The sequence below is a fragment of the Halorubrum salsamenti genome, assembly GCF_007671685.1.
GTDB lineage: Archaea > Halobacteriota > Halobacteria > Halobacteriales > Haloferacaceae > Halorubrum > Halorubrum salsamenti.
Map to the genome: position 1 here is coordinate 834,062 of NZ_VCNL01000001.1, position 115,199 is coordinate 949,260.

Consider the following 115,199-nt stretch of genomic DNA (forward strand, 5'->3'; position numbering starts at 1 on the left):
CTTTCGCTCCCCGTCGCCTTCGTTCCGCCTTCCCCATCGTCGTCTCCCGGCCGCTCTCCGGCCATCAGCAGGCCGAGTTCCTCCTCGGTCGTCTCGTCCGGGTCGACCACGTCGATGAATTCGCCCTCGTAGACGACGGCCAAGCGGTCCGAGAGCCCCTGTACCTCCTCCAGCTTCGAGGAGACGAGGAGGATCGCCACGCCCTGCTGGCGGAGCTCGAGGAGTCGCTCGTGGATGAACTCGATCGATCCGACGTCGACGCCCCGCGTCGGGTGCGAGGCGACGACCAGTTCGGGGTCGCGCTCGAACTCTCGGCCGACGATGAACTTCTGTTGGTTGCCGCCGGAGAGCGACTCCGCGTCGGAGTCGGCGTCCGGCGGTCGGACGTCGTACTCGTCGATGATCGCCTCGGCGTGCCCTCGCGTTTTCGACCAGTCTATCCGGCCGTTAGAGACGAGTTCGTCGCCGTGTTGGCTGCCGAGCAGTCCGTTTTCGACTAAGTCGAACTCCATCACCAGTCCGCGCTCCTGGCGGTCCTCGGGGACGTACGCCATCCCGGCGTCGATCCGCTGCCGCCGCGACGCGGTCGTGACGTCCTCGCCGCCGAAACGGATCTCGCCCGCGTCGGGATTCCGGAGGCCGGTCACCGCCTCGACGAGTTCGGACTGGCCGTTGCCGTCCACGCCGGCGATCCCGAACACCTCGCCGCCTCGGACCTCGAAGGAAACGTCGTTGACCGCCCGAACCCCGCGGTCGTTCTCGACGACAACGTCCGAGACTGCGGCGACGACCGCGCCCGTTTCCGCGGTCCCGTGGTCGACGTCCAAGAGGACCTCGCGGCCGACCATCAGCTCCGCGAGCTCTTCTTGAGTGGTCGCGTCCGCGTCGACGGTCCCGACCTTCTTTCCGTCTCGGAGGACGGAGATCTCGTCGGCCGCACGCATCGCCTCGCCGAGCTTGTGGGTGATGAAGATGATCGTCTTCCCTTGGTCGGTGAGCTCGTCGAGCACGTCGAACAGCTCGTCGACCTCTTGGGGAGTCAGCACGGCGGTCGGTTCGTCGAGGATCAGCGTGTCGGCGCCGCGGTACAGCGCCTTCAGGATCTCGACGCGCTGTTGCTCGCCGACGGAGACGTCCTCGATCCGCGCGTCCGGGTCGATATCAAACCCGTAGCGGTCGGCGAGTTCGACGACGGCCTCGCGCGCTTCCGTCCGGTCGATAGCGATCCCGCCCCACTTCCGCGGCTCGTTGCCGAGCGTGATGTTCTCGGTGACGGTCATCGGGTCCACGAGCATGAAGTGCTGGTGGATCATCCCGATTCCGGCGTCGATCGCGTCTCGCGGCGAGCCGAACACGTGCGGTTCCCCGCCGAGCCGAACCTCTCCCGACGTCGGTTCGTAAAGGCCGTAGAGAACGTTCATCAACGTCGTCTTGCCCGCCCCGTTCTCACCGAGGAGGGCGTGGACGGTGCCACGTTCGACTTCGAGGTCGACGTCATCGTTCGCCACGACCCCGGGAAATCGCTTCGTGATCCCGTCGAGGTGGACGGCTGTGGCCATTGGTCTAGTACCCTCTGGTTCAAGGGTGACTGAATATGTTTGGATATGGTCCGGTCCGAGCGGAACGGTGAACGGCCGATACCCCGATCGGAGCGCGGAGCGGTCGGCGCGCGAAGCGACCGTCGGTGGCGTCGGTCCGTGGGACCGCTACACTTCGGAGGGGACGGAGATGTCCCCGGCGATGATCTCCTCGCGTGCGGTCGAGACCTCGTCTTTGACGTCTTCGGGGATCTCGGAGCCGATCTGGTCGCCGTAGACGAGCGCGACGCCCTCGTTGTCGAGGCCGAGCGCGACGTTCGATCCGCCGGGCAGTTCGTCGTCGATGGTCGCCTCGATCGCGTTGTAGACGGCCGTGTCGACCCGCTTGACCATGCTCCCGAGGATGACGTCGGCGTAGTCGGGCCGGGTGATCGACTGGTCGCGGTCGACGCCGATCGCGAACTTCTCCTGTTCCTGCGCGGCCTGGAAGACGCCGGTACCGGTGTTGCCCGACGCGTGGAAGACGATGTCGGCGCCGCTGTTGTACATCGCGGTCGCCGCCTCGCGACCCGCCGCGGGGTCGTTGAAGCTGCCGGTGTAGTTGACGCTGACGTCGACGTCGTCGCTCCCGGCGGAGACGCCCTCCTCGAAGCCGGCCTGGAACTTCTGGATCAGGTCGGACTCGACGCCGCCGACGAACCCGACGTTGGTGGAGTCGCCCGCAGTCGAACCCGCGCCCGCCGAGAAGTCTTGGGTGGTGAGCAGGCTCGCCATCAGGCCCGCGAGGTACGACCCCTCGTGTTCTTTGAACGTGTAGCTCGCGACGTTGTCTCCCTCGACGACCGAGTCGACGATCATGAAGTCCTGGTCCGGGTACGACTCGGCCGTGTCCGCCAGCGAGTCCGCCTGGAGGAACCCGATACAGCTTACCAGATCGTAGTTCGGGTCGGTCGACTCCGCGAACTGCTGCTGGAACGTGCTGAACTGCGCCACTTCGTCGGGCTGTGCCTCCTGGAACATGATGTCCAGTTCCTCTTCCGCCTGTAACGCTCCCTCTTGGGCCTGATCGTTGAACGACCCGTCACCGAGGCCACCGGTCGCGTAGACCATCCCGATGTTCGCCGCCGGACCGCTCTCGCCGTCCGAGCCGTCGGATCCGTCTTCGCCGTCCGTCCCGTCGGCGCCGTCGGAACCGTCGGACCCGTCGTCCGAGTCGTTACCGTCGGAGCCGTCGGACCCGTCGCCGCTGGGCCCGCCGCTACAACCCGCGAGGCCGACGAGGCCCGCCGCGCTCGCCGCCTTGAGGAACCGCCGCCGTTCGAAGTCGGATGCCATGTCACCTACAACGGGAACGGAACACGGCATAAATTCGTCGCTCTTTCCGCCCCGAGATTGCATATTCGCGCTATCTCGCGGACCCATCGCCGCCTATTCGCTACGATCGGCCGGGTGTCGTACGCACGTTCGCGGTGTATCAGGAACGGTCAGGTGATTTCCGGAGGAAGCAAGCGCTACCGCCCTCACCGGTACGGACGGCTACTCGCCGCCGACCGCGGCCACCGCGTCCTCGACGACGGCCTCGACGCTCGGGATCAGCTCGTCGACCTCGTCGCTCTCGGCGTACACCCGAACGTACGGCTCCGTGCCGGAGGGACGTACCAGCGTCCACGACGCGTCCGGGAACTCCAGCCGGACCCCGTGGTCGGTGTCGACCGTCGCGTCCGGGAACGCGTCGGGCAGGGTCGTCTCCAGCCGGTCCATCACGTCGGGCTTGGCCTCGTCCGGGCAGCCGACGCTGACCTTTCGGTACGGGCGCTCCGCGATCGGCTCGCGGAGCGCGTCGAGCCCCGACTCGGCGACGAGGCGGGCGATCACGGCCGCCGAGGCGACCCCGTCGATCCACTCGCCGAAGCCGACGTGAATGTGCTTCCACGGCTCTGCGGCGAAGACGACGCGGGTGTCGTCGCCGGGGGAGCTCGCCGCGCGCACCGCCGCGATTCCCTCGTGGAGCGCGCCGAGCCGGACGCGGTCGACCCGGCCGCCGGCCTCGCGGACGCGCTCGTCGATCCGGCCCGAGGCGTTCGGCGTCGTCACGACCACCGGGTCGGCGGCGTCGCTCTCGCGGGCGTACCGCTCCGCGAGCAGCGCGAGGACGGTGTCCTCGTGGACCACGTCGCCGTCGGCGTCGACGATCACGATGCGGTCGGAGTCGCCGTCGTGGCCGATCCCGAAGGCGAACCCCTCGGTGTCGTCACCGTCGTTTCTGTCGGCTCCATCGTCGCCCGCGCTCGGGCGACCGGGAGCGGTCACGCCGTCGTTGGCGTCGGCGACGAACGCCCGGAGGTCCCGCAGGGTCTCGGGGGTCGGCTTGCTCCCGCGGCCGGGGAAGTGGCCGTCGACGTTCCCGTTGAGCGTGACGACCTCGGCGCCCAGCTCCCGCAGGACCGTCGGCGTCGCGGGCGCGGACATCCCGTTCCCGCAGTCGACCGCGACCCGGAGGCCGTCGAGGTCGCCCCCGAACCCCTCCGCGTACGCGCGGACCGCGTCGAGGTAGCCGCCGAGGGTGTCGACGCGCTCCGTCTCGGTCCACTCGTCCCACGCCGCGGGCGGCTCATCGCCCGCGACGCGCTCCTCGACGGCGCGCTCGGCCTCGCGGTCGAACTCGCTGCCGTCACGGAACAGCTTGATCCCGTTGTCGGCCGGCGGGTTGTGCGAGGCCGTGAGCATCACGCCGTACCGGCCCTGTGAAGCGTGCGCGAGCGCCGGCGTCGGCAGCCGCCCGGCGCGGAGCACCCGGACGCCGCCCGAGGCGAGCCCCGACTCCATCGCGGCCGCGATCGCCGGGCCGGTCACGCGCCCGTCGCGAGCGAGCACGACCTCGGCGGTCTTTTCGCCCTCTCCGGCCTCCCGTACCTCCGCCGCGACCGCGCGGCCGACGGCCAGCGCGAGCTCGGGCGTGACGCGGGTCTCGGCGCTGCCGCGGATCCCCGCGGTTCCGAACAAGTCCATACCACCGATATCGGCCGGAAGGAGTTAGAAGTCGTCGGTTGCGGGTCGCGGTCGGCGCCGCTCTCCCGCGACGGCCCCGCGGTTTTTAAATCGGCGGCGGACGCAGCCTCCACCGATGACCGACCGAACGCGAGCACACGTGTACGTCTCGGGGCGCGTACAGGGCGTCTACTACCGTGCGACGACTCGCGACACCGCCCGGGAGAAGGGCGTCGACGGCTGGGTTCGCAACCTCGACGACGGGCGCGTCGAGGCCGTCTTCGAGGGGCCCGAGGCGGCCGTCGAGGAGATGGTCGCGTGGTGCGAGACGGGGAGCAAGGCGGCCGACGTCGACGGCGTGGACGCGACGTACGAGGAGCCGGAGGGGCTCGACGGGTTCGAGGTCCGGTGGTAGACGGGTGCAGTTAGGGGATCAGAGCGCCACCGTGTCGCCCGGGGAGTCCCGCACGCCGAGTTCCTCCAGCGCGCGCAACACCACGATCGCCTCGACCACGTCGCGCTCCTCGGTGTAGGGGTCGTCGACGGCGTCGAGCGTCGCCTCGGCCTCCGATCCGAGCCGCGCCTCCAGTTCCGTCTGGTCCGTCTCGTCCTTCGTCGCGGACAGCAGCGCCTCGTGGTCCTCGCGGAGGTCGAGCGAGACGTGCGCCGCGTTACACCGCGAGAGCGGGTGCGCGTCCATCTCGATCGCGAGGTCGCTCACGAGCGCCCAGTCGTCGGCGCAGAACCGGAGCGTCACCGCGCCGACCACGTCGCGCCACGCGATCGGTCCGCCGTTCGCCATCAGCCGGAGCGCCCGCGGCGGCACCGCGATCCGGGTGTGGGTCTCGTCGCGGCCGCAGAGGCAACACGGGGTGTTCTTCAGACCGGCGTACACGCCGATCCCTACGGGTCGGAGGGTGGTGTGCGTTTCGCCGTTGAGGCCCCACGAGCGGGCCGCCGATGGCGACACAGTATATAAACGATCGACTACCCCGTCAACGAGTCCCTACCCGCTGCACTCGGCGAGCCACTCGTGGGCCCACTCGTCGATCTCCTCGAAGACGGGCGCGAGCGACTCGCCCTTCGGCGTGAGGCTGTAGTAGGTCGCCACCGGCGACTCCTCCTCCAGCCGGCGGTCGACGAAGCCGGTTTCCTGTAGATCGTCGAGCACGCGCGAGAGCGTTCGCGCGTTCGCGTCGGTCTCGCGCTTCAGCTCGTTGAACCGCGACTCGCCGTTCAACAGCTCGTGGAGGACGACGAGCCGCCAGCGCGAGCCGATCTGTTCGAGCGAGTCGACGACTGGACACGGCGTGTCCGGGGCGGAAGACGTGTCCGCGTCGGGCTCTGCGTCGGTCGTTTCCGCCGGTTCGGAGCCGGCGAGTTCCTGCGATGACATCGGGGTTACCTGCTTACCCTTTTGTCCGGGAAGCGATAAATAGGTTACGTCCGTATACGTAGTTACACGATGTTAGCTGAGATCGCGACGATACCGCTTCAATTCGACTCCCCCTTCGCGGGTGAACTGTTCCTGCTCGGTCGTCTGCTGTTCGGCGTCACGCTCGCGTTCATGGGTCTCAACCACTTCATGGACGTCGACACCATGGCCGGCTACGCCGAGTTCAAGGGCCTCCCGGCGCCGCGTTTCTCCGTGATCGCCTCCGGACTCGTCTTGGTCCTCGGCGGGCTCGGGGTCGCGGCCGGCGCGTTTCCCGTCCTCGCGGCCGGCGGGCTCGCCGTCTTCCTGCTCGCCTCCGCCGTGACGATGCACGACTTCTGGTCCATCGAGGATCCGGAGGAGAAGCAGAGCGAGATGACGAGCTTCCTCAAGAACGTCTACGGCGCCGGCGCCGCGCTCGCGCTGCTGGCCGTCGGCGGCACCGCGTGGCCGTACGCGGTGGGTCTCGGGCTGTTCTAAGCGAATCGTCCTTTTCCGAACCACACAGAGGCCGTTCCGTCCGTTTTCGAGCCGCCAGTACGACTAACTGCCCTCCCGACAACCGATCGGACAGACATGACCGACGCCCCGCCCACCACCGGACTGCACCACGTGACGAACATCTGCACCGACATGGACGAGACCGTCGCGTTCTACGAGGACGTGCTCGGCTGGTACACCGTCAAGCGGACGCAGAACTACGACGACCCGGGGACGCCCCACTACTACTTCTCGTCCACGCCGACGGGCGAGCCGGGGACCAACGTCACCTACTTCGAGTACCCGAACTCGCAGGGCGCGCCCGGGCCGGGCGCGAGCCACCACTTCGCGTTCGGCGTCGAAGACGAGGAGACGCTCCGCGAGTGGCAGGAGCACCTCCGCGAGCGGGACGTGCGCGTCTCGGAGGTGAAAGACCGGACCTACTTCAAGAGCATCTACTTCAGCGACCCCGACGGGCTCGTCTTCGAGCTGGCGACGGCGGGGCCGGGGTTTTCCCGCGACGAGGAGGAGCCGGGTAGCGAGGAGATCGACCCGTTCGAGGAAGGGTACGAGAACTAGCCGGTCCTTCGGCCGTCGGATCCGATCCTCCGGCCGACAGACGTGAGCTCGCGGCCGACAGGCGTGGGATCCCGACCAGCGTCAGTCACCCGTGCTGTGCGGCTCGGATCCGTTACTGTGACATGATAACTGACAAAAAATTTATTTGGAGTTGGTGACGATACCGGTGTGTATGACATTAATATCGATGAAGGATTCGGACGGGCGGGAGGAGGCGCTCCGTCGGATGTTGCTGATCCGCGAGTTCGACAGCACGGCGGGCGACCTGTTCGCCGACGGCGACATCCCGGGGTTCGTACACCTCTACATCGGTGAGGAGGCCGTCGCCGTCGGGGCGTGTGCCGCCCTCGACGAGGAGGACTTCATCACGAGCACGCACCGCGGTCACGGGCACTGTATCGCCAAGGGGCTCGACCCGCGGCGGATGATGGCCGAACTGCTCGGGAAGCGCGATGGGTACTGCAACGGGAAGGGCGGGTCGATGCACATCGCCGACGTCGACGCCAACATGCTCGGCGCGAACGGGATCGTCGGGGCGGGCCCGCCGCTGGCGGCGGGCGCCGCGCTGACCTGCCAGTACCACGACGAGGACCGCGTCGCGCTCGCGTTCCTCGGGGACGGCGCCGTCGCGCAGGGGCAGATCCACGAGGCGATCAACCTCGCCGCGACGTGGGACCTCCCGGCGGTGTTCCTCGTCGAGAACAACCACTTCGGCGAGGGGACGCCGGTCGAGGAACAGCACAACGTCGAGAACCTCAGCGAGACGGCCGAGTCGTACAACATTCCCGGCTTCACCGTCGACGGGATGGACGTCACCGCCGTCAACGAGGCCGTCGAGGAGGCCCGCAAGCGCGCCATCGCCGGCGACGGCCCGACGTTCATCGAGGCGGAGACGTACCGCTATCGCGGCCACTTCGAAGGCGATCCCCAGCCGTACCGCACCGAGGAAGACGTCGAACGGTGGCAGCAGCGCGATCCCATCGACGCGTTCACCGAGCAACTGATCGACCGAGGCGAACTCGCCGAGTCGGAACTCGACGACCTCCGCGCGGAGGTCGAAGCCGAGATCGAGGAGGCGGTCGAGTTCGCTCGGGAGGCCGACGAGCCGACCCCGGAGGAGGCGTACGACGACATGTTCGGCGAGCCAGTCCCGGAGATCGAACGGTTCGCGAACGCGCTCCGCACCGACGGTCGCGGAGGTGACCCCCAATGAGCACGCAACCCGACACCCCGTCCGCCGACAGCACAGAATCGATGACCGTTCGCGAGGCGATCCGCGCCGCGCTCCGCGAGGAGATGGACCGCGACGAGGACGTCTTCGTGATGGGCGAAGACGTCGGCAACTACGGCGGCGTCTTCGAGGTCACCGACGGGCTCTACGAGGAGTACGGCGACGAGCGCGTCCGCGACACCCCGATCAGCGAAGCCGGGTTCGTCGGGGCGGGCGTCGGGGCCGCCGCCAGCGGCACCCGCCCCGTCGTCGAGGTGATGTTCTCGGACTTCCTCGGCGTGGCGGGCGAACAGATCATGAACCAGATGGCGAAGATGCGGTACATGTTCGGCGGGAAAGCCGAGATGCCGATCACCGTCCGGACGACGGAAGGCGGCGGCATGGGCGCGGCCAGCCAGCACTCCGGCACGCCGCACACGTGGTTCGCCCACTTCCCGGGCCTGAAGGCGGTCACGCCCGGGACGCCGAAAGCGGCCAAGGGGCTGTTGAAGTCCGCCATCCGCTCGAACGACCCGGTGTTCTTCTTCGAGAACAAGCTGATGTACGAGCAGGACGGCGAGGTCCCGACCGATCCGAGCTACACGGCCCCGATCGGCGAGGCGGCGGTCGAGCGCGAGGGGAGCGACGTCACGGTCGTGGCGACGCAGCGGCTCGTCGGCGAGTCGCTCTCCGTCGCCGACGACCTCGCGGGCGAGGTCGACGTCGAGGTCGTCGACCTGCGGTCGCTGTATCCGCTGGACACGGAGACGCTCGCGGACAGTATCCGGAAAACGGGGCGGATGGTGATCGCCGACGAGAGCCCGGTCTCGTACGGCGTCCACGCCGAGGTCGTCTCGCGGATGGTCGAAGACGAGTTCTTCAGCCTCGACGCCCCGCTCCAGCGGGTCGGCGTGCCCGACACCCACGTCCCGTTCAGCACGCCGCTCGAGGACGAGGTCGTCCCCGACGGTGACGACGTCAGGAGCGCCATCCATCAGGTGGTCTGAGCGGTGCCGACGCCTACCGTCGGCGTCGTCGTGAACCCGGCGGCCGGCAGGGACGTCCGCCGGCTGACCGGGAGCGCGAGCGTCAGCGACACCTACGGGAAGCGGCGCGCGGCCGAGTGCGTGCTCGCCGGGCTCGACGCCGTCGACGAGCCCGTGGACGCGGTCTTCGCCCCCGATTCGAGCCGCATCGGCCAACGCGCCGTCGAGGAGGCCGACCGGTCAGGCGTCGACGTGCTCGACGTCGAGGTCGAGGGGACCGGCGCCGACACCCGTCGCGCCGCGGCCGCGTTCCGCGAGACGGCCGACGCAGTGGTGACGTTCGGCGGTGACGGCACCACTCGCGATCTCGCCGTCGAGATCGGCGACGTCCCCGTGATCGCCGTTTCGACGGGGACGAACAACGTCGTGCCGACGATGGCCGACGGGACGGTCGCGGGCGCCGCGGCGGCGTTCGTCGCCACCGGAGCGGCCCCTGCCGACGCGGTCGCGACGCGCCACACGACCGTAACGGCCGAGGCCGCCGACGGACGCTCCGTGCGCGGACTGGCGACCGTCGGGCTCGTCGACCGCTCGTTCGTGGGAACCCGCGCGATTTTGGACCCGGACGACTTCCTCGGCGGGATGGTCTCCCGAGCGAGCCGCGGCGACATCGGTCTCTCGGGGATCGCCGGCGCGTGCACGCACCTCGCGCCCGGTACGCCCCGGGGGATCGCGCTCGATCTGGACCCGGACGCCGATCTGACGGTGTCGGCGATCACGACGCCGGGCGTCGTGGAGGACGTCGGCGTCGCCGACTGGGGGCGACTCGACCCCGACGCGGAGCGGACCTTCGCGGTCGACGAGGCGGTCGTCAGCGCGGACGGCGAGCGCGAGCTCGCGGTCCAAGACACTACGATCGCGGTCCGACCGGTCGCGGACGGCCCGCGGATCGTGGACCTCGACGCGGTCTTCGAGCGCGCGCCGACGATCGGCGAGTAGTCACGGAGGCTCGCTCGCCGCCGTCAGGCGCGCTCCCACGACAGCTCCATCGGGAGGTCCTCGCGGAGTAGCTCCGCCACGTGACAGGACCGCTCGCCGAGTTCGACGACGCGGTCGAGCGTCTCGTCCGCCGCCTCCGGCGCGTCGATCGCGACGGTCACGTCGATGCGCTCCACCGACCCCGTGGCCGGTTCCCCGTCCGCGGTCACCTCGATCGACCCGACATCGATGTCTCGGAGGTCGGCCTGATAACGGACGGACAGCGACAGGCACGCGGACAGCGACGAGAGGAACAGATCCACCGGCGACGGGGCGCCGTCGTCCGCGCCGTATCCGTGATCGAGGCCGGGGGCACGCGCCGTCCCCGCCATCCCCTCGTCGGTGGTGGCCGTCGCGAGACGCGGCGGGCGGTCGGTCCCGGCGTCCGCCGGGGTCACCCCCTCGGGGAGCAGCGGCCACGGGTCCTCGATGTGGCCGACGAGCGACTGAAGGAACCGCGCGGCGTCCGCCCCGTCGACCACGCGGTGGTCGAAGGATAGGTCCAACGGGAGCACACGGCGCGACTCGGGCGCGCCGTCCGCCATGGTGACGCGTTCGCTGACCGCGTTCACGCCGAGGATGGCGATCTGCGGCGGATTGATGATGGGGTCGAACGACTCGACGCCGAGCACGCCCAGGTTCGTGACCGTGAACGTCCCGCCGCGGAGGTCGTCCATCGTGTAGTCGCCGTCGAGGGTCCGCCCCGTGACCTCGCGGCGCGTCTCGGCGATCTCCGACAGCGACTTCGCCCCGACGTCCGGGACCACCGGCGTGACGAGTCCCTCGTCGATGTCGACGGCCACGCAGACGTTGTGCTCCTCGTAGAGGCGGTGCGTCTCCTCCTCGAACGTCGCGTTGAACGCGGGGTGGTCGTCGAGCGCCGCCGACAGCGCGACGAGCAGCACGTCCGGCATGGAGACGTCCGTTTCGAGCGCCTCGTCGGCGGCGTCGGCCGCCGCGAGGAGGGCGGCGGCGTCGGGCTCGCGGTGTTCCGTGACGTGGACGGCGTTGCGATAGCTCTCGCCGAGCCGGTCGGCGATGGACCGCCGCATCCCGCCGAACGTGCGCTCCTCGGCGAGGGTTCTCGTGGCCCCGCCGGCGTCGTCGCCGGCCGATCCGCCCGCCGATTCGGCCGCCGCCTCGACGTCATCCGCCGTGACGGCGCCACCGGGACCGCTCCCCGAGACGCCGGCGAGGTCGACGCCGAGGTCCTCCGCCCGCCGTTTCGCTCTCGGGCTCGCTTTCACCTCCTCGGTACCGCTCTCTGCGGCCTCGACGTCGTCGGCCGTGATCGCTCCCTCCGGCCCGCTCCCGGAGACGGCGCCGAGGTCGACGCCGAGTTCCTCGGCGCGCTTTCGCGCTCGTGGAGTCGCTTTGCCGCTCGCGGAGCCGCCGGTCGAGGCCCCCGTGGATCGGCTCTCAGTCGCTGACTCCGCGGACTCCTCAGCCGCGGCGGCGCTCTCGTCGGGCGTCGGTGCCGCGTCGTCGAGTTCGGATTCGGCCTCGGCGACGAGGTCGGAGACGTCCGCGTCGGGGGCGGCGATGATTCCGATCGGCGTTCCCGGGGGCACCGCGTCCCCCTCGTCGAGGAACGTATGCCGGAGGACGCCCTCCTCGCGGGACTCCACCTCCGCGCTCGTCTTCTCGGATTCGATCTCCGCGACGACGTCGTCGGCGTCGACGGAGTCGCCCTCGTCGACCGCCCAGTCGAGCAGTACCCCCTCCTTCATCTCTAAGCCGAGTTTTGGCATTCGAACGACGTATCCCATATCGAGAACGCCGGCTCCATCCTACATAATTATTTCTAGAGATTGACGAAATTGGGAACCGCGCCACACAGCGAGGACGACGAATATAGAACGGTGGGATATTAATACCTTATATGGTATCAAGACTCATTATCTCTTTCCACGAAGGGTTAATACGGGGATCCTCGCTATCCTGCTCCAAGATGGCAAACGATCGCGACACCATGAAAGACGTCTCGCACACGGCACCGAACGACACATCGGCGAAGGGCGTCTGGGAACGAGGACGAGTTCCCGTCGAGGAAGAGGAAGAAGAGGAGTAACGCCCGTCGAATCCGGCGCGGTTTTCTCTCGGCTTTCGCGGCCCGCGTACCGACCGGTCCCGATATCGCTCCCGGCCTGTCGCTCCCGGCCTATCGCTCCGGCTCCTCGGCGTCGGGACTCGCTGCCTCCCCGACCTCGGTGTCGATCGCCCCGATACCGCGCTCTTCCTCCTCGGTGGGCGCGCGCCCGAGCATGGCCCGCAGCGACGACCACGCCTGCCGCCTGTCTCCGCCCTTCGAGAGCGGGATCCCCGCGAACGAGGCCGAGGGGTGCGTGGTCTCGGGTCCGAGGTGGTCCATGTGCGCGGAGACCCACGTGAACGCGCCCGACAAGACCGTGAGAACGGCGAACGAGGTCCACGACTCGACCGCAGAGAGGCCCGCCGCTCCCACGACGACGCCGGCGATCACGTAGACGAAGGCGACGAAGATCAGCAGCACCGTCACCGTCGCCAGCAGGTCGTTGACCGCGGTGACGCGCGCGTTGTAGTCGATCCACTCGGCGTAGCTCCGGAGGAGCCGCTCGTCGAACTCGGCGTCGCCGTCGGCCGCGCTCCGCGTTTCCTCCCCCTCCCCGCGCTCGCCGGCGATCACGGCGTCGACGGCCTTGATGTCCAGCCCGCCGCGGAGGTCGGAGGCGGTGTAGGTGACCGCGGCCAGTCCGGTCGACGCGAGCAGAAGGAGGCCGCCGACCACGGTGAAGGGGTTCAGGAAGACCGCGAGGTCCACCGTCGTCTGGACCACGATCGAACCGCCGGTGACGACGATCCCGATGAGCAACAGGTTCGCCTTCAGGATCTCGATCGCCTTGTTGTCGATCTCGCGGAGCCGCTCGACCTGGTAGTCGAACGTGGTGTGAAGCTCCTCGCGGGTCGTCGCCGCGACCGCGGGGTCGAGCGCGGCGCCCCCGCCGTTCCCGGCGGCTCCGTCCGGATCTGCAGACACGGCGTCCTCCGCCGTCTCCCCCGGGTGATCGGGCGCGGCGGCGCCGCCTGCCCCGTCCGGCGCGTCGTCGCGCCCCGCCGTGGCCCCCCGTCGATCGCTCATACGGAGGGTGTTCTCGAAGGGACGCCGTAAGGGTACCGGCAAGGGTGGCCGCCGCTCCGCCGCCGCCGGCGACGCCTGGGACGACGACTGACGGGTCGGTACTCCTCGTCCCGCCCGCCGCGTTCTCGCGGGTGATAGCCGCGGGCGTGGCTTTAACCCGCCCGACGGCGGACCCGAGCGCATGATCGAAGTGGAGGGGCTGCGGAAGACGTACGGGGAGTTCGCCGCCGTCGTCGACAGCACCTTCTCCGTCGAAGCGGGCGAGGTGTTCGGGATCGTCGGCCCGAACGGCGCCGGGAAGACGACGACGCTGAAGGTGCTCGCCGGACTCGTCGACCCCACCGACGGCGAGGTCGAGGTCGCCGGCTTCGCCTCCGACGACCCGGAGATGCGCCGGCAGTTGGGGTTTCTCCCCGAGGAGTCGCCCTTATACGAGGAGATGACGCCGCTGTCCTACCTGCGGTTCTTCGCCGACCTGTACGACGTGCCGCGCGAGGCCGCGAACGAGCGGATCGAGACCGCGCTCGACCGGCTGGAGCTCGACCACCGCGAGCGCCGGCTCGGTGACATGTCGAAGGGGATGAAACGGAAAGTCGCCATCGCCCGGTCGCTCGTCAACGACCCCGACGTGCTTGTGTACGACGAGCCGGCCTCGGGGCTCGACCCGGTGACGACGAACTCCGTGCTGGAGTTCACTCGCGAGCTGCGCGAGACCGGAAAGACCGTCGTCTTCTCGGCGCACAACCTCTATCACGTCGAGTCCGTCTGCGACCGCGTCGCGGTGATGAACGAGGGCCGGATCGTCGCCCGCGGCAGCGTCGACGGGATCCGCGAGCGACACGGCGAGACGACCTACCGCGTGTTCACCGACGTCGCGCCCGACACCGACCGACTGGCCGAGGTCGTCGAAGGCCTCGACGCCGCGACCGAGGAGGTCGGCGACCGCTTCCGCACCACCGTGCCGACGATGGACGCGGTCGAGGCGGTCCGCGAGGCCGCCGCCGCGGCTGGCGGCGAGGTCGTCGACATCCGCACCCGCGAGCCGAGCCTGGAGGACGTGTTCCTCGACATCGTCGGGCGACAGATGCCGGGGCGGTACACCGGGGGCGGAGCCGCCGTCGACGGCTCCGACGACGGGGACGCAGAGCCGTCAGGGGACGCGACCCGAGCGACGGAGCCGCCGGAGGGGGCCGAGTGATCGACCGACTCCGGCGGATCCTCCGGGTCGCTCGCTGGGAGACGGTTCGGGCGGGCGGCGGCGTCGACCGCCGGACCCTCCTCGCAGCGCTGGCGCTCCTGCTCGTCGCCGGCGGCGTCCTCGGCGGGGGGCTCGCGGCCGGCGTGGTCGGGCTCGACGTCGACCGCGACGTGTACCGCGTCGCCGTCGACGGCGACTCCCCGTACGCGGACGCCGTCGAGGAGGCGCCGGCGCTGACGCCCGTCCCCGTCGACGGCGCGGTCCTCGGCGAGACGGCCGACCTCGTCGTGTTCGACGGGGGGCAGAGCGGAACGGTCGAGACCGTCGCCGTCCGCGCCAGCGACACGCGAAAAGGAGAGGCCGCGGCCGCCGAGTTCCGGGAGGCCGTCGAGGCGCACAACGAGCGGCTGATGGCCGCCGAGGAGAACCGGACCGCCGCGTTCCCGGTCACCGTCACGCTTCAGTACGTCGGTCGGACGAGCGGACTCGACGACGGCTCGACGCTCGGCGGGTCCGACGGGGGCGACGGCTCCGAGAGCGACGGATCCGGGAGCGACGACGGTTCCGGAAACAACGGCTCCGAGAGCGACGGCTCCGGGAGCGGTGGCGGTTCCGACGGCGGAAGTACCGAGGGCGACGGCGGAAGTACCGAGGGCGACGGCGGAAGTACCGAGGGCGACGGCGGAAGTACCGAGGGCGACAGCGGCGGACCCTCCGGGGACGACGCCGCGAGCGAGGACGAGGACGACGGCGGATTCGCGGTCCCCTCGGTCGGCGGCGGGACGTTCGGCGCCGACACGGTCGGGTCGCCGGGGTCGATCTCGCCGCCCTTCCCGTTCGTCTCGCTGCTCTTAGCGTTCGTCTTCCTCGTCCCGATGAACTTCCTCATTCAGGCGTACGGCTCGTCGGTCCTCGACGAGCGGACGAACCGGCGCGGCGAGCCCCTGCTCGTCACCCCGCTCTCGCCGGTCGACATCGTCGCGGGGAAGACGCTCCCGTACGTCGCTGTCGCGGCGCTCGTCACGACGCTCATCGCGGTCGCCGTCGGCGGCGGGGCGCTCTCCGTGATCGCCGTGCTTCCGGTGGCGTTGACCTTCCTCGCGGCGACGTTCGTCGGCGCGATGTTCGCGCGGTCGTTCAAGGAGCTCACCTTCGTGACGGTGGGCGTGAGCGTCCTCCTCACGACGTACGCGTTCGTGCCGGCGATCTTCACGAACGTCACGCCCGTGGCGCTCGTCTCGCCGCTGACGCTGGTCGTCTTCGACCTGCAGGGCGAGGCGGTCGGAGTCGGCGAGGTCCTCTTCTCGACCGGGCCGATGACGATCGGGGCGGCGCTCCTGTTCGGGCTCGGACTCGGGGTGTACCGCGAGGAGGACATGTTCGCCCAGAAGCCGGTCGGGCGGAAGTTCCTCGACGCGCTGGCGGTGCGGCTCCGGTCGGTCGGGAACGCGGGCTCGGACTCGGGCAGATCGCGACGAGAACGACTCCGCGCGCTCGCGTCGGTCGCGGTCCTCACGGCCTGTACGATCCCCTTCGTGTTCGTCGCGGAGCTGCTTGCCGTCGCGTTGCTGTTCGCGCTCCCGGTGACGGTGTCGATCCCCGTGCTTCTCGTGACGATCGCGTTCATCGAGGAGCTCGCGAAGAGCGTCCATCTCTACGCCGGGTTCGAGCGCGGCGCCTTCGCCCGGACCGATCGGGTCGCCGTCGCGGTCGGGAGCGCCTCCGCGGTCGGCTTCTTCCTCGCGGAGAAGGCCACCGCGGTCGTGCAGGCGGTCGGGCTCACGGAGCTGTACGTGGGCCGCGCCGCCTTCGGGAGCGTGGCGGGACTGGAGGGGCTCCCGCCGCTCGCGATCGCGGGGCTGTTCTTCGCGCCCCTCCTGCTCCACGGGTTCGCGACGACCGTCGCCGCGGTGGGCGCGAGCCGGAGCCGGACGTACTACGTCCTGACGCTGGCGCTGGCGACGCTGATCCACGCGGCCTACAACTTCGGGGTGGTGCGCCTCTATGCGTAACCGCGACAGCCGACTGACGATCGCCGGCCGAGAGCTGTCGGGGCTGCGCGCGGAGAAGACGATCCTGCTCGCGATCGCGATCCAGCTGTTCATCGCCGCGTTCTCGTCGTTCCTCGTGGTCGGGCTCGTCTCGATGTACGACCCCGGCTCGCTCGGCGGCGCGGAGGTCGAGGTGGCGGGCGCCGGCGACGCCGTGAGCGACCTCGAACGCGCCGCGAGCGAGGTCGACGGGGCCTCGGTCACGCGCTACGAGGACGCCGGCGCGGCGCGGCTCGCCTTCGACCGCAACGCCGCCGACGCGGTGGCGGTCGCGAACCGGAACGACGACGGCGGGATCTCGGCCACCGTGACCGCTCCGGACGCGACGGTCGAGACCACCGTGATCGTCGTCCAGCTCCGCGATCTCCTCCGGACCTACGAGCGACAGGAGCGCGCGGACCGAGCCGGCTATCTGAGCGAGTCACCGCTTCCTCTCCCGGAGCGCACCGGCACCAGCCCGTACTTCACGTTCACGTACACCGTGTTGATACCGGTGCTCGTCTTCCTCCCCGTCTTCATCTCGGGGTCGCTCGTGGTCGACTCGATCACCGAGGAGATCGACGAGGGGACCTTCGAGCTGCTGCGCGTCGCGCCCGTCACCCTCGGGGAGATCGTCGACGGGAAGGCGCTGGCGGCGATCGCGATCGCCCCCGGACAGGCGCTCCTGTGGCTGCTCCTCCTCCGCGCGAACGGGACGCCGGTCGCCAACGTCCCCTCGATCCTCGTCCTCATGACCGCGCTCACCGCCCTCGTCGTCGCGCTCGCGCTCGCCATCTCCGCGCTGGCGCCCGACCGGCGCGCCGCCCAGTTCCTCTACTCGATCGGCGTGCTGGCCCTCTTCGGCGGCGCCACGGCGATGGCCGGCGGCCCCGCGAACGCGGTCGCGCGGCTCGCGATCGACAGCGCCGACGCGACGACGACCGCGCTGGTGGTCGCGTACGTCGGTATCGCCGCGGTGGCGTACGTCGGCGTCCGAACGCTCGTCGCTGAGAACGGGTTCGAGAAGTGAACGACGAGCATTTATAAGTAAACGAGGTGGTCGGCGCGTGCCTGCGAGTGGCCGCCGAAGGCGGCCGCGAGTCAGCACGCGCGAGGGAGTCAGTCGCCCGAAGCAACGCGGAGGGCGACTGACGAGGCTGGGGAGGCGTGAGGCTGTGCGGTGCAGTGCGGGGTGGGACTCAAAGGGGCAGTCGTTGAGGGCTGCGCAGGCGACGTAAGCACTGGAAGGAGCGAACGAAGTGAGCGACTGAAGCGCGCAACGAGCGTGCGCAGCCCTCAACGACTGGGGCTTTGGAGGTCTTCACCGCCGACTTGCGAACAGCAGTTTATAAATGATCGACTAATCCGGGACAGATCGCGTTTCGGTTAAAAAGAACGCCGCGCCCGCAAAGTACGTCTCAGTCGTCGTCGGCCGCTGCACCGTCTTCGCCACCCACGTCCGTCGCCGCGTCGTCCTCGATGCTCGGCGGGTACTTCCCGCGGTCGAGCTTCAGGTCGGACTGCGGGCGCGCCATGCAGGTGAGCGCGTACTCCTCGGACTCGTCGTCGGTGAGCCCGCGCGCCGCCGGCTGGGTCACCTCGCCCTCGACGATCTCCGCGGAGCACGCGAGACACATCCCGACGCGGCAGGAGTACTCCTGAGCGATCCCCTCGTCGATACAGCAGCTGAGGATCGTCTCCGTGTCGGCCACCTCGATCGTCTCGTCGGTGCCGACGAACTCGACGGTGTACTCGGTCATAGCGCGGTGTACCCGCCGACCCGTCAAAAAGGGTTCCCCTCGATCGCGTCGCCGTCGCGGGGACGGAAGGCGGCTGAGGCGAGGTGAAACCGTCGCTGACATTTATAAATATACACACGCAACTGTGTACTGTGATGGCGACGAAAACGATCTCGCTCGACGAGGAGGCCTACGAGCGGCTCAAGGCACACAAGCGGGAGGGCGAGTCGTTTTCAGACGTGGTCAAGCGGATCGCCGGCGAGCGATCGTGGACGGAAGTCGCGGGAATTCTCAGCGAGGACGAAGCCGACGAACTCGAATCCCTTGTCGAAGAGGGGCGATCCCGTTCCCGCGATCGGCGCGAACGCCTGGATTCGGACGTACGAAGCGACGAATGATCGAGGACACGACGTTTATCATTGATGTTTTACACGACGACAAGGGCGCGATCCAATACCTCGATCTCATCGAACGAGAGAACCGCCCGGAAAAGCTCTCCTCGATAACGGTACTCGAACTGTACGAAGCAGTCCCACAGTTGAACGCTCCGGAGGAGCGTCGACAGGCGATCCTCGACGTACTCGACACGCGCCACGCGGTCGTCGCCGACGAGACCGTGATGCGAAAGGCCGGAAAGATTTCCGGCTCGCTTCGCGCTCGGGGCGATGAGATCGACAGAGAGGACTGCATCATCGGAGCGACCGCGTTGTTGAACGACGAGCCTGTCGTGACTCGAAATCGCGATCACTTCGAGCGCATCGACGGGCTCGACGTCGAGACGTACTGAGCCCTCCCCGACGGGCGTCGCTTTCCTCCCGCTCATCGCAACGACTAATCCCCCGCCGGACGCTTCCCGAGGTATGACCGAGAAGGCCACCGCGCGAGCCCACCCGATTCAGGGGCTCGTCAAGTACCACGGGATGCGCGACGAGGAACTGCGACTCCCGTACCACGACAGCATCAGCCTCTGTACCGCCCCGACCGCGACGACGACCACCGTCGAGTGGCAGCCCGACGCGAGCGAGGACACCTACGTCATCGGCGACGAGGAGGTCGACGGGCGCGCCGCCGAGCGCATCGACATGGTCGTCGAGCACGTCCGCGAACTGGCCGGCGTCGACGCCGCCGTCCGGCTGGAGAGCGAGAACTCCTTCCCGTCGAACATCGGCTTCGGCTCCTCCTCGTCGGGCTTCGCGGCCGCCGCGCTCGCGCTCACCGAGGCCGCCGGCCTCGATCTGACCCTTCCCGAGGTCTCCACGGTCGCCCGCCGCGGCTCCTCCTCCGCGGCCCGCGCGGTCACGGGCGCGTACTCTCGGCTCGACGCCGGGCTCAACGACGAGGACTGTCGCTCCTACCGACTCGACGTGGGCGTGAGCGACGACGGCTTCGACCCCGAGGAGGACCTCAAGATCGTCGCCGCGCACGTTCCCGCGTATAAGGAGACGGAGGAGGCCCACCGCGAGGCCGCCGCGAGCCACATGATGCAGGCGCGGACCGCCCACGTGCAGGACCAGCTCGTCGAGATGACCGACGCGCTCCGCGCGGGCGACTTCGACCGGATCTTCGAGACCGCCGAGCACGACTCGCTCTCCTTAACCGCCACCACCATGACCGGCCCCGCGGGGTGGGTGTACTGGCAGCCCGAGACGATCGCCGTGTTCAACGCGGTCCGCGACCTCCGCGAGGAGGGCGTCCCCGTCTACTTCTCGACGGACACCGGCGCCTCGGTGTACGTCAACACGCTCGCCGACCACGTCGACGAAGTCGAGAGCAGAATCAGCGAGATCGGGATCGACACCGACGTCTGGGAGGTCGGCGGCCCGGCGCGCGTCCTCGACGAGAGCGAGGCGCTATTTTAAACCGGGTCGGCGTCGACGCCCGCAGCGAGGCGCGAATCGCCTCTGAAAGCCGTCGGCTCCGGTGCCGGCGCCTGAGTGCGGATCGCCGCCTCAGTCGCGAGCGTTTCGACGAGTTGCTGGAGCGGCCGAGTGGTGAGGCGGTCGGCTCTGAGTTGTGCATTGGATCGAGGTGAGAAACATCGGGTTTCACCGCGACTGTTGATCCGCCAGATCGACGGATGAACGAGGCGAGCGCCTCGGGGCTCGATCCCGAGGCGGTTCACTCCGCGAGAGGTCGACTCCGCCAGCTCTGACCGTCCTATCCTACACAGCGACGGTCGGGCGACGAGACGTCGGACGTGCGCGACACGCTATACACTTAGCGCGAGGATACGTGTCGGTCGGGCCTGTATATCCTGATTACGGGAACGACCATGACTGGGCCACAATTCCCCGCAAATTACGTATCGACCGTCGGGATCCTCTCTCAGGAATCCCCGATCGAAACCGTTGATAACACGTCTCTCAGTCGTATCACCGAAATTCGGTCCACGCTTGAAGACGCCCGTGACGCGTACGCACGGGCCGAGTACCGAAAGGCGATCGAAAAATATGAGCAGGTCCGATCGCTCGTGTTCGAACTCGTCGACCCCCGCGACTCTGCCCCCTGGCACGCGGGATACGACGATACAACGCTTCCGATGGGGGAGGAGGTCTACCGCGCGATTGCTGAAACGGGGCTCCAGCTCGCCGAGGACATCCGGCGGATTGACTTCAAGCTCGAGTCGCCGGTCGTCTCGCCCGAGACCGAGATCCCATCATCAGAACTCAATCTCGAAGACGTCGGGTACACCAAAGACGACCCCCCGCTCGCGGACCTCGATTCGGACATCCGCTCGGGGATCGAGAAGCTCAACAGCGGAGCAACCGCGAGCGCCATCGAGCTCTTTCGAGGGGTCCTTGACGAGCTTGACGACCCGGCTACGACTGCAGAAAAGGAGACCGCTGGAACCGCTGCGCTCAACTTGAGTACCGCGTTGACGATAGCGAACGACGAACAGAGAGCAGACGAGGCCGCCGCACGGGCCGAATCGCTCTTCGCGGATGTCGGCGACGAAGTCGCCCTCTCACAGGCACGGCACAACCGGGGCGCAACCCTCTCGCATCTCGGTGAGCACGGACAGGCGTCGGAACACTTCGAGGAGGCGAGGAGCGCCTACGAAAACACGGTCGAGAACGGGGGCGGAACAGAAGGCGGCGGGAGATTGCCGCTCACGGAATCCTCGATAGAGCCCATCATCGGCGAACTGCCGTCATCATCGGAGATACTCCCGGGAGAGAGGACCGGCCCCCAAGAACGCGGGCCGTCGTCGTCCGCCGTCGTGGATCCCGGGTCGATTCAGCCGACGATGGATCTGACGTCACTCTCGTTTCTCGAGGAGCAGGATCCCGAGCGGCTGAACATCCGCTGGTCGGACGGGAGCATGGCAGGGATTCCGGCCCCGGCTGACACCGGGTCGGACACCTGGGAATTGGGGGTCAAGGTCGGGAGTGAGGTCCGAGCGCTGGTCTGGGAGCACGGAAGCCGCCCGGATCCCGAACAGGCGATGGAAACGATCCTCCGCCCCCGGGTCGACGCGACAGGTCTCGAAGACCTCCTCGTGTGGCCGGAGCATCCTGCCGGCCAATCCGTGTACCTCACACACGTCTACGCGTTCGCCGTCCCGGTTGGGCTGGGTGACTGTCACCGACAGCTCGGCGAGTACGAACGGGCCGAGGAGTACTACCTGAAAGCGGCGGACTACGAGTACCTGAACCGCGAACTGGAGGCAACGAATCTCTGGGGAAAGCTCGCGAAGAACGTCCGGCAATGGGGCGACTCCGTGTACCGCGAGAACGACCTCGAGAAGGCGATGCAGATCTATCGCAAGCTCCTCACGAATCAGGGTTCAGTGCCCCAGTCGCCGTTGTACCAGAAGGACGCGTTCCAGAAGCCGAGCCGGGAGGCGACTACTGTCATCGAGAACTTAGCGGACCCGAGCTCGGTCGAGGCCAACCCCTCGATCATGTACCCGATACTCATCACGTGGGCACGCTGGCAGAACCTCAACGCCGGCCTGGATTTCTGGGGGTCGACCTTCATCCCGACGCACACGTTCGAGTACCTGCGGCAGGTCGCGCGGACGCTGGCGAAGCAAGGCATCCAGGCCGAGCGGTCGTATATCGACTTCAAGTCCCGCGCCGAACGGGAGGAGGCGCGGCGGCGTGAACTCGAACAGACCGCCGAGATGGCCGAGAAGAAGGTCGAAGTCTCCCGCGAACGCTACGAGGCGAGCAAGGACGAAACGGAGGTGTACGAAGAGTCACGCGACCTCGCCGAGACACGGCGGCAGAACGCCCAGGACGAGAAGAACAAGTACCAGACTGCGGGCTGGTACCAGTATCGGGCGGAGTCCGCGGCGGCAGCAGGACGGTCCGGGTGGGACGAAAACGAGATCCGGAAGATGGCGGAGAAGTTCGAGAGCGGTGAGTCGATCTCCGGCTCCGCGGGGAAACGGGCGGCCGCAGAAACGTATCTCAGTGGTCAGAAGTCCTACGAGTACCAGTTGGAGCGGCTCGAGAACGACGCGGAGGAACTCCGGGAATCGAAACAGGTGGCCGAGGAACGCCTCGACGTCGCGAAGCACCGCCAGGAGGCGGCGCGGTTGGAGAAGGAAGCGGCGAAGAAACGCGCGGAACTCGCGCGGGACTCGCTGCGCGCGTTCGAGAACGAGACGTTCACGCCGGAGCTGTGGACGCAGATGGCAGAGTTCATGCGCGACATCGCGCAGACGTACCACGACCGTGCGGTCGAGGTCGCGAAGCTGATGGAGCGAGCGTACAACTTCGAGAACGACACCGACCACTCGATCATCGGGTCCGATTACGGGATCGGTGAGGAAGGCGGGCTGTTGGGGTCGGACGCGCTGTTGACGGACATCGACGGATTCACGCATCGACTCGTCACCGAGACCGGCGGAAAGACGTCGCGATTGAAGGACGTCATCTCGGTCGCGAACGACTACCCCTTCCAGTTCCACCAGTTCCAGCAGACCGGCGAGCTGTCGTTCGAGACCTTGCTCTACGACTTCGACCGACGGCACCCAGGGTTCCACGCCCAGCGTGTTCAGGCGGTCGAACTCGAGATCGCGGGCATCATCCCCTCGACGGGCGTGCGAGGGACGCTCCGAGCGGGCGGGTTCTCGCGGTACCGTCAGGAGAACGGCGAGGCGGACGTCCGCATCCACGCGGTGGACACGCTCGCGCTTTCGGGGTACGAGGAGCGACAGGACCACATTCTGTTCCGCGTTGACCCGGAGGAGTACGGCCTATTTGAGGGCCACGGCGTCGCGACGACCTGGCACGTCGACCTCCCGCAACGCGCGAACAACTTCGACTTCGACCGCATTCGCGATATCCGGCTCGTGGTGTACTACGAGGCACAGTACGACCCGGGACTGGCGAAGGAGGTGGAATCCCGACAGCCGCTCCCCGGCGAACTCACGGGGGCGAAAGACTTCCAGTTGCGATACGACTTCCCGGAGTCGTGGTACGCGATGCTCGACGACGCCACGATGACGTTCGAAGTCACCGATGACCACATGCCACAGACCCAAGAGTCGTTCAAACTGGACACACTCTCGCTCGTCCTCGAGACGGCCGAGGGCGTCGACGCCTCGAACGTCGACCTGTCGGTGTCATTGCCAGGGAGCGAGTCGGTATCGGTGACCACGGACGCCGACGGACAAGTCACGGACAGCGGGACACGTCTCGGAAGCGTTCTCCCCTCCGCCGTCCTCGGTGAGTGGGAGGTATCGATCACACCGCCGGACGGGAGCGCCCTCGCGGACAGCGACGGCGGCCTAGAGGCGGACGCGATTGAGCAGCTCCTCGTCTTGACCGAGTACGACTTCCAGTATTCGAGGTAATCATGGAAGCAACGTCAGGCGTTCTTGACGAGATCGTGTCGCTGCCCGAAGGCGGTGGCGAGGTGAACGGCCTCGGAGAGCGGTTCCAGCCCGACCTGCTGAAGGGGACGGGAAACTACTCGGTTCCGATCGAGGTCCCGGACGTGCCGGACGGCCCGAAGCCGGACCTCTCGCTGGACTACTCGACCGGCGCGGGCAACGACGTGTTCGGGATGGGCTGGTCGGTCGCGGGATCGATGGCGATCACGCGACGGACGGACGACGGCGTCCCTGCGTACGACGGTACCGACGAGTTCGCGCTGGGAACCGCGGTTCTTGTGCCGGTCGGCGACGGCCGGTATCGTCCGCGGAGCGACGAGGACGGACGACACATCAGTCGCGGCGACGGCGGTGGATGGATCATCCGAACGCCGACCGGTGAGCAGTACGAACTCGGAACGACGGCCACGAGTCGGGTCACAGACGACGAGGGCGATCGCGTGCTGTCGTGGTTGTTGGCCGAGCGCGAGGACACGGCCGGGAACGTCGTCTCGTACGAGTACGACCACCACCGCAACGCCGCATATCTGTCGCGCATCACGTGGGGGATCTACGCGGTCGAGTTCGAGTACGAGTCCCGCCCGGACGTCCTCCGGGACGGTCGTGGCGGTTTTGAGGTGACGACGGCGCGGCGTTGTTCCGCGATCGAACTGCGGAGTGACAGCCTCGATAGCCCGCGGATCGCCCGGTGGACCTTCACGTACGAACAGGCGGACGGCTCCGGGGTCTCGCTCCTGACGGAGATCGAAAAGACCGGGTACGGCCCGGACGGCGAAACGGAGACGATCCCGCCGGTCCAACTGTCGTACACCGGGCACGACGCGGACGATGCGAGCTTCGACCGCGTGGGCTCACCGGACGGGCTCCCGTCACTGGACGATCCGTCGACGACGCTCGTCGATATGACCGGCGACGGGCTCCCGGATGTCCTCGAGACCGGCAGGGACGGCCATCACTTCTGGCCGAATCAGGGGGACGGCACGTTCGGCACGCGCCGGTCTGTCCCGATCTCACCGTTCGGGATGGAGCTCGGACGCGCTGGCGTCTCGCTCGGCGACCTCAACGGCGACGGGGCGGTCGATCTCTTCCGGATGGAGCGGGGGATCGGAACCACCGTCCGAAACGCCGGTGACGGTTCGTGGGTCGACCGGCCGACGATGTACCACCAGACGATGGCACTCGACCTGTCCGCGACGGACTCGCGCGTCGTGGACCTCGATGGAGACGGGACCGTCGATCTTCTCCAGTCCGGGCCGGGCGGCTACTTGCTCGCATACAACCGGGCCGGTGAGGGGTGGTCACCAGCCCACGCCGTGTCGAAGTACGACGAGGTCGGGCCACTGCCCGAGGTCGACCTCGGGTCGGACCGCATACACGTCGCGGACTTCACGGGCGACGGCCTGTCGGATATCGCGATCGTTGAATCCGGCCACATCGCGTACTGGCCTCACTACGGGCGCGGTGTCTGGGGCGACCGGGTCGAGATGGAAACTCCGCCATCGATTCCGGGAGGGTTCGATTACGACCGCCTGTACCTCGCGGACCTCGACCGGGATGGGACGACTGACCTGCTGTACGTCGACGACGACACGATCTACTACTGGCTGAACCGGACGGGAACGGGGTGGAGTAGACGCTTCGAGGTCCCGTTCGTCCCGCCGCCGAACGAGGACGCACTCCACCTGACGGACCTCAACGGGAATGGGATGCAGGGACTCGTCTGGAGCGACCCGGATCGAGACACCGCGGGCGGCGGCTCGTACCGTCACCTCGACCTCGGTGGAGCGACGAAACCGTACCTGCTGGCGGGGATCGACGACGGAACCGGCCTCCGGACGCGAATCGAGTACACAACCACAACCGCGGAACGACGCCGCGATCGCGAGGCCGGCGAGGACTGGGAATCGTATCTACCGTTCCCGGTGCAAGTTGTGGACGCCTACGTGGAAACGGACACGGTGACGGACGGTACCCGACGGTCGGAGCTCCGATACCACGATGGGACGTTCGACGCCGAGTCGGGCGAGTTTCGCGGGTTTGAGCGGGTTGAACTCGAGGTCGAGGGTGACGATCACGTGCCGACGGTGCTCCAAGAGACGACGTTCCATCAGGGTGGGACGGCCGCCCCCGGCGGATCGTCGGGCTTCTCTCCGCAAGAGCGTGCCGCGGCCGGGGCCCTTCACGGGCGTCCTCAAGAGACGGTCACGTACGAGATCGCTGACGACGGGACGCGAACGCGGACGAAGAGCGCGACGATGACGTACGAGGCACGGCTCGCGTACGCCGACGGGGATGACCTCGTCCACGTACCGGAGTTGCGACGGACGGAGACACGGCTGCACGACCCGGACGCTCCGGATCGGGTCGACGCTGCAGACTACGAGTACGATGCGTACGGGAACGTGACGAGACGGGTGCGCCGGAGTCGGTTCGCCGACGAGGACCCTTCGGAGGCGATCGTGCTCGACCGCACGATGACGTACGTCACCAACGAGTCCGAGTGGCTCGTGGGGCTTCGCGCGAGCGAGGAGGTCAGGGACCGAGACGGCCGTCTCCGGTCGCACACCCTCCGATTCTATGACGGCGACCCGTTCGTCGGACTCCCGAAGGGCGAGGCGACGACCGGCCTCCTCACGCGCGAACGCGAACTCGTCCTCGCCGACTGGGCACTCCCAGCGGGATATGCCGATGAGATCGAGTCCGACTGGGGTCTCACCCACGACGGCGAGGGATACTATCGGGATTCGAACGCCGTTGAGTTCGACCACGCAGGCCGGACGGTCGGCCTCCGCACGTCACTCGGGGCTGAGCACCGTATCGAGTACGACGACGACGGATACCCCCAGCGGCTGCGGCAGGCGGTCGGGACGGACGACGAGGCATCGGTGTCCGCGTCGTACGACCGTCGGACCGGCCAGCCGGCGTCGATCGAGTACGCCCACGGCGCGGAGGCGACGTTCGAATACTCGCCGATCGGACGTTTGCGTGCCAAACACGAGACGGCGAGCGATGGGACGCTCGAACTGACTGGGGCCTTTCGCGTCGACTGGGGCGACCCGACTTCCGACCCACCGACCCCGCCGAGTGCGACGAGTTACGAACCGCGGACCGGAGGGACAACGGTCGAGGACCTCTCGGACACAGCCCCGGAGACACTCACGGACGTGGACGTGGCCCGGGAGTACTATGACGGCCGCGGGAACCGCCTCCAGCAGGTCCGGCGTGGCGACGATGCCGCCGACGGGTCAAAGCGGTGGATCGTCGGCCACCGGTCGGCGTACAACGTCCGCGGGGAGACGGCGTGTGAATACCCGAACGTCCTCGTCGACTCGCTGGCGTACCACCCGAACCTGTCGACGGACGGCGAGGTTGCGTACCAGTATAACGGCTCGGACTCGGTGACGCGCGTTGAGCGACCCGACGGGACCACGGTCCGAATCGACCACTATCCGGATCGGACGGAGCGCTGGGAGCCCGGTGTCTCGGCCGACGACTCGCCGATCGTTGAGCGGTTGAACGCACATGGCGAACTCGTCGGAGTCGAACGACCGACCGGAGACGGCGACGTGAACGGTACTCGGTACGATCGCGACCTCAGGGGACGGATCGTCGCGATTACCGACGCGACGGGCCGTACGTCAACGACGTATACCTACGCCGGCCCGGGCCATCCGATCCGCATCGAGCACGCCGACGCGGGGCAGCGGACGTTCTGGTACGATGCCGATGACAATCGCCGGCTCCGGACGGACGCCCTCGGGCAACGCCTAGCGATGGAGTACGACGCGCAGGGTCGGCTCGTTGAGGCGACCGATGAGACCGATCCGAGCGATCCCACGACGATGCGCACGAAGACGTACGACCGGACCCAACTCGTCGAGTCGACCGACGGGGATGTCACCGTCTCCTTCGGATACGATGCGGCCGGCCGGCAGACGATGCGGACGGTCGACCTGGACGGCGGCGACACGTACACGCTGGAACACGAGTACGGCATTCAGGGCGACCAGAACGCGATCACGTATCCCGACGGCACGCGAGTGAGCTACGCGTACGGCGACCACGGCTCGCCGGTCTCGGCGTCCGGTTTCGTCGACGACGTCACCTACGACGCACACGAACGGCCGACGACCATCGCATTCAGCGGGGCCGCTTCGTGCTCGTATTCGTACGACGGGACCGACCAAGACATGACCGCTGCGACGCTCCGGGACGGAGCCGGGGGCGTCCTCCGGTCGCTCGAGTTCGAGTACGATGACGGAGGGAACGTTACCGATATCACGGACGAGTTCCCATCGGAGACGCTCCATCGGCACTTCGAGTACGACCGGCTGTTCAGACTCACCGCCGCGGAACGACGCGTCGGTGGTCCGGGAGGCTCGCCGGATGCCCGGGACGAGTACGCGTATACCCCCACGGGCGATCTCACGCGGAATGACGAGTCGATGGCTGGGCCGATGGAGTACAGCGACCCCGCACACGCGGGGCGACTCACGGACGTCACGTTCGCCGGTGACGACGATCCGACGTCGATTTCCTACGACGCCGCGGGACGTGTGACGACGTGCGACGACTTGGAGACCCTCGAATACGACATCTTCGATCGGCTCGTCAAGGCCGAGACAGCGGACGGACGGGTCGTCACGTTTGAGTACGACGCCGAGGGTACCCGGGTGGAGAAGACCGTCGATACCGGCGAGGAGACGAGGACGACGACGTACGTCGGCGATCGCTACGAGGACAGGCCGGACGGCGAGAGACTCACCGTCAAGCTCGGGGATCTCACAGTCGGCGTGAAGACGATCCCGGAGGAGGACAGTGACGCGCAGGCCGTCCACGTCCTCACCGATCACCTCGGGTCGATCGTCGCCGCCTGCGACGACACCGGCTCGGTCGTTCACCAGCAGGTGTACTCGCCGTTCGGTCGAACGATGCGATCGGGGAGTAGCCATAACCGCTACCTCGGGCTAGACACCGACACGGACCTCGGGATCGCGCAGTTCGGCGACCGATACTACGCGCCCGAACTCGGACGGTTCCTCACGCCAGACTGGTTCGTCATCGAGAACCCGCAGCCGGCACTCCGACATCCGCAAGGCCTGAACGCCTATAGTTACGCCGTGAACAATCCCGTGCGGTTCAAGGATCCGACCGGAAAGTTCGCCTTCCTCGCCGCGGTTGCAATTGGTGCCGCGGCCGGGTTCGCGGTCGGATTCGTCGGCGGGACGGTGTACGGTTTGACGCAGGGTGAGAGCCTCGGGCAGAGCATGCTCCGCGGGCTTGAAGCCGGCCTGCTGGGTGTCGCTGGGGGCACGCTCGGAGCGCTGACGGGTGGTGCCGCCTTCGGCATTCTCGGGTTCTCCGCGGTCACCGGCGCCGTGATCGGCGGCGTCGTCGGGGCTTTGAACGGGTACATTAGTGGTGCCACGCAGACGTACCGATGGAGCGATGGCTCCGGATTCGCCGCGTTCCTCGCCGATTCGACGTGGGGGCTCCCCGGGACGTCACTCGGCCTGCTAGTACACTTCGTCAACTGGACCTTCCACGGCGGAGGAGGATACGCCGAAGCGGACAGTCGCCGGTCGAATCATCACATCTACGACGGGGGGTTCGCCGTGAAAAGCGACTACGCGCTCACGCAAGGAAACGTCATCAGCAACCTCCAAGGGAACCGGGGCGCGCTGTATCGACACGAGCAACTCCACGTCACACAGAGCCGCGTCTTCGGTCCGATCTATCAGGGCCTGTACGCCGGCTGGCTCCTCGTCGGCGGCGTCGCGGGGTTCTTCATCGGCCTGGGAACCGATCAGGATCTCGGTCAGGACATCGAGGACGTCGCGTACTTCGACAACCCATGGGAAACGTGGGCGTACCAACAAGAGGGGCCGTCAGACAACGTAGGCGGGACGCTCAGCTGGAACAACGGGTGAACGGGGACCCGCCTACGTCGGCGGTCCGGAAGCCGCTTGACCGGTATCGGGGCTGATGACAGCCACTCATGTCGCTCCGTCGCGACGTCGAGCCTACCGGTCAAAAGCGGTATCGTGCGGCGCCGGAGTCATCCGCGTCCAGCGAGGATTCCGGACGGCAGCGACCGAGATGCGGGTGTTGTCAGTCAAGCATTATTTCAAACCGATTTCGTTAGGCCAGTCGTTTAATTATCCGGATACGGCGGCTTCGGGGAAATCAACTCGAATATCCTTGTGATACGTTATCAAACATACAGGTACAGAGACGTTACTATGCTAATATATTTATACCAATCTTTTCAAAAAGTAAATGGATCCCCATGAAAATTCCTCTAGCTCAACCCACGTATTCCGAGCCAAAGACGGTGTGTGGCCGCAGGGGAATTCCGGTCGATGATCGGTGTTCGGATCCGACGGACCGTGACCGTCCCACCGCGAAAATTGAACACCCCGTCCGCCGGCTCCGAGCCAGTACGCACTGGAAAGAGGCCTTCCCCACGGGACTATCTCCGGCTTCTCGTAGGCGGTCCGTTCAGTGCGAAGGCGCCCACTCGCTCGCTTTACGAGCCGCAACCGACGGTGGAGACCCGCGTCACTTATGTTAAACCAAACGCGACAGGCACAAGTTTGGGGTCCGGAACCGTCTTTCGAGGGCGTGGGAATCCTCAAGGGGACCGACTACGTGTACGCCAGCGAGTCGCTCGCTACCATCCATGGGTACGAGACGGCGGCATCCCTCGTCGGGCGGGCATGGCCCAGCCTCTACGCGATCGAGAACCCGTCTATGCCCGCCGCGGAAGTCCTCGAGCAGGTGCAAGAACAGGGTGTATGGCGGAGCGATGCGGTCGCGCACAGACCGGGAAACAGTGCAGAGCCCGTCGAAGTATCGATGCGGACGACCGGTGACGAGATCATCTGTGCCGTTCGTCGGAGTGCCGCGGGCCACCCCAGTGAGAGCGACGAGACCGTTCGTGTTCACGGGGGGATTCGAGATCGGCAATCGATCGACACCGCATCAGCCCCCATCGCCGTGGTTGCGCAGAACAGAGAGTTCCTCCATTGTAACGCGGCTGCCGTCGAGTTCGTGGGCGCGGAAAATCGACAAGCGGTTCTCGGTCGGCCGCTCGGGGACTTCGTCCACGACCGGGACTGTGAGCAGATCCGGCGCCGGATCGATCAGGTACTTAAGACGGGGAATGCCGTCGAGGTAACCGAGTTCCGGCTCAGCGGACCTGACACTCGCGAACGGATCGTCACCTTCGTCGCCACGCCGATCAGGTATCGGCAAGCCTCGGCCGCTCTGGTGATCCTGAACGAACCGACGGGAGGAGAGGAGCATGAAATGGCTCCTCCCTCGAACCGGGATACGGACACCACCTTAACCGCGATCGCCGAACTCCTATTCGGACTCACGCAGGAGGTCGTCGAGTGCCCGTCACGAGAGACGGTCGAAGAGACCGTCTGTGACCGACTGACATCCTCGGACCTGTACGAGAGCGCCGGGATATACGCCCCAGACGTCGACGGGGAGTCGCTCCAACGTCGGTTCTCTGTCGGAGGTGGAGATCTAACGCCCGAATTGGAATCTTCCACCGCAAGTGAACACCGACGGCCATCGAGCGTGGCTCAAGCTGCGTTCGAGACGAATATCGTCCGAGCCACGGTGGGTGGCGGCGGCACCGTCGGCTCCGCTCTTGCAATCCCGTTGAGCCACGAAACGGCCGCAAGCGGAGTACTAGTAGTTCGATCCGACCGGCGGGATGCGTATGGCAAGCAGGAGCGGGCGGGTCTGGCGGCGTTGGGCGGGGTGATCGGATTTCTCATCACCGCACTCAGGCGTCGGGCGCTCATGGTTGCCGATACCGTCGTCGAGCTCGCGTTTCAGATCGAGGACCCTCGATCGGTTCTCCTGCGGATATCTGAAGAGCTCGACTGCGCGCTCAGGATGGTGAGCCACATCCGGCTCGAGGAAAACTGGCTTTTGTACCTCGATGTCGAGGGTGCGCCAGCATCGGAAGTCTTCGCCGCTCTCGAAACGACGGTCGAGGAGGCCCGCATCGTGAGCGACAAAGGTCAGTGGAACCGCGTGGAGTGTGTGATCGCCGACACATCGCTCGTGGACGCGATCGTCGCGACGGGTGCCTTGATCCGTTCGGCCCGGGCCGATCAGGGTACGGGTCGGGTCGTCGTTGAGGCGCCACCGGACGCCGATCTTCACGAGGTCGTCGCACAACTTCGCGGAGCCGTCTGGAGACTGAAAATCGAGTCGGTTACAGAACACGAACGGACCCTGCAACCGGCCGAGGACCCAAACGAACTGTTCAGATCCCTCACCGACCGGCAGCGGGAAGCGATCACGGCGGCGTATCAGGCGGGGTACTTTGACTGGCCACGTCAGAGTACGGCCGAGGAGGTCGCCGAAACACTGGATATCGCGGCCCCGACCTTTCACGCCCACCTTCGGAAGGCGGAACTACAACTGTTCGCCGGGGTGTTCGGATCCGAATAGGTCGGCCCCCGGTTCGGTGAGCTTCCCTTCGCGATCCTCGCACGGTTGTGCCTGTACAGATGTTCCTCACACCAAGCCTCCGGACTCCGCTGCTCCGTTGAGCCCGAAGGCGAGCCCTCGGCCGACGACGGCTGATCGGCAACCGCGTCAACACCGCCGACCGCGGTGACCCGCTACTCTTCCGGATCCTCGCCGCGCGCTCGCTTGTACATCGCCAACGCCTCCTCGCGGCGGTCGGAGTGATCGACGATCGGCGCGGGGTAGTCGGGCGCCGCGTTCGCGCGCTGGGTGGGCGATAGCTCGTGCCACTCGTGGATCAGGTCGGCGTCGAGCCCACGCAGTTCGGGGACGTACTCCGTAATATACTTCGCGTCGGGATCGTAGCGCTCCCCCTGCGTCATCGGATTGAAAATTCGGAAGTAGGGCTGGGCGTCGGTTCCGGTGGAGGCCGCCCACTGCCAGCCGCCGTTGTCGTTGGCGGTGTCGTGGTCGACCAGTTTCTCTCGGAAGTGGCCGTAGCCGTGCCGCCAGTCCGCGAGCAGGTCCTTCGTGAGGAAGGAGGCGACGATCATCCGCACGCGGTTGTGCACGAACGCCTCCTCGCGGAGCTGTCGCATCCCGGCGTCGACGATTGGGTACCCCGTCTCGCCGCGCTTCCACGCCGCGATCTCCTCGGGGTCGTCGCGCCACGCGATCCCCTCCTCGTACGTCTTGTAGTTCTCGGTGACCACCTCGGGGTTGTGGTACAACACCTGCGCGTAGAACTCCCGCCACGCGAGCTGTTGCTGGAACTCCGCGACGCTCTCGACGCGCTCCTCGGGGCGGTCTCCGGACTCGGCCGCCGCCAGCGCGCGCTCGGTCGCCTCGTACGCCTCCCGGATCCCGATTTCGCCGTACTTCAGGAAGGCCGAGAGCCGGGAGGTCGCCTCGCGGGCGGGGTAGTCGCGCTCCGCCTCGTAGGCGAACACCGCCTCGTCGAGGAACGCGTCGAGCCGGTCGCGGGCCGCCGCGGTGCCGGCGGGGCCCACCTCGGCGTCCGGCTCCGCGAACCCCAGATCGGCGGGCGCGGGCAGGTCGCCGACGGCGACGCGGTCGGTTTCGGTGCCGTCGTCGGTCCCCACTGCTGCCGTCAGGTCGCCCGCATCGACGAGGTCGCTCGCCTCCGGCGTCGGCGCCGGATCGTCCGTCTCGCGGTCGGTCCACTTCTTCCAGTAGTAGGAGTACACCGAGTAGGGATCGCCGGCGTTGGTCCGGATCGAGTCCGGGTCATGAAGGACCGCGTCGTGGTGCGCCTCGCGCCCGATTTCGGCGTCGTTGAGGGCCGTGCGGACGCCGGCGTCGCGCTCGCGAGCGAGCCCCGAGTAGTCCCGGTTCCAGACGACGCGGTCGGCGTCGAGCGCGTCGGCCAGCTCGGGGAGGACGGTCTCGGGGTCGCCGCGGGCGACGAGCAGGTCGCTGCCGCGCTCGCGGTAGTCGCCCCGCAGCGCCGCGAGCCCGTCGAGCAGGCGGCGGACCCGCACGTCGCTCGCGTGGTCGAGCACGTCCGGGTCGAAGACGAAGACGGGTGCGGCCGGTCCCCGATCGCCCTCGCGCGTCCCCGTCGCGGCCGCGAGCCCGACGTTGTCGGCGACTCTGAGGTCCCGGCGGTGCCAGAACAGCTCCATGGGATCCACAGGGGTGCGAGGACCGTGAAACCACCGACGGCGGTCGGATCACGGACTCCGGAGGTCCGGGCGACTCACAGCTCCGGTCTGCCGGGGACCTCCACCCGATCGAGGAGGAAGTACCCGACGGTGAGCGCGAGGACCAGCACCGAGATCGCGAGCGCCGCGAGGATCGTCTCCTCGCCCGTGCCGTAGTCCTCCAGCCGGAAGCTGATGGCGCGCCGGGCGACCGCGATAATCGACGCGCTGACGACGATTCGGAGGACGGGCTTCCCCTTGGCGTACGCCAGCAGCGTCCGGTGGACCTCGACGATGATCAGCAGGAGCAGCACGCTGTCGAGGAGCCCGACGACCTCGTTCGGATCAGTGAACTCGCCGGCGGCGACCAACAGGTACAGCGAGACGAACAGGTCGAACACGCCGATGAGAAACAGGATGAGCAGGAAGTACGCCGCTCCCAACACGAGCCACTCCATCGCCCGGGCCGCGGGATCCGCCGCGTCGTCGAGATCGATTCCCATCGACGGATCGGTCGGTGGCCGGCAGCAAGTGGTTTTGGGTGGGTCGTCAGGGTTCCGCGTCGCGGCCCGTCAGCGCCTCCAGCAGCCGCACCGCCGGCGGCTTCGCGAGCGGGTCGTTGGCGTTCCCGCAGTGCGGCGACTGGACGCAGGCCGGACAGCCGCCTTCGCAGTCGCAGGAGTCGATCAGCCGCGCAGTGCGGGCCATCAGCTCCTCGATCCGCTCGTGACCGCGGCGCGTGAGTCCGACGCCGCCGGGGTGGCCGTCGTAGACGAACACCGCGGGCGCGTCGGTGTGCGGGTGGTACGGTGTCGAGATGCCGCCCACGTCGGCGCGGTCACACAGGAGGTGGAACGGGAACAGCGAGATGATCCCGTGTTCGGCCGCGTGGATCCCGCCGTTGAAGGCGTGTTCGCCGCCCGGCGCGCTCTCTCCGCCGTCGGTCGCCGTCTCCGAGCCACCGTCCGAGTTCCGACTCCCGAGCGCGCGCATCTCCGACTCGATATCCTCCGGCACCGGGAAATACAGCGCCTTCGTCCGCAGCGTCGTCTCCGGGAGGTCGAGCGTCGACTCGCCGAGCGATTCGCCGGTCTTGGCGTCCTTCCGGACGAACCCCGTAATCCGCTCCGTGACGGTCACGTCGGCGAATCTGACGGGTACATCCGGGCGGGCCGACAGCTCGCGCTCGCCGAGATCTTCGTTCACGACGATGTCCTTCTCGGTGAGCGGCCGGGTGTAGTAGTCGGCCCACGACGACTGCAGCTCGGCCACGTCGCGGTCGAGGTCGAGCTCCGTCACCTCGTAGGTCCGGCCCTGCTGGTGGTAGATCGCGCCGGGATGGGCGTCCCGGAGCGCGTCGGCGAAGCCGAGCGAGGCGACCGTCTCGTTTCGCGAGGCGTCGATCAGATCGACCTCGCGGTCCCCCGCGGTCCGCAGGCTCACCGACTGCTGCGGGCTCGACGAGCCGGCGTGCGTCCACCGGATCCCCTCGGCGACCTCACGCCTCTCCAGAGTCCCCTCGTCGGTCAGATCGGCGACGACGCTCGGGAACGGCTCGCCGAAGAACCGCTCGTCGTCGGGCGAGAGCCAGCTCTCGTCGGCCGCGCAGGCGACGTGGCCGGGGAGCAGTTGACCGTTCTCGGGGTCGCAGATCGCGTCTTCCGGCGGCGCCTCGAAGAAGTCGCTCGGGTTACGCATCAGGTACTGGTCGAGCTGGTCCTCGCCGCCGACCATCACCACGAGGGCCGGGTCGTCGCCGCGGCCCGCCCGTCCCGCGCGCTGGTACGCCGACATCCGCGTGCCGGGGTAGCCGTCCAGGATAACGGCGTCGAGCCCGCCCACGTCGACGCCGAGTTCGAGGGCGCTCGTCGACCAGACGCCGCGGAGGTCGCCGGAGTGGAGGTCCGCCTCGATCTCGCGGCGCCGGTCGTCGGTCAGGGCGGCCTGATACGCGCCGACCGTCCCCGCGAGGTCGCGCTCGCCCCGCTCCCGGAGGTCGCTCGCGCTGTCCGTCGCGTACTGCTCCGCGGTCTGTCTGGCCCGCGTGAACGCCAAGGTCTGTTCGCCCGCCGTCACCAAATCACAGAAGAGGCGCTTGCTCTCCGCGTGGCTCGACTTCCGGCGGCCGCTCCCGCGCTCCCGCCAGTCGTCGTCGTACTCCGGGGGGTTCCACAGCACCCAGTCGCGGGGGCCGCGGCCCGACGCGTCCTCGTCGATCAGGGCGATCCCCTCCGGGTCGCGGCCGGTCACGGTCGCGACGTGTTCGACGGGGTTGTTGATCGTCGCCGAACAGCAGACGAACTGCGGGCTCGACCCGAACCGCTCGCAAGTCCGCGCGAGCCGGCGCAGCGTCAGCGCGACCTGCGAGCCGAACACGCCGCGGTAGCTGTGGACCTCGTCGATCACGACGTACTCCAGCGACGAGAAGAACCAGTCCCACAGGCGCCCGGCGTACGGGAGCAGCGCGTAGTGGAGCATGTCCGGGTTCGACAGCAACACGGTCGGCTCCCGGTCGCGCACCTCCCGCTTCTCCGACCGCGAGAGCCGCCCGGTGTACGACTCGACGGAGACGCCGCTGCCGAAGCCGAGCCCGTGAGCGAAGTCGCTCAGGCCCTCCTCCTGATCCGCGATCAGCGCGTTCTGGGGGCCGACGTAGAGGGTCCGGCCCCCGTGGTCCATCGCCGCCTCGAAGGCGGGGACGGTGTACGCCAGCGACTTCCCGCTCGCGGTCTCGGTGGCGAGCACGGCGTCGTCGCCGTCGCGGACCGCCTCGATCGCCTCGGCCTGGTGGCGGTAGAGGCGGTCGATCCCCTCCTTCGCGAGCGCGTCGGCCATCCGGGGGGCGAGGTCGATATCGCGGTACGCCGGCTCGCGGGCGGGCAGGCGGCGATGCTCCGCGATCTGTCCCTCGTAGAACGGTCGGTTCCGCAGCCACTCGATGGCGTCCTCCACGGCTACGGTAGCGTGGAGTCGGCCGGGCGTAATCGTTGCGGTCGGGGCGGTACGTGTTCGGGAGGATCCCCCGTGCGTCACACGATCTGAATGTCTGGGTCCGTTGAAATCCCCGTCTTCGGATGTATTTTGTGTTAAACGGCTGGTCGTTGAACGATGGTCTCTTGATCGATATTGGGAGTTGATGTTGCAGTCTGGTGGTGGCGAGACGACGTTTAAACAGCCGCGAGCGAGTTCGCCGATCACTTATAAATGAGCGCGGCGCGGCGGTGGCGCGCGTCTCCGAGCGCCCAGAGGGCGCGAGTAGCGAGGGACCGAAGGTCCCTCTGACAGCCGGCGGCGAAGCCGCCGACGAGAGCGCCGTGCGAGGGAGTCGGCCGACCGGAGCGAAGCGACGGGGGCCGACGAGGCTGGGGAAGCGTGAGGCTGCGGTGCGGTTGCGGGCGGGTGGGACTCGAAGGGGCGCCCGCCTCACGGCTGGGGCTTTGGGGTGTTCACCGCGTTGTCGACGGCGATAAATCGCCGCCAGAAACACCGCTCGTTCACTTATAAATAACCGATGCTCACAGTGGTTCACGTACTCCCGCAATCGCTCACCGCTGTCTCTGTGTCGACCGGGACCGGAACGACCGCGTCTCTTTCTGGGTGTTTCGACGGAACCGACCGCCCCTAGTCGTCGGCGCCGACGACTCGCGCCCCGTCGAATTCGATCGGGATCGGCTCCCGCGGGAGCGGCTCGGCCGGCCCCTCGCGTGCGAGCGGCGGCCAGCGGACCTCGGTCGCGATCGGGTCGTCGAGGTCGAGCGACATTCGGAGGTCGCCCCTGCGGTCGACGAGTTCGAAGCCGACCGACCGGTAGACGCTCCGCGCGACCCGATTCCCGCTCTCGACGTGGAGCTCGAGCCCCTCGCGCCCCCCGGCGGCGGCGTCGGCGATGACGTGTTTACAGAGCTCCGTCCCCACGCCGCGCCCCTGCATCTCGGGATGGACGAAGACGGCGAGTTCGGGGCGGGCCGCGTCGGTCGGCGTGTACATGGCGTGACCGAACAGCTCGCCGTCGCGCTCGGCGACGACGTTGCTCCCCTCGGCGAGCATCGACTCGATCCAGTCGGCCCGGCGGCTCCGGGTCACCGGCGGGAGTCCCTGCGCGCGGTCCGCCGTCCCGAACCCCTCGTACATCTCCGAGAGGGCCGCGGCGTCCTCGCGCATCGCGGGGCGGAGCGTCCACCGAGCCCCCTGCTTGTCCACGAAGCGCGGACAGCGCGGCGGACAGTGGACCGTCCCCTCGCACTCGCTGCCGTCCCAACCGTCGCAGGCGGCGGTGGCGTCGTGGCTCATGGGTGACGGTCGGTCGCCCACGGGGTTATATCGTGATAGCTGCTCCCACAGCGTGGGAACGGGGCGGGAGGAGGAAGCCACGGGGGGTCTGCATTCGGGTCGGTCGCTACTCTCGAATGAGGACGATGCCGTCGCGGAACACCGAGTGGTTCGGCACCACGTGCTCCTCGCCGTCGGCCTCGATGCGAGTGACGAACAGGTCGACCTCCTGCACGATGCCGCGCTCGCCGGCGACACGCACCTCGTCGCCGATCACGTACGGCTGCCGGAGCAGGAGGAACACTCCGGCCGCCGCGCTCGCGACGAGGTCCTTCGTCGCGAGCGCGGCGAAGAGGACGACCGCGAGCGCGAATGCCCCCAACAGCACGATCAGCGCGAGGGTCTGGACCCCGACCTGTCCGAGCGCGATCAGGGCGGCGACGTACACGACGCTGTACTTCACGAGCGGCGGCAGCACGCCGAGTTCGGGGAGCTTGATCCCGCGGAGCCGCTCGGCGACGAGCAGCTCCGCCTTGTCGCCGACGACGATCCCGACGATGAGGACGACGACGGCGACGAAGAGCCGCGGGAGGAACGCGGCGACGCCCGACCAGAACTGTTCGAGGTAGTTCACTTCGGCGACCGTGAGTGCGACGATGACGGCGACGGCGAGGATGAAGTAGCTCGACAGCTTCGCTAAGATCCGCACCGTCGAGGTGTCGAACTCGCGGGCGGTGCGCTCGAAGGCGGTCCCCTCGATCACCTCCGGGACCCCGGCGCGCGTCAGCAGGCGGCGGTTGATCACGCCGACGATGTACGCCGCCACCAGCCCGAACAGCAGCACGAACAGGGCGAGCCAGATCCGCTCCGGGACCCCCGCGGCGAACTCGGAGAGGGGCGTCGGTACCGCTGACATGGGGATCAGTACTCCTCCGGATCGATCTCCAAGACGAGTTCTCCCGCCTTAAACGCCCGCACGAGCCCGTCCGACTCGGAGAGCACGATGGACGTCGAGTTGGTGTCGCGGGTGATCGCGGCGCCGGACATGTGGCGCGCGCCGAGCCCCTTCGGGATGTCGACGCCCTCCGCGCCGGGTTCGAGGTAGCGGTACGCGGAGACTATCTTCCCGGAGTCGGAGACGACGAACGCGCCGTCGAGCCGCGAGAACTCCTTTAACATCACGTTGACGATGGGGTCGCCGACGTGGACGTGCGACTTCTCGAAGGGGTTGTACGACAGCGGGCGGGACTTGTTCATCACCTTTCCCGCGTCGCCGACGACGAACAGCGCGCCCACCGGCTTCCCCTTCTGTCCCTTCTGTCCGAGTTCGATCGCGACCTCGAACACGTCGCGGATCACGCTCGGCTCGGCCCGCGAGTTGACGAAGAGGTCGTAGATCCCGGTGTGGACCGTCTCGTCGACGGTGACGCGGATCACCGCGTCCGACCCGCCGTCGAAGACGGACGCGATACAGACGACCTCGTCGCCCTCGGAAACGAGGTCGGCGTCCATCGCCCCCTCGAGCCCGAACCGGATCCGGTCTTTGACGTTGTCGAACGGAAGCGGGAGCTCGACGAACACCTCGGCGTCGACGTCGTTGTCTGGCGCGACGACGATGACCTCCGTGTCGCCGTCCTCGAACCGATCGTGGAACGAACTGGTCGGCGAGAACAGCAGCACCGCGTCGGCGTCCTCGACGAGATCGGACAGGTGGTCGGTGAGCGAGCCCATTGGTTCAGGGTCTCTCGGACGACGTATAGTCGTTGCGTCGGCGTCATGCGAGCGTCTGACACGTCCTTCGAACGCGACCGAACGCGACACGAGACGGCTGTTCGGTGAGGGGCCGCTTCCGCGGCGATCGGGACAGAAGACATATGCCGATACCGTCGGGAGCGAAACGACATGGTTCAGCCCTCCCGAAGACGGGTTCGGCCCTCCCGAAGACGCGTCCTGTCGTCCATCTGTGCGACCGGTGGCGTCCTCCTCGCCGGCTGTGTAGACGGGCCGGGCGAGTCGAACGACACGGACGAAGGCGACGCGACGACGGGAGACGACGGCGAAACGACGCCGTCCGACTCGGCCCAGTCGGTCCCGGAGTTCCCCGAGGACACCGCCTCGGACGCGTGCCCGCCGTTCGAGAGCGCCGAACGGGTCGTCTGCTACGAGGCGGTCGATCCCGAGGCGCTGCCGATCGTTCTCGTTCCGGAGACCCAGTCGGTCCAGCCGGACCGACCGGCCGAGTTCACGCTCCGAAACCGGAGCGAACGGCGGTTCGAGACCAACTACTATCACTGGCAGCTGTACAAGCGCGTGGACGGCGACTGGTACTACATCGCCCCGGAGTCCTGGCCGGAGCCGCTGACACCGCTGGCGGCCGGCGACGACCACACGTGGACCGTAACGGTAGCGACCGGTCGCGTCGGCGACGGCGACTCGGTCGAGCGCGTGGAGGGGACGGAATCGCTCACGCTCGCCGGCCTCGGCGGCGGGCACTACGCGTTCGGGACCGACGGGTGGTTCGCGGCCGGCTCCTACGAGGATCCCATCGCACTCGCGGCGGGGTTCGAACTGGACGCCGACCCGCTGCGGTTGACGCCGACGGCGGCGATCGCGGAGACCGAGTGGGACGGTGAGACGCTCGTCGCCCGGTCGACGCGTGGCGAGCCCGACGGCGAGGACGACCGACCGGACGCGTTCGTCCTCGAACGCACCGACGACACCGAGGCCGACGCGGAGCGAGTCATCGTCGAGCAGGTCGTTCGGAATGACCAGTTGCGCGACGCCGTCGCGCTGAGCCGGGAACGCGACGCCGACCGGGTCCGACTGGAGGAGTTCAGCGACTCGATCCCGCCGTTCAGGCTCGACGACGTCCGGACGTACGAGTTCCGGGGCGACCGCTACCGGGTGACGACGAGCGAGGGGTGATCCCCGCGAGACGGCTTCCCGCGCGACTTTTACCCGCAAGGAGACTACCCGGACGCATATGGCGACCCGCGAGGCCCTCTGGGACTACCGCGACGAGTTCGGCGACGCCTTCGGGCGCACCTACTTCCGGCGGTTCGGCCCGGGCGTGGCCTCCAGTATCGGGATCGGCACCTACCTCGGCGACCCCACCCTCGCCGTCGACGACGCCTACCGCGAGGCGATCGGCCTCGCGCTCCGCTCCGGCGTGAACCACGTCGACACCGCCGTCAACTACCGGTGCGGGCGCGCCGAGCGCGTCGTCGGCGAGGCGCTCCGGAACTCCCCGATCGACCGCGACGCGGTCGTCGTGGCGACGAAGGGCGGGTTCCTCCCGTTCGACGGCGACCGCCCCGACGACCCCGCCGAATTCGTCCGCGAGCGGTTCGTCGAGCCCGGGATCGTCGCGCCCGACGACCTCGCAAACGGGGCGCACGCGATCGCGCCGGAGTACCTGGAGTGGTCGCTCGACCGGTCGCTGGACCGGCTCGGGCTCGACGCGGTCGACTGCTACTACGTCCACAACCCGGAGACGCAGCTGGCGACGCGCTCGCGGGACGCGGTGTACGATCAACTCGAGGCCGCCTTCGAGCTCCTGGAGCGCCGGCGCGCCGCGGGCGACGTCGGGGCCTACGGCGTCGCGACGTGGGACGCGTTCCGCGTCGCCGAGGGCGACGAGCGGTACCTCTCGCTCGCCGAGGTGCTCTCGCGGGCCGAGGCCGCCGGCGAGGCGGTCGGTCCCGGCGACGACCACGGGTTCGAGGCGGTCCAACTCCCCTTCAACGTCGCGATGGCGGACGCGTTCACGCGGCGGAACCAGCGCTCGCCCGGCGGCGACTCCGACGGCGACCCCGACGCGGAGCCGATCTCCACCCTGGAGTTCGCCCACGAGGCCGGGCTCTCCGTGGTGACGAGCGCGAGCATCGGACAGGGCGAACTCGCCGTCGAGGGCGCGATCCCGGCCGACGTCGACGCCACGCTCGCGGGCGAGACCCCGGCCCAGCGCGCGCTCAACTTCGCTCGGAGCGCGCCGGGGGTCACCTCCTCGCTCGTCGGCGCGAGCGACGTCGACCACCTCCGCGAGAACGTCGCCGCCGGAACCTTCGACCCCCTCGGCGCGTCGGCGTTCGACGCGGTGTTCGAGTGAGTATCGGGCGACGACCGGGCCGGCAAAAGACGTTTGTCGGGACCGGCCCAAGCCGGCGTCATGTCCCCCACGCGGCGAGCCCTCCTCCGGAGCGCGTCGCTCGGTGCGCTCGCGCTCGGCGGCTGTCTCGGCACCGAGACGCGACGTGGCGACGACTCGGGTCCGGCGTCCGAATCGACATCGACCGCTGGCAGAGACGGCGATCCGACCGTGCTGAAGGTCCGGAACCCCGGCGGCGAGGCGGCCCTCGTCGACCTCGCCGTCGAGAGCGACGGTGATGGCGACGCTGACAGCGAGAACGACGAGACCGGCGACACCGACCCCGCCCCGATCGGGCGCGAACTCGTGACGAACGCCGACCGGGCGGCCGAGCTGACGGTCGCCCCGGGCGTCGCCGAGGCGGACCGCTCGCGGGTCCGGTCGTTCCTCGACGACACCGACTACGAGACGGAGACGGTGTTCGTCGCCCGCGCCGGGATCAGGTCGTGTTACCGGTTCCGGATCCGGTCGGTCTCGTGGGAGCCGGGCCACGTCGAGTACGGGTACTGCCGCGAGCTCCGACCGCCCGACGCGGCCTGCGAGGCCGACGCGCGCGACGCGGTCGGGCTCCTCTTCCGGCTGCCCGCCGCGCTTCGGTCGCCGCTCTCCGGGTCCGGATCGAGCGGGCACTCCCCCTGCCGGGCCGTCGGGACGGGGTACGACCGGATCGACGCGAACGCGACCGTCCCGGGGAGCGACGCGGCGCTCGGCGGGACCGGGGACGGCGAGACCGGGGACGGCGAGACCGGCGACGACGGGGCGGCGGACGCCGAAGCGACGAGCGGCGAGACCGGGGGTGACGGCTCGTGACGCGACGCCTCACCCGCCGCGGCGCGCTGGCGGCCGCCGGCGCGCTGGCGTTCGGCGGCTGTCTCGACGGCGACCGCGACCGCGGCCGAGGGTTCTGGGACGACCCCCCGTCGCTCGACACGAGCGGGGCGTCGAGAGCGATCGGGACGCCCGTTCCCGACCGCCCGCGGCTCGTCCCCGTCTCGATCGAGACCGAGGTCTCGGCGGCGCTCGCCGACCGCGTCGACCGACTGCTCGGACCGGTCCCCGACCCGCTGACTGCGGAGACGCTCCCGAACGGGGCGATCCGCGAGCGGATCACGGGGGCGCGCGACGCCGCCCGCGACGCGCTCCCCGCGCCCGGGGAGTCGCTCACGCCGCACCGGCGAGCGGAGCGCTTTGCGACCGCGCGCGGCCACGCCGCGACCGCGGCCGGCACGTGGGCGGGCGTGACGACCGAGGGCGACCCGGGAGCGGTGACCGCGGATGTGGGGACCGTCCGGAATCGGGCCGCCGAGACGCTGGAGACTCTCCCCGGGACCGCGTCGGACCCCCTCGCCGGAGCGGGGGTGTACGGCCCGATCGAGCGCCGGCTCGACACGGCGCGCCGCCGGGACCTCGTCGGCGGGTCCGCGGGCGTCGCGGACAGCGCGAACCCCCTTCGAGCCGGGGAGACCGTCGGCGACATCGAACGGGTGCAGTCGCACGTCGAGGTCGGTCGGCACCTCCGCGACCGATACCGGGAGTCGCTCGCGGAGCCCCAGGCGGTCGACGCGCCGCTTCGCCGGGCGGCCGAGCGTCTCGGGGGCGCGATCGGCGACCGGCTTCGGGAGCTTCACGGCGGCGACACCGACCGACTCAGAGGGATTCCCGGGGCGGACGCGTTCCTCGACGACCGGCCGGTCGCGCGCGACGCGCCCAGCGTCTCGCTCCTGTCTCGCGCGAGCTACCGGACCTTCGAGGACCTCCGGTTCGATCCGGTCCCGATCGACGACTGGACCCCGGATCACCCGGCGACGGCGCTCACCCGAACGGCGCTCGCTCGGGTTCGGCTCCGCGCGCTCGACGCCCTCGCTGTACGGATCGAGGGCGGGGAGACGATGTTTCCGGCGGACACCGCCGATATCGAGGATGCCCGCGACGCCGCGATCCGGTCGGTGGAACTGCTCTCGACGAACCCGAACCCGCTGGCGCGCTGGCTCGGGGGCCGGTTCCGGTCTCTGTTCGACGAGCGGGACGCCGCGCTGGCGCGGAGCGATCCCCGGGTTCGCGCCGTCGTCGAGGCGTTCGGGACGTACCGGTGGATCGAACTGGTCACCGAGGAGGCGGCCCCCGTACTGGCGTCGATCAGCGACGCGATCGGGTCGTAGACCTCCCGTACCGGGAGAGAAGAGGGAACACTCGGGCGAACGAGAAAAGCGGGGGAGCGGTGACGCCGGTTTCGATGACGGTGCGACGAGAGACCGAGAGGCGTCAGCGCAGCTCTTTAAACGTGGCCTCGCACTCGGGGCAGACGCGGACGGAGAACACCTCGTCCGGGTCGTTCTTCTTTTTAAGGACTTTCTCGCAGTCGGCACAGTTCAGCCGCTCGTAGGTGTCCTTGAACAGGTCGCCGTCGCGAAGCCCCTTCCGCGTCGATTTCATGGCTCGAAGTTGATCGCGTGACCGTATAAAAACCCCGTACGACGCCGGTCGGACACCTCGGATCGATCGGACGGGTCGCTTTCGCAACCCTTGTCTCCCGCCGCCGACAACGACGCCCGTGTCACGGAGTCGGCTGTTCGGGTCGCTGTGTGCGATCGTCTTCCTCGCCAACTTCGCGCGGGTCGTGTTCGCACCGCTCGTGGGCGAGTTCATCGGCGAGTTCGCGATCGGCGAGGGGACCGCGGGACTGATCGTCACGCTCGCGTGGCTCGGCTCGGCGGCCCCGCGGCTCCCGGCGGGCTGGGCGCTCACGCGTTTCTCCCGGCAGTTCGTGGTCCTCGTCTCGGGGGCGATGCTGACGCTCGGCGCGCTCGGCGTCGCGCTCGCGCCGGGCGTGCCGACGCTGATGCTCGCCACGTTCGCGATCGGCTTGGCGTCCGGCGTCTACTTCGTCGCCGCGAACCCGCTCATCGCGGAGCTGTTCCCGACCCGTGTCGGGCGCGTGATGGGCGTCCACGGGATGGCGAGCCAGCTCGCCGCCGTCGCCGCCGCGCCGGTCGTCACGGTCGCGCTCTGGTACGACTGGCGGTTCGCCTTCTACGGGCTCGCCGCCGCCGCCGCCGCCTCCACCGTCGTCTTCGCCGCTTTCGCCCGTCGGACGGACCTCCCGAACGCCGGCGCGGGCGACACCGACTTCGTCGCCGGCGTGCTCACGGAGTGGAAACTGATTCTGGCGGGCGTCGTGCTGATGGGACTCACGAGCTTCGTCTGGCAGGGCCTGTTCAACTTCTACGAGCTGTACATGATCGACAAGGGGCTTCCGCCGTCGACCGCGCGGAACCTGCTGACGGTGATCTTCGCCGCGGGCGTCCCGGCGTTCCTCGTCTCCGGCGACCTCGCCGACCGGCTCCCGCATATCCCGTACCTGCTCGGGATCGTGTCGACGTTCCTCGGCGGCGTCGTCCTCGTGGTCGCCTCCTCGGGGGTGGCCGCAGTCGTCGCCGCCAGCGTCGTCGTCGGCTTCACGATCCACATGCTGTTTCCCGCCGGCGACACCTACCTGCTCGCGTCGCTGCCGGACGAGTCGCGGGCGTCGGCGTACGCCGTCTTCTCCGCCGGGATGATGACGACGCAGGCGGCCGGCTCGTGGGTCGTCGGCGAGGCGATCGAGGCCGGCGCCGGCTACGACGCGGTGTTCCTCTCGCTCGCGGGGGGACTCGCGCTCGTCGTCGTCGCGTACGCGGTTCTGGAGCGGCTCGGTCGGGTTCCCGGGGGCGCCGCGGACACGGAGCACGCGGCCTGACCGGTCCTCCCCGCGGTTCGATCGACGGCTCCCCGCCGGACCGGCACGGGAGCACGGGTATCGCACCTATTTAGGGCGTCCCGCCCGTGTAACGGATAGATGGAGTACGTTCAAGAGCGCGTGACCACGCTGCACGCGTTGACCGACCACCGGCCGGACGCCCCGACCGGCCGAGCGGCGGTCGTCGTGCCGATGACGGAGCGCGAGTACGGGACGCTCGCGGCCGATCGGGTCCTGACGGCGCTGGAGACGGTCGATCCCGCCCGCGTCGTCGTTCCCCTCCGCGCCCCCGCCGAGCGCGTCGGGCCCTTCGCCGACTGGCTCGACGGCTTCGACGTGAGCGTGGAGCCGCTCTGGTGCGGCGGGCCGCGGCTCACGGATCTGCTCGCGGCTCGCGGGCTCGACGGGGACCGCGGGAAGGGCCGAGACGTGTGGCTCGGGCTCGGCCGCGCCTTGGAGGAGGAGTTCGTCGTCGTCCACGACGCCGACACGAAGACCTACTCGCCCGCCTTCGTCAACCGATTGCTGTTCCCGCTCGCGCGCGGTCACGACTTCTCGAAGGGGTACTACGCCCGCGTCGAGGACGGGTCGCTGTACGGGCGGCTGTTCCGGCTGTTCTTCAGACCGCTGGTCCGCGCGCTCGCCGACGCGACCGAGCGCCGCGATCCCGGTGTTCTGGAGTACCTCGACGCGTTCCGCTACGCGCTCGCCGGGGAGTTCGCGGCGACGACCGACCTCGTCTCGCGGCTCCGCGTCCAGCGCGGCTGGGGGCTGGAGGTCGGGACCCTCGGCGAGGCGTTCGCGCACGCCGGCTTCGCCGAGAGCGCGCAGGTGGATCTGGGGCGGTACGAGCACGACCACCGCTCCGTCGACGGCCCGACCGGGCTCGCCGACATGAGTCGGGCGGTCGGCGAGGCGACCCTGCGCGCGGTCGAGGGCGCCGGCGTCGCGGTCGAGTACGACGCGCTCGCCGACCGCTACCGCGAGGCGGCCGGCGGGCTGATCCGCGGCTACGAGACGGACGCCGCGTTCAACGACCTCGACTACGACCGCACGGCCGAACGCGATCAGGTCGAGACGTACGCCGACGCGCTCGGCGAGCCGGGACCGGACACCCGCCTGCCGGCGTGGCGCGACGCTCCCGTCACGCCCGCCGAGGTCGCCGACGCGGCGCGGGCCGACCTCGCGGCCGTGCGGGAGGGAGGCTCGAGACGGGCGAGCCGAAAGCCGGGGGAGGCCGACCGCGTGCGACCCGCGGACCCGAGCGCCGACGCGGCGCCGGGGGAGGACTGACCGATGGGAGACCGGCCCGACGGGTCCGAGGGCGACGCTCCCAGCGTCGCCGCCCGCGACGACCTCGCCGGCGTCGTCGACCTGTTCGAGTGGCTCACCCGCGAGGAGCTGTCGGAGGCGCTCTCGGAGCTCGCTTTCAAACGGCGCTCCGAGGTCGACGACGACGCCATCGCCGCCGCCATCGACGTCGCGGTCGCGGAGTACGCGCTCGTCCCCGCGCCGCCCGCGGCGCTCTCTGAGGCCGGAGCGGGGGGCGCGCCGGAAGCGGTGGCTGATCCCGCCGGCCTCGACGAGGAGGGTGACACCGACAACGCCGACGCGGTCGCCCTCGCGGTCGGCCCGGCGGCGTTCCCCTCGCTGCCGGCGGACGCCGAGGACCTCCCGCACATCCTCGACGTTCCCGAGCGCGACGTGGACCGCGAGACGCTCTCCGAGGCGGTGGTAGAGCGGCTGTCCGAAGACGCGGTGACCGCGATCGGAGCGGGCGACGCGGAGCGGCTGGAGGTCCTCGCCGACGTGACCTACGACATCGAGGCGTGGGCGCCCGTCGACGCCGGGGACATCCGCGATCGGATCGTCGACGAACTGGACGGGTAGGCGTCGCTGCGGCGAGACGACCGCTCCATCGACGACCGCTGACCCCCCGGGGGAACATCTTTAATGGAACAGAGAGTGTCATTGACGTTGATTATGAAGAAGCTGATCAACGACCCGGACGACGTCGTCGACGAGATGCTGGACGGGATGACCGCGGCGTACCCGGACCGGCTCCGACGGCTCCCCGACACGCAGGTGGTCGTGCGCGACGACGCGCCGGTAGACGGGAAGGTCGCGCTCGTGACGGGCGGCGGGAGCGGCCACGAGCCGACCCACGCGGGCTACATCGGCGACGGCATGCTCGACGGGGCGGCCGCGGGCGACGTGTTCTCCTCGCCGACCGCCGACGAGTTCGAGGAACTGATCGACGCCTGCGACGCGGGCGACGGCGTCCTCGCGATCATCAAGAACTACGAGGGCGACGTGATGAACTTCGAGACCGCCATCGAGCTCGCCGAGATGGAGGGCGTCGAGGTCGAGAGCGTCGTGGTGAACGACGACGTGGCCGTCGAGGACTCGCTGTACACCTCCGGGCGCCGCGGCGTCTGCGGGACGATCCTCGTCCACAAGGCCGCCGGCGCGAAGGCCGCCGAGGGCGCCGACCTCTCGGAGGTCAAACGCGTCGCGGAGAAGGTGATCGACAACGTCGGCACGATGGGCACCGCGCTCACCTCGTGTGTCACTCCCGAGAAGGGCGAACCCACCTTCGATCTGGGCGACGACGAGATCGAACTCGGGATCGGGATCCACGGCGAACCCGGCACCGAGCGCACCGAGCAGATGCCCGCCGACGAGATCACCGACGCGCTGACGGAGGCCGTCCTCGACGACCTCGACCTCGATTCCGGCCAGGAGGTGCTCACGGTCGTCAACGGGATGGGCGGGACCCCGCAAATGGAGCTGTTCGTCGTCAACCGCCGGCTGCAGGAGCTGCTCGGCGAGCGCGACCTGGAGGCGTGGGACGCGTGGGTCGGCGACTACATGACCTCGCTCGACATGGCCGGCGCGTCGATCACCGTCTGCGCCGTCGACGACGAGCTGAAGGAGCTGCTCGGCGCGCCGGCCGACACCCCCGCGCTCACCCGGACGCGATGAGCGGAGACGAGCCGATCGAGGCCGCCTCCGACGGCGCCGCCGTCGTCGCGGCCGTCGAGGCGGTCGCCGAGCGCATCGAAGACGAGCGCGCGCACCTCACCGAACTCGACTCCGCCATCGGCGACGCCGACCACGGCGGGAACATGGCCCGCGGGTGGGCGGCCGCCGCCGAGGCGGCCCGCGACCTCGACGATCCCGACCCCCAAGCGGTCTGTAAGACGGTCGGGAAAACGCTCATGGCCGAGGTCGGCGGGGCCTCCGGTCCCCTGTTCGGCGGGTCGCTCGTGTTCGCGAGCGCCGAGCTCGACGGCGGGGTCACCGCCGAGAACGCCGTGGCGTTCGCCGAGACCTACCTGGAGAAGGTCGAGGACCGCGGCGACGCCCGGGTGGGCGACCAGACGATGGTCGACGCGCTGACCCCGGCGGTCCACACGTTCAAGAAGTCGGTCGAGACGGACGGCCTCCCGCCGCTCGAAGCGCTCGCGAAGGCGGTCGACGCGGCCGAGCGCGGCGTCGCGTTCACGGTCCCGATCCGGGCCAAGAAGGGCCGCGCCTCCTACCTCGGCTGGCGGTCGGTGGGGCATCAGGACCCCGGTGCGACGAGCACGCTGTACATCCTCGAAGAGCTGCTCGCGGTCGCCGCCGCCGCCCTCGACGCCGAGACCCCCGACGTCGACGCGACCTCGCCGACGATTCCGGACGAGGCGGCGGAGGGCGGCGCGGGCGACGCGGCGGACGCGCCCGACGCCGGCGAGGGAGGCGACTGATGGTCGGCCTCGCCGTCGTCTCACACAGTGAGCGCGCCGCCGAGGGGATCGTCGAGGTCGCCGCCGAGATGGCCGGCGACACCCGCATCGAGCCCGTCGGCGGCGACGGACGGGGGGGGATCGGCACCGTCCCGGACGCGATCGGAGACGCCATCGACGCCGCCGACGACGGCGACGGGGTCGTCGTCCTCGTCGACCTGGGGAGCGCGGTGATGAACGCCGACGTCGCCGTCGAGATGAGCGACGCGGAGGCCGTCATCGCCGACGCGCCGGTGCTGGAGGGCGCGGTCAACGCGGCCGTCGCCGCCACCGACCCGTCCGCCACGCTCGACTCGGTCCGCGAGCAGGCCGAGGCGGCTCGGGGAATGGAGAAGCTCTAGCGGGAGGACCGCGGGCGCTCACTCCCCGTCGACGCCGAGTACGTCCCGAACCTCGGTCCGGGTCTCGCGGGCGAGCGCCTCGTCGGCGAGCGCCGTCGCCTCCGCCGAGTCGATCTCGCTGACCCGGTTTTTCACCGCCGGTACGGTCACCGCGCTCATACTGAGCTCGTCGAGCCCGAGTCCGACGAGCAGCTCCGTGAGCGCCGGATCGCCGGCCATCTCGCCGCACATTCCGACCCACGCGTCGGTCCCCGCCGCGGCCGACACGGTGCGGTCGATCGCGCGCAACACCGCGGGGTGGAGGGGGTCGTGATACGCGTCGACCCCGTCGTTCTCGCGGTCGGCCGCCATCACGTACTGAGTGAGGTCGTTCGTCCCGATACTCAGGAAGTCGAGTCGCTCGGCGAGCCGGTCCGCGAGGAAGACCGCGGCCGGCGTCTCGACCATCGCGCCCAGCTCGGGGACCGCGTGGTCGACGCCCTCTCCGTCGAGGTCGGCGGCGACCGACTCGACCGCAGAGATCGCGTCTTCGACCTCCTCGATCCGGGAGACGAGCGGGAACATCACCGCGAGCCCCTCGCCGCCCTCGTGGGCCGCCGCGCGCAACAGCGCCCGGAGCTGCGTCTCGAACAGGTCGCGGTGCTCGCCGAGCGAGAGCCGGATCCCCCGCCGTCCGAGGAAGGGGTTCGCCTCGTCCGGCAGATCGAGATACGGCACCCGCTTGTCGCCGCCGATATCGAGCGTGCGGACGACGACCCGGTCGTCGGGGAACGCCGACAGCGCGGCGGTCACCGCCTCGTACTGGTCCTCCTCGGTCGGGGGCGTCTCGCGGTCGTAAAAGAGGAACTCCGACCGGAACAGCCCGATTCCGTCGGCGCCGCGCTCGGTCGCGGGGGCGATCTCCGCCTCGCTCCCGACGTTCGCCGCCACCTCGATCGACCGGCCGTCGGCGGTGGAGACGCGTTCGGTCACCACGGGTGCCGCGGCCGAGCCGACCCCTCCGCGGGTCGCCGCGTCGGGGTCGACGACGACCCGCCCGTCGGTCCCGTCGACGAGCAGTTCGGCGCCGTCCTCGACCTCGCGAAGCGGCTCACCGACCCCGACGACAGCCGGGATCGACAGCGACCGCGCGATGATCGCCGCGTGGGCCGTCCGGCCGCCGGAGACGGTCGCGATCCCGGCGACCGCGTCCGGGTCCAGCTCCGCGGTGTCGCTCGGGGTGAGCCGCTCGGCCAGCAGCACGGTCCCCGCCGGGAGGTCGCCGAGGTCGGCGAGAGCGGCGCCGTCGTCGGCGTCGGTGTCTGTTCGAGTATTTAAAAGGGCTCGAAGCAGCCGGTCCCGCACGTCCCGCAGGTCGTCGGCGCGCTCGGCCATCGGTCCGTCCAGCGCCTCGAACTGTTCGATCGCGGCCGCGAACCGGTCGTGCACGGCGTGTTCGGCCGGCGTCCCGTCCCCGACGGCCGCCTCGATGTCCCCGACGAGCTCCGGGTCGTCGAGGAACTGCTCGTGCGCCTCGAACACCGCCGCCTCCTCCTCGCCGACGCGCTCGGCCGCCCGGTCGCGGGCGTCCCGGATCGACTCGCGGGCCGCGTCGCGGGCGTCGGCGAACCGCGCCAGCTCGGCGTCGGCGTCGACGGCGGACGGGTCGGGGCGGTCGGGGAGCGTCAGCCCGGCTTCGGGGCGGTACCAGCGCGCCGCGCCGACGCCCGACAGGGGAGTGCTCCCGACGCCGGTGAGCGTCCTCACGTCGGGTCACCGCCGTCGGCGGCGCTCTCGGCGTCGTCGCTCTCGCTCCTCTCGTCTTCCTCTTCTTCGACCTCGCTCGTCAGCAGATCGCAGACCGCGTCGAGCGCGTCGGCCGCCTCCGCGCCCTCGGCGACGACGCGGACCGACTCGTCGCGGCCGACGTTCAGCCCGCTCACCGAGAGCATGCTGTCGGCGCGGACGAGCCCGTCGTCGCCGTCGTCCGCGCGACCGATCGACACGTCGGCGTCGAACCGGGTCGCCGTCTGTACCAGCTTCGAGGCCGGCCGCGCGTGCAGGCCCGCCTCCGGCACCACCGTCACGGTACGTTCCATGGGTCGGATAGGCGCGGAGTGTCCTTATAAGTGCCTTCGACAGAACGAGATGGCCTCGCTACATGGGGACGGGCCGGGTTTCAGTCGACGGCGTTCGCGGTCTCACTCGACGACGCCCACGATCTCCTCCTCGATCATCCGCGCGAGGACGACCCGCGACACGTCCGCCCGCTCGTGAACGACCCGAGCGATCTCCCGCGCCGTCGCCTCGTCGTCGGCGTCGTCGACGGCGTTCACGAGCGGTATCGCGGTCGCATCGTCCGGGATACCTTTTAAACCGCCCCGCTCGTGTGCGAGGACGCGACCGACCAGTTCGGGCGTGATCTCGTCGCCGACCGCGGCGTCCGTGATCGCCGCGACGCGCTCGGGGCGGTGGACCGTTTCCGCCGTCAGCGGCTCCCCGACCGCGCCGACGCTCGCCACCGGAATCACGCGGTCCGCGCCCGCCGGGACCTGCGGCTCGCGCTCGTTCGGGGCCTTCAGAAGGCGCGTCCGCGCGCCGTCGGCCTTCACGAGGACCGGCCCGTCGTGCGCGGCCCCGATCTCGTCGACGACCGCGGGATCGTACCCTCGATACCGGTCGTCGCGTTCGCGCTCCGGCACCAGTCCGAGCGGGAACGCCCCGGCGCCGCCCGTCGGCTCGGCGTCCCCCTCGGACTCCTCTCCTCCGCTCACCGCGTCCTCTCCTCCGCTCGACGCGATCTCGTCGATCGCGGCTACGGGGTCCTCGGCGACGCGCACCGCGGCGACTTCTCGGTCGAAGATGGGGATCCGGACCGTCGCGGTGAGCACCGCCCGGTCGAGCCGTCCGGCGAGCGCGTAGAGGGTGGTCTTCTTCCCGCCGGCGCCGACGAGACAGGTCGTCCCCCCGGTCGCGTCGAGGGCGTCGACGACATCGTTCATGTCCGGATCCGTGGACGGCCGTGGGCGAAAGCCCGTCGGTCGGGGCGGGAGGTCGGACCGGGGCTGTTTGCCCCCGGCGTGTGGTTTAATCCCGCTCGTCCGCGAGGTGAGTCACGATGACGGTTCCCGACCGGATGCTCCGCGTCGACCTCTCCGCGGAGCGCGTGCGCAGCGAGCCGGTCCCCGAGGAGTGGCTCGCGCGCTACGTCGGCGGGAAGGGGCTCGGCGCGCGGTACCTCTACGAGATGGAACCGAGCGTCGACCCGGCGTCGCCGGCGAACCGGCTCGCGTTCGTCGTCGGCCCCCTGACCGGATACCTCCCCGGTGAGCCCCGCTACGCGGCGGTGACGAAATCACCCCTCACGGGGACGTTCCTCGACTCCTACGGCGGCGGGTCGTTCGCGTCCCGGCTCGCCGGTTCGCTCGATGACCACCTCGGAGTCGTGATCGAGGGGGCGGCCGACGAGCCGGTGGCTCTCTCGATCGACGGCGGGGAGGCGACGATCGAGCCCGCGGGCGACCTCCGCGGGCTCGACGCGGCCGAGACCGACGCGCGGTTCCCGGACGCGGCCGTCGCCTGCGTCGGCCCGGCCGGCGAGGCGGGGGTCCGATACGCGACGATCGCCTCCGACGGCGGCGACCACCACGCGGGTCGGGGCGGTGCCGGCGCGGTGATGGGCGGGAAGGGGCTCAAGGCGGTCGTCGCCCGCGACCCGGCGCCCGAGGTCCCGGCCGCGCTCCGCGACCTCCGCGAGCGCGACGAGGAGGCGTTCGCCGACAGCGACGCCGGCCGGTGGCTCGCCGCGGGCGACACCTTAGAGACCGTCGGGTTCGGCGACGAGACCGGCGTACTCCCGACCCGCGGCTGGCAGTCGCGCCGCTTCGACGGCGCCGAGGAGATCGGCGTCGAGCGGGCAAGCGAGCGCGCGACCGGGCGCGAGCGCTCCGACGACCCGGTACCGGGCGGGTTCAGGGTGCCGGCGGACGACGGAGACGGTTCACGCGACGACGACTCCGACGACCATGAGGACACCGTTCCGCGCGGCGGGACGCCGATCGCGCTCGGCGCGGGGCTCGGGATCGACGACTTCGATGCGGTCGCGGCTCTCGGCGGCGTCTGCGACCGCCTCGGGATCGACGTGATCTCCGCCGGCAACGCGGTCGCGTGGGCGGTCCGCGCGATCGACGCGGGGCTGATCGACCCCGCCGATCACGGCGTCGACCGCGGGCTCTCGTTCGGCGACGAGGCGGCCGCGCGCGCGCTGATCGAGGAGATCGCGGCCCGATCGACCCCCCTCGGCGACGCGCTCGCGGACGGGGTGGCGGCCGCCGCGGAGCGGTTCGGCGGGACCGACCTCGTGCCGACCGTGAAGGGGATGGAGCTGGCCTCCTACGACCCGCGCGGCGCGGCGACGATGGCGCTGGCGTTCGCGACGGGCGACCGGGGCGGCTGCCACCGACGCGCCCGACCGGTCGAGACCGAGGCGGTGGCCGATCCGGGGTGGAGCCCCGCCGAGCGCGCGGCCGTCGTCGCCGACGAGCAGGACCGGCGGGCCGCGCTGTGGTGTCTCGTCGGCGACGACTTCCTCGCCGAGAGCTTCGGGTCGGCGGCGGCCGCCGAGTGGTTCGCGGCCCTCGGCGACGAGCGGGACCCAGACGACCTCCGGCTGCTCGGCGAGCGCGTGTGGACGCTCACGCGCCTGTTCAACCTCCGAGAGGGGTTCGACCGCGGCGACGACGGGCTCCCGGAAGCGCTGACGCGGGGAACTCGAGGCGCGGGCGAAACGGACGAGGGGCGCGAGGGCGCGACGGGAGTCGACGACGGCCTCGATCCCGACGCGTTCGAGGACCTCTTGGACACGTACTACGCATATCGCGGCTGGGACCGGGAGGGCCGGCCGACGCCCCGGCTGCTCGATCGGCTCGGGCTCGCCGACCTTCCCGACTCGGCGACGCCGGTCGGGTCGGCGGAGGGAGTTCCGAGCGTCGACGGCGACGACTGAGCGACGGCGGTACCGACCTACGGCGCCGCCTGCTTCGTCGAGATCAGCTCGATCACGTCGCGGTGGGAGAGCTCGTGGTCGGCCCCCACCTGTCGGCCGCTCCGACAGTCGGTGCCGTGGAGGAGCCCCTCGCCGATGTCCGAGTGGATGTGGAACGCGAAGTCCTCGGTCGTCGCCCCCCCGGGGAGGAGGAAGCAGTCGCGGAAGACGCCCTTCTCGTCTTTGCTCCCGTTCGCGGAGCCGGGGAAGACGGCGATACAGCCGAGCACGTCGAAGACCGCCGATTCGAGCGCGCCCTGCACGCCGGTTCCCTCGTACTCGGCGACGAACTCGCCGATCTGATCGAGCCCCGCCTCCTGTTCGCCGGAGACGTCGCCGACGACTTCGAAGTCACCGTCGCCGGGAGTGTAATCGACGACGCCGGCGTCGTCCGCGTTCTTCAGGGCCTTCTCGGCGTGGGCGCTCGCGGGGACGAAGGAGAGGTGGTCGTAGTCGGGGTCGGTCGTGATCTCCTCCCAGTTCGCCTGGGCCTCGGGGGTGTCCATCTTGTTGGCGGCGACGACCATCGGCTTCGTGCGCTTGCGGATCTCGCGGGCGAGGTCGGCCTTGTCCGTCTCGTCCCACGTCTCGGGGTCGAGCTCGAGCCCCTCGGCGAGGATCACCCGCTTCATCCGGTCCTTGTCGATGCCGAACGCGGACATCTGGTCGGCGAGCTCCGCCTCGATCGCGGCGTCCGCGCCGTGATACCGCGTCTCGAACTTCTCGAGACCCTTCTCCAACACGTCGAGGTACCACGCGTCGAGCTCCTCTTCCAGGAAGTCGATGTCCTCGCGTGGGTCGTGGCCCTCGGTGGTCTCGCCCTCGATGTCGGTCTTGCCCGAGAAGTCGACGACGTGGATCAGCACGTCGGTCTCGTTGAGGTCGGTGAGGAACTGGTTGCCGAGCCCGCGCCCCTCGTGGGCGCCCGGGACGAGACCGGCGACGTCGACCAGCTTGACCGGGACGAAGCGAGTCCCCTCGCGGCAGACGCCGACGCTCGGCGTGCAGGTCTCGTCGAACTCGGGGGCGGCGCAGTCGACGCGGACGTACGCCTCGCCGACGGTCGGGTCGATCGTGGTGAACGGGTACGCGCCCTCGGGCACGTCGTTCATGGTCGCGGCGTTGAAGAACGTCGACTTCCCCACGGAGGGCTTGCCGACGAGGCCGATCCGATAACTCATTGGCATCACTGCGCGATCCACGGTAAAAAGCGATGCGAGACGCGCCGTGGCGTGGGTAGGGGTGACGAAGGAGTTGACGCGGCCCGCGACCGGAGCCGAATCAGGCGTCGCCGTCGGACTGCCCCGGCTCACCGACCGCCTCGATCGGGAGCACGTTCTGAAGCGCGGCGACGGCGTCCTCGGCGCTCTCGAACCGCTCTTGATCGATGTCGGCCACGAGGTCGCCGAGGTCGGCGTCGCCGTCGGCGAACAGCACGGTCGTCCCGGCGCAGGACTCGGCGAGGTCCCCGCGGGCGATCGGGAAGGGGTAGTCGCCGAACTCGTCTTCGACGCGCGAGAGGTGAATTTCGGATGTCATGGGTAGGTATCGGCGCGTGAGGCCTTAAGCGCGCCCCTCGTCCGAATTCCGACGGATTCGGCCGCGAAAGAACCGGCAAAACGCGCAAAGAGTTATGTGCGGGCGGTTCCGTGGTATATGTGAACGTATGAGTCTATACGATCGGATCCTCGTCCCGACCGACGGCTCCGCCGAGGGGAAGCGGGCGGTCTCGCACGCCCTCGACCTCGCGTCGGTCCACGGCGCGGGCGTCCACGCGCTGTACGTGGTCGACACGGCGAGCTACGCGGGGATGCCGATGGAGAGTTCCTGGGAGGGAGTCGGCGACCTCCTGCGAGACGACGCGAACGAGGCGGTCGCGGAGGTCGAGTCGCTCGCGGCCGAGACCGATCTCGGCGTCGAGACGGCGGTCGCGGAGGGGTCCCCGAGTAAGGAGATCATCCGGTACGCCGAGGGCAACGACTGTGACCTGATCGTGATGGGGACGCACGGCCGCGGCGGAATCGACCGGCTCCTCCTCGGGAGCGTCGCCGAGAAGGTGGTTCGCGGGTCGAGCGTCCCCGTGTTGACGGTGCGGCTGGACGGCGAGATTCCGGAGGGCGGGGCCGTCGAAAGCGAGGCCCCGGCCGAAAGCGAGACGCCGGCCGATGGGGAGCCCGAAGCGACGGGACAGAGCTAAGCGACAGTCGCGAGACGGGCGTCCCGCGATCGGTCCTCACTCGTCGGCGTCGCGCAGGTGCTCGCAGTCGCCGGCGTGGACCCGACGGGTCCCGTCGTCCGTGTCGATGGCGAGCGCACCCGGCGGTTCCACGTCGACTGCGGTGCCCGTCACCGGGCCGTTCGGGGTGTCGACGCGGACCCGACGGCCGAGGGTACTCGCTCGCTCGCGCCACGCCGGCAGGACCCGGTCCATCCGATCCGGCGTCCCCGCGAGCGCCGCGAAGCGTTCGAGGAGGGTCGCGACGAACCGGCGCCTGTCGACGGGTTCGCCGAGTTCCTCCAGTAGGGAGGTCGCGCCCGCCGGAAGCGTCTCGGCGTCGGTGTTGGCGTTGACGCCGATCCCCGCGACGAGCCACGAGACCCGGTCGGCCTCCCCCTCCATCTCCGTGAGGATCCCGGCGAGCTTGCGGCCGCCGCGGCCGTCGGAGGCGTCGCCGTCGCCGTCGCTTCCGATCCCGCCCACGAGCACGTCGTTCGGCCACTTGATGTGGGCGTCGACGCCCGCCTCCCGGCAGGCGTCTGCGGTCGCGACCGCGGCGGCGAGGGTGAAAAGCGGGGCGCGGGCCGGCGGCACGTCGGGCCGGACCACGAGCGAGAGCCAGACGCCGCCGCTGGGCGCGACCCACTCGCGGTCGAGCCGCCCTCTGCCGCCGGTCTGCTCGTCGGCGACGACCGCGACGCCGTCGGCCCCCTCGGCCGCCAGTTCGCGGGCGCGGTCGTTGGTCGAGGGGAGCCTGTCGCGATACTCGATCTCGTAGGGCGCGTCGAGCCCGAACTCGATGCCGGCGGCGGAGTAGCCGGGTCGTTCGGGCGCGGCGTACCCCTCCGAGGTCGACTCGACCGCGAACCCCTCCTCGCGGAGCGACTCGACGGCCTTCCAGATCGCCGCCCGCGACACGCCGAGTTCTTCGGCGAGCGCGGGACCGGAGACCGGGCCGTCGCCGAGGGCGTCGAGCAGCGCGCGACGCGTGTCCATGTGGTCGGGGTCGGCGCGGACGCGCAAAGCCGTTCCGGGTCGGCGCCCGCGCCTCCCTGTCCCAGCCCGAACCGGGTACGTCGGGTCCATCGGAGACACCGGGTTTCCGGTGAAACGACGAGCGTTACCGAGTCGCACGGGACAGCGGCGGATCCGGCGATCGAGTCTCCGACCCGGGCTCGGCGCAAGACACAAGGTCTCACGGGCGAACTCTCGGACATGCAACCCTCCAAGGAGCGGGAGGCGTCCGACGGCGATCCGATGGACGACCTCGACGACCTCCTCGACGACGACCTCGCGGGCGGCGAGGGCGACTCCGGTTCGGCCGCGAGCGCCGCGTCGGACGCCGAGGGCGTCTCCGGGACGAGCCAAAGCGGGGGCGGTTCCGGAGGCGGTCGCGTCGGATTGGACGGCCGCTGGTTCTCCGGAAAGGCGTTCCTCGTCGCGCTCGTCGCCGTCGCGCTCGGGGTGTTCGCCGGTGGGGCGATTCCCCTCATCGGCGGCACGATCGGCTCCGCCGCCGGCGTGTTCCTCGCGACGTTCCTCGTCGGGCTGGTCTTCTCGGCGCGCAGATACGTGGAAACGGGAATTGCCGGCGCCGCGGCTGGCGCCGGGACTGGCGTGACAAGCGTCCTCGGGATCGGCTTCCTCCCGATAGGGGTCGACTACCTCCAGCAGTGGGGGCTCCCGCTGCTCGCCGTCGGCGGCGGGCTGGGGCTGGTGCTGGCGCTGCTCGGCCACTACTTCGGACGAGACCTCCGGGCGGGGCTGACGGAAGATGTCAGCGTCTAAGAAGCTTGTCTACCGTCGTCAGCGCGCTCGGAGAACGTCCTCGATGCCGACGTAGGCGGCGATCTCGTGGCGTTCGAGCACGAGGAAGCCGGCGAGGATCGCGACGAAGCCGATGATCGCCTCCGCCTCGATCAGGCTGCCGAGCAGGACCCAGCTCCCGACCGCGGCGACGACCGGCTCCGCGTAGCCGACGAGGTGGAGCTGGGCCGGGCCGACCTCGTCGAGCAGCGCGAAGTAGATCAGGAACGCGACGACGCCCGACAGCAGCGTGAGGTACGACAGCGAGGCGATCGACGTCGCGTTCCAGACTATCGCCCCGGGCGACTCGCCGAGCAGGGCGGCGCCGCCGAGCAGCATGCCGGCGCCGGAGACCATCGCCCACCCCTGCAGCGCGGCGATCGGGAGGTCGGTGCGGAGCGGGCGGAGCAGCACCGCGCCCAGCGAGAAGGCGACCGCGCCGGCGAACGCGAGCCCGACCCCGAGCAGGGCGGTGCTGCCGAGCCCCGCCTCCGTCGGGTCGGCGATCACGATCACGCCGAGGATCCCGAGCGCGAACCCGCCGATCTCGAAGGGTCCGAGCCGCTCGTTCGGGAGGAGGACGGCCGCGAACGTAGCGGTCAGCACCGGCGCGAGGCTCACGACCACGGCGGCGACCCCGCCCGAGATGTGGAGTTCGGCGACGTACAGCAGGCCGTGGTACGCGGCGATCACGAAGGCGCCGGCGACGGCGACGCCGAGCCACTCGTCGCGGCCCCGGGGGACCGACCTCCCGGACGTGACCGCGGCGAAGCCCAACACGATCGCGCCGGCGACGGCGTAGCGCACGCCGGCGAACAGCAGCGGCGGGAAGTAGTGCAGTCCGGCCTCGATGGCGACGAAGGAGGTGCCCCACAGGGTCGCGAGGAGGACGAAGGCGGCAACGATCGATTCGGGAGTGGAAATGAAGTTCCGCAGATTCATTGACTATCTATCCGAAATTGGAAGAGATAGTTAAACTATACTCTCGATCTCTCGCTGGTCTGGGATGAACAATCAGACATACGAATCAGATGCGATTCGGTCCCCGAAATGAGTGCTAATTTTGAATTCTGCTTCAACTATATCGGTCGCAATATATAACAGACCATCACGCAAACGGGAGGTATGGACGAGCGCGACGTGCGGCTGTTGAAGGCGATCTCGGACCTCGGCACCGGGAGCCCCGAGCGGCTCCACGAAGAGACCGACATTCCGGTGTCGACGATCCACTACCGGCTGAACAACCTCCGGGAGGACGGCGTGATCGAGAACGACCTGTACGACCTCGACCACGAGGCGCTCGGGCTCGGCGTCACGGTGATCGTCGAGGTGCTCGCGAGCTACGAGGGGCCCTACGAGGAGTTCGCTGAGGAACTGCTCGCCGTGGAGGGCGTGACGGAGGCGTTCTTCACGATGGGCGAGACCGACTTCGTCGTCCTCGCGCGACTGTCGTCGTCGGACACCGTCGAGCGCCTCATCAGCGACTTCGAGGCGATCCCGGAGGTCGAGCGCACGAACTCGACGTTCACGATCGCCACCCTGCGCGACGAGCCGCGCGCGCCGGCGACGTACGACCTCGACACGCTGATCGAGGAGCTGACGGACTGAGGAAGCGTTCTCGCTGGGGCAACGGCGGCATTTTTAAGCATAATTGGGAGAAGGGCGGTCACTTATTGACAGAGGTGCGGTGGCGCGTGCCTCCGAGCGCCCCCAGGGCGCGAGGAGCACGCGCGAGGGAGTCAGTCGCCGGAGCAACGCGGAGGCGACTGACGAGGCTGGGGAGGTGTGAGGCTGTGCGGTGCGGGCGGGTGGGACTCAGAGGGGCAGTCGCGAGGGCGAAGCACGCTGCAGCAAGCACCGCAGCGAGCAACGCGAGCGAGGAGCGTGGTTCGAGAGAGCTTTGCTCTCTCGTCATCGCCAGAAATCGGTGATTTCTGGCTAGCAGTCAGAACGCTTTGCGTTCTGACGACATCACGAAAGGCGCGCAGCGCCTTTCGAACGACAGCAAAGCGCGCGAGTCGTCGCGACTGGGGCTTTGGAGGTCTTCACCGTCGAGTCATCGATCGCGTATAGACAGCCACACCACACGCCGAGATCTACGACCGCTTGCCGATCTCCTCGCGGAGCACGTCGGAGACGACCTCGCCGTCGGCCTTCCCGCGGAGCGCGCCCATCGCCTCACCCATCAGGCCGGAGAAGGCGCCCATCCCCTCCTCCTCGATCTGATCGGCGTTGCGCTCGACGACCTCCACCACGGCCTCTCGGACCTCGTCCTCGCTCACGCCCGAGAGCCCGGCCTCCTCGACCGCCTCGGCCGCCGACAGCTCGGGGTTCTCGGCGAGCGTCGTCAACACTTCCGGAACGCCCTCCTTCGCGAGGTCGCCGTCCTCGACGAGGTCGAACAGGTCGAGGAACTGCTCGTCGGTCAGGTTCTCGACGGGCGCCCCCTCCCGGCGGATCTCCGTCGTCGTCGACTCCAGCGTCGACGCGGCGAAGGTGGGGTCGACGCCGCGGTCGACCGCGGTCTCGAACAGGGGGAACCGCTGGCCGAACGCGACCTGCTCGGCGAGGCCGGCGTCGAGCCCGAACTCGTCGGCGTACCGCTCGGCCTTCTCGTCGAGGAGTTCCGGCCGGTCCACGTCGGAGGGGTCCGGCTCGACCGGCGGCACGTCCGTCTCGGGGTACATCCGCGCCGCGCCCGGCAGGGGCCGGAGGTACCGCGTCGTCCCGTCGTCGTTCGCGCCGCGGGTCTCCTCGGGGACGCCCTCGATCGCGGTCTCCGCACGCTCGGCGGCCGCCTCGATCGCGAGGTCGGCGGTCTCCGGGTCGGCCGCGACGATGGCGACCGCGTCGCCCTCGCCGGCGCCGACCGCGTCGCGGAGGGCGTCGACCTCCGCCTCGGTCACGCCGTACGCCGGCAGCTCGTCGGTGTGGAAGATGCCGCCCGCGCCGTGGCGCTTGGCGTGGTCGGACAGCTCGGTGCCGAGCCGGCGGTCCGGCTGGATCTCGCGGCCGACGAGCCCGTCGAAGCCGAACAGGGGGACCGCGGTGACCTTCCCGCCCGCGTCGAGCGCGCCGCGGATGACGCCCGACTCGGTGTCGGCGAAGGTGTCGGTCACGTCAGAGACCTCGCCGACGCTCGCGTCGCGCTCGCGGAGTTCGTCGCGGATTTCGAGCAGTTCGGCCTGCCGTCCGACCTCGCCGCGGACGATGTCCTCGATGCCCTGCAGGTCCTGTACCCCTTTCACCTCGACGCGGGCGCCGTCGGCGATGGAGACGTTCACGTCCTGCCGGATCGTGCCGAGCCCGCGCTTGACCGCGCCGGTCGACCGGAGCAGCATCCCGATGCGCGCAGCGGCCTCGCGAGCGCCCTCGGGGCTCCGAATGTCCGGACCCGTCCCGATCTCGACGAGGGGGACGCCGAGCCGGTCGAGCGAGTAGACGACGCCCTCCTCGGTCTCCTCGACGCGCTTTGCCGACTCCTCTTCGAGCATGAGGTCCGCGATCGAGACGCGTCCCTCGCTCGTCTCGATCTCGCCCGCCTGTCCGAGCAGGATCGAACGCTGGAACCCGGAGGTGTTCGAGCCGTCGATGACGAGCTTGCGCATGACGTGCGCCTGATCGACCACGGAGATGTCGAGGAGGTCGGCGATCTGGAGCGCCACGGAGAGGGCCTCGCTATCGACGCGGCGCGGCGGCTCGTCGTCCTCCTCGACGAGGCAGGTGGTGTCGTACGCGAGATAGGTGAACTCGCGGTCGACGCGGCTCTCCTCCATCGCGGCGTCGTCGAGTTCGCCGAGTTCGCTCTTCGTCGGATGGAGGCGGCGGTTGATCTCGCGGTCGGACTCCTCGGGGTCGCGTTCGACGGTCGGGGAGTCGCAGAACAGCTTCGTCGCCGTGTCGAGCTGCTGGTGGATCTCCAGCCCGGCGACGAGCCCCAGCTCCTCGTAATCGTACTCGGGGGTCGCGTCCGTACTCATTACGCCTCACTCCGGCGGCGCGGGACTAAAAGGGTGGCAGTTCGCGCGGGCGATGCGGATCGAGACCACTGATGTTGTTTATAAATGACGGGACGGTGGCGCGTGCCTGTGAGCGTCCCCGTGGGACGCGAGCAGCACGCGCGAGGGAGTCGCGAGCAGAGAGGGACCTCCGGTCCCTCATGCAGCCGGCGCGCAGCGCCGGCGACGAAGCGAGCGACAAGGCTGGGGCTTTGGAGGTGTTCACCGGCGATCGATAGTCACTATTTATAAGCGAGCGGCTGGGGCTTTGGAAGTATCCGTCGCGTTACCGAACAGAATCGAGTACAGTCGTCGCTCGTCGCGTAGCGACCGAAAGGAATTATGCGTGGGTGCTGTCGTAGAGACAACACCGTGCATCGTGGGGGTGTACCCCGTGCGATGCGTGGGACCGGATTTGAACCGGCGGACCTCTACAGGACAGCGCCCTCAACGCTGCGCCGTTGGCCTGGCTTGGCTACCCACGCTCGCGGTGTTCTGTCGCGTCTCCACGTACCCTTCCCCTAATTAAAAGCCCTTCCATTCGGCCGGACCGTGACGGAGGTTGCCACCGATCGAGAGGACGCACGCGACGAGCCACCCGCCGGGACCGGGTCGTCGAAACCGGCACGCGTTTGGGAGTGGCGTCCCACCGATCGCAACATGTCCGAATGGGCCCGCGAGAACGTCCCGTTGCTGACCGCTCTCCTGTCTGCTGCCGCGCTCGCGCTCGTGTTCGGCGCCGTCGGCGGCGCGATTCCGAGCAACGTGCTTCCCCGCGCGAGCGACGCCGTCCTCGCCGCACTCCCACATCTCAACGCCGCGATCTCCGCCGCCGCGATCACCACCATCCTGCTCGGCTGGCGGGCGATCTCCCGGGGGAACGTCGGTCGCCACAAGGCGCTCATGCTCTCGTCGTTCGGGCTGTTCGTCGCGTTCCTCGTCAGCTACCTCTACCGGCTGATCCTCGTCGGGACCGTCGAGTTCCCCGGCCCGGAGACCGTCTACACCTACGTCTACCTCCCGTTCCTCGCGATCCACGTCCTGCTCGCGATCGCCTGCGTCCCGTTCGTCTTCTACGCACTGCTGCTCGCCGCCACCCGCCCGTACGAGGATCTGTACCACACCCGGCACGCGCAGGTCGGCTCCGTCGCCGCGGCCCTCTGGCTGATCTCCTTCACGATGGGGATCGGCGTCTACCTCATGCTGCATCACGTCTTCTGACGCGGAAAGAACACTGACGCGGAAGGCAACAGCCGGTCGACGGCTCGCGCTATTCCTCGTTCGCCATCTTGTGGGCGGCGTAGAACAGCGGGACGAGCAGCGCGCCGGCGAAGCCGAAGCCGAGCGCGAGCGCGCCGATGTCGCTGGCGGTGAGATCGCGGCCACCGGACCCGCCGTCGGACGCGTTCCCGCCGTCGGTCGCGTTCCCGCCGTCAGTTTGGTTTCCGCCCGACCCGCCGTCGCCCCCGTCGCCCTCGTCACCGCCGGGCGTCACGAGGTCGTCGTCGACCGATCCGACCGCGACCGCGCCCTTCATCCCGACCGCCTCGTGCGGGGTGCAGGCGTAGTTGAACGTGTCGCCGTCTTCGGCGTCGGCGAAGGTGTACTCGAAGGTGTACCCCTCCTCGCTGACCGTCTCGCCGCTGTCGAACGTCCCGTCCTCGGCGACGACGTTGTGGCCGCCCCCCTGGCCGGTCCACTCCCAGACGACCGTCGTCCCGGGATCGATCAGGATCGCCGCCGGCCCGAACTTGAGGCCGTCGACCGCGCCGACGTCGACCGTGACCTCGTCCTGCCCGGTGTAGTCGTAGGTGCCGTCGTAGTTGTCGACGTCGTCCAGCCAGCCGTCGTACTGGGCCGCTACCCCGCCGGAGCCGGCAGCGAGGCCCGTCGCGGCGGCGGCCCCCGCGGCGCCGGCCCTGAAGAGTCCGCGGCGACTCATCGTCGTCTCGTCGGCGTCGGATGTCATACGCGTATCTCCCGGCGTGGGCGTATTTAAATTCCCGATTCCACCGCCCGGGCCGCGAGAACGCGACGGCGGACGGAACGCGGCCGGGACGCGGGACGAAACGCGGCCGGGATGCGGGACGAAACGCGATCGAGATACGGGACGACGGCCCGATCAGTCGTCGGCCGGCGTCGCGCCGGGCGCGGTCCCCTCGATATCGCGGTCCGCCTCCTCTCCCTCCACGTCGAACGGGTACTCCCCGGTGACGCACCCCAGACAGAGGTCAGCGCGGCTCTCCCCGAGCGCGTCGGCGACCGCGTCGATCGAGAGGTACGACAGCGAGTCCGCGCCGACCTCCTCCCGGATCTCTTCGGTGGAGGCGTCGGCGGCGATCAGCTCCTCGCGGGTCGCCATGTCGATGCCGAAGTAGCAGGGCGCGATAATGGCCGGCGCGCCGATCCGGAGGTGGACCTCCTCCGCGCCCGCCTCGCGGACCAGCTCGACGAGCTGGGTCGAGGTGGTCCCCCGAACGATCGAGTCGTCGATGATGGTGACCGACTTGCCCTCGACGGTCGACCTGATCGGGTTGAGCTTCAGTCGGACCGCGCGCTCCCGCTCGTCTTGGGTCGGCATGATGAACGTGCGGCCGACGTAGCGGTTCTTCATCAGCCCCTCGGCGAACTCGATGCCGACGTCGCTCTCGGGGCGTGGTTCTCCGTCCTCGGTCGTCTCGCCGGCGGCGTCGGCGTAGCCGGAGGCGAACGCCCGCCCCGAGTCCGGAACGGGCATCACCACGTCCGACTCGACGCCGGACTCCTCCCAGAGCTTCCGGCCGAGCTTCCGGCGCACCTCGTACACGAGGTTCTCGTCGATCACGGAGTCGGGACGGGCGAAGTAGACGTGTTCGAAGAAGCAGTGGGCGGTCGACTCGCGTTCGACCAGCTGATACGTGTCGTAGCCGCTTCCGTCGGGATCCAGAACGACCAGCTCGCCCGGACGAACGTCGCGGATCAGCTCCCCGTCGAGGGTGTCGATCGCGGCCGACTCGCTGGCGAGCACGTAGCCGCCGTCGATCTTCCCGAGACACAGCGGGCGGTTCCCGAGGGGGTCTCGCACCCCGAGCACCGTGTCGTCGTGGGTGATCGCCAGCGAGTAGGAGCCGTGGATGCGGTTCATCGTGTGTTTGACCGCCCGCACGAGGTCCTCTTCGAGGAGGTTGCGCGCGAGGTCGTGGGCGATCACCTCGGTGTCGCCGTCGGAGGTGAACGCGTGGCCCGCCGCCGCGAGCTCCTCGCGCACCTCGTCGGCGTTGACGAGGTTCCCGTTGTGCGAGAGCCCGAGCGATCCGGACTTGAACGAGACCGAGAAGGGCTGCGCGCAGCTCTTGTCGAGGCTGCCGGCGGTCGGGTACCGGACGTGACCGATGCCGGTGCCGCCGGACAGCGACTCCAGGTCGCCCTCGTCGAACGCGTCGCCGACGAGCCCGCGCTCGACGTGGCTGTGCTGTTGGAACCCGTCGTGCGTGACGATCCCCGCGGACTCCTGTCCCCGGTGTTGGAGCGCGTACAGCGCGTAGTACAGCGGTCGCGCGGCCTCGCGGTCAGCGAGCGAGACGCCGACGACGCCGCACTTCTCTCGCGGCTCGTCAGCGGTGTTGTCCCCACCGGCTTGCATATACTCGTCGGTGGGGCGTGAGTCGATAAAAACCCTCGTGTTCGTGGCACAATGGTCCGTTTAAACTGCAGAAGTATGCATAGGTGTGGATCGGACGCGGCTAGTTCCCCGACGCGATAGGGGTCACATCCCTCCCGCGGCGACCCTCTCAGTCTCCGCCGACGTACTCGTCCAACCGCTCGAAGTACGCCTCCCGCGGCACCTGGTAGGCGGCCCGGTAGTCCACGTCGCCGGCGGCGAACCGCTCCGCGACGTCGACGGCTGCGGCCGCGCCCGCCTCGCGGCCCTCGTACGTCTCCGAAACCGCCTCGATCTCGGGCTCTAAGAAGAGGACGACGTGCCACTCGTCGGTGGCGTACTGGCCCGACCCGGGACGGGAATTGCGCGCGCCGTTCGTCAGGTAGATCGTCGGGAGACACTCGGACGGGAGGTCGTCGCCGCCGAAGGCGTCCGGGCGGTACACGAGGATCGCCCGGCCGCTCGGCTCCTCGTTCCATACCCGCCAGCCGTCCGGCAGCGCCTCGAAGCTCATGGGCGGAGTCGGGGACGAAGGCTTGAAAGGGTCGCGCTCCGGGCGGGAGAGGGGTTCGGCCGACTCGGCAGCCGAATTCTCAGTCCACGATATCGGAGCCGCCCGAGGGGAGGAACTCCTGCAGCTGGTCGGCGCTGGCCACCTTCCGCACGAACGACTGGTCGGCGAACCGCTCCTTCAGCTCGCGGTACACCATCATCGCGGCGTCGTTCTGCGCGTACATCCCCGGCTCCAGCGTGACGCTCGACGCCGCGCGGTCGACGATGGCCGAGGGCGGCCCGCCGATGGCGCGCGTGACCGGCTCGCACTGGACGCCGACGGCGATCCGACAGGGAACGTCCTCGAAGTAGGTGCGGTCGCCGCGGATCACGAAGCTCCCCTTCTCGATGTACTCGCCGCTCTCGGGCGTCTTCGACACCTGATCGGGCTCGACCATGTACGCGTCGCCCGCGCCGCGCCCGTCCTTCCAGTCCGACGAGTAGGAGACGGCGAACTGCGCGGCCTCCCGCAGGGTCTCCTCCGAGAAGTCGACCGGATCGGCCGACTCCGAGGGCCCCGCGGCTTTTAAGAGCGTCACCGGCCCCCCGTGCGCCTGCGTGTGGAAGAACCGGTCGTGTTTGCCCATGTACTTTTTCACCAGCTCCTCGTTCTGGTCGGCGTTGCGCCCGCCGATGACGAGGTACCCCGTCGAGGTCCGGAACCAGCGGAACCGCTCGAACCAGTCGTCCGGGCTCCGAATCGGGATGGAGGAGCGCGAGAGCCAGTCGGTCTCGTACTCCGCTTCGCCGTCGCCGTCTCCTCCCTCACCGTCGCCGCCGTCCCCGTCACTCCCGTCGTCGGTCGCCTCCTTCGCCTCCCACTCGGCCTTCCGCTCCTTGACCGCCTCCAGCTCTTTCCGGGTCGACTCGATCGCCTCCATCGCGCCCTCCTTCTTCCCCTCGATCCGCTTGGCCTCCTGATAGAGGCGGTCGGCGTTGACCTCCACGCCCGCGCTCGCGTCGAGCTCGACCCGGGTCGTTCCCCCGTCGTCGCCCTCGTCGTCGAGCTCGACCGTCACCGTTCCCTCGCCGCCGTCGACGTCGACGACCGCCTCCGCCGCCGGGATCCCGCGCTCCGCGCCCGCGTCGAGGGTCTCCGAGATCTCGTCCCAAGGCACGTCGTTCTCGCGGGCCTCCCGCACCGTCGAGAGCACCTCGTCGACGAGGTCGTACTGAGCGTACAGCAGTTCCGCGCGCTCTCGCTCCGCCTCGGCCTGCTCCTCGAACCCGTCGATCGCCCCTTTCTGCTGTTCGATGATCCGCTCCTGTTTGGCGATCTCCTCCTCGAAGTCGGGGCGAGAGGCGCTCGCGTCCGCGGGGGCCTCGCCGGCCTCGGTATCTTCGCTTTCGAGCCGGTAGAAGTACTCGTCGACGGCGGCGTTGAAGGAGTCGAAGCCGACGCTCGGGAGCCCCTCGTGTTCGGAGAGCGGGAAGGGGGTGACGTCGACGACGCGAGGGTCACGCTCCTCGTCCGACTCGGCCTCCCCGTCTCCGTCCCCTCCGTCGAGTTCCTCCTCGTACACCCGCGGGTCGATGTCGCCGGAGCGGAGCCGCTCGCCGATTCGTTCGAGCGCCTCGTGGAGCGCGCGAAGGTGATCGTCGGTGGCCTCGTCGACGGGGAGCGTCTTCTCGACGCCCGCGCGAGTGCACACCTCCTCGGCGTAAAGCCCGCCGAGGTTGAGCTGGGTCGCCAGCGTCCGCACCACGTCGCTGTCGGACTCGCGCATGTGCCTTTTAAATCCGCCGAGGCTGACGTCGAGCGGGTTGAGCCGCGAGGCCGGGTACTCGTACCGCGAGCCGGGCGCGACGGTTCGGGACTTGAGCCGGACCGTCGACAGAGACCCGACGACCTCGCCGGTCTCGTCGAGCGCGGCGACGTTCCCCTGCCCGAACAGCTCGGCGACGAGCGTCGTGTTCTGGTCCTCGCGCTCGAACTCGAACGTGAGGATCCGGTCGAACTCGTACTGCTCGACGCCCGCGAAGTCGGCGCCGGACATGCGGTTGCGCAGCATCTTCGCGAAGTTCGGCGGCCGCCCGGGCGCGTCGGCGACGTGTTCGGCGTCCGCGACGTGAGCGCGTTTGACGTCGCCCACCTCGATCATGAGCTCGACCCGTCCGCGGTCGAAGTCGCGGAGCTTCAGCCGGAGCAGGTCGTCGTCGTAGAGGTACGCCTTGTCGACCTTCGCGCCCTCGTACCGATTGAGCTCGGTGACGAGCGCGCCGAGGTCGATGCTCGACAGCTCCCGCTTCTGGTCCATACTCCAAGGAGACAGCCGGCCCGGAAAAAGGCGTGTCGTTGTGCGGACGGGCGGCCGAGCGATCGCGCCCGGAGTCGCCTACAGCCGCTTCGAGACGTACGGCCCGTCCTGGTGGTAGCCGAGTTTATTCCGGTAGTACTCGCGGGCGCCGATGCCGGAGATGATCGCCATCTTGCGGTAGCCGGCGTCGCGGGCGAGTTCCTCGGCGCGTTCGAGGAGCTTCGTCCCGTACCCCCGGTGCTGCCAGTCGCCGTCGCCGCCGATGGCGACCTCGCTGCCGTACACGTGGAGTTCGCGGATCAGCGCGGCGTCCGCCAGCTCGCGCCGGATCGCGTCGTCCTCGGTACCGGGGGCGCCGGGCTGGCCGGGCGCGAAGGAGGGGAACCGCAGGCGACAGAACCCGACGAGCAGGTCGCGAACGGGGTCCTCGAAGGAGATGAAGTGTTCCGTCCCGCCGCCGGCCTCGTAGGTGGTCACGTCGAGTTCCACGTCGTCCGGGTCCGGATCGGCGTCGTTGTGGCCGACCTCGCGGGCGCGGATGTCGCGCTGGGTGATCCCCTTCTCCTCGGCCCGCTGGTCGGCGAGCTGCCGGAGGTTCGACTTCCAGACGCCGCCCTCGATGAAGTCGGCGGGGATGTCGCGCTGGACGCGCTGGAGCCGCGTGTACTTCGGGATGTGGTCCATCGCCTCCGCGACCACGTCGGCCGCCTCCTCGTTCGAGAGCGGCTCGAACGAGTCCTGCCGCCACCGGTCGTACACGCGGGTCCCCTCGACGACGAGGGTCGGGTAGATCTTGAGGTAGTCCGGCCGCCAGTCGGGGTTCTCGAACAGCTGCCGGAAGTCCTCGACACACATCTCCCGCGTCATCCCGGGCTGGCCCGGCATCATGTGGAAGCCGACCTTGAACGCGGCGTCGCGGAGCCGGCGGTTGGCGTTGCGGGAGGCCTCGTTGCCGTGCCCGCGGTGCATCTCGCGGTTGATCCGCTCGTAGGTGGTCTGGACGCCGACCTCGACTTTGGTGCCGCCCAGATCGAGCATGCGGTCGATCTGCTCGGGGTCGCACCAGTCCGGCTTCGTCTCGAAGGTAGTGCCGATGTTGCGGATCTCGTTGGTCTCGTTCTCGGCGATCACGTCCTCGAGGTACTCGAACTCGGTCTCCTCGGGAGCGGGAGCGAACGACTCCTCCTCGGCGGGCTCGGGCTCCTTCTCGAGGTCGTAGTCGTTCATCGCCTGTAAGGCGCGCTTCACGAACCACTCCTGGTAGTCGTGCGAGCGCGCGGTCATCGTCCCGCCCATCAGGATGAGCTCCACTTTGTCGACCGGGTGACCGATCTTCCGGAGCTGTTCGAGCCGGAGCGTGACCTGCCCGTACGGGTCGTAGTCGTTCTGCTCGCCCCGTGCCGCGGCGGGCTCGTGGCCCGTGTACGACTGCGCCGAGGAGAACTCCGAGGCCGGCCCGCCGGGACAGTAGAGGCACTTCCCGTGCGGGCAGAGCTTCGGCGAGGTCATGATCGCCACCGGCGAGACGCCGGAGGCGGTCCGGACCGGCTTCCGCTGAACGACCTCGATCACGTCGTCGCGGGCCTCCGTGGGCGCGTGGTCCAGAATCTCGGTGTTCTTCGGGACTTTCGGGGAGCCGAACTCCGAGCAGGCGTCGAGCTTGGCGGACTCCAGATCGTCGCGGTCGATCTCTCCCGCGAGGATCCGGTCGACGAGGTGCTCGCAGGTCCGGACGAAGGCCTCGGGCTCGGCGTCGGACTCTCCGGTGCCGGACTCCGCTCCGGCGTCGCCGCCATCGCTCTCGGCGTCCGTGTCACCTGCCGCGTCTGTACTCATTACCCTTCGATCGACGGGTTTCGGGGTTAAGCGTGTCGCACCCGCGTCCCGTAGAGCGTCGTCGAACCGTCTACCCCAGAGTATATTAACTAGTGGTATTACTAAGTAATCACTAACGATGACCCAGATCCAGCGAGCCCGAGACGGGGAGATCACGCCCGCGATGGAGCGCGTGGCAGAGCGCGAGAATCGCGACCCCGAGTTCGTCCGTCGGCAGGTCGCCGACGGGCAGGCCGTGATCCCGAACAACCACGCCCACGACGCGCTCGATCCGATGATCATCGGGAGGGAGTTCTCGACGAAGGTCAACGCCAACATCGGCAACAGCGAGGAGACCAGCGACCTCGACGCCGAGCTCCGGAAGCTCCACGCCGCCGTCCACTACGGCGCCGACACCGTCATGGACCTCTCGACGGGCGAGCGCTTGGACGAGACCCGCGCGGCGAACGTCGCGTACTCGCCGGTGCCGATCGGAACGGTCCCGATATACGAGGCGGTCAAGCGAGCGGCCGACCCCGCCGAGATCACCCACGAGCTACTGCTGGACGTGATCGAGAAACAGGCCGAACAGGGCGTCGACTACATGACGATCCACGCGGGCGTGCTGCTGGAGCACCTGCCGCTGACCGACGGCCGCAAGACCGGGATCGTCTCGCGCGGCGGCTCGATCCTCGCGCAGTGGATCGAGGAGAACGGGATGCAGAACCCGCTGTACGCGAAGTTCGAGGAGATCTGCGAGATCCTCGCGGAACACGACGTGACGGTATCGCTCGGCGACGGGCTCCGTCCCGGCTGTCTCGCCGACGCGAGCGACGAGGCGCAGTTCGCCGAGCTCGACACCCTCGGCGAACTCACCCGCGTCGCGTGGGACCACGGCGTGCAGGTGATGGTGGAGGGGCCCGGGCACGTCCCGATGGACGAGATCGCCGACAACGTCGACCGACAGCAGGAGGCGTGCGACGGCGCGCCGTTCTACGTGCTCGGCCCCCTCGTGACCGACATCGCTCCCGGCTACGACCACATCACGAGCGCGATCGGCGCGACCGAGGCGGCGCGTGCGGGCGCGGCGATGCTCTGCTACGTCACGCCGAAAGAGCACCTCGGTCTCCCCGACGCGGAGGACGTGCGAGACGGTCTCGCGGCGTATCGAATCGCGGCTCACGCCGCCGACGTCGCCAACGGGCTCCCGGGTGCGCGCGACTGGGACGACGCCCTCTCGGAGGCGCGCTACGAGTTCGACTGGGCCCGACAGTTCGACCTCGCGCTCGATCCCGAGCGCGCGCGGTCCTACCACGACCAGACGCTCCCCGGAGACAACTACAAAGAGGCCCGGTTCTGCTCGATGTGCGGCGCGGAGTTCTGCTCGATGCGCATCGACCAAGACGCGCGAGACGCGGACGGCGAGATGACGGCGATAGACGCGGAAACGGCGGCGACCGACCTCGACGCGTCCGCCGCCGCGGCGGTTAACGTGCCCCCGGTCGGCACCCACGACGCCAGCCGCGTGCCGGACGAGATCGAGATTGGCGGCGTCACGTTCACGCCGGAGACGGGGCACGCCGACGACTGATTCGCTCTCGGACACTCCTCGCGATCGCCGACCGGATCCGCCCGTTTTAGGTCGACCGGACCGTACCACGGGAGCGTGCTACGCAAGGACCTCCTGCGCGTCTCCCGCGCGGGCGGCGGCTACCGCCCGCGCTTCGCGACCCGCGAGCACCGCCCGCTCGCGGCGCGGGTGCTCGGGACCTTCGAGGCGCACGTCGGGGAGCGGCGCGGCGACCTCGACGACACGCTGGCGGCGCTGGAGGCCGACGCCGGCGACGAGCGCTCCGGCGGCGACTTCAAGCTCGTCCGGGGGCTCGCCGCCTTAGTCGAGCGCGAGTGCGCCTTCGAGACGCGAGCCCCGGTCCCGCCGCGTCGCGTCCGGCGGGCCGCGTTCGAGGCCGCGGAGGCGGTGGGCGTCGCGAGCGAGTCCGAGCGCGAGACCGCGGTCGACCGCGCCGCCGACGCGCTCGGGATCGACTCGGGAGACGTCGAGGCGTCGCTGTACGCCGACCGCGACGTCAACGAAGTCCTCGTGGACGCCGACGTGCGTTGGGACCCCGACGCCCTCCTCGAACAGTACGACCTCTCCCTGGCCCAGACCGCCCTCTTCGACGCCACCGAGGTCCGGGTGCGGTCGAACGACCCGAAGCGGATCGTCTCCGCCGTCAAGCGCCTGCGTCTGATGTACGAGCTGGAGAAGACCCCCGAGGGACGGGAGCTGGTGGTCACCGGCCCGGACGCCTTATTCTCGCGCACCCGTCGCTACGGGACCGCGTTCGCGCGACTGCTCCGGACCGTCGCGGAGTCGGCGGACTGGTCGCTAGAGGCGACGATCGACGACCGCGGCCGCGAGCGCACCATGCGCCTCTCCGACGGCGACGTGACGGTGCCGGGCGTCGAGCCGGTCGCGGAGCCCGACTTCGACAGCGGGGTCGAGGCCGACTTCGCCGGGCGGTTCCGCGGGCTCGACCTCGACTGGACCCTCGTGCGCGAGCCGGAGCCGCTCGAGACCGGAACCCGGGTGATGATCCCGGACTTCGCGTTCGACTACGACCACGCCGACTTCCGGCTGTTCTTCGAGGTGATGGGCTTTTGGACCCCCGAGTACGTCGAGAAGAAGCTCTCCCAGCTCGCCGACGTGGAGGACGTGGACCTCCTGGTCGCCGTCGACGAGAGCCTCGGCGTCGGCGAGGAGATCGCCGCGCGCGACCACCGCGTGGTGAGCTACTCGGGGACCGTCCGCGTGAAGGCGATCGTCGACGTGCTCCGCGAGTACGAGGCCGAGTTCGTCGCCGACGCGGCCGCCGAGCTTCCCGCGTCGCTCTCGCCCGACGCCGACGCGATCGGGCTCGACGACCTCGCCGCCGACCGGGGAGTCAGCGTCGAGGCGATCGAGGACAAGTCGTTCCCCGACCACGAGCGGATCGGTCGGACGCTCGTGCGGCCCGCGGTGTTGGAGGCGGCGGGCGAGGGGATCGAGGCGGGGATGGATCTGGCGGCCGCCGAGGCGGTCCTCGACGACCACGGGATCGACGACGCCAGCGCCGCGCTCTCGCGGCTCGGCTACCGAGTCGAGTGGGAGGGGCTCGGCGGCGGGACGGTGCGGGAGAAATCGGAATAGCGTATTTAAACCAGTACGGTGGCGCGTGCCGCCGAGCGCCCAGCGGGCGCGAGGGGCACGCGCGAGGGAGTCAGTCGCCGGAGCGAAGCGGAGGCGACTGACGAGGCTGGGGAGGTGTGAGGTGCTGTGCGGTCGCGGTCGGGTGAGACTCAAAGGGGCAGCCGCGAGGCGGGCACAGGCGACGTAAGCACCGCAGGGAGTGAGCGGAGCGAACGACTGAGGAGCGCAACGAGCGTGTGCCCGCCTCGCGGCTGGGGCTTTGGAGGTGGTCACCGTCGATCAGTAGCCACCCGCGTATGGCCGAGCGGGAATTAACCATTTATAAATAACAAAACGATTCATCGCCGCGGTCCGTCACTCCACGATCGGCAGGTCCGCGCGGCTCCCCTTCGGCACCACCGACCGCAATTCGTCGTAGAGGTACAGTCCGACGCCGATCGGCTCCTGCTCGCCGGCTATCTCGTGGGTCGCGATCAGGTACCCCCAGTCGCCGTTCCACTCGGGGAGGTCCTGGTCGTCGCCGGCCATAAAGGTCACAGCGCGCTCGGGATCGAGTTCGATGACGTTCTTCGTCGCGAGATCGCCGAACCGGGTGGCCGCCCGGGTCGTCGGCTTCCAGTGTTCCTGTCGCGTCCGGAGGAAAGTCATCCCGATCGCCTCCACTTCGCTGGGGTCCGTCGCCTCGCCGTTGAAGATCCAGACCTTCCCCGCGCCCTTCTCCCAGAAGCTGTACCCCTCGAAGACGCTCGGCTCGATCCCGAACCGCTCCTCCCACCAGTCGATTACCTCCTCGCGGCTCGCTCGCCCCTCGACCTCGCGGTCGGCGGGGGTTTCGGGGAGGCGGTCGAACTGCTGGCCGTCGTTGGTGGGAGCGCCGTCGGCGTTCGCATCGTCGCTCATGCGCCCACCTCCTCGTCGTCGGCCGCGGTCTCGTCGCCGCCGACACGAAGCTTCGCACAGAAGAACCCGCCCGTGTCGTTGTGGTGCGGGTAGACGCGGTGCGCGCGCCTCACCGACTCGTCGTACGTCTCCCCCTCCCACTCGGTCACGCCGGGGACCGTGTCGAGCGGGAGGTCGAACTCGACGATCTCGCAGTCCTCCGCCTCCAAGACGTGGTCGAGCACCGCCTCGTTCTCCTCGGGCGCGAACGTGCAGGTGGAGTAGACGACGGTGCCGCCGGGGCGAGTCGCCTGCACCGCGCGCGCCAGGATCCCCTTCTGGATCCCGGCGACCGCGTGGACGTGATCGAGGGTCCACTGGTCGACCACGTCCGGGTTCTTGCGGCAGGTGCCCTCACAGGAGCAGGGGGCGTCGACGAGGGCCCGGTCGAACTCGTCGAACGCGAGCGGCTTCGTCGAGAAGTTGCGCGCGTCCTGGTTCGTGACGATCGCGTTCGTGATCCCGAGGCGCTCGGCGTTGTGCCGGAGCGCGGAGAGCCGCCCGAGGTTGTTGTCGTTGGCGACGACCGTCCCCTCGTCGTCCATCGCGTCCGCGATCTGGGTGGTCTTGCTCCCGGGCGCCGCGCAGGCGTCCCAGACGCGCTCTCCGGGCTGCGGGTCGAGCGCGAGACCGGGCAAGACGGAGACCTCCTCCTGCCCGTGGGTCCAGCCGTGGACGTACGGCCAGTTCCCGCCGGGGTTGCCGTCCGGGAGTCGAAAGAGACCGTCGTGCCAGTCGACGGGGTCGTAGGCCACGCCCTCGTCGTCGAAGGCCTCGCGGACGCGGGCCGGCGAGGCCGCCATCTCGTTCACGCGGACGACCGACGGCAGCGGCCGGTCGCAGGCCGCGCGGAACGCCGCGACGTCGTCGACGAGCGGCTCGTACCGCTCTAACGGATTCATGGCGCCTCTTGCGCGCCGGGCGGTTAGTCGGTTTCGGGACGGGGGCGAGCCGGCGCCACGCGCGATCGCCTCCTCGCGCCCCACCTTTAGGTCGCTGCCCGGTGTACGCGAGCGCATGGCACGCATATCCGTACTCGACGACGAGGTGTCGCTGGACGAGCCGTCGCTGGTCGAGGGGTTTCCCGGGGTCGGCCTCGTCGGCAAGATCGCGACCGACCACATGATCGAGACCCACGAGATGGTCCACTACGCGAACGTCCACTGCGACGGGCTCCCGCGGGTGGCCGTCTACCGCGAGGACGACCGGGCGCTGACGACGCCCGTGCGGCTGTACGCCGACGAGGAGCTCGACCTCGTCGCCCTCCGCAGCGACGTACCGGTGAGCCCCGGCGCCGCGACCGAGGTCGCCGGCTGTCTGGAGAGCTGGTTCGCAGAGACCGTGACGTTCCCGATCTTCCTCTCCGGGCTCGGCCGCGAGAAGGACGAGGCGCCGCCCGACCTGTACGGCGTCGCGACCGGGAACGGCGGCGACGCGCTCTCGCGCGCGGAGGTCGAAGACCCGCCGGAGTCGGGGCTCGTCTCCGGCCCGACCGGCGCGATGCTCGCGGAGTCGCTAGAGCACGGCCGCGACGCCGTCGGGCTCATCGTCGAGTCCGACCCGCAGTTCCCCGACCCGGAGGCGGCGCGGATCCTCATCCGCGACGGCATCGATCCGATCGCCGGGACGGAGACGCCCACCGAGGGGCTCGTCGATCAGGCGGAAGAGATCCGAAACGCGAAGCAGGCGTTCGCGAAGCGGATGCAGGAGGCGACCGAGGAGAGCTCGCAGGCGGAGCCGCTGAAGATGTTCCAGTGAGGGGCGGCGGTGTTCGGCGCCCCCTCCGGGAGCGCCCCTTCAGTCCGCTCCTTCCAGCTCGTCGAGGATCGGCCGGTACTTGAGCTGGACCTCGTCCCACTCGCGGTCGGGGTCGGAGTCGGCGACGAGCCCGACGCCGGCGAAGAGTGTGGCGCGGCGGGGCGTCGTCACCGCGGACCGGATCGCGACCGCGAACGCGCCGTTGCCGGCGGCGTCGATCCACCCGACCGGCGCGGCGTACCAGCCGCGGTCGAACGGCTCCGTGTCGTGGATCGTTTCGAGCGCGCGGTCCGGCGGGAGACCGCCGACCGCGGGGGTGGGATGGAGCGCCTCGACGAGGTCGAGGACGTGGCGGTCCGCGTTCAGCTCGGCCGTGATCGGGGTGTGGAGGTGTTGGACCGTGGCGAGCCGCCGGACGCGGCGCTCGCCCGCCGAGACGGAGGCCGCGAACGGGTCCAGCTGCTCGCGGACGGTATGAGCGACGAGCTCGTGTTCGTGGACGTTCTTGGCGTCGTCGAGAAGCTCCTGCGCGAGCCACTCGTCCTCGGCCGGCGTCTCCCCGCGACCGGTCGTCCCCGCGAGCGCGTCGGTCTCGACGGTGCGGCCGCGCAGCGCGACCAGCCGCTCCGGCGTCGCGCCGAAGAAGGCGCTTCCGCTGGCGTCCGGCTCGAAGTAGTAGCGGTGGCAGTCCGGATACTTCTCCGCGAGCCGGTCCAGCGTCGCCGCCCGCGGGACTTCCGCGGCGAGGTCCGCCTCCAGCGCCTGCGCGAGCACCACCTTCTGCAGATCGCCCCCGCGGATCCGATCGACCGCGGCCTCGACGCTCTCGCGCCACGCCTCGCGGCTGGTCGTCCGGCGGGTCGCGGCGATCCCGGGCCGCGGCGGTCGGTCCTCTGCCGAGGGTCCCGCGAGCCCCGCGATCCGATCGCACTCCTCCGCGAGTCGCTCCTCGACCGCGTCGGGGCGGGCGTCGTCGCCGACCGCGTTCACCGTGAGCCACGCGCCGTTGTCCGCGAACGTGACCTGCACGCGCGGGAGGACGAACCGCGCCTCGGGGAACGGCCCCCACGGGTCGCCGTCGCAGCCGCCCTCGTGGAAGGCGAACCCGCCGAACAGCCGGGGACGGGCGGCCTCGGTCCCGGCGTGAACGTCGCCGGAGTCGAACAGGTCGTCGGCGCCGGCCCGGATCTCGGCGAACCGGTCCGGGCCGCTCGCGGTCAGGGTCGCGGCCGCGCCGCTGGCGAGCACGAGCGCGTCGTCCGGGGCGTTCCACGCCGTTCGGGGCGCCGGGAGGGCGTCGAACGCGGCCGCGAACGCGGGTGCATCGATCCCGGTCGTGCGGCTAACGAGGGTCGACGCCGGGGACGAACGCACCCGTTCCATTGATGTCGGGTCAGGTCCGGGGAACCTTTATCCTGACTATCGTGGGGACCGACAGGCCGTCGGGACGCCAAGGACGTCGTCGCCGGACCCCGAGGGAGTTCAGCTGTACCGCTCCTCGTTCCACGGGTTCGCGGTGTCGCTGTAGCCGCGCTTCTCCCAGTAGCCGAGTTCCTTCTCCGTGAGGAACTCGACGCCGGAGACCCACTTGGCCCCCTTATACGCGTACTTGTGTGGCGTGACGACCCGGATCGGACCGCCGTGGTCGGCGGGGAGGTCGCCGCCGTCGAACCCGTACGCGAACAGAACGCCCTCGCGGGCGCACTCCTCCAGCGAGAGGTTCGTCGTGTAGCCGTCGAGCGCGTGGAACAGGACGTGGTCGGCGTCGTCGCGCACGCCAGCGAGGTCGACGATCGCTCCGAACTCGACCCCGGTGAACGCGCAGTCGAACTTGCTCCAACCGGTCACGCAGTGGAAGTCCTGCCGCTGGGTCACCGACGGGAGGTCGCGAAACTCGGACAGCGAATACGCGAGCGAGTTCTCGACCGCCCCCCAGACTTCGAACTCGAACGTCTCCGGGTCCCACGCGGGCGTCCCGCTTTTCGAGAGCACCGGGAAGCGGTCGGTTTCGCGCTGTCCCGGCGGGAGTCGGTCCTCACCGTACTCGCGGTAGAGGTCCGTGAGGTCCTCGATCGCGGCGGGGTCAGCGGCGTCGGCATCGGCGGCGTCCGCGTCTGCGCGGGCGTCGGCGTCGGATGCGCCGGCTTCGGTCATGATCCCCCGTACGTCCCGGCGTCACCTATGGATGTCGCTCTCGCGACGGCGGGCGACGAACGCAGCCGGAGGAGCGCTTCGAAGACATATTGGATATACATCACGATATGGGGAATATGAAAAGAGATTTTCAAAATATAGAATTAAGATTCTAATAACTGCCGAAATGGGTTTCTAATAACCGTATCATCGACGCCATATTTATATACCCATTCCCATTACTCCCGGGCAGGAAATGCCACAAGTAGAGATAACCGTGCCGGAGCACTTAGAGATGCAGATCGCTCAGATGGTCGAGCAGGGGGAGTTCCTCAACCGCGAGGAGGCGGTCGAAGAGCTCCTGTCGACGGGCATAAAGGCGTTCAAGACGAGCGGTCCGCGAGACGACGAAGACTCCAGCGGGTTCGAGGACGAGGGCATGATGGGCCACGAAGACGAGTACGTCTTCTGAGGGGACGCTTCCGCTTCGCCTGGCTTCGATCTCCCCGTCCGACACCGGTTCGCCCCGCCGTTTTCCGGTCCGCTTCGCCCCGCCGTTTTCCGGTCCGCTTCGCCCCGCGTTTCGCCCCGGATCGTTTCCACATCGTCCCCGCGTCGTCCCCGAGTCGTTTCCGATTCGTTCCCGCGTCGTTTGGGTGGACGTGAGTCGAAACGCTACAGAACCGTGCGTATACCCCTCAACAACGCTTAAAGGGTATACGACCCGTATCAACAGGCATGCACAAAGACGAGCTTCTCGAACTCCACGAGCAGATGGTGACGATCATGGAGCACTTCCGCAACCACGAGACCGTGGACGGTTCGCTTTTCGATCCGTACGACGAGCTCGACGTCGATCCCTCCCACGTCCACAAATCGAAGAGCGAACACAAACACGCCGTGTTCGTGCTCGGTAACGCCCTCGCGAACGCGATGAGCGAAGACGAGTTCTCTCCCGCCGGCCGCGTCGGCAAGCGGATGGAGGAGCTCGCCGACGACGCGGAGAACAAAATCTGAGCCGGTAGTGGGCCGAAGCGGCGGACCCGCTCGCGGCTGACGCGACTGCGATCGAAAGTGACCCGCGAACTCTTAAGCGCTCGGCCGCTCCCTCACCCACATGGTCGCGGAGGCGCTTTCGTCCGACGCCGCCCACCTCGTCGCCGGCGGCGTCCTCGTCGCCGTCGCGCTCACGGTCGTTTATACGGCTGACCGACCGAGAGGAGCGTGGACGCGGACGCTTCGCTCCCGGTTCCTTCTCGGCGTCCCGTGGGGGACGCTCGTCGCGATCGCCGCGGTCGTCGCGGTGTACCTGTTCGTGCAGAGCGGGCTGGAAAACCCGGCCCGTCCCGTCGTGATCCCGTTCCGGTCGTGGTCGTACTTCTACCCCGAGGGAATGCTCTGGTCGGGGCTCGCGCACTCGGGGCGGGGCCACATCACCGGGAACCTCCTGTCGACGCTCGTCGCCGGCGCGCTGGCCGAGTACGCCTACGGGCACTTCCCCGGCGGCCGCGACGCCGACGGCGGGACCGGAACGGTGCGATCGGTGCTGCCGTCGGTCGGCTCGCCGCCATCGATCGAGTCGCTTTCCGGCGCGGTCGCAGCCATCTCGTTCCCCTCCCGCGCGTCGATCCGAGAGTCGCTCGCGGTCGAATCGCGCGGCCGCAGATCGCTCGCCGCGAACCCCTACGTCCGGGCGTTCGTCGTCGTTCCGGGGGCAATGCTGTCGTTCGGCGTCCTGTCGTCGCTGTTCGCACTCGGGCCGGTGATCGGCTTCTCAGGGGTAGTGTTCGCGCTGTGGGGATTCGCGCTCGTCTTCTACCCGATCAGAACGATCGCCGCGCTCACGGGGGCAACGCTGGTGAACGTGACCTACCGGGCGCTCCGGAACCCGGTCGTCGTCTCGGAGGCGAGCGGGTCGTACGGCGCGCCGAACTGGGCGAACATCGCGATACAGGGGCACGCGATCGGGCTGATCGCCGGGACCCTCGCCGCGGTGTGGCTCGTCCGACGGCGGCGGCGGAGCGCGGAGAGCGCGGGCGGCGCAGAGAACGCGGGCGGTGCGGAGAGAGCGGGCGGCGCGGAGAGCACGGGGACCGGGCGGATCGACCCGCAGTCGCGGACGACCGCGCTCGTCGCGTTCGGCGCGGTCCTGCTGTTCGGTGCGTCTCGACGGCTCTGGGCCGTCTACTGGTACCTCGGGAACGAGCAGTACGAGATGTACCGCGCGATCGGGCTCGGCCTGCTAGCGGTCCTCGCGGCGATCGTCGCGCTCGCGGTCGCCGGCCGCGACGATCCGATCCGTCCAGACTCCGCCGTTCCGGAGCCGGAGACGGTCAGAGAGGGCGTCCGGTCCGTGACGCCCGCTGCCGTCGGTCTCCTGTTACTCGTTTCGGCGCTGGCGGTCGTGGCCGGGCCGGGGATCGCCCCGAACCTCGTCGCCGTCGACGACGACGACCTCCCGGGCGACCCGATCGAGGTCGAGGGGTATCAGGTGACGTACGCCGAGAACGTGGAGAACCGGGTGGTGAGCGTCGTCGACGTGGAGGCGTTCGGCCTGTCGACGAGCGTCAACACCTCCGGGGTGATCGTGGCGAACGCCGACCGGGAGATCTGGACCACGGCGGTCTCGAAGGGGAACCTCGCCTTCTGGGGGTACCGCGCGATCGACGTGGGCGGAACCGGGTGGCGCGAGACCGTCTGGGTCCAGCGCGTCGGCTGGGTGGCGGCGAACGGCGGGCCGACCTATCGGGTCGACGCGGTGCGCGACGAGACGCGCTCGACGCTGTTCACGAGCGATCCGGCGCGGGCGGAGCCCCGGATAGACGGTCGGAACGTCACCGTGGCCGCCGTCGACGGGGGGTTCGAACTGCGGGTCGAAAGCGACGGAGGGAACGAAACGGCCCCGCTTCCGGCGACGAACGAGTCGGTGACGCTGCGAGGAGTCACGCTCGTCCGAGAGAGCGACGCGGTGTTCGCGGAGCGCGGGGAGACGCGGGTGCGGATCGCGGAGCGAGAGACGTACGAGGGGCGCCAGTGAGGTGACGGGGTGCTGTGGAAACCCACTTTTTCAGACAGGTTATCGACTGAAACAGCCGGTCGATGAAGGGTGCGTATTGACTGATCCAAGTGGAGATCAACTCGTCATTCACATTTACTCTGGGAGACGACATTCAACCACTGTTCCATCCCGAGGTGATTCGTTTTCCCCGGAGGTTCGCCGAATAACGTACTCTGTGACATAATATTGGACAGGTGTCCAGGGGTAGTCAGCGACAGAACCACCGTGTGGATATATAACGAGCAGGACAGGTGTCCCATTGACATCAAAATATGCTCCTGTCCGAGAGTCATTGGGTGAAGCATCTGGTGGAAGGTTTTCAATCAATTGTCTGTAGTGATCCGTAGAAGAGGTAATATATTCTTCATAGCCCGTATCTGCGGCTGATTTTAATACTTCTTGGAGTTTCTGGTCTTCAATCTCATCTATATCTATTCTGGATGTATCTTTTGGGATGCCATCAGAATCAACTTTGGATGCCTCTAAATCCAGGGTCATTTCAGTGTATACTGATCCACTATAACTGACCGTTACGTGAAATCCATCGGCAACCTTCTCTGGATCTTGATTCAACCGCGTACTGAAATCACCAGATTTGAATCGTAATTGAGCATATTTTTCAACCTGATATGCTTCTTCGTAAGCTGTAACAAACTCACCCACGGCCTCGTATCGTGTAACGAATCCTCTCACAGAGCGTATATATATATCTCGTGGCCACGGAACATCAAGGTCAAGAGATGTGGGGCACTGATCCGGTAGTTCGTCTTCACTTGGTGGTTCCGAGTCATCAGAGGTTATACAGCCAGCAAGGCCTACACTGGTGAGAGTCGCCAGTACCGCACGGCGGGTATGGGAAGTCACTAACTGAAGAAACTCAGGAATTGGTAAGTGTCTTGTTCAAAGATTACCAAGAATCCCCGACACTGGGTACCATACAACCTACACCGAGTGATTCGTGAGTCCTCTGTACTGACCAAAATCGGGCCGAGGTGGGTCACCAGCCCAGTATTTAAATGAATTCAACGAGCGAAAACCGCGCCGGCGACCCCGAACGCGCGTCGTCAGGCCCACTCGATCCGGTACACTTCGGTGTCGATCTCGCGGGCGGCGTCGGTGTGGTGGTCGAACTGCGCCTCGATCGCGAAGTCGGCGGCGAACGCGTGGGTGACCTCGCCGCCGTTGTCGGCCGCGAACGCCTCGACGAACTCGCGGCTGCCGGCGTTGTGGACCGAGTAGGAGACCGCCGCGACGCGGCTCGCGGCCGCGAGGAACCCGCGATCGGCGTTCCGGTTCCCGTCCTGCGCGCCGAACGGCGGGTTCATCACGACGGTCACCGGGTCGGGTACGTCGAGCGGGAGCCGCGTCGCGTCGCCCTGGAGCCAGTGGACGGGCGCGCTCGCGGCGACCCGTCGCTCGTTCTCGGTCGCCGTCGAGAGCGCGCGACGGTCGATTTCGATCCCGAACACACGCGCGGGACCCCGGAGGGCGGCCGCCAGCGCGAGCATCCCCGTCCCGGTGCCGAGATCGAGGACGGTCCGGCCGTCGATGTCGCCGTGGAGATCCGCGAGGTGGACGACGTGCGCCGCCAGATCGGGGGGTGTCGGGTACTGTTCGAGGGCGGCGCTGGGGGCTTCGAAGCCGGCGACGACGCCGAGCTTGGTCGCGAGCGAACGCTTCGACGCCATCCGTCAGGCGGCGGCCGATCCGTCGTCGACGCGGACGAGTTCGACGCCCTCGCGGCGCGCGCGCTCGGCGAGCGCCGACAGCGCCGGCTCGGCCGCGTCCCGGTCGGCCACCTCGTCGAGCCGGATCTCTATCCGGCCGGCGCCGAGGAACGACGCGGCGCGGACGAACTCGCGGAGCCGGTCGGCCTCGCGCTGGGTGGCGAGGGTGTCGCCGCCGTCGAACCGGGCCGCGACGGAGAGGGTCGCGGGCTGGTAGCCGCGGGCGGAGAACTCGGCCTTGAGGTCGCGGAGGTGTTCGGGGGCAGTGCTTTCGAGGTCGGCGGCGTCGACGACGATGGGGTCAATTTCGGCCGGGCGACAGCCGCGGAGCGTCGCTTCGATCCCGTCGGACTGCGTCGTGCTCATACATCCCTATATGCATTAGTAATACAAAAGGTTTGTCAAATGTTTAGTAGTAATACACCACCAGTCACGTTTCGTGTTTATTCTGACGCCACGCCGGACCGAATTCCGCGGTGTGGCGGAAGGAGATTGAAACTCGAACTCGCCGTACAGGGCCCGAACGGCCGTTTTGATCGCAGTACTGCGGATCGAGGCGACGGGACCGATCCGTGAGCTCGGACAAAGGTTTAAATGCGGGAGTAACCAGAAACCTTATAATGGAACGTCCGAGCCGCCAGCGCCAACAGGAGCGGGAGACTGAGCAAGAGTCGGACGAGGAAGCGGTTTCCTGTCCAGAATGCGATTCGACCGAAATTGTCACCGACGCCGACCAAGAGCTCGTCTGCGAGGACTGCGGCCTGGTGCTGGACGAACGGAACATCGACCGCGGGCCGGAGTGGCGCGCGTTCAACCACTCGGAGCGGCAGTCGAAGTCGCGCGTCGGCGCCCCCATCACCGAGACGATGCACGACAAGGGGCTGACGACGACGATCGACTGGAAGGACAAGGACGCGTACGGGCGGTCGCTCTCCTCGGAGAAGCGGTCGCAGATGCACCGGCTGCGCAAGTGGCAGGAGCGGATCCGGACGAAGGACGCGGGCGAGCGCAACCTCCAGTTCGCGCTCTCGGAGATCGACCGCATGGCGAGCGCGCTGGGCGTCCCCCGATCGGTACGCGAGGTCGCCTCGGTCATCTATCGCCGCGCGCTCAACGAGGACCTGATCCGCGGGCGCTCGATCGAGGGCGTCTCCACCGCCGCCCTCTACGCCGCCTGCCGGCAGGAGGGGATTCCCCGATCGCTCGACGAGGTCGCCGACGTGTCGCGCGTCCCGCAAAAGGAGATCGGGCGCACGTATCGCTACATCTCCCAAGAGCTCGGATTGGAGCTGAAGCCCGTCGACCCGAAGCAGTTCGTTCCGCGGTTCGCGTCCTCGCTGGAGCTCAGCGAGGAGGTCCAGTCGAAGGCGACGGAGATCATCGACGTCTCCGCCGAGCAGGGACTCCTCTCCGGGAAGTCGCCCACGGGGTTCGCCGCCGCCGCCATCTACGCCGCGTCGCTCCTGTGTAACGAGAAGAAGACCCAGCGCGAGGTCGCCGACGTCGCGCAGGTCACCGAGGTCACCATCCGAAACCGGTATCAAGAGCAGATCGAAGCGATGGGTTTCCGCTAGGACCGCGATCGGAGCCCCCATCGGAAGAGCGGCGCGTCTGACGCCCCGCCGTGATCGGGTTTTTAATCGATACCGGCCGTAGCCTGCGACGAGATGTACTCCCAGATTCTCGTGCCGACCGACGGTAGTCCGGCGTCGGACGCCGCGATCGAGCACGCGATCGATCTCGCCCGACACTACGACGCCCGCCTTCACGCCCTCTACGTCGTCGACGGCGCGGCGTACTCGACGCTCGAAGCGGGCGCCGATATCGTCGTCGAAGCGCTCGAATCCGAGGGGAAAGAGGCCACGAACCGCGTCGCCGACGCCGCCACGGAGGCGGGCGTCGACTGCGAGACGACGATCGCCACGGGCACCGCGTACCAGTCGATCCGCGACTACGCCGACGAGAACGGCATCGACGTGATCGTGATGGGAACCCACGGCCGGAAGGGGCTCGACCGCTACCTGCTCGGCAGCGTCACGGAGCGGGTCGTCCGAACCTCCGACGTGCCGGTACTGACGGTGCGTCAGCCCGCCGATGAGTAGACGACGCCCGCAGATCCGGTGACGACGATGCGCGACTGGCTCTCACACCGCGTCGTCTCCTCGCCGGACCACACCGCGCTGATCCGGGCCGAGGACGGAGAGGCGTGGACCTACACCGACCTCGACCGGCTCGTCTCCGAGACCGCCGGCCGGCTCGTCGCTCACGGCATCGAGGCGGACGACAGGCTGGGCGTGCTCACGCCGCCGTACGTCGGCACGGTGGGGCTCGTCCACGCCGCGATGCGGATCGGGGCGACGTTGGTCCCGCTGGGGCAGGAACTCACCGAGCGGGAGCTCGCCGAGCGCGTCGGGCGAGCCGATCTCGATGCAGTTGTGTGCGCGGAGCCGACGGAGGGAGCCGCGCTGGGCGCCGTCGACGAATGCGATGTCGCCGCCGACGTTCCGGTGCTCTCCGTCGACGATCCTGGAGCAGAGGATGTCACGGCGGTACACGGCGTCGATCCGGAGCCGGTCGATCCGCCGGAGTGGATGGACTCGGACGTCCTCTGTATCCTGTTCACCTCGGGGACGACGGGCGATCCCAAACCGGTGCCGCTCACCGCGGGCAACATCTACAGCTCGGCGGTCGCCTCCGCGTTCCGGCTCGGCGTCGAGCACGGGGACCGGTGGCTCGTGTCGCTATCGCTCCACCACATGGGCGGGCTCGCCCCGGTGTACCGCTCCGTGCTGTACGGGACGACCCTGGTTCTCCGCGAGGGGTTCGACCCGGGCGGCACCGCCGACGACATCGACACCTACGACGTGACCGGCATCTCGCTGGTCCCGACGATGCTCCAGCGGATGCTCGACAGGCGGGGAACCCTCTCGGACACGCTCCGCGTGGTGTTGCTCGGCGGGGCGCCGGCCCCGGACGAACTGATCGAGCGCTGTCGCGACTACTCGGTCCCGGTGTATCCGACTTACGGGATGACCGAGTCGGCCTCCCAGATCACGACCGCGACGCCCCGACAGACGAGGGACCGACTCGGCACCGTCGGCCGACCCCTGTTCGGTACCGACGTGACGGTCGTCGACGAGGACGGGACACCGGTCGAACCCGGGGAGGCCGGCGAGATCGTCATTGACGGCCCGACGGTGACTCCGGGATACATTGACGGCACATCGGAGGGCCCCGATAGCGCGCTCGACCGGTCATCGTTCGGCCCGCACGGTCTCCACACCGGCGACGTGGGTCGCTTCGACGACGAGGGGTCCCTCTACGTGCTCAACCGGCTCGACGACCGGATCATCACCGGCGGCGAGAACGTCGAACCCGGCGAAGTGGTCGACGTGCTCCGGGAGTTCCCCGCGATCGATGACGCCGCCGTGGTCGGGATCGATGACGACGTGTGGGGCGAGCGCGTCTCCGCGCTGCTGGCAGTCGGCGACCGGTTTCGAGACGACGCGACGGTCGGAGACGAGAGCGACGCCGGGGGTGGGGACGAGGCCGGTGCAGCCGATAGCGGTGCACACGACGGAGCGGCGAGCGGCGATGCGGCAGACGGCGGAGATGGAGACGACGACGGACCGACCGAGAGCGATGTGCCCCCGCTCGTGGACGAGGAGCGGCTCGTCTCGTTCGCCCGAGATCGGCTCGCAGGATTCAAGATCCCGAAGTCGGTCGCGTACGCCGACGATCTCCCCCGCACGCTGTCGGGGACCGTCGACCGGGAAGCGGTGCGTCAGATCCTCCGCGAGCGCGGACACGACCCCCGGAGCGACGCCGATCTGGAGACGGCCGGGTTCGAGCCGGCCGAACCGACCGAACCGGACGAGTCAGATGAACCGACCGAACCGGATGAGTCAACCGAAGCGACCGAAGCGACCGAAGCGATCGATTCGGATGAGCCGTCGACAGCGGGATCACCGTCGAACGGCCGAGACGAAAAAGCAGCCGGGGAATCCACCGACAGCGAAATCACCGACGACGGCGGTGAGAGTGACGCCGGCGGTGAGGGGGATGCCGAAAGCGACGAGACGGCGGCCAAGCGCGACGCCGATGGAACGCCGAAGCGCGACGACGGCGACGACGCAACGAACGACGACGGCGACGACACAACGAACGACGACGGCGACGACACAATGAACGACACCGACAGCGAATAAACGGTCCCGACGTTCTCCGTTGTTCCACGGACGTTTTGGCCACCGAGTTCGCAGTTAAGACATGGATCTGCTCGACGATAGCGTCGTTCCGGAGCACGCACGCGACGTGAAGGCCGAAGCCCGTGAGTTCGCCGACGAGTACATCGCACCGAACGCCGAGGCGTACTACGAGTCGGGCGAGTACCCCTGGGAGATACTCGAGGCGGGGATGGACGCCGGGCTCGTCGCGCAGGACATCGGCGAGGAGTACGGCGGGAAGGGGTACGACCTCGCGCAGGTGCTCGCGATCGCAGAGGAGTTCTACCGCGCCGACGCCGGCATCGCGCTCACCCTCCAGCTCGCGAGCTTCGGCTGCGAGATGGTCGAGCAGTACGGCACCGACGAACAGAAGGAGGAGTACCTCCGCCCGGTGGCGGGGAACGACCAGATTTCGGGGCTGGCCGTCTCCGAACCGGAGACCGGCTCCGACCTCGCGGGGATGACGACGAAGGCCGAGAAGGTCGAGGGGGGGTACGAACTCACCGGAGAGAAGTACTGGGTCGGCAACGCGGTCGAGGCCGACTGGCTCACCGTCTACGCCAAGACGGGCGACGGTGAGGACCGCTACTCCAACTACACGCTGTTCATCGTCGAGACCGATTCCGACGGGTACGAAGCGGAGCACATCCCGGAGAAGATGGGGATGCGCGCCTCCAAGCAGGGCCACATCGTCTTCGAGGACTGCTTCGTCCCCGAGGAGAACGTCGTCGGCAGCGAGGGCGGCGGCTTCTACGTGCTCGCCGACTTCTTCAACCACGGCCGCGTCGTCGTCGGCGGCCACGGGCTCGGGCTCGCCGCCGCCGCCATCGAGGAGGCGGAGGAGTTCGTCCACGGGCGCAACGCCTTCGGGCGCACCGTCAACGAGTTCCAGGCGGTTCAACACACCCTCTCGGACATGCGGATCGGCTTCGAGTCGGCGCGGGCGCTCAACTGGCGCGCCTGCGAGAAGGTCGCGGACAACGAGGACGCCGGCTACTGGGCCGCCTTGGCGAAGACCAAATCGACCGAGGTCGCGACCGACTGCGCCGAGAAGGGGATGAAGCTCCACGGCGGGCGCTCGATCCTCACCGACCGCCGGATCGCCCGGGTCTACCGCGACGTGCGCATCCCGGTGATCTACGAGGGAGCCAACGACATCCAGCGGAACCTGATCTACCGGCAGTCGCGGTGAGCTGAGAGAGCGTCGGTCCGAGCGATGCGCCTCGACGAAAACGCCAAGACGCCGGGGGGACAGTACCGCGTATGCGACTGGAGGACTACTGGGGGATCGGCCCGAAGACGAGCGAGCGGCTCGCGGAGTCGCTCGGGACCGAACGGGCGGTCGAGGCGATCGAAGCGGCCGACGTGCGGGCGCTCGTCGACGCCGGGCTCCACCGCGGGCGAGCCACCCGGATCCTCCGCCGGGCCAACGGCGAGGCCGGCATGGACGTCCTCGCGACCGGCGACACGCGCTCGGTGTACGACGACCTCCTCGCGCTGGCGGCGAGCCACGCGCTGACCGCCCACGCCGCCGACCGGATCCGAGTGCTGACGCCGCTCACCGACCGAGACGCGGTCGAATCTCGTCTCGACGACGTGGTCGCCGCCCGCGACGCGTGGGCGTCGCTCGACGACGGCGAGCGCGAGCGTGTGACCGAGGCGTTCGACGACTACGACGACGCCGACGGCTCGGACCTGGCGGCCGTCGAGACCGCCGTCGCGCTGCGCGAGGTCGGCCTCACGGAGGCCCCCTTCGAGGACATCGGGACGCTGGACGGGGAGAGCCTGCGCGACGCCGCCGACGCCCTCGCCGACGTGCGAGGCGCGATCGATCCGACGGGCGCCGGCGGCGACGGCGAGATCGAGATCGCGCGCGGCGCGGACGACGAGTTGGACCGGCGGCGCGACCAGCTCGACGCCGCCGAGGAGCTGGCCAACTCCGCGTTCGACGTACTCGACGCCGTCCGAGACGGCTCCCTGCGCGACTTCGAGGCGCTGGAGGCCGCGACGATCGACCACGTCGCGAGCGAGACCGGCGTCGACCCGGCGACCGTGCGATCGGTCGCGCCGGACGACGCGCTCGACGCCGCCGACTTCGTCTCCGCCACGCTCCGCGATCTGGTGGCGGAGCTAGAGGAGGCGGTCGCGGAGCGCGAGGAGACCGTCGCCGCCGACATCCGGGAGCGGATCGGCGGGATGCGAGGCGGGAGCGGAGCGGAGGACGGGGGAGACGGTGGCGACGGCGAAGGCGACGAAGAAGGCGGCGCCGGCACCGTCGCCGGCTCGGTCTCGGCCGTCTCCGACGCCGCGTTCCTGCTGTCGCTCGCGCGGTTCGCGGTCGCGTTCGACCTGACTCGCCCGACCTTCGTCGACGACGGCGTGGCCGTGCGCAACGCCCGCAACCTCTTCATCGACGGCGAGGTCCAGCCGGTGTCGTACGCGATCGGAACCCACTCGCTGACGGGGGATCTCGGCGTCGCAAACGCCGAGGCGCCACCGACCGGCGACCGCGTGAGCGTCCTCACGGGCGCGAACTCGGGCGGGAAGACCACCCTGTTGGAGACGGTGTGTGCGGTGGCGCTTTTGGCGTCGATGGGGCTCCCGGTGCCGGCAGAGGAGGCGGAAGTCGGCGCGTTCGACCGGATCGTGTTCCACCGGCGGCACGCCTCCTTCAACGCCGGCGTGCTGGAGTCGACGCTGAAGTCGGTGGTCCCGCCGCTGGTCGAAGACGGCCGGACTCTGATGCTCGTCGACGAGTTCGAGGCGATCACGGAGCCGGGGCGGGCGGCTGACCTGCTGAACGGGCTCGTGACGCTCACCGTGGATCGGGGCGCGCTCGGGGTGTACGTCACGCACCTCGCAGAGGACCTGAGCCCGCTTCCCGACGCCGCCCGGATCGACGGGATCTTCGCGGAAGGGCTCACGAACGAGTTGGAGCTGCGCGTCGACTACCAGCCGCGCTTCGGGACGGTCGGGAAGTCGACGCCGGAGTTCATCGTCTCGCGTCTCGTCGCGAACGCGAAAGACCGCGGCGTCCGCGCCGGGTTCGAACACCTCGCCGGCGCGGTCGGCGAGGAGGCCGTCCAGCGCACCCTCTCGGACGCGGAGTGGTCGGCGAGCGATGACTGACGGTGACCCGCCACCGTCCGGCGCTCCCGACCGGATCCGGTCGATCGCGGTCCACCGGGGCGACGTGGCGACCGCGCTGGAAGCGGCCCTTCGGAGCGACCGCGAGGTCGTGCTCCGCGTGACGCCGCCCTTCTCGGGGCGGATGCGCGCCCGACTGCACAGCCTCGGAGCGGGGACGGTCGGAGAGCCGGACGCGGGTGAGGAGAGAAGCTCCGACGACCCCGCCCCGATACACGTCGACCCCCGCGACCTCGTCTCGGACGTGCCCCCGTACCCGGAGGTCGACGAGACGATGACCGATCACCCGGACGCCGACGTGGAGACCCGCCGGAAGCGACACACCGAGGCCGTCGAGTCGTGGCGAGAGACGGTTCGGGAGTCGGTGGTCGACCGCGTCGAACTCGACATCGGTAACGAGCGGGCCGTCGAAGTCGACGTGGCCGCACTCGGATGAGTGCCCTCCGATCGTTGACAACGGATCTACCGCATTTCCGGCGGAATCCGTCGACTCGCCGTGGTCAGTACGGCAACAGCGCCGAGTGATAGCGGGAGTGGGTATTGCAGTTCGGTGGTATCGATTTAGTTATTTAAATAGACCTGAGCCACGGCATCGATCGCTTATAAACGAGGGTTGCGGTTGGCGCGCGCCTGCGAGCGGCCGCCCCCGGCGGCCGCGAGTCAGCGCGTGCGAGGGACGCGGTGAGCGCTCGGAGAGCGCGAACCGCGAGGCTGGGGAGGCGTGAGGTGCGGTTGCGGTGCTGTACGGGTGGGATTCAAAGGGGCAGCCGGCGAGGCGGGCGCAGGTGACGTAAGCACTGCAGGGAGCGAGCAGCACGAGCGACCGAAGCGCGCAGCGAGCGTGCGCCCGCCTCGCCGGCTGGGGCTTTGGAAGTCTTCACCGCAAAGCCGTCGATCCCTTATAAACAGCCGACAGCAACACCACAATCCGACTTATAAACGGCTACTCTCACGACGTACTACACTCACTCCCGCTATCGGTCACGAAGCAGCCATCAGCGGCCGATCGGTTCCACAGAACCGATTTAAAAACCCCGCTCAGCTACAGCCGGAGCCGCTCGACCGCGGTGCCGGCGCCCGAGAATTCGGCGAGGGTCGCGTCGGCGTCGGTGTCCGCAGCATCCTCAGTGTTCGCGGCGGCGACGACGATCGTCTTCGCGTCGAGCGCCGGATCGAGGTTGATTTCGTACTCGCCGTCTTCCGGCGTCGCAAGCACGGATCCGCTCGGGGTGTACACCGCGACGGTGTCTGCGGTCGTCTCGCCGGCGACGACGAGGGCGTCGTCGATGTACTCCGCGGTCGCGTCGAGGGTGGGCGCCGCGGAGCGAGCGCGCTCGACGTAGCGGTCGCGGACGACGGTCGGCGTCTCGACCGGTTCGCCCGCCTCGACGCCGTGTGCGAGCCGGATGAAGCCGGCCATCGACCACGCGAGCGGGGTGGCCCCCCCGGTCCCTTCGCCGAACTCCCAGCCGTAGTCGGTCGGGTGCTCGCGGTCCCACACCTGCTCGGGGAGCATCCGCCCGGAGTTTCCGAACTCGGCCATCGTCTCCAAGAGGGCGTCGGGCTCCAACGCGTCCTCGTCGGTGCCGCCGAAGGCGTCCGGGCCGTCGGCCCGGGCGCGAAGCTCGTACTCGCCGCGCTCGCCGGTGAAGATCGGCCAGAGCCGCCCCCGGCCGTCGCCGTCCCCAGCCCACGGGCCGCCGGGGTCGCCGCGCGCGATCTCGCCGTACGCGTCGCCGACGTACCGGTACCACGCGGGACCGTACGGCGTGTCGACGCGGATCGAGTCGTCGACGACCGAGACGGAGTTGCGGACCGCGTCGTCGTCGGCGGGCTTCACGCCGAGCCGGACCAGTTCGAGGAAGCCGCCGTCGACGATCTCCCGCTCGTCGTAGGTGGGGCCGTCGTTGGCGATCGTCCGGGGGCGGCCGGACTCGGGATTCCCGTCGGCCGTGATCCGAACGTAGTAGGGGGTCTCGCCGTGTCGCTCGGTGCCGGCGGTCGTCGCGCACCACTCCTCGACGCGGGCCGCCCAGTCGTCCGCGAGCGCGAGCCACGCGAGGGCGTCGGCGCGGAGGGAGTCCGGGGATTCGGCGGGCCCCTCACCGGTGGCGCCGCCCGCCTCGATCCGGTCGGCCTCGGCGACCGCGAGCGCGGCGCCGCAGACGAGCCCCGCGATCTCGGCGGCGATGCTCGACGGCGAGAAGCCGGCCTCCTCCTCCCAGCGCTCTTGGGCCGTCTCCGGTCCGTTCGCGGCGATGTAGCCGAGCGAGCGCCGGACCTGATCGTAGGTGTAGTCCGCGTCGGCGGGTGAGACCCCGTGCTCGTACAGCTGCCACGCCATCACCGACGGGAAGGCGATGTTGTCCATCTGCTCGCCGCCCCATCGCGTGCGCCCGTCGATGTAGGTGTTCTGCGGGAGGAACCCGTCGTCGTCCTGCTGGGTGTTGTACAGGTACGCGAGCGCGTTCGCGCCGCGCTCGATCTCTCCGACCTCGATCAGGGCGGTGAACACCTGATAGAGGTCGCGCGACCAGACGAAGTTGTAGCCGTAGCCGCGGTCCTCGGCGGCGTACTCCGTCTCGCCCCACGGCACCGACGGGCTGGCGATCCCCGCGCCGTCGTGGCGCTTGTCCTCGACGGCCGCGAGCGTCATCAGCGCGAACCGGTACTGGGTCTCCAGGTCCGTATCGCCGGTCACGGAGGCGGGGTAATCCCGGTCGGCGAGCCACCCGCGCCAGGTCTCGACGTACGATTCGGAGACGTCCGCGAAGCCGCGGGAGACGGCGCCGCGCGCCTCGCCGAGGGCGGCCGCGGTGTCGGCGTTCTCGGCGAACCCGAGCGCGACCGCGTCCGACACCTCGGTGCCGCTCCCGACCAGCCCGGCGAGCACGACGTTTCCGGTGGCGGTCTCGGTCCCGTCGCCGCGGTCGCCGTCGGCGAACAGCGCGTCAGCCGCGTCGCCCCCTGCCGCGAGGACGCTCGCCCAGTCGAAGCCGTCGTTGCTGTCCAGCGCGAGCGCGACCTCGAAGGAGTCGCCCTCGTCGTCGACGAGCTTCCCCGGATCGCGATCGGCGGCGTCGTCGTTGCGCGCGAGCAGGTGGTACCCGTCCGAGTCGCCGACGCGGTCGCCGCGGTCGTTCGTCCCGACGTTCGTGACCGTGGTGTCGACGAGGGCGTACACGTCGTACTCGCGACCCCCCTCGAACGTCACGTCCGCGAGGATCGCGTCGCCGTCGGTGTCGACCGCGTACTCGACGGTGAGAGTCCAGCTGTGGCCGTGGCCGTCGCCGGTCTCGCGGATCGTCTGCGTGTACGCGAGGGCGTCGTCGACGGTCGGCTCCGTGGTCCGTTCGACCGTCTCCGTCGCCGTCACGTGGCTCGTCTCGTCGAAGGTGCGAACCGTGTACCCCGTCTCCGGGTCGGCGACGAGGAAGTCGAACGTCCGGACGTTCATCACGTCGATCCGGGGGAACCGCGCCTCGGTGAGCGCGCCCTCGGTCAGCGTGAACCAGACCGGCACGGGGTCGGCGGCCTCGTGGTCGGCGGGCGTGCCGACGCCGAACTTCCGGCCGGTCGTCCAGTGGGGGGCCTCGTCCGGCCCCCGCGGCTCGTCGTGCGGGACCGGGAGCGCCCCGTATCTCGCGAGCGTCACCGTCGCGTCGATCCGGAGGGCGTGCGACCACGCGATGGGAGTCGCGCCGTCGAGGTCGCCGTCGTCGAACGCCTGCTCGGCGATGAGTCCGGCGTCGTTGACGAACGGCCCGTCGGGCTCGCACAGCGCGTAGAGGTCGCGCGCGGCGCCGAACAGCTCGTGGGCGTCCCCGTCCCGTTCGCGGACGAGCCCGCCCAGCTCGGCGGCGGCCGTCGACCCCCACAGCGTCGCGATCGACCACACCTTCGCGGCGCCCTGCTCCGCGGTGCGCCAGTCGTCGCCCGTGAACCTGACGAGCCCCTCCACGTCGGCCGTCTCGCGGCGGAGCTCGGCGATCGTCGTCAACACGTGCGTCGTCACGCGGTCGAGGAAGGCGTCGAAGTCGACCTCGGGAGCGGTTCCCCCGGTAGCGACTCGCCCGTCCTCACCGCGTTCGTCGCGCAGCGCCGCGTACTCGGTCGCCGCGCTCGCGAGCGCGAACGTACTGGCGTCCGGGCGGTCGTCGCGGCTCTCCGCGCTCGCGCGCTGCGGGAACCGCTCCGTGTCCGGGTTCCACCGGTCGTACAGGCCGATGAAGGCGGCGTCGGCCGCGTCGGCGGCGTCGGCTCGCACGTCGTCGGGCAGAGGGGCGCGCGCCGCGGCGGCGAACGCGCGGAGGTACGTCGCGCCGGTGTGGGTGAACCGGCCGAGCGCGTTCTCCCAGCAGTTCTGGCAGCGGCGGGGGAGCCCGTCGTCCTCGGTCGTCTCGCGGAGGAACGCGAGGGCGTCCGCGATGGTGTCGTCGACGCGGTCGCGCCACTCCGGGGGGAGGTCCGTGGTCCGGCGGAGCCGAGCGAGGAAGGCGACGACGGACGCGGGCTGGTCGAGTTGGTCGTTCGGCCCCGCAGTGCCGTTCGCGCCCTCGATCCGGGCGTTCGCCCAGCCGGGCGCGACCTTGCCGGAGTCGGCCCACACCCGGTGGGGCCACGAGCCGTCGGCGTCCTGCGTCCGACAGAAGAAGGAGGCGGTCGCGAGCAGCTCCTCGTCGGCGTCCAAGCCGAGCTCGTCGCTCGCGCCGAGCAGCGCCAGCGACGTCTCCGCCTCGTCGCGGAACCACGTGTATCCGTAGCCGCCGGACGTGGAGTAGAAGGGGTCGAACTCCGGGGCGGCGATCCGCGCGCCGGACTCGGCGGTGAGCAGGTCGAGCGCACGGAGGTCGCTCGCGACCACCGACCGTCGCGGCACGTCCTCGGGGACGGTCGGGCCGCGGCCCTCGGCCGCCTCGCGGAGGTCGTCGGCGTCGGGGTACGCGGTCGCGATCCGCGACAGCTCCTCGATGCGGCGCTGGCGATCGGGACCGTCCGTGATCGCGTCCTTGGCGTCGTCGACCGTTTCGCGAGTTTCCCGCCTGTCGAGGACGGCGCGGCTCGCGAGCGTGACGCGCTCGGTCCGTCCGTCGCGCTCGAACGGCGCGCGGACGACCACGTCGGGGGTGAGCCGGGAGTCCTCGCGCTGGTCGATCTCGCCGCGGTGGGGGAACCCCTCGCCGTTCTCGCCGAGCAGCTCGGAGACGGTGCGGAGCCGCTGGCCGTGCGCGGCCGACAGCCCCGTGGAGGCGGTGAGGAAGTCGTGTTCGGTGCGGTGGTACACCTCGACGACGCTCCCGGCCTCGGGGCCGGCCTCCTCGTGGACCAGGTTGCCGACGCGGCCCTCGACCATGTCCGGCGAGAACGCGCAGGCCGCGACGAGTTCCGCTCCTGCCGGCGGAGCGCCGCGCAGCTCGACGTGGGTGAGGTGGGTGTCGCTCACGACAAGGTCGAACTGGTGTATGGTGTAGCGGCCGGCGTCGTACTCCGTCTCGACGAGCGGCGTGTCGCCGTCGTAGTGCTGGCGAGTCGTCGTCAGATCGTCGAACCACCGGACGCCCCGCCCGGCCGTGATCCCCATGCGGAGCCGGTCGGCGCCGCCGACGCCCGACAGGGAGTACGAACAGTCGTGGACGGTCCCGTTCGGTCCGACGTGGACCAGCCGACCGTCGTCGCCCGTGAACGCGCCGGCGGTCGTGGGACGCTCCGCCGGGTAGCGCTCGCCGCGTCGACGTTCGTGTTCGGTGAGAGCGGTTCGCAGTCGCATGGGATCCCTGCGATTCCCGAAGTGAAAGCCTTGACGAACGAGGCCGTCTGCGATCCGCGACGCGCGTGTTCGATCGGCGGCGACGGCCGGCGGAGCTGTGTCGAGGAGCAACAACGAAGACCCCGGGTGCCGATGGGTGTGACATGCACCATCCCGGACCCCCGAGATTCCTCGCAACGGGCGAGACCACGGAGCTTGCGCCGCGAGATCCGGACCCGAGCGGGTCCTACGAGTGGCGCGTCGTCGACGCGCCGCCGGACAGCGAGGCGACGGTCGGACCCGACTCGGTGACCGAGTTCACCCCTGACGTGCCCGGACGCTATCGGGTCGGGCTCGACGCTCCGGACGGCGACCACCAACTGACGATCCGCGCGTTCCCGTCGAGCTACGAGGGCGTCGACGTCGAGGGCGGGAGCGGGACGGCGATCCGCGACCGAACCGCCGGCGACGCCCCGGTCGACTACGCCGAGCCGCGCGGCGACGAGGGCGTGGGACGGCCGCGCGTTCGGCTCGACGCGAGCGTGGAGTCGGGCGAGGCCGGCGGCGACGAGACCGCAGACGACGAGATCGTCGTCCGAGCGACGCCAACGCCGAATCCCGGATCATCGCTCGACGCGGACGACTTGCGGGTGTCGTTGGTCATCGATGACCGCGATATCGCGAGCGCTATCGCGGAGGGGCGGACGAACCCGCGCGACGCGCTCCGGACGAGCGATGACGGGCGAGAGCTTCGGATACCCGCGGCCGCCGCCGCGGGCCGCCTGCGCGTTCACGGGGTCGCGGTCGCCGCGGAGCCCGGGCAGGAGCCGCGCGTCAGCGTCGCCGACGCGGTCGCGGTCGACCGGATCGACGACGACGCGGAACGAGGGGGAAACGGCGGGCGCGTCGACGGCCCGAACCGCTCCACCTTCGAGACGGTCCGACTCAACGACCCCCCGACGTGGACGCGCGACGCGACGGTCTACGAGGTGTACGTTCGGACGTTCGCCGACGAAGGGGAGGGAGAGACGTTCGACGCGATCTCGGAGCGAATTCCCGCGATCGCCGATCTGGGCGTCGACACGCTGTGGCTCACGCCGGTCCTCCAGCACGACGGGAAGCCGCACGGCTACAACATCACCGACTTCTTCGACGTGGCCGAGGACCTCGGCGACCGCGACGACTACGAGGCGCTGGTCGAGACGGCTCACGACCACGGGATGCGGGTGCTGTTCGATTTCGTCGCCAACCACACCGCGCGCGACCACGAGTGGTTCGAGGACGCCTACCGGAATCCGGACTCCCAGTACCGCGACCGCTACGAGTGGCAGGACTCCGGCGAGCCGGGGACGTACTTCGACTGGGAGCTGATAGCGAACCTGAACCACTCGAACCTCGAGGTTCGACGGTTCCTCCTCGACGTGATCGACGAGTGGGCGCCCCTCGTCGACGGGTTCCGCTGCGACATGGCGTGGGCGGTCCCCGACTCCTTCTGGCGGGAGCTCCGCGACCGGGTGAAGGACATCGACCGGGAGTTCCTGCTGATGGACGAGACGATCCCGTACATCCCCGGCTTCCACGAGGGGATGTTCGACGTCCACTTCGACGCGACGCTGTACTTTCAGCTCCGGCAGATCGGGCGGGGCGTCGACCCCGCCACGTCGCTTCTGGACGCGATCGACCAGCGCGCCGACATCGGCTTCCCGGACCACGCCGAGTTCCTCCAGTACATCGAGAACCACGACGAGACGCGTTACCGGGTCGAGTGCGGCGACGCCGCCGCGGCCGCGGCGGGGGCGGCGATATTCACGCTGCCCGGCGTGCCGATGGTGTACGCCGGCCAGGAGATCGGCCAGCGCGGCCGGCGCGACGCGATCGCGTGGGAGCACGCCCGCGAAGGGATTCGCGACCGCTACGAGCGGCTGATCGCGGTCCGCGCCGAACACCCGGCGCTCGGACTCGAGGGCGACCTCGACCGGGTGGGGTACCACGTCGCTAGCGGCGACCTCGCGGAGCGACCGATCGTCGCCAGCGGTGACGTGCATCCCGACGACGTGGTGGCGTTCCGCCGGAGCGACGACGAGGAGTCACTGGTGGTCGTCCTCAACTTCGCGCCCGAACCGGCGAGCGTCGCGGTCGGCGTCGACCACGGCGACCGGAACCTCGTGACCGACGAGCCCTGCGTGGTCGTCGACGGCGACGGGACCGAACGGGTCCGCGTCGACGACGTGGCGGTCGTCCGGGAAACGGGGCGCTGAGACGGTCGGTGAGGCGGTCGGTGAGTCGGTGCGCTGACCCGCTTGCCGGGGCCCCGTGGACACAACGCTTGAGTCGGTGGGGGTCGCAGGGGAACCCATGCGACTCGACCGCTCCGGCGGCGTGTTCTGTCACGTCACCTCGCTCCCGGGGAGACACGGCATCGGCGACCTCGGCGACGGCGCGGAGGCGTTCCTCTCGTTCCTCGGCGACGCCGATATCGGCCACTGGCAGGTCTGCCCGCTCGGCCCGACGATGGACGCCGCCGGGGAGTCCCCGTACCAGTCGCCCTCCGCGTTCGCCGGCAACCCCCTCCTGATCGACCTCGACGGGCTCGTCGACGACGGCTGGCTCGACGAGTCGGACCTCGAACCCGTCCCCGACTTCCCGGACGATCGGGTCGATTACGAGGCGGTCCGCGAGTACAAGGAGCCGCTGTTGCGGACCGCGTTCGAACGGTTCGACGAGGCCGGAACAGGCGAGGCCGGAACAGGCGAGGCCGGAACAGGCGAGACCGGCGCGGGCGAGGCGGCGCCCGAGTTCGACGACTACCGCGAGGGCGAGCCGTGGCTCGACGACTACGCGCTGTTCCGTGCGCTATCGGACGCGAGAGACGAAGACGTGTGGGTCGAGTGGCCGGATCCGCTCCGGACGCGAGAGCCCGAGGCGCTCGCCGACGCCCGCGAGCGACACGCGACCGAGGTCCGGTTCCGGGAGTTCCTCCAGTGGACGTTCGACCGGCAGTGGCGCGACCTCCGGGCGGTCGCCGACGAGGAGGGCGTGTCGATCGTCGGCGACGTGCCCATCTACGTCGCGCTCGACTCCGCGGACGTGTGGGCGAACCCCGAGGCGTTCCGACTCGACGACGGGAACCGTCCCGCGGCGGTGGCGGGGGTCCCACCCAATGCCGGGGACAGCGGTCAGCGCTGGGGGAACCCCGTCTACGACTGGGGCCGGCTCGCGGAGCGCGACTACGACTGGTGGATCGCCCGGTTCCGGCGGCTGTTCGAGCTCGCCGACGTGGCGCGGCTCGACCACTTCCTCGGGTTCGTGAAGTACTGGGCGATCCCGGCCGACCGCGACGACCCGGCCGCCGGCGAGTGGCGCGAGGGACCGGGACGCGACCTGTTCGAGACCGTCGAGCGCGAACTCGGGCAAGCGCCCTTCATCGCCGAGGACCTCGGGTTCGAGGAGCCGGCGATGGACGAGCTAATGGCGGAGTTCGGCTTCCCCGGGATGCGCGTCCCGCAGTACGCCGACTGGTGCGAGGAGGGGAACCAGTACCAGCCGATGCACTACCCCGAGGGGGTCGTCGGCTACACGTCGACTCACGACACGGACACGTGGGTCGGCTACTTCGAGGACCTCCCCGAGCGCCAGCGCGAGTGTTTCCGGTTCAACGTCGGCGCCGAGGGCGACCGCCCGCCGGAGTGGGAGATCATCGACGATGTGTGGGCCTCGGAGGCGGTGCTGGCGATGACGACGGTGCAGGACCTGCTCGGGCTCGGGAGCGAGTCGCGGTTCAACGAGCCGGGCACGCTCGACGGCAACTGGGAGTGGCGCGTCCGCCCCGAGGCGCTTGACGACGCGATCGCCGACCGGCTGTGGGACCTCGCCGGGCGACACGTGAGATAATCGATGCTCGGTGGGATCCTCCCGGACGCACCGATCGTCCACGTCGCCGTGATCGCCGTCGCGACCGGCGCCATCTGGATCGGGAGCGACTGGTTAGAGGAGGCCGCCGAGACGCTCTCGGGGTACTACGGCCTGCCGGCGGTGGTGCAGGGGTCGATCGTCGTCGCCGTCGGGTCGAGCTTCCCGGAGTTCGCGAGCGTCGTCGTGACCGCGGCCACCGGCGTCTTCGACATGGGCGTGGGCGCGCTCGTCGGCTCCGCCATCTTCAACATCCTCGTCATCCCCGGACTGTCGGGGTTCGGCGCCGACGGCGACCTCGAGGCCAGCCGCGCGATCGTGTACAAGGAGGCGCAGTTCTACATGATCGCGGTGTCGGCGCTGGTCGTCACCTTCTCGCTCGCGGTCATCTACTTCCCCGTCTCGTCGGACCCGATCGTGGGGGAGCTGACCCGCCCCGTCGCGGCGATCCCGCTGGCGCTGTACGGGCTTTACCTGTTCATCCAGTACCAAGACGTCGACGACGCGGCGATCGATCGAGTGCGGGATGGCGTCGGCATCCGCCGCGAGTGGGGACGGCTCGCGGTCGGCCTGCTCGTCATCGGCGTCGCCGTCGAGCGACTGGTCGGGTCGGTCGAGTCGCTCGGATCGACGTTCGGCATCCCCGAGTTCCTCGCCGGCATCACGATCGTCGCGGCCGCGACGAGCCTCCCGGACGCCCTCGTGAGCGTCCGAACCGCTCGCGAAGGACGCGGCGGGACGAGCCTCGGGAACGTGCTGGGGTCGAACACGTTCGATCTGCTTGTCGCCATCCCGGTCGGGGTACTGATCGTCGGGAGCGTCGACGTGAACTTCTCGACCGCCGTTCCGATGTTCGGTGTGCTCACCGTCGCGACCGTGTTACTGTTCGCGACGCTCCGAACGGACCTGTCGCTCACCCAGCGGGAGTCGTCGGTCCTGCTGATCGCGTACCTCCTGTTTATCGCATGGGTGGTCGCGGAGACGGTCGGGGCGACGACCGTTCTTAAAGGAGTTTAAGACGGCTCGTCGGCGTCTGTCGCTTTTGTCGGTCCAGATCCGTGGAAATCATACGAGAGACAATTTCGACTCGGAGCGGCCACTACAGGAACAGCGGCGGGTGACGACGGGAGTGGGTATTGCAGATCACCGGTCGCGGTTCAGTATTTAAATAGGCGTGAGCGACGGCGACGATCGCTTATCAAGAACGAGTGCGGTGGCGCGCGCCACCGAGTGGCCGCCACCGGCGGCCACGAGGAGGGCGTGCGAGGGAGCCCGCGGCCGCCAGAGGCGGCCGCGGCGAGGCTGGGGAGGTGTGAGGCTGTGCGGTTGGGTGGGGCTCAAAGGGGCGGCCGTGAGGCGGGCGCAGGAGACGTAAGCACCGCAACGAAGGAGCGATAGCGACTGAGTGAGGAGCGCAGTGAGCGTGCGCCCGCCTCACGGCTGGGGCTTTGGAGAGCATCACCGCAGAGCCGTCGATCACTTATAAACCACCAACAGCAACACCCCGATCCGACTTATAAATGACCACACCACCACACTGAGAGACGTACTCCCGCAGTCGAGCAGGAGGAAGTCTCCAGCCAACGACTATTTCATGCGACGCCGTGTCGAAGAATGGAATACCGACAGCGCTCCCGTTTCAGTACTGATTCCGGCCGATTATCAGGTACAACACGAGGCCCAGAAGCGGCGCGAGGAACGCGACGATCGCCCACAGGAACGCGGGCTGGTCGCTGCGCTGTTGGGCGTCGGAATAGATCCAGACGATGATGCCGATCTGTACGAGAAACACGAGGAGGCCGAACAGGAGAAAGAGCACGCCGGCTCCTCCTCCCTGCAGTAGTATCGGGGACATCGCCTCCGATCACTCAGGCCGAAGATAAGTGTCTTTGGCCGCAGTGGTAGTCTCACAGATGAACACGGAGGAAGCCCACGGCTTCAGCCGTGGGAGGAATCCGACGCGCCCCCACCACGAACCGTTTTGAGCCGGCGGCACCCGATCCGGGCATGGACCTCCCAGTCGACGCCGACCGACTCCGCGCGGATCTGGAGGCGAACGCGGCGTTCGGACGGATCGCGGACGACGACCCCGAGAAGCGCGGGCGAACGAATCTGACCGGAACCGAGGCGAACCGGGCGGCGCGGGACCGGCTGGTCGAGCGGTTCGAGGACGCCGACCTCTCGGTCGCCGTCGACGCGGTCGGCAACCTCGTCGGGACGTGGGTCCCCGACTCCGCGGATCCCGACGCGGCGCCCGCCGCGAGCGGGAGCCACCTCGACAGCGTCCCCGAGGGCGGGATCTTCGACGGCCCGCTCGGCGTGTACGCGGCGCTGGAGGCGGTGCGCGCGATTCGGGACGCCGGCGTCGAGCCGGCGCGCCCGGTCGCCGTCGCGAGCTTCACCGAGGAGGAGGGCGCGACGTTCGGGAACGGACTGCTCGGGTCGAGCGTCGCGACCGGGGCGACCGACCTCGACGAGGCGCTCGCGTTCGAAAACGACGCGGGTGAGACGCTCGGCGAGGCGCTCGACCGGATCGGCTACCGCGGCGACGACGCGATCGATCCGGCGTCGTGGGCGGCGTTTTACGAGCTGCACGTCGAGCAGGACACGGTCTTAGAGGAGGCGGGCGCCGACGCCGGTGTCGTGACGACGATCACCGGGATCACCCACTGCGAGGCGACGATCGAGGGGGAGGCGAACCACGCGGGCGCGACGGCGATGGGGGACCGGACCGACGCGCTCGCGGCCGCGAGCGAGTTCGTGCTCGACGTGGAGGCGGCCGCGAACGAGGTCGCGGACAAATCGAGCGACTCCGCGGTCGGCACGGTGGGGTCGCTGTCCGTCTCGCCGAACGCGACCAACGTCGTCCCCGGTCGCGTCGAGGCGGGGGTCGACGTGCGAGACGTGACCGCGGGGTCGACGGAGGCGATCGTCGCCGCCGCGCGCGAGTCGCTCGCGCGACTGGAGCGCGAGCGCGGCGTCGAGACGACCTTCGAGCGACCCTTCGACGTGGCGCCGACGCCGATGAGCGACCGGCTCCGCGACGCGGCGCACGCCGCGGCCGAGGCGGCGGGACGGACCGCGATAGACCTTCACTCCGGCGCCGCTCACGACGCGATGCGGGTGGCAGCCGTCACCGACTCCTCCCTGCTGTTCGCGCCCTCGCGCGGCGGGATCTCGCACAGTCCGCGCGAGTGGACCGACTGGAGCGACTGCGCCGCGGCGACGGAGGTCCTCGCGGGCGCGCTGGCGCGGGTCGCGACGGAGTAGCCGGGCCGGGATTCGGGGCGTCTCCGACGTCCGGTCCGGAGCCGTTCCGCCGTCACAACCGTTTTGCCGGTCGGCCGCGACCGACCACCGTGAGACGACCGCTCGGGTTCGGCGCCATCGGCCTCGGCGTCGTCGCCGGCGCCGCCGGCGGCCTCGTGACGACGACGGGAGCGCTCGGCGACTGGCCCGACCCGTTCGGCTACCCGGCGACGCTCGTCGTCGGCCGGGCGCTGCTTGTCGTCGCCGTGTTCGGCGTGCTGTACGGCTCGTATCTCCTCTCCGTCCAGTTGCTGATGCGGTCGGCGAACAAGCGGCGCGCGTACAACACGCGGAACGTGTTGCGCCTCGCGTTCGGGTTCGTGGGGACGGTCGCGACGCTCGCCGTGTTGACGGAGAACTGGCTCGGGCTCCTCTTCTCGCTCGGGGTGATCGGCTTCGCGATCACCTTCGCGCTCCAGCAGCCGCTGCTGTCGCTCATCGCGTGGGTGTACATCACGGTCAAACAGCCGTACGGCGTCGGCGACCGCGTCCGGATCGACGACGCGAAGGGCGACGTGATCGGCGTCGACTTCCTCGTGACGACGCTGTGGGAGATCAACGGCGAGCTGGTGACGACGAACCAGCCCTCGGGGCGAGTGGTGACGGTGCCGAACAGCGTCGTGCTCTCATCGAACGTGGTCAACTTCGGCGGGGGCGGCTCCCCGTACGTGTGGAACGAGGTCGCCGTCCAGGTCGCCTACGAGACCGATCTCGACTTCGCGCGAGGGGTCATGGCCGAGGAGGCGACTGACCTCCTCGGCGAGGAGATGGCCGCGGGGATCGCGGCGTACCGCGAGGCGCTCGCCGAGACGCCGGTGGAGCTGGAAGTGTACGACCGACCGACGGTGAACGTGAAACAGGACGAGTCGTGGGTGGAGCTTCGCGTCCGGTACCTCACGCACCCGCGTCGGGGACAGCGCGTCAAGAACCGGCTGTACGAGCGGATCCTCACCCGGTTTAACGAACACCCGGACCGGGTGGCGTTCCCGGTGAGCCGGAATCGGTAGCCGGGCGCGGGGCGGGAGCGGTCGGAACGGACGAGGTTCACCCGAGATCCCCTCCGGGAGCGGTGGAGTTAGGTGGCGCGCCGACGATCGGAATACGATGGAAGCGGCACTCTGGTACGTGCTAACCGGAACGCGGGGCGGAGCGAACCGCGTCCGGCTACTACGGGCGCTCGACGACCGCCCGCGGAACGCGAACCAGCTCGCCGAGGATCTCGATCTGGACTACAAGACCGTTCGCCACCACCTCGACGTCCTGATGGACAACGACATCGTCGAGCGCAGCGGGGACGAGTACGGCGCCGTCTACCTGCCGACCACGCGGGCGCGCCAGCACTGGGAGACTATCGAAACGATCATGGAACAGACAGATGACGACTGACGGATCGGTAGTTCGGACCCGCAGCCGCCGCGTTGCGGGTCGTATTCGGAACGAATTTGGGAAAGTCGTTATACCCGCCCCGCCGATAGCAGGTGTACGATGAGTCTCTGGTTCGACGTGGCGCGAATCGCAGTGGGGGTGAACGTCGCCCTACTTCTCGCGCTCGTCTGGGTCTGGGGGCGGAACTACGCGCAGTTCCGCTCGAAACACGCCCTCGGGCTAGCGATGTTCGGCGTGTTTCTGCTCGGGGAGAACGCGTTCGCGCTGTACATCTATCTGGTCGATCCCATGCTGTCCGTGTGGTTCGCCTCCGACGTTCCCGCCATCGCGTGGCGAGGGATGATGGCGTTGCATGTCCTCCAGACCGTCGGACTCCTGTTTCTCGTCTGGATCACGTGGGACTGACCGCGAGACCGGTACCCCGCCATCACCCGTCCGTCGACATTCTTCAGTCGAGGCCTTCCCGTCGGTGACACCCTCGGCACGACCCGGGTCGTGCGCCGAGCGCGACACCGCCCCCATCTGCGAGAATCGGCCACGACGCGAGAGGGAGTGCGGCCACCATAATTTATATATCTTCATCGAACATCTCAGTCCCATCTGACGAGTCAGCGGAGGAAACGTCGGTCGGCATCCCGACGTATACCGGAGTTCCTGGCGATTTATCATCTCATAACTGAGATATAGGGAGAAACATTTATATACTCTGGAGACTTACTATTGGTTAACAAATCGGCGAACCCGGCGCCAGTATTTCTGTCGGGAGTTCGATCGGTGAGAACACCATGAACACCATGACTGAGACACACATACGCGGCTACGACGGCGAGACAGAGCGAGACCGAACCACGGAGTCGGCCGAATCGACGACCGACGAGTCGGAATCGGTGGGAGACCGGACAACGACCTGTCCCGAGTGCGACGGAAACCTCGTGACCGACACGGAGCACGGCGAGACGGTCTGTACCGACTGCGGACTCGTCGTCGAGCAAGACGGGATCGACCGCGGGCCGGAGTGGCGCGCGTTCGACTCCAGCGAGCGCGACAGCAAGTCACGCGTGGGCGCCCCGACGACGAACATGATGCACGACAAGGGGCTCTCGACGAACATCGGCTGGCAGGACAAAGACGCCTACGGCAAGTCGCTGTCCAGCCGCCAGCGCGAGAAGATGCAGCGCCTCCGCACCTGGAACGAGCGCTTCCGCACCCGCGACTCCAAAGAGCGGAACCTGAAACAGGCGCTCGGCGAGATCGACCGCATGGCCAGCGCGCTCGGCCTCCCGGACAACGTCCGCGAGACCGCCTCGGTCATCTACCGCCGCGCGCTGAGCGAGGACCTCCTACCGGGGCGCTCCATCGAGGGCGTCGCGACCGCGGCGCTGTACGCCGCCGCGCGACAGGCCGGGAACCCCCGAAGTCTCGACGAGTTCACCGCCGTCTCGCGGGTCGATAAGATGGAGCTCACCCGGACGTACCGGTACGTGATCCGGGAGCTCAAACTGGAGATCAAGCCCGCCGACCCCGAGAGCTACGTCCCCCGGTTCGTCTCGCGGCTCGACCTCTCGGAAGAGACCCAGCGGCTCGCCCGTGAACTGCTCGACGGGGCGAAGCAGGCGGGGATCACGAGCGGGAAGTCTCCGGTCGGGCTCGCCGCATCCGCGGTCTACGCGGCCGCGCTCCTCTCGAACGAGAAGGTGACCCAGAGCGAGGTGTCGGCGGTCGCCGATATCTCCGAAGTCACAATCCGGAACCGGTACAAGGAGCTTCTCGACGCGAGCGAGGGGCTAACCGCCTGATCACCGACGAGCACTCGAAACCGTCCGAGCCCCCGCGGATCACAGCTGAGAGCAGTATCCACCCGCCACGTACGTTTTTAACCCGGCCGCGTGTACGTCGTCTCATGGTGGATGCGTTCGTCAGACTCGTCTGTCCGGAGTGCAACAAAGATTGGCAGGATAACCCCGCGGACCTACAGAGCCTTCGTTCAAATTTCAGCTGTCCCGACTGTCACGCGACGCGACGGCTGACGGAGTTCATGCGGACCGAACGCGACCTCGAAGCCGTCAAACAGTTCCAGTAGCCCGGCCACCGGTTCACCGATCGAGCGCGTGCGAGGACGACACGATTCGGACTGACCCCACGATTCGGACTGAACCGGGGCTCGCGATCTCTCGACAGTCACCAGTCGGTGGGCTGCCGCAAACGAGAAACCTTCCTGATCGATAACGCGAAAAGACGCGTCTCCGGCCCGAAAACGGGGAGCTTTGGACAGATCATGGTAACGTGGCTCAGGATAATAATATAAGCCTCCGGTAGCAAAGAACTGGTACTCATGAAGAAGCAGGAGCTCATTCACCTTCACGGCCTCCTCGCGGAAGTACGAAAGCAGTGCGAGTTCTGGGACGAGAACATTGATCTCGACGCCTATGAGGAACTCGGCGTCAAACCGACATCGATTCACAAATCGAAGACCGACCACAAAGCCGCTGTTTTTAAGCTGACCGAAGGAATCACCGAGCCGATGGACGAGTCCGAGTCGGAGCCGCTGGCCCCGACCGCAGACTGAATCTTCGTCGCCGCTTGCCGACCGATCGGTACGTTCCTAGTGGCTACGTCGTCGTGCGGAGGGTGCCGGGTAGAGATATCGACACCGAACGGGTGTGGAGTGGCCACCGAACCGGTCAAGAAGGGCAGTCGTAGAAGCCGGCCGCGACGCGTCAGTCCCAAGCGTCGGTCGGGTCATCGTCGGGAGCAGCCGCGTCGTCGTCGAGGTCGGTCGCGTCGCCGGACGCCGAGTCGCCGCTCTCCGAGCCGTCCGTCGACGACTGTTCCGCGGAGTCGCCCTCGATCTCCTCGACGCTGAGCACCTTCAACGGGATGTTCCGGAGCCGCTGCCCGATCTCCTTGCGGGCGACGCGGCTCGCGTGCTCCTCGCGGTCGACGTTGAACACGTCCATCCGAAGCCGGAGCGCGACGAGGGCCTCGTCGGCGGCGACGAACGCGGGCGAGAGTTCCTCGCCGCCGGGCGACGTGCGGCTTCCGGTCTCGATCTCGACGTAGTTGAGGTCCGGGTTCAGCATCTCGCCCGTCTTCGAGATGGCGATCCGAACCGCTTCGTCGGCGGTCTCCACGTCGTACACCGGAACGGCGGCCTCAACGACGACTCGACAGTCCATCACGAGCCCCAGTACCACGCCAATCGGTATGAAAGTTCGGCCGACAGGTCGCCGACGCAAAATCCTCCCCGGACGAGCGACACGCGACGGGCTACTCGCCGCCCGCGCGGAGGTGATAAAACACGTACGTTTGCGCGTACCCGGCAAACTCTCCGCCGAACCGCTCCCGGATCGCGCGCGACGTGTCGGCGTAGTTCCCGCGCTCACAGTCCGGGTAGTACTCCTCGATCGTCGTCTGAATCCACGTGTCGAGCGGGACCGCTTCGAGGAAGCCGAGTGAGAACAACAGCACGCAGTCCGCGACCTTGTCGCCGACGCCGACGAACCGCGTCAGCGACTCGCGCGCCTCCTCGTACGGGAGGTCTGCCGCCTCCCGCGGATGCGCCTCACCGCTCGCGATCATCTCCGCGGTCCGCTGCACGTAGGGGGCGCGGTACCCGAGGGAGAGGTCGCGGAGCTCCTCCTCGGTTCGCGACGCGAGCCGGTCCGGGGTCGGGAACGCGCGGTACTCCTCGCCGTCGAGCGTGACGGCGTCGCCGTACGTCTCCCGGAGACGCCGCTGCATCCCGTGGATCCGCGCGACGCGCATCTGCGCCGAGCAGATGAAGGAGATCAGACACGGGAAGACCGGGTCGCGCGTGAGACGCATCCCCTCGTAGGCGTCGTACGCCCGTTCGAGGAGCGGGAGGTCCGGCGTCGCGTCGAGAATCGCGTCGAGGTCGTCATCGAGGCGGAACAGGTGTTCCAAGAGGGGAACGGCGTCCACCGACGACTCCCAGTGGAGAGTCCCGTCGCGGACGCCTCCCTCCTGTCGCACCCGCACGGGGACCCGTTCGTCGACAACGCCGGGTATCGGGTCGACGACCGTCTCGTACCACGCGTCGCCGCCGTGGGCGTGGAGGTCCTCGTAGGTCCCGCCGTCGGCGCGGTTCCAGAGGTAGCTCTGTCCGCTCTCGACGGTGGCTTGAAGATCGAACGAGCCAGCCAGATCCGCGATGTCGAGCGCGCCTCGTTCCATTACCGATCCGATGGAGACGCGGCCGTATTCGGGTTTCGGTCGGCGGAACGCGACCATGTCGACCCCGCGAACCACCGCCGAAGACGGGTTTTTGCCCGTTCGAATCGTAACAGCGGTATGCCGACGTATCGACGAACGACCCGCGTGCCGGCCCCCATCGACGAGGTGTGGGCGTTTCACTCCACGATCGACGGGCTCCGCGAGCTCACCCCCGCTTGGATGCACCTGCGTGTCGCCGGCGTCGAAGGACCGAATGGGGAGCCAGACCCGGACGTGCTCGCCGAGGGGTCAGAGATACGGATGTCGATACGGCCGTTCGGCGTCGGTCCGCGACAGCGGTGGACCTCCCGGATCACCGAGCGAGATCCCGACGATGAGACCGCCCTCGGCGATCACGCCCGCTTCGTCGACGAGATGTCCGGTGGGCCGTTCCGGACGTGGGAGCACACGCACGCGTTCCACGCTGACGGTGAGGAGACGCTGTTGGTCGATACCGTCGCGTACCGGCTTCCGTTCGGTCCGATCGGGGACGCGGCCGGCCCGTTCGCGAAGATCGGGTTCGAAGGGATGTTTCGGGATCGACACCGGCGGACAGTCGATCGGTTCGAGCCGTAGCTCCGGCGTCTCAGGCTCGCGGCAGAGCCGTCGGTGAAGCTTCAGACGGGCGTCGTCGCCGTCTCGACCTCGAAGGAGACCTCAAACACCGCGCCGCCGTCGTTGTGGACATCGACTTCCCAGCCGTGAGCGTCGACGATGCGGTCGACGATGGCGAGGCCGATGCCGGAGCTGTCGGCGGTCGAGAACCCGGGATCGAAAAGGGAACTGCGTACGTCAGGCGGGACACCTGGCCCGTCGTCGGCGATGTACATCCCGTCGCCGACGCCACCCGTCCGGGGACCGATCTCGATGGAGACGCTCGGACCGGCGTGGTCGACGGCGTTCCGGAAGAGATTCTCGAACAGCTGCCGGAGTCGGGTTGGGTCCGCGCGCACTCGGCCGACGTCGTCGGTGATCGTCAGCGTCGCGTCGGGCGCGCGAACCGTCTGCCAAGCCTCCTCGGCGACGCCGACCACCGAAGTCGGCTCAGTCTCTCCGATCGCCTCTCCGCGTTTCGCCAACATGAGGAGGTTGTCAATGAGCGCTTCCATCCGTGTCACCGCCCGATCCATCGGCTCGTACGTCGACGGAGAGATCTCGGCTTCGATCAGGTCCAAATACCCGGAAAGCACGTTGAGCGGGTTTCTGAGGTCGTGTGAAACGACCGTGCTGAACTGCTCAAGCTGCTCGGTTCGACGCCGGAGTTCCAACCGTCGATCGTTGCGCGCGATGGTGTACGCGATCAGATCGGCGAACGTTCGGTAGAGATCAATCTCCTCGTCGGTCCACACGCGACGCGCATCCGCTCTGATGGCTAACACCCCGATCAGATCCCAGTCGGCGACGAGCGGAACGTGGACGGTCGCCGGCGGCTCGCGCGTCTCCCCGTCCAACGCGTCGTTCTCATCTCCAGAGAGGTCTGCCGACTCCGACGGAACCGACGGCCGGACGACGTTCTCAAACGTCGAAATCCGATTGGCACCCGGGAACTCGTCGAGCGGACGGGGTGCGGCGTCACACCCGTCGGGACACCAAACGTACGCCGGGTCGAACGTCTCTCCCTCTTGAAGATAACAGACGATCCGGTCGAGAGCGGCGTGCTCGCCGACGTTCTCCATGGTCCAACTGATCTTCGTGTCGACCTCGTCGGATCGCGTGCTCATCAGGGTCGACCCGGCGTCCAACAGCACCTCGCGGAGCCGGGCGGCGTCGTCCGACGCGAACTGCACCCGTTCCGCCTCCACCGCGTCGCGCAGCCGGTCGACCAGCGGGTCGGTGTCGGAGCCCGATACAGTCCCCTCCGGCACCGACCCGCTGACTACATCTGCGGCGTCGGCCCGGAGCACGGTGCGGAACTCCTCGGTCGTCGCCGTCTCAAGAACGACGATCACGGGAACGCTCTTCGGCGTCGCCGCAAGCCGGTCGGCGACCGACGCCTCCGCGACGGCCTCGGTGGTCGTGACGACACCGCAGGCGTCAGCGAGCGGCTGCAGATCGGTGTCTTCGGCCGCCCCCGTCAACAGATCCGTCGCTATCGCTCGGTAGTCCGGAGCCCGCGGGCCGCCCCAGGCAGTCTCGATCGCACGTGACACGCGCGCCCGCACGTCCGGATCGTCGCCGACGTACGTCACGACGGAACGCCGGTGCATACAGAGAACCCAGCGCCAATCGCATTTGAAGGTTAATCCGTAAATATCGGCATCGAGAACGTCCTCCCGCCGGCCGAAGCAGTTACGCCTCGCTTTCGGTCGCAGTGAGAGAGATTCCAGCGAGCACGACGACACCACCCACAAGCGTGAGCGCCGTGGGAGCCTCTGCGAGGAACACGAACGCGAGGAGCGTCGCGCCGATCGGTTCGCCGAGCAACGACACCGAGACGACGCTCGACTCGAGGTGCGCGAGCGTCCAGTTGATCACAGTGTGACCCAACAGGCCCGGTCTGACCGCGATGCCGACGATCATCCGGGAAGTCACGCGTTCGCGCAACAGGAGCCACGCCCCGAGCGCGACGAACACCGGCTGCGCTTGAACGAGCGTGACGCTCGCGGCGACGCTCGTCCAGGCGAGGCTCTCGAACCACGCGGCGAAGTGCAACGCGAGCGCGACCCCCGAGAGCGTCGCGAATCCGAGGTCCCTGCGAGTGACGCGGGCGAGTTGCGTCCGATAGCGCCAGAGCGCAACGGGAACCAGCGGCAGCGTCGTGAACAGCACCCGATAGAACGCGGCGACCGAGCTCGGGGCGTCGCTGAGGCGAACGAGAATCGCCCCACCGCTCACGGCGGCCACCGCGACCACGAGCCCAACAGCCGGCGGGACGCGCGGACCCGTCAACATTCGGTTCGGTTCTCCGGTTCCCATCGCACCCGGTTACCGGTTTCTGGACGACCCAGTACTGACTCATGCACAGCTCACCCGGACCCGAGCCCGCGACGGAGCCGCCGACGAGCGGTCTCGTCGCGTCCGACGAGACTTTGAAAAAAGGGACCGAACGGCGACGTATGTGCGCAGACACGTTCGGGGTCGGGATTCATCTCACCGAAGCAGAGTTCGAGTTCGTCGTGGGGGTTCCCTCCGACGTCGACGCCGGCTGGACCGACCCGGAAGAGTTCCAGTCGCTCGTCGCCGAGGCGGTCTGGGAACGACTCGATCGGCAGTCCGTGTTCGAGTCCGTCGCCGATCGCTTCCGAACCGGTGAGACGGCGACGCTCGGAACGGTAACCCTCGAACCCGACGGCACCGTGGTCTCACACGACCTCGAGGTTCCCGAACCCACCGCGGGAGGCGACGAGACCGATACCGGCGAGTGAGGGGTCGAATCCAACGTCAGTCGTCAACTGAGCCGTCGTCTCCGTCGGCCAAATCCGCTGCAGTCGCAAGCGTCGCCCCGACCGCCCACATGCGCGCCGGCTTGTACGCGGTGAGGTCATACCGCGTCGGGCCGACGGTCTCGCTCCACGTGTCCAGGACACCGAGCGAGACCAGCCCTGACAGCGCCGTCCCGAGCGTCCGCGGCGTCGTCTCCGGCTCGGAAAGCACCGCATGAACCTGCTTCGCCTGCGGATAGTTCCGCTCACACCGTTCGATGCCAGTCCGCGCCTCCGCCCAGTGACGGCGAACGTACCCGAACGTCGTCGGATCCTCCCCTCGAAGCCTCTCGAGAGCCGCGGCGACCGAGTGTTCGATCCGTTCGACGTCGTGGACCGGATCGAACACCGACGCGACCGACGACGCGGTCCGCTCCGTGAACGAACAGCCGATCACGACAGTGCTCTGGCAGTCACCAAGTCGGACGCGTAATTCGTCGAGAAATTCGCTCACCGCGTCTCGGCCGTGTTCGGCCAACAACGGTTCGATATCGTCGATGATCACGGTGAGTTCGAGATCACGAGCCTCCACGAAGTGGCCTGTGACCGCCTCAAGGATCTGCTCAACGTCGACCGGTGCACCGAGCACAGTGTACGCGAGCCCCCGGTCCGGGACGACCTGCGTCGCCGTCGCGGCACCACGGGTGAGATCGCTTGCAGAAACGATCGCTTCCCGGTCCGGTAGCGTCCCGGCAGTTCGACGCCACCCGCGTCGCCACTCTTCGATCCCCGTTCCGAACAGCAGCGAGATCACCTGTTCCCCGACCTCTCCGTCACGAACCGACGGCCGCCCGCGATCGGACACGCGTACCGCGTACTCGCGACCGGACTGTGTCGGAACAGGCATGGTTACGTTCGCTTCATCGACAAAGCGCATAAACTTATGGGAGAATATCTCAATATTGAGATCGCTACCGAATGAAACGCGGTCGCGTGTGAGCGCCACCGCTATCGCTCGCTACACATGAAAAGAGCCCACGGACAGACTGTCCGTGGGCCGGATAGTGGGAGTATGCTCCCGAATGAATGGGCAGGCGGCGAACCGCGGTTCCCAGAGGATCGCTCACTCCAGTACTTC

The 115,199-nt window shown here is 68.9% G+C and carries 96 protein-coding genes and 1 tRNA gene (1 of these 97 cut by a window edge); 54 read left to right on the forward strand and 43 right to left on the reverse strand.

The annotated features are described in order from the left end of the window. From FGL94_RS04135 to FGL94_RS04145, 3 genes are all read right to left on the reverse strand, one after another. On the reverse strand, window positions 1-1,559 hold the 5' portion of the coding sequence (locus FGL94_RS04135) for an ABC transporter ATP-binding protein (RefSeq protein WP_144921206.1). The gene continues 67 nt to the left of window position 1, outside the view; 1,559 of the gene's 1,626 nt are visible here — the first part of the coding sequence; it begins with the start codon at window positions 1,557-1,559; its stop codon lies beyond the left edge, outside the window. Between the two features lie 147 nt (window positions 1,560-1,706). Beyond that, a complete protein-coding gene (locus FGL94_RS04140; RefSeq protein WP_144921208.1) occupies window positions 1,707-2,873 on the reverse strand; it encodes a BMP family lipoprotein in 1,167 nt (388 codons plus the stop codon). 201 nt (window positions 2,874-3,074) lie between these two features. Next, window positions 3,075-4,547, reverse strand: coding sequence for a phosphohexomutase domain-containing protein (locus tag FGL94_RS04145; RefSeq protein WP_144921210.1), 1,473 nt, complete (start codon window positions 4,545-4,547; stop codon window positions 3,075-3,077). Window positions 4,548-4,662: 115 nt separating this feature from the next. Between FGL94_RS04145 and FGL94_RS04150 the strand changes: the two genes are divergently transcribed. Next, window positions 4,663-4,941 carry an acylphosphatase gene (locus FGL94_RS04150; RefSeq protein WP_144921212.1) on the forward strand — a complete coding sequence of 93 codons (279 nt, stop codon included), beginning with the start codon at window positions 4,663-4,665 and terminating at the stop codon, window positions 4,939-4,941. Between the two features lie 18 nt (window positions 4,942-4,959). On the opposite strand, the gene FGL94_RS04155 is transcribed toward FGL94_RS04150, so the two are convergent. Beyond that, window positions 4,960-5,421, reverse strand: a complete 462-nt coding sequence (locus tag FGL94_RS04155; protein ID WP_144921439.1) for a hypothetical protein — start codon at window positions 5,419-5,421, stop codon at window positions 4,960-4,962. Window positions 5,422-5,532: 111 nt separating this feature from the next. Further along, window positions 5,533-5,922, reverse strand: a complete 390-nt coding sequence (locus FGL94_RS04160) for a winged helix-turn-helix transcriptional regulator (RefSeq protein ID WP_144921214.1) — start codon at window positions 5,920-5,922, stop codon at window positions 5,533-5,535. Window positions 5,923-5,991: 69 nt separating this feature from the next. Here FGL94_RS04160 and FGL94_RS04165 point away from each other — a divergent pair, with 69 nt between their 5' ends. The 5 genes from FGL94_RS04165 to FGL94_RS04185 all read left to right on the forward strand — a co-directional run bounded on the left by FGL94_RS04165 (window position 5,992) and on the right by FGL94_RS04185 (window position 10,215). Next, window positions 5,992-6,441, forward strand: a complete 450-nt coding sequence (locus FGL94_RS04165; protein WP_144921216.1) for a DoxX family membrane protein — start codon at window positions 5,992-5,994, stop codon at window positions 6,439-6,441. Window positions 6,442-6,537: 96 nt separating this feature from the next. After that, complete coding sequence (locus tag FGL94_RS04170; protein ID WP_144921217.1) at window positions 6,538-7,020, forward strand: VOC family protein; 483 nt, start codon at window positions 6,538-6,540, stop codon at window positions 7,018-7,020. 172 nt (window positions 7,021-7,192) lie between these two features. Next, window positions 7,193-8,233, forward strand: coding sequence for a thiamine pyrophosphate-dependent dehydrogenase E1 component subunit alpha (locus FGL94_RS04175; RefSeq protein ID WP_144921219.1), 1,041 nt, complete (start codon window positions 7,193-7,195; stop codon window positions 8,231-8,233). Continuing rightward, window positions 8,230-9,237 (forward strand): alpha-ketoacid dehydrogenase subunit beta, encoded by a 1,008-nt coding sequence (locus tag FGL94_RS04180; RefSeq protein ID WP_144921221.1) that lies wholly within the window; start codon window positions 8,230-8,232, stop codon window positions 9,235-9,237. The genes FGL94_RS04175 and FGL94_RS04180 overlap by 4 nt, the downstream gene beginning before the upstream one ends. Window positions 9,238-9,240: 3 nt before the next feature. Next, window positions 9,241-10,215 carry an NAD(+)/NADH kinase gene (locus tag FGL94_RS04185; RefSeq protein ID WP_144921223.1) on the forward strand — a complete coding sequence of 325 codons (975 nt, stop codon included), beginning with the start codon at window positions 9,241-9,243 and terminating at the stop codon, window positions 10,213-10,215. A 23-nt stretch (window positions 10,216-10,238) separates the two neighbouring features. Here FGL94_RS04185 and FGL94_RS04190 read toward each other — a convergent pair whose 3' ends face one another. Next, window positions 10,239-12,023 (reverse strand): 2-oxo acid dehydrogenase subunit E2, encoded by a 1,785-nt coding sequence (locus FGL94_RS04190; protein ID WP_144921225.1) that lies wholly within the window; start codon window positions 12,021-12,023, stop codon window positions 10,239-10,241. 392 nt (window positions 12,024-12,415) lie between these two features. Further along, window positions 12,416-13,372: a hypothetical protein gene (locus FGL94_RS04195; protein ID WP_241659122.1), complete on the reverse strand. Its 957-nt coding sequence runs from the start codon at window positions 13,370-13,372 to the stop codon at window positions 12,416-12,418. 181 nt (window positions 13,373-13,553) lie between these two features. On the opposite strand from FGL94_RS04195, the gene FGL94_RS04200 reads away from it, so the two are divergent. The 3 genes from FGL94_RS04200 to FGL94_RS04210 are packed head-to-tail and all read left to right on the forward strand — an operon-like array spanning window position 13,554 to window position 17,630. Next, the gene (locus FGL94_RS04200; protein WP_144921227.1) at window positions 13,554-14,570 is read left to right on the forward strand and encodes an ABC transporter ATP-binding protein; all 1,017 of its coding nucleotides are present in this window, start codon (window positions 13,554-13,556) and stop codon (window positions 14,568-14,570) included. Next, window positions 14,567-16,582, forward strand: coding sequence for an ABC transporter permease family protein (locus FGL94_RS18535; RefSeq protein WP_241659123.1), 2,016 nt, complete (start codon window positions 14,567-14,569; stop codon window positions 16,580-16,582). Before FGL94_RS04200 ends, FGL94_RS18535 begins: the two co-directional genes overlap by 4 nt. Next, on the forward strand, window positions 16,575-17,630 hold the full coding sequence (locus tag FGL94_RS04210; protein ID WP_144921229.1) for an ABC transporter permease: 1,056 nt from the start codon (window positions 16,575-16,577) through the stop codon (window positions 17,628-17,630). Before FGL94_RS18535 ends, FGL94_RS04210 begins: the two co-directional genes overlap by 8 nt. 388 nt (window positions 17,631-18,018) lie before the next feature. Here the strand turns inward: FGL94_RS04210 and FGL94_RS04215 are convergent, their stop codons facing one another. Next, the gene (locus tag FGL94_RS04215; protein WP_144921231.1) at window positions 18,019-18,360 is read right to left on the reverse strand and encodes a 2Fe-2S iron-sulfur cluster-binding protein; all 342 of its coding nucleotides are present in this window, start codon (window positions 18,358-18,360) and stop codon (window positions 18,019-18,021) included. Window positions 18,361-18,494: 134 nt separating this feature from the next. Here FGL94_RS04215 and FGL94_RS04220 point away from each other — a divergent pair, with 134 nt between their 5' ends. The 6 genes from FGL94_RS04220 (at window position 18,495) to FGL94_RS04245 (ending at window position 32,662) form a co-directional block, all read left to right on the forward strand. Next, window positions 18,495-18,737, forward strand: coding sequence for an antitoxin VapB family protein (locus FGL94_RS04220; RefSeq protein ID WP_144921233.1), 243 nt, complete (start codon window positions 18,495-18,497; stop codon window positions 18,735-18,737). After that, window positions 18,734-19,126, forward strand: a complete 393-nt coding sequence (locus tag FGL94_RS04225; protein WP_144921235.1) for a PIN domain-containing protein — start codon at window positions 18,734-18,736, stop codon at window positions 19,124-19,126. Before FGL94_RS04220 ends, FGL94_RS04225 begins: the two co-directional genes overlap by 4 nt. A gap of 73 nt (window positions 19,127-19,199) precedes the next feature. Next, window positions 19,200-20,198 carry a phosphomevalonate decarboxylase MvaD gene (gene mvaD, locus FGL94_RS04230; RefSeq protein ID WP_144921237.1) on the forward strand — a complete coding sequence of 333 codons (999 nt, stop codon included), beginning with the start codon at window positions 19,200-19,202 and terminating at the stop codon, window positions 20,196-20,198. Between the two features lie 413 nt (window positions 20,199-20,611). Beyond that, window positions 20,612-24,145, forward strand: coding sequence for a Tc toxin subunit A-related protein (locus FGL94_RS04235; protein WP_144921238.1), 3,534 nt, complete (start codon window positions 20,612-20,614; stop codon window positions 24,143-24,145). Window positions 24,146-24,147: 2 nt separating this feature from the next. Further along, window positions 24,148-30,114: a toxin TcdB middle/N-terminal domain-containing protein gene (locus FGL94_RS04240; protein ID WP_144921240.1), complete on the forward strand. Its 5,967-nt coding sequence runs from the start codon at window positions 24,148-24,150 to the stop codon at window positions 30,112-30,114. A 694-nt stretch (window positions 30,115-30,808) separates the two neighbouring features. After that, the gene (locus FGL94_RS04245) at window positions 30,809-32,662 is read left to right on the forward strand and encodes a bacterio-opsin activator domain-containing protein (RefSeq protein WP_186313329.1); all 1,854 of its coding nucleotides are present in this window, start codon (window positions 30,809-30,811) and stop codon (window positions 32,660-32,662) included. 173 nt (window positions 32,663-32,835) lie between these two features. On the opposite strand, the gene FGL94_RS04250 is transcribed toward FGL94_RS04245, so the two are convergent. The 6 genes from FGL94_RS04250 to dacZ all read right to left on the reverse strand — a co-directional run bounded on the left by FGL94_RS04250 (window position 32,836) and on the right by dacZ (window position 40,344). After that, window positions 32,836-34,326: a cryptochrome/photolyase family protein gene (locus FGL94_RS04250; RefSeq protein ID WP_144921244.1), complete on the reverse strand. Its 1,491-nt coding sequence runs from the start codon at window positions 34,324-34,326 to the stop codon at window positions 32,836-32,838. 74 nt (window positions 34,327-34,400) lie between these two features. Then, window positions 34,401-34,847, reverse strand: coding sequence for a phosphate-starvation-inducible PsiE family protein (locus tag FGL94_RS04255; protein ID WP_144921246.1), 447 nt, complete (start codon window positions 34,845-34,847; stop codon window positions 34,401-34,403). Window positions 34,848-34,893: 46 nt separating this feature from the next. Then, window positions 34,894-37,296, reverse strand: a complete 2,403-nt coding sequence (locus FGL94_RS04260) for a DEAD/DEAH box helicase (protein ID WP_144921248.1) — start codon at window positions 37,294-37,296, stop codon at window positions 34,894-34,896. A gap of 669 nt (window positions 37,297-37,965) precedes the next feature. Next, window positions 37,966-38,634 carry a GNAT family N-acetyltransferase gene (locus FGL94_RS04265; RefSeq protein WP_144921250.1) on the reverse strand — a complete coding sequence of 223 codons (669 nt, stop codon included), beginning with the start codon at window positions 38,632-38,634 and terminating at the stop codon, window positions 37,966-37,968. Between the two features lie 106 nt (window positions 38,635-38,740). Continuing rightward, window positions 38,741-39,529 carry a mechanosensitive ion channel family protein gene (locus FGL94_RS04270; protein ID WP_144921252.1) on the reverse strand — a complete coding sequence of 263 codons (789 nt, stop codon included), beginning with the start codon at window positions 39,527-39,529 and terminating at the stop codon, window positions 38,741-38,743. Window positions 39,530-39,534: 5 nt separating this feature from the next. Then, complete coding sequence (gene dacZ / locus FGL94_RS04275; RefSeq protein ID WP_144921254.1) at window positions 39,535-40,344, reverse strand: diadenylate cyclase DacZ; 810 nt, start codon at window positions 40,342-40,344, stop codon at window positions 39,535-39,537. A gap of 171 nt (window positions 40,345-40,515) precedes the next feature. On the opposite strand from dacZ, the gene FGL94_RS18495 reads away from it, so the two are divergent. The 4 genes from FGL94_RS18495 to FGL94_RS04295 are packed head-to-tail and all read left to right on the forward strand — an operon-like array spanning window position 40,516 to window position 44,919. Then, entirely contained in the window at window positions 40,516-41,538 is a 1,023-nt protein-coding gene (locus tag FGL94_RS18495; protein WP_206664909.1) for a hypothetical protein, read from the forward strand. A gap of 58 nt (window positions 41,539-41,596) precedes the next feature. Then, on the forward strand, window positions 41,597-42,721 hold the full coding sequence (locus FGL94_RS04285; RefSeq protein ID WP_144921255.1) for an aldo/keto reductase: 1,125 nt from the start codon (window positions 41,597-41,599) through the stop codon (window positions 42,719-42,721). A 60-nt stretch (window positions 42,722-42,781) separates the two neighbouring features. Further along, window positions 42,782-43,570 carry a hypothetical protein gene (locus FGL94_RS04290; RefSeq protein ID WP_144921258.1) on the forward strand — a complete coding sequence of 263 codons (789 nt, stop codon included), beginning with the start codon at window positions 42,782-42,784 and terminating at the stop codon, window positions 43,568-43,570. Next, window positions 43,567-44,919 carry a hypothetical protein gene (locus FGL94_RS04295; protein WP_144921260.1) on the forward strand — a complete coding sequence of 451 codons (1,353 nt, stop codon included), beginning with the start codon at window positions 43,567-43,569 and terminating at the stop codon, window positions 44,917-44,919. The genes FGL94_RS04290 and FGL94_RS04295 overlap by 4 nt, the downstream gene beginning before the upstream one ends. Window positions 44,920-45,022: 103 nt before the next feature. On the opposite strand, the gene FGL94_RS18160 is transcribed toward FGL94_RS04295, so the two are convergent. Further along, complete coding sequence (locus tag FGL94_RS18160; RefSeq protein ID WP_008003086.1) at window positions 45,023-45,193, reverse strand: HVO_0758 family zinc finger protein; 171 nt, start codon at window positions 45,191-45,193, stop codon at window positions 45,023-45,025. 118 nt (window positions 45,194-45,311) lie between these two features. Here FGL94_RS18160 and FGL94_RS04300 point away from each other — a divergent pair, with 118 nt between their 5' ends. The 6 genes from FGL94_RS04300 (at window position 45,312) to dhaM (ending at window position 50,628) form a co-directional block, all read left to right on the forward strand. After that, window positions 45,312-46,496 carry an MFS transporter gene (locus FGL94_RS04300; protein WP_144921262.1) on the forward strand — a complete coding sequence of 395 codons (1,185 nt, stop codon included), beginning with the start codon at window positions 45,312-45,314 and terminating at the stop codon, window positions 46,494-46,496. Between the two features lie 99 nt (window positions 46,497-46,595). After that, a complete protein-coding gene (locus tag FGL94_RS04305) occupies window positions 46,596-47,789 on the forward strand; it encodes a glycosyltransferase family protein (protein ID WP_144921264.1) in 1,194 nt (397 codons plus the stop codon). 3 nt (window positions 47,790-47,792) lie between these two features. Further along, window positions 47,793-48,386: a DUF7109 family protein gene (locus tag FGL94_RS04310; protein WP_144921266.1), complete on the forward strand. Its 594-nt coding sequence runs from the start codon at window positions 47,793-47,795 to the stop codon at window positions 48,384-48,386. A 93-nt stretch (window positions 48,387-48,479) separates the two neighbouring features. Next, window positions 48,480-49,481 carry a dihydroxyacetone kinase subunit DhaK gene (gene dhaK / locus FGL94_RS04315; RefSeq protein WP_144921269.1) on the forward strand — a complete coding sequence of 334 codons (1,002 nt, stop codon included), beginning with the start codon at window positions 48,480-48,482 and terminating at the stop codon, window positions 49,479-49,481. Continuing rightward, window positions 49,478-50,248: a dihydroxyacetone kinase subunit DhaL gene (gene dhaL, locus FGL94_RS04320; RefSeq protein WP_144921271.1), complete on the forward strand. Its 771-nt coding sequence runs from the start codon at window positions 49,478-49,480 to the stop codon at window positions 50,246-50,248. Before dhaK ends, dhaL begins: the two co-directional genes overlap by 4 nt. After that, window positions 50,248-50,628, forward strand: a complete 381-nt coding sequence (gene dhaM / locus FGL94_RS04325; protein ID WP_144921273.1) for a dihydroxyacetone kinase phosphoryl donor subunit DhaM — start codon at window positions 50,248-50,250, stop codon at window positions 50,626-50,628. The genes dhaL and dhaM overlap by 1 nt, the downstream gene beginning before the upstream one ends. An 18-nt stretch (window positions 50,629-50,646) precedes the next feature. Here the strand turns inward: dhaM and ptsP are convergent, their stop codons facing one another. The 3 genes from ptsP to yqeC all read right to left on the reverse strand — a co-directional run bounded on the left by ptsP (window position 50,647) and on the right by yqeC (window position 53,609). After that, window positions 50,647-52,374: a phosphoenolpyruvate--protein phosphotransferase gene (gene ptsP / locus FGL94_RS04330; protein WP_144921275.1), complete on the reverse strand. Its 1,728-nt coding sequence runs from the start codon at window positions 52,372-52,374 to the stop codon at window positions 50,647-50,649. Continuing rightward, on the reverse strand, window positions 52,371-52,706 hold the full coding sequence (locus FGL94_RS04335; RefSeq protein ID WP_144921277.1) for an HPr family phosphocarrier protein: 336 nt from the start codon (window positions 52,704-52,706) through the stop codon (window positions 52,371-52,373). The genes ptsP and FGL94_RS04335 overlap by 4 nt, the downstream gene beginning before the upstream one ends. Before the next feature lie 102 nt (window positions 52,707-52,808). Further along, the gene (gene yqeC, locus FGL94_RS04340; protein ID WP_144921278.1) at window positions 52,809-53,609 is read right to left on the reverse strand and encodes a selenium cofactor biosynthesis protein YqeC; all 801 of its coding nucleotides are present in this window, start codon (window positions 53,607-53,609) and stop codon (window positions 52,809-52,811) included. Between the two features lie 116 nt (window positions 53,610-53,725). Between yqeC and FGL94_RS04345 the strand changes: the two genes are divergently transcribed. Continuing rightward, complete coding sequence (locus FGL94_RS04345) at window positions 53,726-55,612, forward strand: aldehyde ferredoxin oxidoreductase family protein (RefSeq protein WP_144921280.1); 1,887 nt, start codon at window positions 53,726-53,728, stop codon at window positions 55,610-55,612. Window positions 55,613-55,629: 17 nt separating this feature from the next. Here the strand turns inward: FGL94_RS04345 and FGL94_RS04350 are convergent, their stop codons facing one another. Further along, on the reverse strand, window positions 55,630-56,832 hold the full coding sequence (locus FGL94_RS04350; protein WP_144921282.1) for a redox-regulated ATPase YchF: 1,203 nt from the start codon (window positions 56,830-56,832) through the stop codon (window positions 55,630-55,632). 100 nt (window positions 56,833-56,932) lie between these two features. Then, complete coding sequence (locus tag FGL94_RS04355) at window positions 56,933-57,190, reverse strand: DUF5789 family protein (protein ID WP_144921284.1); 258 nt, start codon at window positions 57,188-57,190, stop codon at window positions 56,933-56,935. Window positions 57,191-57,317: 127 nt separating this feature from the next. Between FGL94_RS04355 and FGL94_RS04360 the strand changes: the two genes are divergently transcribed. Further along, window positions 57,318-57,848: a universal stress protein gene (locus FGL94_RS04360; protein WP_144921286.1), complete on the forward strand. Its 531-nt coding sequence runs from the start codon at window positions 57,318-57,320 to the stop codon at window positions 57,846-57,848. Window positions 57,849-57,884: 36 nt separating this feature from the next. On the opposite strand, the gene FGL94_RS04365 is transcribed toward FGL94_RS04360, so the two are convergent. Next, a complete protein-coding gene (locus FGL94_RS04365) occupies window positions 57,885-58,865 on the reverse strand; it encodes a biotin--[acetyl-CoA-carboxylase] ligase (RefSeq protein WP_144921288.1) in 981 nt (326 codons plus the stop codon). Between the two features lie 219 nt (window positions 58,866-59,084). Here FGL94_RS04365 and FGL94_RS04370 point away from each other — a divergent pair, with 219 nt between their 5' ends. Continuing rightward, complete coding sequence (locus FGL94_RS04370) at window positions 59,085-59,657, forward strand: hypothetical protein (RefSeq protein ID WP_144921290.1); 573 nt, start codon at window positions 59,085-59,087, stop codon at window positions 59,655-59,657. Window positions 59,658-59,675: 18 nt separating this feature from the next. Here the strand turns inward: FGL94_RS04370 and FGL94_RS04375 are convergent, their stop codons facing one another. Then, a complete protein-coding gene (locus tag FGL94_RS04375; protein WP_144921292.1) occupies window positions 59,676-60,617 on the reverse strand; it encodes a DMT family transporter in 942 nt (313 codons plus the stop codon). Window positions 60,618-60,800: 183 nt separating this feature from the next. On the opposite strand from FGL94_RS04375, the gene FGL94_RS04380 reads away from it, so the two are divergent. After that, complete coding sequence (locus tag FGL94_RS04380; RefSeq protein ID WP_144921294.1) at window positions 60,801-61,283, forward strand: Lrp/AsnC family transcriptional regulator; 483 nt, start codon at window positions 60,801-60,803, stop codon at window positions 61,281-61,283. A gap of 488 nt (window positions 61,284-61,771) precedes the next feature. On the opposite strand, the gene gatE is transcribed toward FGL94_RS04380, so the two are convergent. Both gatE and FGL94_RS04395 read right to left on the reverse strand, forming a co-directional pair. Then, window positions 61,772-63,655 carry a Glu-tRNA(Gln) amidotransferase subunit GatE gene (gatE, locus tag FGL94_RS04385; protein ID WP_144921296.1) on the reverse strand — a complete coding sequence of 628 codons (1,884 nt, stop codon included), beginning with the start codon at window positions 63,653-63,655 and terminating at the stop codon, window positions 61,772-61,774. A 418-nt stretch (window positions 63,656-64,073) separates the two neighbouring features. Beyond that, window positions 64,074-64,158 (reverse strand) — tRNA-Leu (locus FGL94_RS04395). A 175-nt stretch (window positions 64,159-64,333) separates the two neighbouring features. Between FGL94_RS04395 and FGL94_RS04400 the strand changes: the two genes are divergently transcribed. Beyond that, window positions 64,334-64,894 carry a DUF420 domain-containing protein gene (locus FGL94_RS04400; RefSeq protein ID WP_144921300.1) on the forward strand — a complete coding sequence of 187 codons (561 nt, stop codon included), beginning with the start codon at window positions 64,334-64,336 and terminating at the stop codon, window positions 64,892-64,894. 49 nt (window positions 64,895-64,943) lie between these two features. Here the strand turns inward: FGL94_RS04400 and FGL94_RS04405 are convergent, their stop codons facing one another. From FGL94_RS04405 to FGL94_RS04425, 5 genes are all read right to left on the reverse strand, one after another. Next, window positions 64,944-65,642 (reverse strand): halocyanin domain-containing protein, encoded by a 699-nt coding sequence (locus tag FGL94_RS04405; RefSeq protein WP_144921302.1) that lies wholly within the window; start codon window positions 65,640-65,642, stop codon window positions 64,944-64,946. Between the two features lie 153 nt (window positions 65,643-65,795). Continuing rightward, window positions 65,796-67,295 (reverse strand): amidophosphoribosyltransferase, encoded by a 1,500-nt coding sequence (purF, locus tag FGL94_RS04410; protein WP_144921304.1) that lies wholly within the window; start codon window positions 67,293-67,295, stop codon window positions 65,796-65,798. A gap of 148 nt (window positions 67,296-67,443) precedes the next feature. Next, entirely contained in the window at window positions 67,444-67,827 is a 384-nt protein-coding gene (locus FGL94_RS04415; protein ID WP_144921307.1) for a DUF5820 family protein, read from the reverse strand. 79 nt (window positions 67,828-67,906) lie between these two features. Further along, entirely contained in the window at window positions 67,907-70,123 is a 2,217-nt protein-coding gene (gene rqcH / locus FGL94_RS04420; RefSeq protein ID WP_144921309.1) for a ribosome rescue protein RqcH, read from the reverse strand. Between the two features lie 78 nt (window positions 70,124-70,201). Beyond that, on the reverse strand, window positions 70,202-71,959 hold the full coding sequence (locus FGL94_RS04425) for a tRNA uridine(34) 5-carboxymethylaminomethyl modification radical SAM/GNAT enzyme Elp3 (protein ID WP_144921311.1): 1,758 nt from the start codon (window positions 71,957-71,959) through the stop codon (window positions 70,202-70,204). A 118-nt stretch (window positions 71,960-72,077) separates the two neighbouring features. On the opposite strand from FGL94_RS04425, the gene thiC reads away from it, so the two are divergent. Together thiC and FGL94_RS04435 are read left to right on the forward strand one after the other, a co-directional pair. Further along, a complete protein-coding gene (gene thiC / locus FGL94_RS04430; protein ID WP_144921313.1) occupies window positions 72,078-73,529 on the forward strand; it encodes a phosphomethylpyrimidine synthase ThiC in 1,452 nt (483 codons plus the stop codon). 75 nt (window positions 73,530-73,604) lie between these two features. After that, the gene (locus tag FGL94_RS04435; RefSeq protein WP_144921315.1) at window positions 73,605-75,128 is read left to right on the forward strand and encodes a DUF790 family protein; all 1,524 of its coding nucleotides are present in this window, start codon (window positions 73,605-73,607) and stop codon (window positions 75,126-75,128) included. 354 nt (window positions 75,129-75,482) lie between these two features. Here FGL94_RS04435 and FGL94_RS04440 read toward each other — a convergent pair whose 3' ends face one another. Next, a complete protein-coding gene (locus FGL94_RS04440; RefSeq protein ID WP_144921317.1) occupies window positions 75,483-76,028 on the reverse strand; it encodes a DUF7122 family protein in 546 nt (181 codons plus the stop codon). Then, window positions 76,025-76,969, reverse strand: a complete 945-nt coding sequence (locus FGL94_RS04445) for an RsmB/NOP family class I SAM-dependent RNA methyltransferase (protein ID WP_144921319.1) — start codon at window positions 76,967-76,969, stop codon at window positions 76,025-76,027. Before FGL94_RS04445 ends, FGL94_RS04440 begins: the two co-directional genes overlap by 4 nt. 115 nt (window positions 76,970-77,084) lie before the next feature. Between FGL94_RS04445 and FGL94_RS04450 the strand changes: the two genes are divergently transcribed. Continuing rightward, entirely contained in the window at window positions 77,085-77,825 is a 741-nt protein-coding gene (locus FGL94_RS04450; RefSeq protein WP_144921322.1) for a proteasome assembly chaperone family protein, read from the forward strand. 39 nt (window positions 77,826-77,864) lie between these two features. Here FGL94_RS04450 and FGL94_RS04455 read toward each other — a convergent pair whose 3' ends face one another. Both FGL94_RS04455 and FGL94_RS04460 read right to left on the reverse strand, forming a co-directional pair. Then, the gene (locus FGL94_RS04455) at window positions 77,865-79,208 is read right to left on the reverse strand and encodes an isochorismate synthase (RefSeq protein WP_144921324.1); all 1,344 of its coding nucleotides are present in this window, start codon (window positions 79,206-79,208) and stop codon (window positions 77,865-77,867) included. A 99-nt stretch (window positions 79,209-79,307) separates the two neighbouring features. Then, entirely contained in the window at window positions 79,308-79,979 is a 672-nt protein-coding gene (locus FGL94_RS04460; RefSeq protein ID WP_241659124.1) for a sulfite oxidase-like oxidoreductase, read from the reverse strand. A 235-nt stretch (window positions 79,980-80,214) separates the two neighbouring features. Between FGL94_RS04460 and FGL94_RS04465 the strand changes: the two genes are divergently transcribed. The 3 genes from FGL94_RS04465 to FGL94_RS04475 all read left to right on the forward strand — a co-directional run bounded on the left by FGL94_RS04465 (window position 80,215) and on the right by FGL94_RS04475 (window position 82,995). After that, a complete protein-coding gene (locus tag FGL94_RS04465) occupies window positions 80,215-80,430 on the forward strand; it encodes a DUF7120 family protein (RefSeq protein WP_004045951.1) in 216 nt (71 codons plus the stop codon). A gap of 266 nt (window positions 80,431-80,696) precedes the next feature. Then, complete coding sequence (locus tag FGL94_RS04470) at window positions 80,697-80,975, forward strand: UPF0058 family protein (protein ID WP_004045952.1); 279 nt, start codon at window positions 80,697-80,699, stop codon at window positions 80,973-80,975. Window positions 80,976-81,075: 100 nt separating this feature from the next. Further along, entirely contained in the window at window positions 81,076-82,995 is a 1,920-nt protein-coding gene (locus FGL94_RS04475) for a rhomboid family protein (protein ID WP_144921325.1), read from the forward strand. A 114-nt stretch (window positions 82,996-83,109) separates the two neighbouring features. Here the strand turns inward: FGL94_RS04475 and FGL94_RS04480 are convergent, their stop codons facing one another. From FGL94_RS04480 to FGL94_RS04490, 3 genes are all read right to left on the reverse strand, one after another. After that, window positions 83,110-83,880, reverse strand: coding sequence for a hypothetical protein (locus tag FGL94_RS04480; RefSeq protein ID WP_144921327.1), 771 nt, complete (start codon window positions 83,878-83,880; stop codon window positions 83,110-83,112). A 200-nt stretch (window positions 83,881-84,080) separates the two neighbouring features. Then, entirely contained in the window at window positions 84,081-84,704 is a 624-nt protein-coding gene (locus tag FGL94_RS04485; RefSeq protein ID WP_144921329.1) for an METTL5 family protein, read from the reverse strand. Window positions 84,705-84,707: 3 nt separating this feature from the next. Further along, window positions 84,708-85,109, reverse strand: a complete 402-nt coding sequence (locus FGL94_RS04490; RefSeq protein ID WP_144921331.1) for a hypothetical protein — start codon at window positions 85,107-85,109, stop codon at window positions 84,708-84,710. Between the two features lie 254 nt (window positions 85,110-85,363). Here FGL94_RS04490 and FGL94_RS04495 point away from each other — a divergent pair, with 254 nt between their 5' ends. From FGL94_RS04495 to FGL94_RS04520, 6 genes are all read left to right on the forward strand, one after another. Then, complete coding sequence (locus FGL94_RS04495) at window positions 85,364-86,317, forward strand: transcription initiation factor IIB (protein WP_144921332.1); 954 nt, start codon at window positions 85,364-85,366, stop codon at window positions 86,315-86,317. 93 nt (window positions 86,318-86,410) lie between these two features. Beyond that, complete coding sequence (locus tag FGL94_RS04500; RefSeq protein WP_144921334.1) at window positions 86,411-86,845, forward strand: universal stress protein; 435 nt, start codon at window positions 86,411-86,413, stop codon at window positions 86,843-86,845. A gap of 27 nt (window positions 86,846-86,872) precedes the next feature. Continuing rightward, the gene (locus FGL94_RS04505) at window positions 86,873-88,951 is read left to right on the forward strand and encodes a class I adenylate-forming enzyme family protein (protein ID WP_144921446.1); all 2,079 of its coding nucleotides are present in this window, start codon (window positions 86,873-86,875) and stop codon (window positions 88,949-88,951) included. Between the two features lie 61 nt (window positions 88,952-89,012). Then, entirely contained in the window at window positions 89,013-90,161 is a 1,149-nt protein-coding gene (locus FGL94_RS04510; protein ID WP_144921337.1) for an acyl-CoA dehydrogenase family protein, read from the forward strand. 71 nt (window positions 90,162-90,232) lie between these two features. Then, on the forward strand, window positions 90,233-92,098 hold the full coding sequence (locus tag FGL94_RS04515) for a MutS-related protein (protein ID WP_144921339.1): 1,866 nt from the start codon (window positions 90,233-90,235) through the stop codon (window positions 92,096-92,098). Beyond that, on the forward strand, window positions 92,091-92,552 hold the full coding sequence (locus FGL94_RS04520) for a hypothetical protein (protein WP_144921341.1): 462 nt from the start codon (window positions 92,091-92,093) through the stop codon (window positions 92,550-92,552). Before FGL94_RS04515 ends, FGL94_RS04520 begins: the two co-directional genes overlap by 8 nt. Window positions 92,553-93,158: 606 nt before the next feature. Here the strand turns inward: FGL94_RS04520 and FGL94_RS04525 are convergent. Further along, window positions 93,159-97,883, reverse strand: coding sequence for a glycoside hydrolase family 15 protein (locus tag FGL94_RS04525; RefSeq protein ID WP_144921343.1), 4,725 nt, complete (start codon window positions 97,881-97,883; stop codon window positions 93,159-93,161). A 143-nt stretch (window positions 97,884-98,026) separates the two neighbouring features. Between FGL94_RS04525 and malA the strand changes: the two genes are divergently transcribed. The 3 genes from malA to FGL94_RS04540 all read left to right on the forward strand — a co-directional run bounded on the left by malA (window position 98,027) and on the right by FGL94_RS04540 (window position 102,788). After that, complete coding sequence (gene malA / locus FGL94_RS04530; protein ID WP_144921345.1) at window positions 98,027-100,120, forward strand: alpha-amylase MalA; 2,094 nt, start codon at window positions 98,027-98,029, stop codon at window positions 100,118-100,120. Window positions 100,121-100,217: 97 nt separating this feature from the next. Next, on the forward strand, window positions 100,218-101,753 hold the full coding sequence (gene malQ, locus FGL94_RS04535) for a 4-alpha-glucanotransferase (RefSeq protein WP_144921348.1): 1,536 nt from the start codon (window positions 100,218-100,220) through the stop codon (window positions 101,751-101,753). 3 nt (window positions 101,754-101,756) lie between these two features. Then, window positions 101,757-102,788 carry a sodium:calcium antiporter gene (locus FGL94_RS04540; RefSeq protein WP_144921350.1) on the forward strand — a complete coding sequence of 344 codons (1,032 nt, stop codon included), beginning with the start codon at window positions 101,757-101,759 and terminating at the stop codon, window positions 102,786-102,788. 622 nt (window positions 102,789-103,410) lie between these two features. On the opposite strand, the gene FGL94_RS04545 is transcribed toward FGL94_RS04540, so the two are convergent. Then, the gene (locus FGL94_RS04545) at window positions 103,411-103,626 is read right to left on the reverse strand and encodes a PLDc N-terminal domain-containing protein (protein ID WP_144921352.1); all 216 of its coding nucleotides are present in this window, start codon (window positions 103,624-103,626) and stop codon (window positions 103,411-103,413) included. A 152-nt stretch (window positions 103,627-103,778) separates the two neighbouring features. Here FGL94_RS04545 and FGL94_RS04550 point away from each other — a divergent pair, with 152 nt between their 5' ends. From FGL94_RS04550 to FGL94_RS04580, 7 genes are all read left to right on the forward strand, one after another. Next, window positions 103,779-105,041 carry a Zn-dependent hydrolase gene (locus FGL94_RS04550; RefSeq protein ID WP_144921354.1) on the forward strand — a complete coding sequence of 421 codons (1,263 nt, stop codon included), beginning with the start codon at window positions 103,779-103,781 and terminating at the stop codon, window positions 105,039-105,041. 89 nt (window positions 105,042-105,130) lie between these two features. Beyond that, on the forward strand, window positions 105,131-106,087 hold the full coding sequence (locus FGL94_RS04555; RefSeq protein WP_144921355.1) for a mechanosensitive ion channel family protein: 957 nt from the start codon (window positions 105,131-105,133) through the stop codon (window positions 106,085-106,087). A 97-nt stretch (window positions 106,088-106,184) separates the two neighbouring features. Then, window positions 106,185-106,466 (forward strand): winged helix-turn-helix domain-containing protein, encoded by a 282-nt coding sequence (locus tag FGL94_RS04560; RefSeq protein ID WP_144921357.1) that lies wholly within the window; start codon window positions 106,185-106,187, stop codon window positions 106,464-106,466. A gap of 99 nt (window positions 106,467-106,565) precedes the next feature. Next, complete coding sequence (locus FGL94_RS04565) at window positions 106,566-106,871, forward strand: hypothetical protein (protein WP_144921359.1); 306 nt, start codon at window positions 106,566-106,568, stop codon at window positions 106,869-106,871. Between the two features lie 389 nt (window positions 106,872-107,260). Further along, the gene (locus FGL94_RS04570; protein WP_144921361.1) at window positions 107,261-108,262 is read left to right on the forward strand and encodes a transcription initiation factor IIB; all 1,002 of its coding nucleotides are present in this window, start codon (window positions 107,261-107,263) and stop codon (window positions 108,260-108,262) included. Window positions 108,263-108,366: 104 nt separating this feature from the next. Beyond that, window positions 108,367-108,546, forward strand: a complete 180-nt coding sequence (locus FGL94_RS04575) for a DUF7836 family putative zinc-binding protein (RefSeq protein ID WP_144921363.1) — start codon at window positions 108,367-108,369, stop codon at window positions 108,544-108,546. Window positions 108,547-108,798: 252 nt separating this feature from the next. Beyond that, window positions 108,799-109,032, forward strand: coding sequence for a UPF0058 family protein (locus FGL94_RS04580; RefSeq protein WP_015910243.1), 234 nt, complete (start codon window positions 108,799-108,801; stop codon window positions 109,030-109,032). 151 nt (window positions 109,033-109,183) lie between these two features. Here FGL94_RS04580 and FGL94_RS04585 read toward each other — a convergent pair whose 3' ends face one another. Next, entirely contained in the window at window positions 109,184-109,642 is a 459-nt protein-coding gene (locus FGL94_RS04585) for a DUF555 domain-containing protein (RefSeq protein WP_144921365.1), read from the reverse strand. Between the two features lie 91 nt (window positions 109,643-109,733). Next, the gene (locus tag FGL94_RS04590; protein WP_144921367.1) at window positions 109,734-110,660 is read right to left on the reverse strand and encodes a DNA-3-methyladenine glycosylase family protein; all 927 of its coding nucleotides are present in this window, start codon (window positions 110,658-110,660) and stop codon (window positions 109,734-109,736) included. A 117-nt stretch (window positions 110,661-110,777) separates the two neighbouring features. On the opposite strand from FGL94_RS04590, the gene FGL94_RS04595 reads away from it, so the two are divergent. Continuing rightward, complete coding sequence (locus FGL94_RS04595) at window positions 110,778-111,275, forward strand: SRPBCC family protein (protein ID WP_144921369.1); 498 nt, start codon at window positions 110,778-110,780, stop codon at window positions 111,273-111,275. Window positions 111,276-111,316: 41 nt separating this feature from the next. Here the strand turns inward: FGL94_RS04595 and FGL94_RS04600 are convergent, their stop codons facing one another. Beyond that, entirely contained in the window at window positions 111,317-112,906 is a 1,590-nt protein-coding gene (locus FGL94_RS04600; protein WP_144921370.1) for a GAF domain-containing sensor histidine kinase, read from the reverse strand. A gap of 82 nt (window positions 112,907-112,988) precedes the next feature. Further along, entirely contained in the window at window positions 112,989-113,591 is a 603-nt protein-coding gene (locus FGL94_RS04605; protein WP_144921372.1) for a DMT family transporter, read from the reverse strand. Between the two features lie 164 nt (window positions 113,592-113,755). Between FGL94_RS04605 and FGL94_RS04610 the strand changes: the two genes are divergently transcribed. Next, on the forward strand, window positions 113,756-114,064 hold the full coding sequence (locus tag FGL94_RS04610; RefSeq protein WP_144921374.1) for a hypothetical protein: 309 nt from the start codon (window positions 113,756-113,758) through the stop codon (window positions 114,062-114,064). Window positions 114,065-114,080: 16 nt separating this feature from the next. Here FGL94_RS04610 and FGL94_RS04615 read toward each other — a convergent pair whose 3' ends face one another. After that, window positions 114,081-114,968: a DUF7504 family protein gene (locus FGL94_RS04615; RefSeq protein WP_241659125.1), complete on the reverse strand. Its 888-nt coding sequence runs from the start codon at window positions 114,966-114,968 to the stop codon at window positions 114,081-114,083. Window positions 114,969-115,199 lie beyond the last annotated feature (231 nt).

Excerpts from the sequence above, each read along its gene's own strand:
- FGL94_RS04140 (WP_144921208.1), bottom strand. The coding sequence starts at position 2,873 with ATGGCATCCGACTTCGAACGGCGGCGGTTCCTCAAGGCGGCGAGCGCG.
- FGL94_RS04145 (WP_144921210.1), bottom strand. The coding sequence starts at position 4,547 with ATGGACTTGTTCGGAACCGCGGGGATCCGCGGCAGCGCCGAGACCCGC.
- FGL94_RS04150 (WP_144921212.1), top strand. The coding sequence starts at position 4,663 with ATGACCGACCGAACGCGAGCACACGTGTACGTCTCGGGGCGCGTACAG.
- FGL94_RS04160 (WP_144921214.1), bottom strand. The coding sequence starts at position 5,922 with ATGTCATCGCAGGAACTCGCCGGCTCCGAACCGGCGGAAACGACCGAC.
- FGL94_RS04165 (WP_144921216.1), top strand. The coding sequence starts at position 5,992 with ATGTTAGCTGAGATCGCGACGATACCGCTTCAATTCGACTCCCCCTTC.
- FGL94_RS04170 (WP_144921217.1), top strand. The coding sequence starts at position 6,538 with ATGACCGACGCCCCGCCCACCACCGGACTGCACCACGTGACGAACATC.
- FGL94_RS04175 (WP_144921219.1), top strand. The coding sequence starts at position 7,193 with ATGACATTAATATCGATGAAGGATTCGGACGGGCGGGAGGAGGCGCTC.
- FGL94_RS04180 (WP_144921221.1), top strand. The coding sequence starts at position 8,230 with ATGAGCACGCAACCCGACACCCCGTCCGCCGACAGCACAGAATCGATG.
- FGL94_RS04190 (WP_144921225.1), bottom strand. The coding sequence starts at position 12,023 with ATGGGATACGTCGTTCGAATGCCAAAACTCGGCTTAGAGATGAAGGAG.
- FGL94_RS04195 (WP_241659122.1), bottom strand. The coding sequence starts at position 13,372 with ATGAGCGATCGACGGGGGGCCACGGCGGGGCGCGACGACGCGCCGGAC.
- FGL94_RS04200 (WP_144921227.1), top strand. The coding sequence starts at position 13,554 with ATGATCGAAGTGGAGGGGCTGCGGAAGACGTACGGGGAGTTCGCCGCC.
- FGL94_RS04210 (WP_144921229.1), top strand. The coding sequence starts at position 16,575 with ATGCGTAACCGCGACAGCCGACTGACGATCGCCGGCCGAGAGCTGTCG.
- FGL94_RS04215 (WP_144921231.1), bottom strand. The coding sequence starts at position 18,360 with ATGACCGAGTACACCGTCGAGTTCGTCGGCACCGACGAGACGATCGAG.
- FGL94_RS04220 (WP_144921233.1), top strand. The coding sequence starts at position 18,495 with ATGGCGACGAAAACGATCTCGCTCGACGAGGAGGCCTACGAGCGGCTC.
- FGL94_RS04225 (WP_144921235.1), top strand. The coding sequence starts at position 18,734 with ATGATCGAGGACACGACGTTTATCATTGATGTTTTACACGACGACAAG.
- mvaD (WP_144921237.1), top strand. The coding sequence starts at position 19,200 with ATGACCGAGAAGGCCACCGCGCGAGCCCACCCGATTCAGGGGCTCGTC.
- FGL94_RS04235 (WP_144921238.1), top strand. The coding sequence starts at position 20,612 with ATGACTGGGCCACAATTCCCCGCAAATTACGTATCGACCGTCGGGATC.
- FGL94_RS04240 (WP_144921240.1), top strand. The coding sequence starts at position 24,148 with ATGGAAGCAACGTCAGGCGTTCTTGACGAGATCGTGTCGCTGCCCGAA.
- FGL94_RS04250 (WP_144921244.1), bottom strand. The coding sequence starts at position 34,326 with ATGGAGCTGTTCTGGCACCGCCGGGACCTCAGAGTCGCCGACAACGTC.
- FGL94_RS04255 (WP_144921246.1), bottom strand. The coding sequence starts at position 34,847 with ATGGGAATCGATCTCGACGACGCGGCGGATCCCGCGGCCCGGGCGATG.
- FGL94_RS04265 (WP_144921250.1), bottom strand. The coding sequence starts at position 38,634 with ATGAGCCACGACGCCACCGCCGCCTGCGACGGTTGGGACGGCAGCGAG.
- FGL94_RS04270 (WP_144921252.1), bottom strand. The coding sequence starts at position 39,529 with ATGTCAGCGGTACCGACGCCCCTCTCCGAGTTCGCCGCGGGGGTCCCG.
- dacZ (WP_144921254.1), bottom strand. The coding sequence starts at position 40,344 with ATGGGCTCGCTCACCGACCACCTGTCCGATCTCGTCGAGGACGCCGAC.
- FGL94_RS18495 (WP_206664909.1), top strand. The coding sequence starts at position 40,516 with ATGGTTCAGCCCTCCCGAAGACGGGTTCGGCCCTCCCGAAGACGCGTC.
- FGL94_RS04285 (WP_144921255.1), top strand. The coding sequence starts at position 41,597 with ATGGCGACCCGCGAGGCCCTCTGGGACTACCGCGACGAGTTCGGCGAC.
- FGL94_RS04290 (WP_144921258.1), top strand. The coding sequence starts at position 42,782 with ATGTCCCCCACGCGGCGAGCCCTCCTCCGGAGCGCGTCGCTCGGTGCG.
- FGL94_RS18160 (WP_008003086.1), bottom strand. The coding sequence starts at position 45,193 with ATGAAATCGACGCGGAAGGGGCTTCGCGACGGCGACCTGTTCAAGGAC.
- FGL94_RS04305 (WP_144921264.1), top strand. The coding sequence starts at position 46,596 with ATGGAGTACGTTCAAGAGCGCGTGACCACGCTGCACGCGTTGACCGAC.
- FGL94_RS04310 (WP_144921266.1), top strand. The coding sequence starts at position 47,793 with ATGGGAGACCGGCCCGACGGGTCCGAGGGCGACGCTCCCAGCGTCGCC.
- dhaK (WP_144921269.1), top strand. The coding sequence starts at position 48,480 with ATGAAGAAGCTGATCAACGACCCGGACGACGTCGTCGACGAGATGCTG.
- dhaL (WP_144921271.1), top strand. The coding sequence starts at position 49,478 with ATGAGCGGAGACGAGCCGATCGAGGCCGCCTCCGACGGCGCCGCCGTC.
- dhaM (WP_144921273.1), top strand. The coding sequence starts at position 50,248 with ATGGTCGGCCTCGCCGTCGTCTCACACAGTGAGCGCGCCGCCGAGGGG.
- FGL94_RS04335 (WP_144921277.1), bottom strand. The coding sequence starts at position 52,706 with ATGGAACGTACCGTGACGGTGGTGCCGGAGGCGGGCCTGCACGCGCGG.
- yqeC (WP_144921278.1), bottom strand. The coding sequence starts at position 53,609 with ATGAACGATGTCGTCGACGCCCTCGACGCGACCGGGGGGACGACCTGT.
- FGL94_RS04345 (WP_144921280.1), top strand. The coding sequence starts at position 53,726 with ATGACGGTTCCCGACCGGATGCTCCGCGTCGACCTCTCCGCGGAGCGC.
- FGL94_RS04350 (WP_144921282.1), bottom strand. The coding sequence starts at position 56,832 with ATGAGTTATCGGATCGGCCTCGTCGGCAAGCCCTCCGTGGGGAAGTCG.
- FGL94_RS04355 (WP_144921284.1), bottom strand. The coding sequence starts at position 57,190 with ATGACATCCGAAATTCACCTCTCGCGCGTCGAAGACGAGTTCGGCGAC.
- FGL94_RS04360 (WP_144921286.1), top strand. The coding sequence starts at position 57,318 with ATGAGTCTATACGATCGGATCCTCGTCCCGACCGACGGCTCCGCCGAG.
- FGL94_RS04365 (WP_144921288.1), bottom strand. The coding sequence starts at position 58,865 with ATGGACACGCGTCGCGCGCTGCTCGACGCCCTCGGCGACGGCCCGGTC.
- FGL94_RS04370 (WP_144921290.1), top strand. The coding sequence starts at position 59,085 with ATGCAACCCTCCAAGGAGCGGGAGGCGTCCGACGGCGATCCGATGGAC.
- FGL94_RS04375 (WP_144921292.1), bottom strand. The coding sequence starts at position 60,617 with ATGAATCTGCGGAACTTCATTTCCACTCCCGAATCGATCGTTGCCGCC.
- FGL94_RS04380 (WP_144921294.1), top strand. The coding sequence starts at position 60,801 with ATGGACGAGCGCGACGTGCGGCTGTTGAAGGCGATCTCGGACCTCGGC.
- gatE (WP_144921296.1), bottom strand. The coding sequence starts at position 63,655 with ATGAGTACGGACGCGACCCCCGAGTACGATTACGAGGAGCTGGGGCTC.
- FGL94_RS04400 (WP_144921300.1), top strand. The coding sequence starts at position 64,334 with ATGTCCGAATGGGCCCGCGAGAACGTCCCGTTGCTGACCGCTCTCCTG.
- FGL94_RS04405 (WP_144921302.1), bottom strand. The coding sequence starts at position 65,642 with ATGACATCCGACGCCGACGAGACGACGATGAGTCGCCGCGGACTCTTC.
- purF (WP_144921304.1), bottom strand. The coding sequence starts at position 67,295 with ATGCAAGCCGGTGGGGACAACACCGCTGACGAGCCGCGAGAGAAGTGC.
- FGL94_RS04415 (WP_144921307.1), bottom strand. The coding sequence starts at position 67,827 with ATGAGCTTCGAGGCGCTGCCGGACGGCTGGCGGGTATGGAACGAGGAG.
- rqcH (WP_144921309.1), bottom strand. The coding sequence starts at position 70,123 with ATGGACCAGAAGCGGGAGCTGTCGAGCATCGACCTCGGCGCGCTCGTC.
- FGL94_RS04425 (WP_144921311.1), bottom strand. The coding sequence starts at position 71,959 with ATGAGTACAGACGCGGCAGGTGACACGGACGCCGAGAGCGATGGCGGC.
- thiC (WP_144921313.1), top strand. The coding sequence starts at position 72,078 with ATGACCCAGATCCAGCGAGCCCGAGACGGGGAGATCACGCCCGCGATG.
- FGL94_RS04440 (WP_144921317.1), bottom strand. The coding sequence starts at position 76,028 with ATGAGCGACGATGCGAACGCCGACGGCGCTCCCACCAACGACGGCCAG.
- FGL94_RS04445 (WP_144921319.1), bottom strand. The coding sequence starts at position 76,969 with ATGAATCCGTTAGAGCGGTACGAGCCGCTCGTCGACGACGTCGCGGCG.
- FGL94_RS04450 (WP_144921322.1), top strand. The coding sequence starts at position 77,085 with ATGGCACGCATATCCGTACTCGACGACGAGGTGTCGCTGGACGAGCCG.
- FGL94_RS04455 (WP_144921324.1), bottom strand. The coding sequence starts at position 79,208 with ATGGAACGGGTGCGTTCGTCCCCGGCGTCGACCCTCGTTAGCCGCACG.
- FGL94_RS04460 (WP_241659124.1), bottom strand. The coding sequence starts at position 79,979 with ATGACCGAAGCCGGCGCATCCGACGCCGACGCCCGCGCAGACGCGGAC.
- FGL94_RS04465 (WP_004045951.1), top strand. The coding sequence starts at position 80,215 with ATGCCACAAGTAGAGATAACCGTGCCGGAGCACTTAGAGATGCAGATC.
- FGL94_RS04470 (WP_004045952.1), top strand. The coding sequence starts at position 80,697 with ATGCACAAAGACGAGCTTCTCGAACTCCACGAGCAGATGGTGACGATC.
- FGL94_RS04475 (WP_144921325.1), top strand. The coding sequence starts at position 81,076 with ATGGTCGCGGAGGCGCTTTCGTCCGACGCCGCCCACCTCGTCGCCGGC.
- FGL94_RS04485 (WP_144921329.1), bottom strand. The coding sequence starts at position 84,704 with ATGGCGTCGAAGCGTTCGCTCGCGACCAAGCTCGGCGTCGTCGCCGGC.
- FGL94_RS04490 (WP_144921331.1), bottom strand. The coding sequence starts at position 85,109 with ATGAGCACGACGCAGTCCGACGGGATCGAAGCGACGCTCCGCGGCTGT.
- FGL94_RS04495 (WP_144921332.1), top strand. The coding sequence starts at position 85,364 with ATGGAACGTCCGAGCCGCCAGCGCCAACAGGAGCGGGAGACTGAGCAA.
- FGL94_RS04500 (WP_144921334.1), top strand. The coding sequence starts at position 86,411 with ATGTACTCCCAGATTCTCGTGCCGACCGACGGTAGTCCGGCGTCGGAC.
- FGL94_RS04505 (WP_144921446.1), top strand. The coding sequence starts at position 86,873 with ATGCGCGACTGGCTCTCACACCGCGTCGTCTCCTCGCCGGACCACACC.
- FGL94_RS04510 (WP_144921337.1), top strand. The coding sequence starts at position 89,013 with ATGGATCTGCTCGACGATAGCGTCGTTCCGGAGCACGCACGCGACGTG.
- FGL94_RS04515 (WP_144921339.1), top strand. The coding sequence starts at position 90,233 with ATGCGACTGGAGGACTACTGGGGGATCGGCCCGAAGACGAGCGAGCGG.
- FGL94_RS04520 (WP_144921341.1), top strand. The coding sequence starts at position 92,091 with ATGACTGACGGTGACCCGCCACCGTCCGGCGCTCCCGACCGGATCCGG.
- FGL94_RS04525 (WP_144921343.1), bottom strand. The coding sequence starts at position 97,883 with ATGCGACTGCGAACCGCTCTCACCGAACACGAACGTCGACGCGGCGAG.
- malA (WP_144921345.1), top strand. The coding sequence starts at position 98,027 with ATGCACCATCCCGGACCCCCGAGATTCCTCGCAACGGGCGAGACCACG.
- malQ (WP_144921348.1), top strand. The coding sequence starts at position 100,218 with ATGCGACTCGACCGCTCCGGCGGCGTGTTCTGTCACGTCACCTCGCTC.
- FGL94_RS04540 (WP_144921350.1), top strand. The coding sequence starts at position 101,757 with ATGCTCGGTGGGATCCTCCCGGACGCACCGATCGTCCACGTCGCCGTG.
- FGL94_RS04545 (WP_144921352.1), bottom strand. The coding sequence starts at position 103,626 with ATGTCCCCGATACTACTGCAGGGAGGAGGAGCCGGCGTGCTCTTTCTC.
- FGL94_RS04550 (WP_144921354.1), top strand. The coding sequence starts at position 103,779 with ATGGACCTCCCAGTCGACGCCGACCGACTCCGCGCGGATCTGGAGGCG.
- FGL94_RS04560 (WP_144921357.1), top strand. The coding sequence starts at position 106,185 with ATGGAAGCGGCACTCTGGTACGTGCTAACCGGAACGCGGGGCGGAGCG.
- FGL94_RS04565 (WP_144921359.1), top strand. The coding sequence starts at position 106,566 with ATGAGTCTCTGGTTCGACGTGGCGCGAATCGCAGTGGGGGTGAACGTC.
- FGL94_RS04570 (WP_144921361.1), top strand. The coding sequence starts at position 107,261 with ATGACTGAGACACACATACGCGGCTACGACGGCGAGACAGAGCGAGAC.
- FGL94_RS04575 (WP_144921363.1), top strand. The coding sequence starts at position 108,367 with ATGGTGGATGCGTTCGTCAGACTCGTCTGTCCGGAGTGCAACAAAGAT.
- FGL94_RS04580 (WP_015910243.1), top strand. The coding sequence starts at position 108,799 with ATGAAGAAGCAGGAGCTCATTCACCTTCACGGCCTCCTCGCGGAAGTA.
- FGL94_RS04585 (WP_144921365.1), bottom strand. The coding sequence starts at position 109,642 with ATGGACTGTCGAGTCGTCGTTGAGGCCGCCGTTCCGGTGTACGACGTG.
- FGL94_RS04590 (WP_144921367.1), bottom strand. The coding sequence starts at position 110,660 with ATGGAACGAGGCGCGCTCGACATCGCGGATCTGGCTGGCTCGTTCGAT.
- FGL94_RS04595 (WP_144921369.1), top strand. The coding sequence starts at position 110,778 with ATGCCGACGTATCGACGAACGACCCGCGTGCCGGCCCCCATCGACGAG.
- FGL94_RS04600 (WP_144921370.1), bottom strand. The coding sequence starts at position 112,906 with ATGCACCGGCGTTCCGTCGTGACGTACGTCGGCGACGATCCGGACGTG.
- FGL94_RS04605 (WP_144921372.1), bottom strand. The coding sequence starts at position 113,591 with ATGTTGACGGGTCCGCGCGTCCCGCCGGCTGTTGGGCTCGTGGTCGCG.
- FGL94_RS04610 (WP_144921374.1), top strand. The coding sequence starts at position 113,756 with ATGTGCGCAGACACGTTCGGGGTCGGGATTCATCTCACCGAAGCAGAG.
- FGL94_RS04615 (WP_241659125.1), bottom strand. The coding sequence starts at position 114,968 with ATGCCTGTTCCGACACAGTCCGGTCGCGAGTACGCGGTACGCGTGTCC.